Raw genomic sequence first — 81940 nt, 5'->3', positions numbered from 1 at the left:
CATTTTTTTTGCATTATTTTGTTTTGTCATTTGAAAACAACGATCTAATCACCAGCCATCGACGTCATTTCCCTCCAATTCAGCGTCGAACAACAGCCCAATGTATTGGATGACAACAAGGCGGGGCGAACAAAGCCCTATATATAGTGAGCAGTAAGCAGACAGATACTAGAAGCTCTCGACTCGTGCGTCTCTTTGCGAGTCGAAACCTGCGGCGCAAAAGCAGGATTCCGGAAGCCACAGCGTGTCAAAAGTGGATCTACGCGCTCAAATGCTTGCGTATCAACTGCGGATGCGGTCAGGTCACGGCAACCAAGCTGAATTGACGAAATTCCATGACCCAAGTGCCCGATCATAAATTCCCGCGCATGCGCACCGTCGGATATGACGGTTTGCTGGTTTCCTTTGGTGACACAATGGAAGAATCCTCGAACCGGGCAGCCTTGGCGTTTCGCGATCTCATCGACAGCGAAAACTGGGAAGGCGTACTTGAAACCTCGGCCACTTTGGCATCCGCTTATATACGGTTCGATACCAAACGTTTGTCACATGCCGACCTCGATTCCAGGGTACGCGGGGCTTTGGGCCACCAAGACTGGTACTCTGCGCCCATGCCCATGGGACGCAGGTTCTGGCGCGTTCCAACAGTATACGGTGGTGAGCTTGCACCCCAGCTTGGCGACGCGGCAAACGCAGCAGGGTTAAGCGTCGAGGAAGCTATCCGTCGACTGTCGGAAACTCGCGTCCGCGTCCTGACGATTGGGTTCGCGCCGGGGCAGCCATATCTGGGCCCGCTTGGACCCGAGTTCAACATACCCCGACTTCAGGATTTAACCCCGATGGTGCCCGAGGGCGCGCTGGTTCTGGCAATATCTCAGTTCGTACTTTTTTCAGGACCAACTCCGACGGGATGGAGGCATGTCGGCCAAACCGCGTTCCGATGCTTTCGCCCCGAAGCAGAACACAGCTTTGCCCTGCGCCCCGGCGACGAAATGCAGTTCGTGCCGATTTCCCGAGACGCGTTGGAGGATATCCGCGCAAACAACGCCGACGGCACGGGCGGCGCAACTTGTCAGGAGATCAAGCAGTGACTCTGACCGTTCTGCGCATCGGCCCAGCCTGCACAATTCAGGACCAGGGACGTATTGGATATCTGGATCAAGGTTTGTCCAGATCTGGGGCTGCTGACATCCTTGCCCTGCACGAAGGGGCTGCGTTGTTGGACCAGAGCCCGGAACTTGCAGCGTTGGAAATGGCGGGCATGGGTGGAGAGTTCGAAGCGACCCAAAGCACATGTTTTGCCCTCACTGGCGCACCGATGCAGGCCAGTATTGATGGAAGTCCCGTGCCGTGGAATGCCTCTCATCAGATCGAGGCCGGGCAACGATTGGTGATCGGAGCTGCGCTGCGTGGCAGCTATGGCTACCTTCATCTTGGTGGCGGTATAGACGTGCCAGAATTTTTGGCGTCCCGCTCAACGCATCTGACCGCAAAGATTGGGCGAGTTGTTCAGCAAGATGACATGCTGAATAGCCCCAAGGGCGCGGGGCGTGCTGGTTGGAAGTTAAGACCAGGGGACAGGTTCTCGGGCGGACTTTTGCATGTAGTCGCCAGTTTTCAGACATCCCTGTTTGATCAAAGTACTCTGGACCGGTTTGCCGCCACCAGCTTTACGCGCGGTGCAAGGGCCAACCGCATGGGGATGCAATTGGAAAGCGACGGACCCGGATTTGCGGCAAAAGGGCAGCTTAATATCCTGTCCGAGATCATCACACCCGGCGACATCCAAATGACCGGCACTGGAAACCCGTTTATCCTGCTGCCGGAATGCCAGACCACTGGGGGTTACCCACGTATCGCCACGGTCTTGCCTTGCGACATCCCTCGGGCGGCACAAACGCCAGCGGGAGCTGAAATTCGGTTCGAATTCGTGACGCTTGAGGAGGCTGCGACGCTACAGGCCCGCCACTCGGCTGACCTGATCCGGCTAAACGGTCAGATCGAACCGCTGGTGCGCAATCCCCATGACATCCCGGACCTGTTGTCCTACCAATTGATCGACGGAATGATCTCTGCCACCGACTAAAGGAGTTTTGCCGATGCCCAGCGTCGATCTGAATGCCGATATGGGGGAAAGCTTTGGCCCCTGGAAGATGGGCGATGACGATAGTCTGCTGAGGATCATCACCTCGGCCAATATCGCTTGTGGCTTTCACGCGGGTGATTGGGATGTGATGGCGCAGACGATGAAGCTGGCCGCTGAAAACGGCGTCGGTATCGGCGCACATCCCGGCTTTCCTGATCTGCAGGGCTTTGGCCGCAGAAATATGAAAATCCCTCATGCGTCCCTGCGCAATCTGGTGCGGTATCAATTGGGGGCAGCTTTAGGCATGGCCAAGGCGGTTGGAACGCAGGTCCGGCACCTGAAATTACACGGCGCGTTGGCCAACATGTGCTCGGTCGACGTGGATATGGCACGAGCGTGTTATCAGGGCGCGCTGGACGTGGATCCCGATATCTTCATCATGGTGCTGGCCGTCACCAAACAAGAAGAAGCTGTACGCGACCTTGGCTGCAAATGGGTCGGAGAGATCTTTGCCGACCGCGCTTACAATGACGACGGAACGCTGGTGGATCGAAGCCTGCCCGGAGCAGTCATTCACGACCCTGAACTTGCCGGGCCACGCATCCTGAACATGGTGCGCGAAGGGGCCATCATCACTGAATCCGGCAAACGACTGGAAACCTCGATCGACACAATATGTCTGCACGGGGACGGCCCTACGGCGGTGCAAATCGCAGCTTCGGTGCGGGAAAACCTGATCACTGGCGGGGTCGATGTGACGAAATTCATCCGCTGATCAGATTGGCTTAAGACAGCACGCGTATACCGTTGGTGTTGCCGGGGTCAGGTTCAGCCCCTAGCATGACCACAAGTTCATGTTCTGAGTGCCACAATCCAGGCAACACCCTGCACCACCTGCAAAGCGCAGGAGCAAGGAGATAGCTTTATGTCTTTTGATCTGATGTCCTACGAACCCCGCGGCGACAAGAAAAACTCGGACTTCTTCAACGAGTATTTGCCAAAAATCTACGAACGCCGCGCCAGCTCGGGCGTTGCCGATCTGGTCGGGGCGATGAAGGCCATCGTGATACAGGTCGAATCCGATGCGCTGTTTGACACACTGGTCGAGCTTTACGTAATGACGCCCTATCGCCACACAGCCAGCTATCTGGGGCGCACGCATAAATTCTCGGTCCTGCATTCACATTCCGACTACCCTGCCCTGGTCGTGATGGCACCGCTCAGCCCCGCTTTCGAAGACTTTATTCCCCGCATCAACCGCATGTATCCGCTGGCCCGAAAGACTCCGCAAACCCGATATGTCGGAGAGGTCTTCGGCGCGTCGGACCTAACCGCGCTGACCCAAACGCTGGAGGATCAGAATATTCGGTTCGAGTATTCAGGCGACACCGAAAATCCGTTCTACACGCTGCAGGGTTTTCAGTTCACTACACCTTCGGATTTCACCTGCAATCGGGTTGGCTATTCTAATCTGGACTTCAACGACACGGATAGCCTCGGTCTGGGCGACCGTGTTCTATTGAGCGACAGTGAGCAAGCTCGTCTGAATCAGGCTGCCGCGTTTGGGGCTGACAGCAATATCGCACCGCTCATGCTAGGTATTGATCACCTCGCCACGCGTGTTCTTGCCGGAGAACGCGAGGACGCGATCCTCGAGTTCCTGACGATGGTACCCTACTATTTCTGGGGCGCGTACAACATCTTCGACATGAATTCGTCCACCAATGTGAATCGAAACCCAAACGTAGATGACGACAAGAAATCACCTGCCAAAGTGTTCACCGCCAACAACACGCCGTCCTTCGTGAATTCCTTTGCCAAACTGCCGATGCCGACCGAGGATTTTGTCCGCAATTTCGGCCGTCGCCTGCATCACATGGCGGTCGAGATTCAGGATGGCGATCATGGCGCGGGTGAAAAGAATGTGGATTTCGTGGTGAACACCCTCAAAGACAAAGGCGTGCCGTTTCTGGCCCATGTAGTAGGCGAGTGCAAAGACGATCCGAACCTCAAGCAGATATTCTCAAAACACTCAAAAAACACGCTGCTGATCACGGAATACATTGAACGCTGCCACAAATATGATGGCTTTTTCACCAAGGACAATGTCGCCGCGTTAACCGCCGCCGCCGGTCAGGACGAGCAGTACCAGCACGGTCACGTGTTCGACTAAAGCCTGCAAGCATCTCCGAAACGCTCTGGGACACGAGTGTCCCGAAAATGGCAAACGCGTCGCGGGATGTACGCGCGTTAGGCCAATTCCGAAAAAAAGGCTGCGAGTTCCCTCGCAGCCCCATCCAATCAGGAGAGAGAATGTCGGGTCTTATGACGGCCCAATCATGAAACAGGTGACATTTCGGGCCTGCAATCTGCGGCAAGCCAGATCGGCCTGTTCGCGGGTCATGCCCTGGAACGTCGCATCAAAACCTCGTGAGCTTTGATTCACCTTGCGTAAGGTTCCTTCCAGAGTGGTCATTTCGGCCAAAGCGGTTTTCAGCAGCACCTTCTCGGCCTCGTATCGCGTAGTATAGCGACCTACATTTACGCCCCAAAGATGCCCGCCCGAGGTAGAAAGACGGGTGACAATTTCCCTTTCCGGCTCTGGCTGAGCAACTGGGTTGGTCGACGCCAGAACCAGATCATCAGGACGAGGTGCCGGGCGCACCGTTCCGTCATCCGGGGTCTGGATATCAGCCGCTGCGATTGCCGCAGCGATTCCATCCTGAATTCTGCCCTCGTCTTTTGCCGCTGCTGCGGCAACTGTTCCGGCGACTTGAACTGTAGCTGCGCGGCGCAACACGGGCCGCAGGCTGGCCGTTGGCGCAGTGGTTAGGCGCGCGACCTGCGCATTCAGGCCCACATTTCCAGCGTAAGCCGGACGGGCAGGTTTACGGATAGGCGCACGGGATGGAGCGCGACGGAAGCCCATATCCAGCAACTCAGCCACTTTGGCGTTGCGCGATGCACCAGATTTTCCGCCGAAGACGGTCGCGATGATCCGCTCATCCTTACGCTTGGCCGAGGCTACCAGATTGAAGCCCGCCGCTCGTGTGTATCCTGTCTTGATCCCATCGGCACCCTTATATGCGGCCAAAAGGCGGCGGTTGGTGTTCGGAACCGTTTTGATCCCTGCATGAGTCGATTGACGTGAAAACAGGTTGTAATACTGCGGATAGTCATACAGGAGATGCCGCCCCAGCGTCGTCATGTCCCGCGCGGTCGATAAGTGGCCGGACTCGGTCAATCCATGCGCATTCTTGAAGGTTGTGCGGCTCATACCCATGGCTTTAGCGGTGCGCGTCATACGGCGGGCAAACGCGGCCTCGGATCCACTAATCGCAATCCCGATGGCGGTCGCCGCGTCATTGGCGGATTTCACGGCGGCCGCGCGGATCAGGTACCGGAACGCAATCCGCTGACCCGAGCGCAACCCTAGCTTGGACGGAGGCTCTGCCGCAGCTGCCTTGGTGATACGTACTTGCGTATCCAACTCGATCTCACCATTCCGGACAGCCTCGAACGCAATATAGAGCGTCATCATCTTGGTCAGCGAAGCCGGGTGAAGTCGGGTATCTGCGTTGCGTGAATGCAAAACCTCGCCCGTGCGCGCGTCAATCACCATCGCCGCATAGGGCGCGGCAACCGATTGCAACGGCGCAAAAGAAAGCAGCCACACGAATGCTATAAGAAATAAGCCCATTCGGGCCGGAACTGTCCGCCGAACCTGCACGATCTTTGCCTCTGTCTACCTCGGGCCGCCGGGTTTTCCCGGTCAGCAATTAATTTATTTTATTACCCGTAAGGCTAACACAGAGAACGTCCGAAATAAACCGAAAGCTGGTAAATTCGATCTTTCTTTCGGCGCGCAGTCACCCACAACATATGGTCGACCTGCGCACCTCGACCACCAAATCGTCCTCCGATCTGGTGCCGCCGCACAAAGCCTATTCAATTTTTTGTAACTGGGACCATTCGGCAACATCATGCAAGCGTGCGAACAAGGCTCGCCAACTCACCCAGATCCCGCAATTCCTTGTACCGGTTCGAACGGGTGGGGACTTCGGCTTTTTCGATCTCCCAGACCAGCCCATGGGGGACGTAGACCCCCCAGCAGCCAGCCTCGATCGGAGCCACTACGTCGGATCGCATCGAATTGCCAACCATCATCGCTTGGGTAGGGCCGGTTCCATGGCGCGCAAATATTTCATGATAGGTTCCAGCCGTTTTTTCCGAAACGATCTCGACCTCGTCAAAAAGCTCGCCCAAACCAGATTGCGCCAGCTTCCTTTCTTGATCAATCAGGTCGCCTTTGGTGATCAGCACAACCTTGTGAGTCGCCCCGACTGCTTCGACCGCTTCGCGGGCATGGGGCAGCAGTTCGATCGGATGGGCCAACATCTCTTGCCCCGCGTCGATCAACTGACGAATGACCGAAGCCGGGACACGATCTTCGGTGACCTCGATCGCGGTTTCAATCATCGACAGAATGAAGCCTTTGATTCCATACCCATAGTGTCGAATGTTGCGTCTTTCTGCAGCAAGCAGTCGATCCATCAGATGATCCCGATCGGCATGGTCCGCCAGCAGATCGGCGAAATAGGCCTGCGTCAGTTGAAAGAACCGTTCGTTGTGCCACAACGTGTCATCAGCATCGAACCCAACGATGGTCAGCTTGTCTTCCATTGCGATTACGTCCTGCTGGCTCTTTTCTCTGGCCCCTAGGACGTTATATAACCGCTCAGATAAACCGAAGCCTGAATCGGACTTTTGCGCGCAATGTTTGAAAACCCTTGGATGATGTCTGACAATTCGGACGACGACGGCGACTCGTCCGTCCTTATTCAAACGCGCCCTAAAACCAAGCGCCCGCCGCTGTACAAGGTGCTGCTGCTGAATGACGACTACACCCCGATGGAGTTCGTTGTGCACGTGCTTGAGCGCTTTTTCGGTATGACCCACGCCGAAGCGTTCGAGATCATGCTGACCGTGCACAAGAAAGGCGTCGCCGTGGTTGGCGTATTCAGCCACGAGATCGCCGAGACCAAAGTGGGTCAGGTGATGGACTTTGCTCGCCGACACCAGCACCCCCTGCAATGCACAATGGAACGCGAAGAGTAGCGTCTGCTCTTCCAACGAACGCGTATGTCCCCTCGCCTTGATCTTGCCCTGAACAGCGGCCTTTCGCTGTCACAGCCGCTGACTGTGATCGGGCCGACACCAGCCCATGACCTGTCCGAACTGCCTCGCGATACGCAGGTGGTACAGCCCTTCAAACCGTTCCATGATCATTTCGCGGCACAAAGTTTTGACGTTATCCCCGAGACCCGTGATCCATGCCAGGATGCGGTGATATTCCTACCCCGCGCAAAAGCTTTGGCCCGCAGCCTTGTTCAACAGGCCTGCCTGCGCGCCAAGGGTAAGATTGTGGTGGACGGGGCCAAAACCGATGGGGTGGACAGCCTGCTGAAGGACATCCGAAAGCGTGTGCCGGTCGAAGGGCCAATTTCCAAAGCGCATGGCAAGATCTTCTGGTTTGCCTCTGATCCGGAGGCTTTCGCCGACTGGGCCGCGCCCCATGGGCAAATTGTAGAAGGTTTTACGACCGCGCCCGGTGTGTTTTCGGCGGACGGTGTGGACCCGGCCTCGGCCCTGTTGCTGGGCGTCCTGCCCGCAAAATTGGGCGCACGGGTGGCCGATCTGGGTGCGGGCTGGGGGTATCTGTCTGCCAACGTGTTGCAAAAACAGGGGTTACGCGCCCTATACTTGGTTGAGGCCGACCACATAGCCCTGACTTGTGCCAAGACCAATATCACCGATGACCGGGCGTCTTTTCATTGGGCCGACGCGGTAACGTGGCGCGCGCGCGAGGGGCTGGACGCGGTCGTTATGAACCCGCCCTTTCACACTTCGCGCAGCGCAGACCCCGCGCTGGGTCAGGGCTTTATCCAATCCGCCGCACGTAATCTGGCAAAACATGGTGAGCTGTGGATGGTGGCCAACCGCCACCTGCCTTACGAAACCACGCTGAACGAAGCTTTCTCGCGCGTCAACGAAGTCACTGGCGACAACCGGTTCAAGGTGTTCCATGCCTCTCGCCCTCGGCGGTGATCCCGGTTAACCTGCGCGCAACTCAGGGAGACAACGCATGTCCTTTTCCATAGCAGGCAAGACCGCCATCGTCACCGGTGGCGCCAATGGCGTCGGGCTAGCCATTGGGCGGCATTTCGCGGATGCCGGTGCCAATGTGATGTTTGCCGACATGGATGAAAAGCGGCTGACCGACGAGTTGGGCGAGCAGGCCGACGACAGCAATATCCGCTTTTTCGCGGGCGATTTACGGGAAAAGCTGACCATCGCAAACCTGCTTTCCGCCGCGATAGACGCCTTTGATCAGGTGGATATCCTGATCAACGGGTCGCGGCAGGTTATCCCGTCCGATCCGTTGGATACAGATGACGACTCGGTCAAGACCCTGCTGAATCAGAATTTGATGCCAGCCCTGCGTCTCAGCCAGGCTGTCGCCAAACGCATGATCAAACAATCCGGAGAAGGAGACGGCCCTGCCGGATCGATCATCAACCTGTCTTCGATAGCCGCACGTCGAACACATCCGGATCTGATGGCCTATTCCGTCTCGACCGCTGCGCTGGATCAGATGACGCGGTCACTGGCCGTGGCTTTCGCCCCGCACCGCATCCGCGTGAACTCGATCGCGCTGGGTTCGGTCATGAGCGCCTCGTTGCAGTCAACGCTCAAGGAAAACCGCGATTTCCGAGACGATATCGAAAAGCACACCCCATTGGCCCGCATTGCCGCCCCCACCGAACTGACCGAGACGGCGCAGTTTCTGGCCTCGGACGCGGCAGGTTTCATCACCGGGCAAATCCTGACCATTGACGGAGGTCGCACCCTGCTGGACCCCGTTGCAGCACCGGCGCACTGACCCCATGTTTGACACCGAAAAAGCTACCGCCTCCGCGTGGTTCCGCACCCTGCGCGACCAGATCGTAACTGCGTTCGAAGCCCTGGAAGACAGCCACGACACTGGGCCGTTTTCCGACGCCACCCCCGGCCGCTTCGAAGTGAAGGAAACCACCCGCCAATCAGACGACGGATCAGACGCAGGCGGCGGTTTGATGTCGGTGATGCGCGGCGGGCGCGTGTTTGAGAAAGTGGGCGTCAATATCTCGACCGTTTACGGCACGCTGGGCGAACGCGCGCAGCAGGCCATGGCGGCGCGCAAAGGCATTCCGGGCATGACCGAAGACCCGCGCTTCTGGGCCTCGGGCATTTCACTGGTGGCGCATATGCAGAACCCGCACGTGCCAGCGGTGCATATGAATACCCGTATGTTCTGGACGCCCCACGCCTGGTGGTTCGGCGGCGGGTCTGACCTGAACCCGTGTATCGAATATGACGACGACACCGCCCATTTCCACGCCACGCAAAAGGCGCATCTGGACCCGCATGGGCCGGCGCATTACCCGCGCCTCAAGGATTGGGCGGATGAGTATTTCTATATCCCGCACCGCAAACGCGCGCGCGGTGTGGGCGGCATCTTCATGGATGACTACTGTACCGGCGACTGGAGCGCCGATTTCGCACTGACGCAGGATATCGGCCGCGCCTTTTTGCCCGCCTTCCTGCCCTTGGTCGAAAAGCGCCGGGTGCATGGGTTTGATGATGCAGACAAAAACACTCAACTGGTGCATCGTGGTCTGTATGCCGAGTACAACCTTGTCTACGACCGAGGCACCAAGTTCGGACTGGAAACCGGCCACGACCCTGATGCCGTGTTGATGAGCCTGCCTCCACTGGCGAAATGGGTGTGATTACTTCTTCATCCTGATATCCAGAACAGCGTCGTAACAATAGCTTTCAGCCTTGGATGCCGAGTAATTTTCGCCCACATACTTCACGGTGATCGAATGTTTGGATGTCGTGTCGGGCTCAACTTGCGGGTCCAGGGAAAACTCTACGGTTCGAATACCCGGCTCATATGGTTTTGAAAGATAGATACGCCGGGTCGACTCAGTTCCCAGTGTCCTGATCGCATAGTCCCCAATCCCGCACCAATACGCCAACGCAACTGATGACCCGACTACGTTCACTTCAAAATTGCCCGTTTGTAATGGCGTCACGTGAACTTGAAAGGTGGGGAATACACCAATACCCGGCTGATCCGCCTGAGCTTCCGCACAGAGAAGCAGCGCCAAAGCTAAAGGCATACATTTAAAGAGTTTCACGGTCGATTACCTCTGCGCAAGTCACAGCAGCCCTCATTGGCCGCATCCCTTGACTACGCAGCGTTGTTGAACCGCGAAGCGCTGGCAAAACACAAAAGCGTCATTCAGTCGTGATGAATCCCAGCAAAGCGTCCAGGCCCTCAGAATCCGAAATCGAGGAAATTGTCATAGCAATAGGTCTGCGCGGACCCCGCCGACAGGTTCTCGCCCACACGTTTGACCGTGACCGAGTATCCCGGAGTGGTATCGACCCCTTCTGGTGCGGTCAGTGAAAACTGAACCGTCCTGGTTTGTTTTTCATAGGCACGCGTGATGTAAATCCGCTGGGTCGCCTTGGTTCTGAGTGTTCGGATCGCATAGTCCCCAATACCGCACCAATACGCGACCGGCGCCGTGGTCCCTCGGGTTGATACCTCGTAGATGCCATTGCCTTTGTCCGCCACGTCAACCCGGACCGCGGGGTTAAGATTCACTCCGAAACCGATCGCCTGAGCGACCCCTGGCAACAATACAATCGCCGCAATGGCAGGCATTTTCCGAAACCGCATAATCCCTTACCCTTTCACACTAAGCACCGCAGAACAAAGCATAGACTACATCACAGCCTAGTAAAGTTCCTGCTCCACAACGTGCTATTCGCTAAGCACACGCCCGCCCACATTCTGTGGAGCCAGCGCAACCGTCTTGATCACAGCATAGCAAAGCTGGCCCGGTTGCAGGCCCAGCGCGTCGACCGAACGGCGAGTGATGCGAGCAAGAACAGATCCCGCCGGAGTTTTCACTGAAACGATCGCCCCCGGACCTTCGCCCGCGCGAATGGTGTCAACCGTACCTTCCAGCATATTCAGCGCCGACAAACCCTCCGGCCGTTTGTTGGACAAGATGACCTCTTGGGCGGGGATACGTATTCGAAGGTCATCGCCAATCTGATGCGGAATACGCGGCAGGAACAGGCTTGTCCCGCCCGCATTCAACTCGGTCAGACCATCGGAATGGTGCTTGGCAACCCGCACTTGCAGCACCGCACCGACCGCGCGAATACCCGCAGGCGCAACCGATGGGTCGGCCAGAACTTCTGAGGCTGGCCCGTGGCGCACTGCCTTTCCGTCTTGCAACGCCACAACCGACGTCGCCAGGCGCGCCACCTCGGCGGCAGAGTGGGTGACATACAGAATGGGCACCGAAACCTCATCCCTGAGGCGTTCGAAATAGGGCAGGATCTCGGCCTTGCGCGCATCGTCGAGCGCCGCCAGCGGCTCATCGGCCAATATCAGGCGCGGGCTGGCCAGCAACGCCCGGCCAATCGCCACGCGCTGTTTCTCGCCCCCGGAAAGGCCAGCAGGACGGCGGTCCAGCAGATGGCCGATCCCCAACATCTCGATCACCTTGTCGGGGTTCTCGCGCGGCGCGCCCTTGGGCGCGAACCAACGGCCGTATGACAGGTTTTGGCGCACCGTCAGGTGGGGGAACAGCCGCCCCTCTTGAAAGACATAGCCCAAACGCCGCTTATGCGGCGGAAGCCACAGATGTTTCTCGGTGTCAAACAGCTCCCATCCATCAACCGCGACACGGCCCGAAGTCGGTTTGAGCAATCCAGCGACGGCATTGACAACCGTCGTCTTGCCCGAGCCCGAGCGTCCGAACAGAACAGTCACGCCGGACGGTGCATCAAAATTGAGATCCAGTTTGATGTTGGGCAGATCATGCTGCAATCGGACAGAAAGGCTCATGACCCGGCCACCCTTGCTGCGACACGGCGGGCTATGAACTCTGACAGCAAAAGCGCGCTTAGAGCGATAACAACCGATATAACAACCAACCGCGTGGCGGCCGCTTCACCGCCGGGAACCTGAAGAAAGGCGTAGACAGCCGAGGGCAGTGTTTGGGTCTGCCCGGGGATATTGGAAACGAAGGTAATCGTGGCGCCGAATTCGCCCATCGCCTTGGCAAAGGCCAGAATGGCCCCCGCGATAACGCCCGGCAGGATCATCGGCAGAGTGACGGTCGCAAACACCATAATGCGCGAAGCCCCCAATGTAGCCCCAGCCTGCTCTAGCTTTGGGTCCACCGCTTCGATCGACAGCCGGATGGCGCGCACCATTAAAGGGAATGCCATGATCCCCGCCGCCAGCGCTGCACCGGTCCAACGGAAAGCGAACACGATTCCGACTTCGGACATGGCGCGACCCAACGGACCCTGAATGCCAAAGGTCAGCAAGAGGAGGTAGCCAGTGACTACCGGCGGCAGGATCAACGGTAAGTGCACGAGCCCGTTCAAGACCTGTCGCCCCGGAAATCGCCAGCGGGCCAATGCATAAGCAGTGAAAACTCCAAAGGGCAAAGTTACCAGCGTGGCCCAAAAGGATACGCGCAATGACAGCCTCAGGGCCTCAAGCTCTTCGGGACCCAACCATCCCATCGCTTATTGCTCCGGCAGGGAAAAGCCCTGCCTTTCAAAGATGTCTTGCGCTTCGGGCGATTGCAGATGCTCCAAAAACGCAAGCGCCTCTGGTCGGGCAGACGTTGTCACACCAGCCGGATAGATGATTGCAGGGTGCAAATCAGACGAAAACTCAGCGAGTACGCGAACGCGGTCTTCGACCACGGCGTCCGATCGGTACACAATGCCCAAGGGTGCTGCTCCTACCGCAACCAGAGCAAGCGCTGCACGCACATTGTCGGTTTGCGCCACTTGCCCCTGAACACTATCCCACAAGCCCAGACTGCGCAGCGCCGCCTTGCCATAGATCCCAGCGGGTACAGCATCGACCAATGCCATGGCTAGATGCCCACCGGCCAAAGCCCCCGCCAGATCGGTTTCTGGGGTCACCTCGTGCATGTCGGGGGCCGAGGTGCCGCCAATGAGAACCAGCCCATTGCCCAACAGATCGACCCGCTTATTTGCTTCGATCAGGCCCTTGCCCTGCAGGACATCCATCCATTCGACATTCGCCGAAATGAATACATCCGCCGGTGCGCCCAGCTGAATCTGACGCGCCAGAACCGAGGAAGCCGCATAGGAAACCGTGATCTCTTGTCCGGTCTGTGCCTCGAACGCCGGAGCGATCTCGTCCAGAGCATTCTTCAGACTGGCTGCTGCAAAAACCAGTACGCCGTCTGCCCCCGCGCGCAGCGGAGCCAGTGTAAACAAAGCCAAAGTGATGGCCGCAAGAAATACACGAAGCAGACGTGACAGGATCATCTCATTCCCGCCCCTCGGGGTTAAGGTCTTCTTGGGGATATCTGAGGCACCGGGGGGCGTGCAAGCGCCGATGCGCCGCAGGTTCACCCAAAGGGCAGAGATTGCTGGAAAATCCTTGCCCCAAGCCATTTTCGTCAACAGACTCAACGACAATGTCGCAAACGATCTTGATCCTGATACGTGTCACGGGGATGCTGCGCGCGAGTCAGGAACAGGAAAGCCGACATGTTGCACACTATCCCAGGTTTGATCGACGCCGTACGCGCGCGTTTTGCCCATGTCGAAAGCTGTCCCTTTCAAGGGCCCCGGATTTTCTTTGAAAACGCAGGTGGGGCCCTGACGTTGAATTCCGTGGTCGAGACGTCGGCCAAGTTCGCCGCTATCCCTGACAATCAGGGGCGCGACAACGTCGCTAGCCATGCGCTTGTCGACACCATCAACACCGCCAAGGCTGATTTAGCTGTGTTCATGAATGCGCCTTCAGGTCAGTTTTTTGTTGGTGAAAGCGGGACTGAACTGCTGTTTCGTATGATCCGCACCGCCTGCGTGAACGCGCCCAAAGGCGGCAAGGTCATCGGCAGTTCCATCGAACATCCCGCCAGTCGCAGCGCCGCCCGCCGCTGGGCTGACATTGCTGGGCTGGACTATGTCAACGTCCAGCACGACAACGATACAGGTCTCGTCACCGCTGAGGCATTCCGGGCTGCAATGACTCCGGACGTCTGTGTCGCCACAATCGTGCACGCCTCGCCGGTCACAGGTATGGGGATGGATGTGGCAGCCATCGCGCGGGCCATTCGTGAGGTCTCGCCCGAGTGTTTCATCATTGTGGACGGTATTCAGCACGCGGCTCACGGGCAGTTGGATATCAACAGCTACGACGTCGATGGTTATGCAATCTCACCCTACAAAGTGTTCTCGCGCCACGGGTATGGCGTTGCATGGATATCGGACCGGCTGACCGCCCTTCCCCACGACCAATTGATCGACGCCCCGTCAGAAGGGTGGGAATTCGGAACCCGCGACACCGGTGCTTACGCGACCATGTCCGACGTGGTGGCTTATTTCGAGTGGCTGGGCGACCAGGTCTCGGACCACACGGACCGCCGCGCCCGGATCGAGGCTGCTGGCGGCGCCATCCATGCCTACGAATCGCATCTGACAGATGCAATGATCAACGGCACCGGCAATCTGCCGGGCCTGCGCGATATGGAGCACGTTTCAATTCTGGGCGGCGCAAACAACCCTGCCCGCGAAGGGTTGGTTTCAATTGTCGTGCGGGATATCCCCTCTGCCGATGTTGTGGCACGCCTGAATGATCAGGGCATCCGAACTCATATCCGCAAAGCCGATCACTACAGCGGCAACGTTCTGACCCCGTTGGGACTGAACGACTGCATCCGCATATCGCTTTGTCACTACAACACCGAACAAGAAGTCGCCCAGTTGCTGGCCGCAGTGCACGAGATGACAGCTTGATCAAATAAATTCTTCCAGACCCTCTTGCACCCGGGCGCTGGCTTGGCTAAATGCACCGTCACGGGTGATTAGCTCAGTTGGTAGAGCGCTTCGTTTACACCGAAGATGTCGGGAGTTCGAGTCTCTCATCACCCACCATTCCCCTTATTTTCAATGGTTTATTCAGGGTCTTGTAACGAGAACTTGGAGGCCATTTGAGGAAGAATGTACGGGAATCGAAACATCAAAACCGTTTTGGACTGCCCAGAGGATTGTTCCTTGGAGGCAAATGGTACGCTGTAAGGGTAGCTGTACCGATTGAGTACCAAGACATTGTTGGCAAACGAGAGATCGTCCGAGGGTTAGGAACTCAGGACCTAGCCGAAGCATTGAAGCGCCGTCCAAGAGTCCTTGAGGAAATCATTGAAGCGATCACCGAAGGACAAACACCGTCTCAAGTTGTTGGCCCTAATAAACCGAAGCAGGGGAATACTGTGGGAGATGCCGCCGACAGGTGGTTAGCTGACGCGGTCGGGATAAGTAACAGCACGAAGGTCAGGATAATGTGTGGGAGGCGATATTCGAACCCCAACTCACGACCCATTGCCAACATTAAACCCATTGGCTGGATGCCGCAGTCGCAACCCGCACTGCTGCCATTCGCTGCACTTGCTCGGTTTTAGTTATCGCAGACGTCTGGACCGCGGACAAAACGGACGCTCAATCGTTTGATCTTTGCCCCGATCTGTATTCTGGAAGTTTGGCCAAGGCCGATTTTAACGCGTCACCCCATCCATCGGAAACACTGCGAAAGTACTGGTCGTCAGCTTCGAATCTTGACCGCGTACCGCCATCAAGGCTGTCTTCATCGTAGAGAAGCAGGTCGAGCGGCGCCCCGACAGACAGATTGGCCTTAATCGTCGAGTCAAAACTGACAAGCAAGAGTTTCACGGTTTCTGGAAAACTCATTTCCGGATCGTAGGCGCGCACCAGAATAGGACGGCCATATTTTGTCTCACCGATCTGAAAGAACGGGGTGTCGTCGCCGGCCTCGATAAAATTGCCTTCAGGGTAGATCAAAAACAGGCGAGACGGACCGCCCTTGATCTGGCCTCCAACAATGAGTGTCGCGTGAAAAGCGCTGTCAGCTTGCTGACCGGACCGGGCATGCTCCTCGATGACGTCGTTCAGCGTAGCCGCGACCAGTTGCGCAACTTGAAACATTGTCGGTGCTTCTAAGATCGATGGTGAACGATCTGCCGGCGCTTTCGTTCGTTCTTCTAGGAGGCTTATCGTTGCCTGAGTAGTGGCCAGGTTTCCGGCCGTTAGGATTGTGATCGACCGGTCACCTTCGACTGTCCAGTTGAACATCTTGTTGAAGGTTGAAACATTGTCGACGCCGGCATTCGTGCGCGTATCGGACATAAATACCAACCCGCGGTTCAACCGCATGCCGACAGCATAGGTCATTCATGTCTCCGTTACTGCTGTGCGACTTGCAACTGCACTGTCAATTGCTCGCCCGCTGTCCCAATTCTGTTCCCTATTACCGGGGCGGCTTGGGCATAGTCCAGACCGGTTGCGACGCGTACGTATCGATCATCTGGCGAAATCCCGTTTGAGACGTCAAATCCGACCCACCCAAGCCCGTCCAAATGCACTTCGGCCCAGGCATGGGTCGCGTCCTGCAGCTCCGTTTCGTTCATCATCAAGTAGCCCGAGACGTAGCGTGCTGGCACTCCGAGCTGTCGGGCGCAGGTAATGAAAATGTGCGCATGGTCCTGACACACGCCGCGCTCGGCTTTGAGGGCATCTTCTGCGCTCCAACCCGGGTGTGAACTTCCAATTTCGTACGAGACCGTAGCTCGAATTCTTTCGGACAGTGCATGCATCTGCTCCAGCGGTTCGCCGTTGGGCAATGCGCTTATCAGCTCTGCAACTCTTTTCCCCGGCGATGTCTGCGGAGTGCTTCTTTTGAATAGCCACAAGGGCGTCGACCCTTCGTGGCGCCCCAGAACGCCGTGCGTGTCTTTCACTTCAACAATGCCTTCGGAGATCAACGAGATGCTTTGGGTGTTTGTTTCGAAACTGATCAATTCCACCGTGTTGCGGTGGTAGTCTTCAAATGTCAGCTCTTTGTGCCCACCGGTGATCTGGGTGCTCCAACTCACAATGCTCTGGTTTCGGAATGACTTTGGTGTTTTCCGCAGCTGTTGCAGACCGAAGGGAACCGGCGCGTCAAAATCGTATCGTGTCTCGTGTCGAATGTGCAGTTTCATTGGCTACTCGTAGAACCTGTAATCAATCTCGATCTGACGGCTCAAATTGCCGAGATCGGTCAGAAAATCCTGAATGTACTCATGCAGACCGAATTCAAAAATATCGGAAATTTTCTGATCCAAGTATTTCTCGTACAGAGCATTTGATGCCTCGCACGAAGGCCCAGCAAAGCCGTAGTCTTTCTTCAGGTAGGACAGGTTTTCCTGAATCTTTCTGCAGCAGAAGTGCAAACTGCGAGGCATCCGCTGATCCAGTATCAAAAACTGAGCAATATCAGACGGCCGAGTTTTCTCACCATGGGTCATCCGATACCCTCCACCAGCGCCGACGGAACGGAGAATGCTTTCCCATTGGATGTTGTCCAGTGATGAGCCGACCGAGAAGGCTGTGGGCAGAAGAACATAGTACTTCACGTCCAAAATGCGCCCAGTATTGTCAGCCCGTTCGACAAAAGTCCCGATGCGGGTGAAATCGAAAATGTCGTTACGCAGCATGGTCCCCAAAGTGGCACCACGGACCAGAGCCGCCTGTTGTCGAATGAGTTCCAACGTTGCAGGTAAGTCCCGCTCATTCACGCGTCGTTTCATCACCGCGTCGATCTGCATCCAGGTGGAGTTCACTGCGCTCCAGACATCATGGGTGAGCGCTGTCCGAACAAGGCGCGCGTTGTCTCGGGCTTGCTTGATAACCGACTTGATCGAGGATGGGTTATCAGCGTCACGCAGCACCCAATCGACCGCATTGTCCTTTGAAATCTCGTCATACTTGGCGTGGTACCCATCCAGAACACCGGCCGTTTTTAGAACCGAACCCCATTCCTCGGCAGAGTTTTTGGTACGGGTCAACGCCATTCTCTGACCTGTTTCAAGCAGCCTCGCCGTATTTTCCGCTCGCTCAAGATACCGGGACATCCAGAACAACCCACCAGCAGTTTTTCCCAGCATGGTCAGTCCTCCAGAACCCAGGTGTCTTTGGTCCCGCCACCCTGGCTTGAATTCACGACCAGCGACCCTTTCTTAAGAGCCACGCGGGTCAGGCCGCCGGGAGTGATCTTGACCCCTTCGGGTGACACCAAAACGAAAGGACGCAGATCGACATGTCTGGGGGCCAGCCCAGAACGCGCGAAGATCGGCACCGTCGAAAGCGACAATGTCGGCTGAGCAATATAGTTCGCTGGCCGCGATATGAGCTTGTCGCGAAAAGCTGAAATCTCTTTCTTGCTGGCAGTCGGGCCGATCAGCATCCCGTAGCCGCCAGACCCGTGCACTTCTTTCACTACAAGCTCGGAAAGATTGTCCAGTACATAAGACAAAGAGTCGGGGTCGCTACACCGCCAGGTAGGAACATTCTGAAGCAGAGGCTTCTCGCCCGTGTAGAACTCAACGATCTCGGGCATGTAGGAATAAATAGCCTTGTCATCGGCTATGCCTGTTCCCGGCGCGTTGGCGATCGTGATGCCGCCTGCGCGATATACGTCCAAAATGCCTGGCACGCCCAATGCGCTATCAGGGTTGAAGTTCAGCGGATCCAGGAAGTCGTCATCAACCCGGCGATAAAGCACGTCGATGGGCGTATAGCCTCTGGTGGTGCGCATGCAGACGCGTCCGTCGACAACCCGCAGGTCGTGACCCTCGACCAATTCCACGGCCATCTGATCTGCGAGGAACGCATGTTCGTAGTAGGCCGAGTTATAGATGCCCGGGGTTAATACCGCGACAGTGGGTTCCCCGTCTGCACAAGCCGGTGCACAGGCCGCCAGCGACCGTCGTAGATTGCGGGGGTAGTCAGAAACATTCCGAACGTTGGTCGCGCTAAAAAGCTCAGGGAACATCTTTAGCATCGTCTCCCGGTTCTCCAGCATATAGCTGACCCCGGATGGCGTTCGGGCGTTGTCTTCCAGAACGAAAAACTCGTCTGGGCCGGTTCGCACCAGATCGACGCCGACAATGTGCGTATAAACCTGACCGGGCGGTGAGACACCAAGCATCTGCGGCAGGAACGCTTCGTTTCTGGCAATCATCTCAGCCGGCACACGCCCGGCCCGGACTATTTCCTGACGGTGATAAATGTCGTGTAGAAATGCGTTGATTGCCCGCACCCGCTGTTCGATACCGCGTTCCAGCCGCTGCCATTCGCGCGCTGAAATGACTCGTGGCACGATATCAAACGGTATAAGGCGTTCCTCAGCCTCGGCTTTGCCGTAGACGTTAAAAGTTATGCCCGTCAGCCTGAAAACCTCTTCGGCTTCGCGCTGTTTCGCCCTCAGTCGTGATACGTCTTCCGCGTTGAACCAGCGGCCGATCTCTTCGTATGGACCTCTGAGTGATCCATCGCCGTTGAACATTTCATCAAAATACACACTCATGCTTTGAGTTTTACGCATAGATCAGATTTTTCAAGTCATTCAGGCTTGGTTGGAAGCTGCCTTTGGACGGAGCGTCTAATTTTCAGGCTAACTGGATAGTTTCGTGAACTTAACAACGTGGCGCTATTCGTGTTTCCACTTGAAGTCACATTCAGTATTTTGAATTCAACAGTATCTGGTTTTGTACTGCTTCTGAACGTCCGCATTGGGCTCATTCCAGACTTCGGAGGTAACGCAGCATCATGCGATATGTTGGCGTAGTCAACGTCGGGTTGTCGTTGTGGGAGGGCATGGCGGATCGGAGGATCTTTCATGCAAACGCCAAACTTACCAGCCATTCGCGCCCTTCGCCCTGCATGGAACAAAGGCCGCATCGTGGGTCAGAAACGACCGTTGAAACCAAAGCATCTTTAGGCGATCCGTGTTCGATTTGAATTGGTCGAGAATCACCGTGATCTCGCACTTTTCAATATGGCCATCGACAGCAAACTGGGCGGAAGTGACCTGGTGAAGATGAAAGTCGTGGACGTCATGGCGTCTGGTCAGATCAAATAACGGGCTTCGGTTTTACAAAGCAAAACGCAGAAACCGGTGCACTTCGCGATTTCTGAAGGCACACGTATGTCGGTTGAGAAATGGATGGAAGATAAACTCATGGTCGGCTCGGAATACCTGTGACCGGGTAGGCTCAAGGCGAGTGCCCATGGCACCTATTCGATGCGCCGAACCAAGGTCACCCAGATATACAAGAAGACTGGTAACCTTCGAGCCGTTCAGCTTCTTCTCGGTCACCCCAAGGGGGACAGCACCGTTCGGCACTCGGGTGTTGAACTGGAGGATGCTTTGGCCATCGCGGAAGCCATTTAAATCTAGCGTATTCGGGTCGCCGTCATTGGCGGCCCAAAGGAGACATCCAGTGCATCCCTCGAATGCTGCGGCTGCTGCCCGCATTCCTTCCGTTCACCGCGCAAGTGAGTTCCGGGGTTTGGTGATCTCACGGCAAGCGGACAAAGCGGGCACAAAGAGACATGTCCAAGAGTCTGTTCTTGCGTTTCTTAGATCCGCGTAGTCTGTTGGTTTCTGAACATTTTTCGGAGAACCTTTCTCAATGCTTAAACACGTTCTGACTGCGATATTTTCAGCTGTCCTACTCTCAATCGCTTCGTCTGGAGTCGCCGAGACAATGCATGTGAAGACCACAGTCACCTACCAGGAACGCATCGCGCTGCCGCCTGACGCAGTTTTAGAAGTCGAACTTCTCGACACTTCGCGTGCTGATGCCCCTTCGGTTAGCCTGTCTTCCCAGAGGTTCAAACTTGCGGGTGTCCCCAGAACAGTTGAAATTGCCTACGACACAGATCTCATCGATGAGCGCCATACCTACACAGTAGCTGCCAGGATCATTTCAGACGGTCACGTGAAGTTTCGTTCTACGACGGCGACACCTGTGCTCACCCGTGGCGCACCAAATTCTGCTGAACTCGTTTTAGAGATGATGCCAAGGAGAGCGGGCGGCAGCAACCCAGACCAATCGATCTACGATATCAATTGGGAAGTCTATGAGATCGCAGGGCGTATGCTGATAGTTGATAACCCTCCTTCCTTGACAGTTGAACAAGACGGCCAGTTTGGCCTTTACGGTGGGTGTAACCGGTTTACGGGAACCCTTGACGCAGCCAACGATGAGTTCAGCATGCCGGGCAACTTCGCAGGAACGAAGATGGCGTGCCCGGAGGATCAAGAAAAGCTTGAACAAGATACGATCCAAGCCTTGTCCGAGGCAGTGGCCTACGTGACAAACGGAACAATCCTGGCGCTCAGGAATGCAGCGGGAGCGACGGTTCTGCGTCTGCGTAAATTGCCAGAATAGGTACCGCGCCTATCGGAGCGAGCTGGGACAATCAGCCGACTTGTTCAAGCCAATATCAGCGAGAATCAAAGGTCGAAATCCCTAGCGGATCATAGACGTTGGACGGCCTTGATTGCGAGTGATCGTGATAGTGGGCCTTACTGCGTGCGTGGCGTAGTGACGCCATCAACACTCGTTCCGGATTATCGATCAACTGGCCTGCATCGGCTTCATCATTGTCTTCTCCCGCTGCAGGAGGAGCGGGCTGTAGACGGCCTTCAAGTACAGTTCCCCACACATTGATATCGGCCAGCGTCAAAGGATCCACAGTTAGCGGATTTTCTTCAAGGATTGTGAAATTGGCCAGTTTGCCAGGCTCGATGGAACCGATCTCATGCTCCAATTGCAGTGAATAGGCTGCGCCAATGGTGATACCTTCCAAAGCATCTTCAGCACTGATGCGCTGGTCCGGACCAACGACGCGACCACTCGTCGATATCCGATTGACAGCAGCCCACATGTACTTCAGCGGCTCCGCAGGAGCCATCGGCATGTCCGAGTGCATCGAAAAGGGGATACCTGCCCGAACGGCATCGCCTAAAGGCACCATGCGCTCTGTCCGATCACTACCAACGCTGCCTGCGGCGTACCGATCTGCGAGCGTCGGCGTATAAACGGAATTGCCGCTGACGATCGCGCCAAGACGTTTAATACGTGCGATCTGATCTGGTTGGGCGTAGCCAAAGTGTACAACGACGGTGCGATGGTCATATCGCGGGTTGCGCTGCATGGCGGCTTCAAGGGCATCAAGAAGGATGTCCAGACCGCCGTCTCCTAGATTGTGAACATGGACCTGAAAACCTGCTTCCCAATAAAGGTCGAACACCTGCTTGAAGAAATCAGGCGTCATAATCCATTGACCTTCATGCCCGTCCAGATAGCCGTCGCGCATGATCATTAATTCACTGAAGATCGCACCATCTAACAGGAGCTTGACTTGCTTAGGTAGGAACTGGGTTCGGCCTTCGCTCCACGCTAGCATAGCTTCGGTCTCGGCCAGTACTTTTTCGGGGCCCTCTGTGTTCAGAAACATACTCCCAAGCGTTCGACCGTCCGGAATAAAGTAAAAGTTGAACGGCGTGTCGTCTGGCCCGAACGCTTCTGCCACCAGAGCTTGGGCGTTCTGATCCACAGGGCCAGCAGGCTCTGCCAGGGTCGTGATCCCGCTGCGGTGATAATAGTCCTCTGTGAACTCCAGCGCCTCCATGACCCTGTCGATAGATGCATAGACCGGAGCAAACTTCTCAAAGAACACATGCTCCCAGAATGCAGCTTCAAGAAAGAGGCCTTTCTCAAGATTGGCTTGAGACCGGGCCAGTTCGCTTGACCAGCCGGCAATGTATTCTTCGGTGATTTCAAGTTGTTCGAGGGCAACCGAGTTGAAGTACATCTCGTGGGTGGAGCGTTGCCATACAGCCAGCGGGATATCGGGGGCCAGTTCGTCCAAAATCACACGGCTCATGTCGCCGTGCCATGACGCGTGATACCCCCAGACCATCAGCGGTCGCCCGCTGCTTCGATCATATGTGTTGATGACCTCGGACAGACGTTGGCGAAACTCCTCCTCGCTATTGGCAAGAGGCGCAAATCCCGCTGGCGATTGCCAGTCCTCGATGGAAATGATGGCATCCGACATCATCGCAAGTGCGCCCAGAAGCGGGTGCAAATGCTGTTCAATGAACCCAGGCACAATGACCTTGTCTTCAAAACTGCGGTCAATTGCATAGCTACCTTCGGGTAGGCGACCCTCGATTTCCTCCAGGGTTCCAACGTCAGTAATTCGACCGTTCCTGACCGCCACCGCTTCAGCCACCGGGGCGTCCGGATTCATGGTGAGAACTTCTCCACCGACGTAGACAGTTGTGCCGGGAAACTCAGGGAAACGCTCGAAGGCGTCTTGCAATGAGGGGGACTGTGCAGCGCCGTGAAGCGGCATCAGCGCAAAAGCGAATACAGTGAGAGACTTAAAGAACTTCATTGATGCCTCCGAATGGGATTACGGACATAAATAAATTGCTTCGATCAGAGCAGGCTGATCTGCGATGTGTCAACCTAAGCCCTCAGTCACTCAATACTGACTGAGCAACCCAAACTTGAAAGCCACTTTCGTTGACCGCTGTGGGCTCACAGCAGTCATTCGCCCAAATTCGCAGAATGCCTGCATTGGAAACAACGTTGGACTTTCACCAGGCAGCATAGAACGGCAGTAAATCTCGAATTCCCAAGAAAACGGACTATGCTTTGCCTCGTAAAACTAAGTTGTTCAGTTCTTTGAAAACCAGATTTTGACAAGCCGACTGCGGCCGTACTTTAGTTGCAACTCATTTGGAGCGATACTGCGATGCCAAACACTTCGTTACTTTCAAAGTCCAATTTTCCAGTTTTTGCGCTTATTGGAGGTTTGATTATGCAAAGCCTTGGAACTTCTCCTGTACATGCTGAAGACGACCCATACGCGACGCCGCGAGAAGACTTTTCCATCCGCGACTTGAGGAATGGTTACACAGCCAAGCAAGCTTACGACCTGAGCTCTGAATGGAATTTGCAGAAGTTCCTCGACATTACCGAAGCCGGGGCTTTTTCGTACATGAACCTCGCCGAGTTCCTGCCAAGTTCGGTTATTCGCCGCGACGGGGCCGTTGCGATGCTTGCGACAAACCTTAACGATGCCATAGGCGCCACGAGCGTCCCGGGCGCTGATGGCAATGCTGTCTCGCTTGACGAGATGATTAATGCCGATAATTCCACGGTGCAGGGCGTTATGGTTCTTCACAACGGTGAAATCGCTTACGAGGTTTACCCGGGGATGCGTCGGACGGACAACCACGTCTGGATGTCCAATGCAAAGATCCTCTCAAGCTTGCTGATCGGTCAATTGCAAGATGAGGGTAAGATCGACGTTCAGAAAACGGTTGGCGACTATGTCGAGGGCACCAAGGGAACAGCTTGGGAGAGCATGAAAGTCATCGACGTCCTGAACATGCAGTCTGGATTGGATCTGGAAGAGAACCCCCTTTCACGCAAGGGCGACACACCGTATGGGCGTTTTGTCAGGGCTGAGGTTGGTGTTCCGAACGAAGCAGGCGTCCTGCAAACGCATAACGAAGCCCTGTTTGCTATACCCAAGCTGCGGGAACCGGCTGAAGCCTTCGAATACTCTTCTGCAAACACGCAAATGCTTGGTCTTGTCATTGAAGCCGTTACGAACCAGCGACTTGGCGAAGCGATCACGGAACGGGTTTGGAGCAAAGCTGGAATGACTGGCGACGCCACCCTTGCACTGTCACCTCAAGGAAACGGTATCATACACGGTCTGATCAGCAGCCGCTTGATCGACATGGCAAAGATTGGCCTGCTGTACACGCCAAGCTGGGACAAGACAGCGGCAGATCGCATTGTATCTGAAAAGATGATCGACACGATCCAAACAGCGGGTGTCGCCGAAAACTACATGAAGGGAACACTTGGCCCGCACCTTTCCGAAGCATTCCGTGAACAACCGATGGCAAACGCATACCAATGGGATGCCGTTTTTGCCGATGGCGATTTCTACAAAAGTGGGATGAATGGCCAAGGCATCTATGTCTCGCCAGGAAAAGACGCAGTCGTCGTTTGGTACGCAACCGGAGGTGCGAGTATCGACATGGAAGCTTACGCCAGGGCCATTGTGAATTCCCTGTAGGTCAGATCACGCACTGGCGTCTCTGGTCGCAGGCCAATGTATAGTCGGTCGTTTGGTGACTAGAGCATCCATTCGACCGGCAGCCACCTGACCACGGCCGTCAGGGCACGCTGTACACCAGTGGTTTTCGGGTCTGCGGTATGAATGGTGACTGTCCCATCCTGCTCTTCTTGCAGCCAGGTCATCTCGCCGCTGTCGTTAAGTTCGACTCGATAAGAAAACTCAGGCCGGTTCAATTGCTCCGCAAGCGATGCAGCAATCTTTGGGCTTTCGATCATAAGGCCCATTTCTGTATTCAGCCGCGCGGATCTGGGGTCGAGGTTGTAAGAGCCTATGAAGATCCGTTCTCCATCCGATCCAAAGACTTTTGCGTGTAGACCGGAGGCCGATCCGGCCAGCATCTCGGGCAGGCTGCGCTCGCGATGCTCACGCCGCAAAGCTCGAAGCTCAAGCAGTTCTACACCACTGTTCAGCAAGCCTTCTCTGTATCGCATATAGGCTGCGTGAACCGGCATCACATCCGTTGCATCCAATGAGTTGGTCAGAACGCGGACCTTCACTCCGGACTCTGCCAACCCCTCCAAAACCTCCGCGCCTCTTTCGCCCGGAATGAAATACGCTGAGACTAGGTCTAGCGAGGTCTCAGAGGTTTTGGCGAATTCGATAAGTTGCTCGACAATCAGATCTTCACTCTCGACTTCGCCCAACCCTTTTGACGGGTCGTCGACGAAAAGAGTGACTTCGCTCCATTCGAACTTCAGATCGCGTGCCGATATCCGGTCGGCCAGTTCATTTTCCTGAATTGCCCTTTGATAACCTGCGCCAACCGCAGTCTGGCGTGCGGCGTCTGCCTTCGTTTTCAGAGTTTTTTCCGACGGAGGCTCCAAAAATAACTCCGCGTCGTACGCGGAAGCACTGTTCCAATATGCGTCGAAGGATTGCGATACCTCATCTACAATCGGGCCAATAGCTATAGCGTCTACATCCAGGTAGTGCGTTCCCGCCCCGTAGTCGAAATAGATGTCTCCTATGTTGCGTCCGCCAACAATCGTGGCGACTCCGTCCACAGTCATTGATTTATTGTGCATCCGCCGGTTCAGGCGCCCAAAGTCAAATGCATAGGACAGAAGTTTTGGGTTTCTCAAAGTGAAAGGATTGAAAATGCGAACATTTGCATGTGGCAGAGCGTTCAGTTCGGCGAGCAATTCATCCAATCCGGAAATACCGTTGTCATCGACCAATAATCTGACACGGACACCGCGCTCTGCTGCTGCCCTAAGCTCTTCCAGAAGCATCAGGCCGGTCACGTCATCTTGCCAGATATAGTACTGAGCATCGATTGAGGATGTCGCTTCTCTTGCAAGTATCGCCCGGGCCGCAAAGGCTGCGCGTCCATTTCCCAGCGGCCTTACGCCGTCGAGCCCGGGATTGCGTTCAAGTGCATTTTTTATTGTTGCACCTAATGGTCCGTCCCAATCGGCATCTTGCTTAAACGTTGGCTCAGAAAAGTTTTCCTCAGGAAGCGGAAATGTCAGTCGTAACCCCATAATGATCACTGCGATCACCGCTACCAAAATCAAACATGTTCTGATCAGCCGCATTCAGGGTTCCACAAATGGCAAGTTGGATTTGCCTTATAGTTGAGATTGACCTATCGACAGACAGTTTTTCAAGAGTTTAGGTCCAAACAACAGACAGAGAACCGAGCTTTATCCACTTTGGGCTCGGAGTTGACCTCGGAGGCAGCGCAGCATGACGTGATAGGCTGGACCCGTAAACGTCGTGTTGTCGTCGTGGGAGGGCATGGCGGATCGGAGGATCAGTCATGGAAACACCAAACCTACCAGCCATTCGCGCTCTGCATGGAACAAGGGCCGCATCGTCGGTCAAAAACGACCGCTGAAACCAAAGCACGTCTGGGCCGACTTGAGCTGGCTGAGAACCATCGCGATCTCGCTCTGCTCAACTTAGCGATCGACAACAAACTGCTTGGATGTGACTTGGCAAAAAAGAAAGACGTCGAGAGCGTGCGAGGTTTCATTGAACATCGTATTCCCACCCTCGCAATGGAAGATCGAAGCGGCGAACTTATCTGGCTTTTGTTCATGGCGCTTGCGCTCAACATTCGTATCACCGGAGGGGTGCTCACCCCTATCTTTCATGTTGAAGATCCGATGTGTGCCCTCCTAATAAGTCAGGCCGCAGATCGAGGTTTGGTACGTGGTCCCATCGATCAAGCCGTTTGAAACCAATCAATAAGCGGCGCCGGTTTAGAAAGTCCGGCGTGGCCCTATGCCTATGAAGGTCCGCGACTGGGCATCATCCCTGGGGCTACGTTTGTTCATATCGAGAACCATCCAAATTTCTCAATTCTTCACCAGCGCAATGTCGCGACGGCGCGTGGACAATCTCCATGCGATGAGACTTCGCGCAGCATTTGCGGAGTTCGGCGACCCACCGGCTATCGACGATTGGGATGTCGGTGATGAAGATGAGCAGTTCGAAGAGTTTGATGATGAGGCGATTTACTGACTGGCAGCCTCGGAACTAGATGAAGCCTTATCTGTTCGAAATTCGAGCTGGTGACAGGGCTGGCCATCTTGTCTCTGTTGGTGCAGCTCAAAAAACTTCGGCGATTTGTTGCATTTTGCAATCTCAAATGTCCGCTTCGACAAGAACGCCTTTCAAACGCTTTTCTGCAGCGAAAATCAGGTTCCCTAGCAAAGGCCCCTTTTCTGGCTTTCCGATATCGATCCCGACACCGCGCTGGTGAGACTATTTTTGACTGGAGTACTGGCTCTGGTGAAGACTGTTTCGACCTTCGCCTTGTACCTCTTTGTTGTACACAATTCCTATTGGACAGGGCTTACCCAGCCTTGTTTACGTAACTCGCGCACTACGGCTTCTGCATGCTCGACATCTTTGTGGATACTTTTGAGCATCGCGCCGATTGGTGCGTCCGGCCAAGCACGCTCAAGTTCAGCTAGTTTGGCTTTAGCCGCATGGTCTTGCCCCATAGCTGACAGCGCCGCCGTTACATATGCAAGTGAAGGTGCGCTGAGTGGATCGCCAAGTTGCTTTGCCTCTTCAAAGCGTTCTACCGTTGTTTGATATTCACCCAGATGAAAATGCGTCGCGCCGGAAATGTTTCGATTTGCAAACCTTTGGTTTCTGGAATCTAGCAGAGAGAGCCTGTCGGCCGTTTCAATAGCTTCGCCAAACTCGCCAGTAAACATCGCCACAGCACCAAGAAAGTCGAGAACGGCGCCATCGTTAGGATCAAGTTTTGAGGCCCGCCTACCGAGTTGCAGCGCGGCGTCATAATCGCGATTGGCGAAACTGGCCCAACTTTTTGCGGACTGGCTCCAGGCTTGGTCTGGGGCAAGGCTAACCGCTTGGCTCGCCATCTTCATGGCGGCATCCGCATAGTCGTTCTTGGTGTTTGACGGCGGAGTTATCACCGCAAGGGACGCGAGGGCCTGCGCTGCACCGGCATATCCGCCGAAATATTCTGGATCGATCTCGATCACGCCTTCGAAAACGGACAGAACCAGCAACTGGCGCTGTCGGTCGAAGACCGGAAATATCATTGTCCGTGCTTGTTGCGCCAAATTGAATGCTTGTAATGCAGCAGGGGATTTTTCGTAAATTGCTGCGCGCTGCAAGTGCGTGTTGGGATCAGTTGCAGATAAACCAATCACTTCGGCAGCAACAGTTTCTTGTCCATCTTGGGCAAGACCAACTGCAACCAACGCACCAACGACGGCCCCAATGGTGAACGCCCCTATGGGCAGTCCAAAGCGTAGGGCCTTTTTTGAGATTGATACAGCGGTTGTTTCTGAAACATTTTCGAACCGCGGCCGATATCCACCGCTATCGATACACAGCCGTACCGGATCATCTTTTCCGATGCCCTCGTAATGCAGTTCCAAGAACTGGCGAAGTCGCCGCGCGTCGACTCGAACGATGTTTTCCGGATCGGTCCCCTCCGAGGTATCGCGGTCATAGACATCTTGAGCGATAGTCTTGCTGCGAATTTGGTCTCCTCGACCAGCAAGTTCTTCTTCGACGATGTACGTCAGGAACGCCTGAAGTCTATCGGATCCATCCAGATGAGCGTCAACAAGCAACCTGCCAAGGGCGGCGCGCTTTTCACGGTCCGAAATGTCTTTGGAATACCTCATCACATTCTTATTTTTGCAATTAATGACGCGTGAGTCACGCCGATATTCACCGTGAGTCACTTACGTGAATGTTTCCTAAGCCTCAGACTTGTAACCAAAACAGCGAGCCGGAGCGCGAAAATCCGCATTCCCAGCATGCCAATCTACTAAGCGACGGGAGGATTACACATGACACAACGTATGAATTACGAGAGGCTTAGCAAGCACTTCGCAATCGGCGTGATATTTGGCGCTTGGGCTATTTCTCCACAATCGGTCACTGAAGCAGTCATCGAATTAATTGCCCCTTCGGCAGCATACGCGCAGGAAACAGAAGAAGTTTCTCCTACGATGGTGCGTGATCGCCCTCGCGATGTGTACTACCCCAATACCGAAGATCTCGCCGAAGACGAGATGCGGGTCATCGCGTGTGGAACCGGAATGCCTACAACGCGAGCGGCTCAGGCTGCTGCGTGTTTCCTTGTGGAACTGGGCAACGGAGATAAGTTCTTGTTCGACATTGGCTCGGGATCGGCCGAGCGAATTTCTTCCCTGCAAATCCCGTATAATTATTTGGACAAGGTCTTCATCGGCCATCTTCATACTGACCATTTCGGCGCGTTGCATGACCTGTTCATCGGTGGCGCATTGATGGGGCGGAATATTCCGCTACGGGTTTGGGGCCCAAGTGGACCATCAGAAGAACTTGGCACTGCTTATGCACTAGATCATATGCAAAAGATGCTCACATGGGACCTAGCAGGCCGTGCAGGAGTCACTGATTTCCGCGGCTATTCAATGGAGGTTAATGAGTTCGATTACAGGTTAGAGAACGAGGTAATTTACGAAGAAAATGGCGTCCAAATTCGTACTTTTCCAGCCATCCATTCAATTGATGGTGCAATCAGCTATGCACTGGAATGGAATGGTTTAAAATTTGTTTTTAGCTCAGATACTTATCCGAACAAGTGGTTCAAGGAGTACGCTAAGAACGCAGACCTCGCTATCCATGAATGCTTCGTAGCGGTTCCCGACCTTGTAGCAAAGATGGGTTTCACACCCGAGTCCGCTTTATTGGTTGGAACTCAAGTACATACGGCGCCCGAAGCCTTCGGAAAAGTCATGAGCGATATCGAACCACGAATGGCGGTCGCCTATCATTTCTTCAATGACTTCGACACTTCTAACAATGTATTCGAGCGCATACGCAGCACTTATGATGGTCCGCTAAGTCTGGCAGATGACTTCATGGTTTGGAATGTCACGAAAGACGCGATTACGGTTCGGATGGCAGCAACGGAAGAGCACACTTGGGCACCGCCTCTCGCTGCACCAGCTGAGCCGCCAAACCCTGCTGACAAGACCGCTTATGCGGAAAAGGTTGGACTTTCTCCAGAAGTAATGGAGTTCTCAGAGTTCACAAAGGGTGGTTTTGACGACGTAGACGACGTTTTGCGACCCATCTACGAAGAAGCTTCGGAAGCGTTAGGCCAAGAGTTCCCGTATCCGGGCGATGAATAAAGTCAAATTTGACCGGCGCGTCTTAATAACGCGCCGGTTCTTTCAATTCTGATCGGAATTCTCTATGCAACATACCTCATTGATTACTCGCTATTTGGTCTGTGTTGGATGGCTGCTTGTTGCTATATCCCACGCAGCAAACGCCCAGTCACTTGCACGTTCTGAAGATGATGACGGCGGTTGGCGACACTCAATCACGCCCTATTTGTTCCTTCCGCTCCGCACGACGGGAACGTCAACTATAGATGGAACAAGCGTCGATTTCGACTTGAACCTCAGCGAGGTGCTGGACGTGCTGCAAGGCGCTGCTTCAGTACGTTACGAGGGCTGGAACGGCGACTTCGGGATCATTTCTGAAGTTTACTACGTAAAGCTTGGCGGAGATGGAACTCTACCCGGTGGCAGGGTGGACGTTGATGTTGATGTCCGGCAGACCTTCGCCAACGTGCAGGGCGCTTACCGGTTTGCGAACGGAGTAAATGCCTCGGGCCAACGCTACGCAGCGGATGCCGCAATTGGGGTTCAGTGGAACCGGATCAAACAGGAAATCGACTTAGCGGGCCCCGGCCCAGGTATGACGTTGGGTGGGACAGAAGAATGGCTCGAACCAATGATCGCAATTCGATATATCTCGGAAATCAACGACAAATGGAATTTCGCCAGCCGGGCTGAACTGAGTGGTTTCGGTGTGAATGGTGATGACCTGCAATACCTGGTTGTGGCTGGGTTTGACTGGAAAGGCTGGGAAAACACGTCCCTGCGGTTTGGTTATCAGTTCTATGGAATCGACTTTTCCACCGACCGTTCGGATGGGGAATTTGCCTACGATGTGGACCAGAATGGTATCTATGCTGCCGTCGCGTTTCATTTCTAAGATTGGCGAATACAGCAAAACATGGGTTCGGTTGGGCTCAGTACTTGCGAGTCTTGCGTTTGGGGCAAGCCAATCGATTGCGGACCTCGTGTCCCCCTACGGCGGAGAAACCGCGCCGAACTTTGTTGAGCTTTCGGTGCAGCCTGATCATGTGCGGGTTCTCCTTGAGGTCGATTTGAACGACTATCCCATATTCGTCATTCCAGATGATGGTTCGGGAACGTCACTGGCTGGGCGTACGGGGCAAAACCTTCAGATCTGGGCAGACGAAGAGAAACTGATCAGCACAACGAATACGATTGATGTGCGCCCCAGAATTTCCCGGCAAACAGCAGCGAGCACTCTGTATCGACCGCGACCGCGTAGCGAAAATGTCGTCTACGTGGACATGGAGTTTCCGTTCAATGGCAAGCCGGAACAGATCACGTTCATTCCCCCCCTAAGTCCAGACGGGATTCCCTTGGCTTCACTTGGCGTTGTGGCCGAGCATATGGGCGTTCCAGTAACAGATTATCGCTATTTGTCGCAGGCTGAAACAATGCTGCCGGACTGGGAAGACCCTTGGTTTAGCAAGTTTGAGAATCCAAACCTCACTCGCCACCACAAATCTCCGATGATGTCTTTTCTTGCGATGGAACCGCGTGTCGTCCGGCACGAGGTCATATTGCGTTTGAAAGACCTTGAGACTTGGGTGAACTTGGGCTTTGGCGATGCTGACCGACTGACCACAGATGATGTCGCCCGGATCAAGTCTAGCGTGTCGGACTTTTTTGAGACGAGAAACCCTCTCGCCGTCGACGGCAAACCGATGAAACCGGAAACGGTGCAGGTCTCGCGTATCAAAGTTGGAGCCGAAGGTTTGCGTGTTCTTCCGGATCAAGCCGAGGCAAACCGAAAGACGATGTTACTGGGCGTCGTCCTTTCTTATCCGGTTTCGACTTTGCCGAACCGAGTTGATCTGGCATGGGAGCTTTTCCCAGTTGGTTTGGATGTTGTTCCGATCACCCTTTCAGATCCGGCAGGGGCGGTCCCCTCGCAGATTTATGCATCCGATCCCGTTGTAAGTTGGAACAATCACCTGACAACTTGGACCAACCCAAAGACCAGCCCGGTTATAGTCAACGTCGCTGGCGTAACTCAGGTTCCATCGTTTGCGCTCGCCTTAGTGTTCATATGTTTGATATGCGCCTATTTTTCGTGGCAGCGTACAAACGGTCAGCGTCTGGTCTTGCTTGGCCTGACCGGGGCATTCGGTGCCGCTGCGATTGTCACGTATTTCCTAGGCAACCCGTCGACGGCGCCTGAGCCGGATGAAATCGCGACGCGTCAAATCGTGGAAGGGCTGTTAACCAACATCGGGACCACGATGCTTGAGACGCAAGATGATAATTCCGTGGCGGCGATGGAGCCTTATGTCGAAGCAATCAATCGCGACAAGGTTCAAGCAGAAATGCGTCGTGGTTTGTCAGTTACCTTGCCCTCTGGGGCCATGGCTCGCGTCGAAGCAATTTCCGACCTGAGTGTCGAAAGTTTCACGCCCGGCGAAGAAGGAAACCAGCATCAGGCCCTCGCCAGTTGGACAGCCCGCGTAAGCGGAGGCCACTGGGGGCACCTGCATAGGCAAGCGGTTTCTTATCGTGGCTTGCTCGACGTTTCGCGTCATGGCGACCATTGGATGCTTGATGACCTGACGATTATCAGCGCCAAGACAGGAGGGTAATTCTGTGGTTGCGGTAAGGTTGTTTTTTGCCACGTTCTTGTTTGCCACGATCCTTTTGTGCGCGGGCAGAGCAGAGTCCCATTTCAATCTCAACCAAAATGTACGTATTCATCATGTGGCTCACTCAGAAGATGGGCTAGATATCTATTTACGCCTTCCGATGCCCTATTTGGTCGCGGAACTGGTCGGTCCCGAAGGTTCGGACGGTTTGCCCGATCCCGCTCCGTACACATACAATCAGATCGAAGATGGTGTGCTCATGCACTACCTAGATCAGGCCGCATTTCACAAGGACCCGTCCGGTTTGGCTCGTATAGCTGAAAACGGCTTTTCGCTATCTATCGACGGTCGCCGACAAATAGCAGAAATAGTTTCGATAATACTACACCCGTTGGGGCAAGAACCTGGATTTGCCACGCTTAGTGAGGCGCGTTCGGCACTTGCGCAAAGAGACAATTTTCCAACGCCTGAAGAAATTTATGTAGGCGAGGTGATGGTGGACGTACATCTGCGCTTTCTTACGGGGGAGGTAGGTGCCTACAGTCTATCCTACACTTCTGATCCGGGGCTTCCTGGACAAGAAGAAACGGCAAACCTGATCCTCGACTACAATGGGCAAAAAGTTCGGACGTTTCGCGCACGGGGTCTAATGCATTCCCCGGTTGATGTCTCCGGATCAGCGACCGCAGCCGCTTCGACCTTTTTTGTTGAGGGAATTCGGCATATTCTGGAAGGTCCCGATCATGTTCTTTTTGTGCTTTGCATGATCATCGGTGCCTTGAACTTGCACAGCCTTCTCGCCCGCGTCACAGGCTTTACCTTGGGCCACACGGTGACTCTGATTTTGGGATTTTTTGGCTTCGCGCCGAGCGGAGCATGGTTCATCCCAACTGTCGAATTGGCAATAGCACTTTCGATAATCTACGCTGCTGCAATGGCTGTTTGGCCGCCAGAGAAAGGACACGGCGATCTGAAGGCTTTTGCCATCACGTCGGGCATTGGGTTGCTACACGGGTTTGGGTTCTCTTTCATGTTGCACCAAATTCTACGTGTTGATGCGCCGAACGTTTGGCACAGCTTGTTGGCCTTCAACGTTGGAGTAGAGGCAGGACAAGTCATGATCGTTCTATTGGTTTGGCCATTGGTGCTGTTGTTGCGCAAACAACCAGGCCGTATCTGGGTCGGTTCTCGCGCGGTAGTTGCCGCATGCGCAAGTCTGGTAGCTATGGTTTGGGTAGTGGAGCGGGCAGAGTTTTTTCTCTGACACTTGTTTCGTTAATCTTGTGCTGATTTGTACAGTAAGCAGACCTTCAATTAGATTTGTTGAACGTCAACTTTGTCCTCACAGCGGTCGTTCGACCTGAGCCAAGCGAATGTCCGCTTTGTTAAGCTAAGCAATATCAAAACTCACAATTCAGAAATTCCTTTCGGTGCCTACGGACGACCTCTTAAAGAGGCTTGGCTCAGGTCGAACGACTGCCATGCGGACTTTGCGGGCATCCGCATTATTACTCCAAAGGACCGCAATCAGCCTTAAGCGGACATTCACAACTAGACTTTGCAGGTTCTGGAAGAAACCCGAGCGCAATCTGCCCGCATCTTCACGCTGGAAGAAAAAGGAATTCACGCTCCAGCGCGCGACGACGAAGCGCGTGCAGCAGTCCATCAATGTCCGCTTACAAGAAAATCAGGTGCAAAACGCGTCAGCTGTCACCCAAATTGTCACCCAAACGCGAAAACGCGCTTCGCGTTGAACGCGTGAAATACGATAAGCATCTGTTTTTGTGTAATTTAAGTGGTGCCCGGGGGCGGGATACAATAAGTATGAAATACCAATGACCTATAAAAGAGCGGGACACTTCAAATCCCCATAGTTTCATTAGGTTTTTCAGGATTATTGTCCCACCTCCACTGGTCTCTATTTCGCCCAGCAATCAAACAACTCACGTGTTTGGAGCGATGCTGGCGTAACGATACCACCAAAGGCACCCGCAATATGAAATGCTTCTGTTCACAGAGGCTTATAACTGCAGTTTGATTCCGCGTTTCGGAATCGAACTGAACACTCCCGAAGAGAAGGCCCCTGCCGCGATCAAACGACAGAGGGACACTGAAACAGTCCGACCTTGTGCAACGGGTCTGGGCAACAAATGGAACATGCCACCATGCCAAATGTTAACAAAACTAACATAGATCTACAACAAGACTTGAACCAGCTGACTCTAGCGCTGGAGTTGGCAAAGAAGGGATACAAGATCCATCCACTGCGGGCCAATTCGCAGACCCTACAGAACGGCGAGACTCGCGGTCCCGGAACACCGCATCTATCTGGCTTCCCGAACAAGGCAACGACCGACCCGGCGGAGCTTCACCAGATGTGGGCAGACTTCCCCGACGCCGTGCCGGGTGTACTTACCGGTGATGGGGCTGGGCTCTACATCCTCGATGTGGACGTGAAAGATGGCAAGGACGGCATCGGCGAATTGAAACGCCTTGGCGTTGAGCCCGAAGAACTGACACCCGGCAGGGTCAAGACCCACAGCAATGGTTTGCATCTCTACTTCCAATCAGACGGGTCCGGGCTGCGCAACAGTCAGAACGACCCGGCGACCGGGCTCGACTGGCGTGGCCACAATGGATACGTCCGGGCAGCCGGAGCTGTTACTGATAAAGGTACATCCCACCCCATCGGCGAAATGCCCGATCTTGCCGACCTACCGCCGCCGCCCGATGCTTTACTGCCAACCGGGAAATCGAAACACGTAAAGGGTGAAGACTGGGCCGGAGGCGATGAACTTGCTGCCATAAGGAGCGGCGAGAGCCTGCATGGGCCGACGCTCGACTATGCCATTCGCATGGCCACCAGCGGCTATCAAACTGAGGCCCGAACCGCGCAGCAGCTGAGCCTTGCTTACCTAGCGTCGTCCGAGAAAGACACTCCGCGATGGAAGGAAAGGTTTGCCGATCTGCCCCGGCTGGTCCACTGGGCCTATTCCGAGTCCGAAGCGGGCAAAGCCGCTGGGTGGGCAGTGGTGGCCGAAGATTACCTATCACACGCTGACGTCCCTGAGCCTGATTCAAAGGAAGACTGGGGTTCGCCGCTTCTAGACGTCAACGGAAAGCTGATAAATAACCAGAGCAATACGATCCGCGTGCTCGGACAAAACCTCGACGCGATCCTTCCAGAGCTTCGGTTCAACAAGCTGACGTTCGAACTGGAATGGCAAGGCGGTACTGTGGAAGACCACATATTTACTACCGCCCGTTCCGGAATCGAACACAACGGGCTACCAAGGGCGACCAAGCTGAACGTTATCGACGCCATTGAGGCGGTCGCCCACAGGTTTGCCTACCATCCAGTTCAGGATTATCTGGACGGACTCATCTGGGACGGCAAGCCACGGTTGGATAGTTGGCTAGTTCGGACAGTTCACACCGACGACACACCCTATTATCGGGACGTTTCCCGTCGGATTCCATTGATGCTGGTGGCTCGGATGAAGCAGCCTGGTTGCAAAGTCGATCACATGCCGGTTTTCCACGGCGAAGAAAACCAAGGCAAGAGCACGGTATGCCGTATTCTGGCAGGTGACTGGTTCAGCGACACTCCGCCGTCGATACACAAGAAAGAAGAGGCGCTGCGGCATCTGGTCGGTCACTGGGGTGTCGAGCTGGCCGAGCTGGCCCCGACCCGGCAGACCGACAAGGAAGAGTTAAAGGCGTTTGTTTCGGGCAGTGTCGATAAGGTCCGGTTCCCATTTGCTCGGACCTACCGCAAGGTGGGCCGTACATGCGTGTTGTTCGGCACCACTAACAACTCTAACTTCCTGAATGACCAAGACGGCGGGCGGCGCTACTGGCCGATTGAGGTCCGGGGGCGGATCGACGTTGATCAGCTTCGGGTGGAGCGGGATCAACTGTTCGCCGAAGCCGTCGTTGCCTTCGAGGCGGGTGAGAAATGGTGGCCGGACCATGACTTCGAGCAGCAGCACTACCAGCCGATGCAGGCCGCGGCTCGTGAGATCGATCCGTGGGAGGACAGAGTGCGCAACTGGTGGAAGAACGATCCCTACAGCCGAGGGGAGTGGACATTGTGGGAGTTAGCCCGAGATGCTCTGGATATCCCGCCAGCCGCCTTGGACAAACGTAAGCAGATGCGGCTAAGCGGAGTCCTGAGGAAGATCGGTTTTAGTAAAACACACACGGGGAAGGGAAATGTCTGGAAATGGGACGGTTGGGGGTTGATTTGAATACTCTGAACACCGACGCCACTAGGCGGTGTTCTTGGTAAAAATAAGCGTTATCAAATCTTTAAATATCGTTTGAATACCCTGAATACTAGAATGGAGAAATTGGGCGTTTGATCGTTACTGGTAGAAGCCACTTTCGACTCTTTTCCGATCTGGTGTTCAGGGTGTTCACGCGATCAACCTTGCTCTTAGAGGAGTTCCCCCCACAGGTTAGTCGCTTAGGTACCTCTAGAGCGTCGTCCCCTGTCATGGGGTGCGCCGAGCCCCGGGTGCAGAGAGCTTTTGGGCTAGTTGGCGGTTACAGACCTATTTGGCGGACAAGGGATTATCTCTAACGGCCCTACAGCACGTCCCGATTTGGAAGAGCTTTTGGACGGCATGAAATTAAATATTGATAATAATCGTCCGGAACGAGGAACGGCCTGAGACCATCAGATCGCATGGTCACGGTTACTCAAAGTAGCCCGGGTGCGTCTTGTGAATGAAGTCGATGGTTTCGTCGAGGCGAGACAGGTGTTTTCTGACAGCAGCTTGCGCTTGGTCATGGTCTCCTGCTGCCATAGCTTCTGCAATCTCTCGGTGATCAGCGAGGATGGCGTCTGCGGCACTGCCCTTTTCAAGACTGAGCATACAAAGCCGGTCAACCTTTTGCTTGGATTCTAGCATTACATTAAATGCCATCGGATTGCCACTGAGCACGTAGATCAGTTTGTGAAAATCATAGTCCAGTGAGTGAAACGCCGATAGATCACCGTCACTGATCGCCTGCTCTTGTAAGGCGAGATTTTCTGCAAGTTGTGCTTCACGTGTTGCGTCCCAAACTTCCATTGCTCGATGGACAATCTCTAGCTCCACCGCCATTCTAACCAATCGCGCGAGAGCTATGCGCTCCATAGAAAATCCTCGAACTACGGTCGCTTTTTGTGGTCGTATTAAGAGCAGATCTTCGTTGCCGAGCCTTGTGAATGCGTTGCGAACAGGTTGGCGTGATACGCCGAATCGGCTAGCTACCTCTGTTTCGGATAGCTTTGTGCCGGGAAGAATTTCAAGCGAAACGATCTCGTCGTGTAGCGCTTCATAGACCGCATCGGTTGTGGTTCGTCTGACAATTTCTTCCACGGTATGTTGCTTGCACCCTCTATCTGATTCACGTTTCAAATTACAGATTCACCGTTATGGCATTGAACCAAATAGAATATTCTATTTTGTTTTGCTTGAGTGAACCAATGTAGGCCTTTCACCTATCAAATGTCCTGCGCTTTCGACTGTCAAGCAATCTGACATACTAAAAGCCTACAGTTGACACAACTTGGATACTAGTGTCCTTTTAGGGGCAGCAGCGATTCTGGTTCTTGGGGAAATCGAAAGCTACGTGGCTTACGGTCTCTGAAATTCCATGAAAGCCAAATCCTGTCCAAAATTAATCGGGGAGGAGAACCCATGACTTTCACGAAATCGTTCTTTGCAACTGCGACCGCTGTGGCATTCATTGCAACGTCAGCTTCAGCCGAAAACTGGCGGGCTTGGAATATCCACAACGACGGCCATCCCAACACGGCTGCAATGGACAAGTTTGCCGAACTGGTTGACGCTGCTACAGACGGCGAAGTTACCGTCGATGTGTTCCACGGTGGTGTTCTTGGTTCCCAACCGGATGCCCTAGAACAAGTTCGTATCGGCGCAATCGAGGTTGGTAACTTCAACCTCGGTCCCATTGGCCCAATGGTCAAAGAAGCTAACCTTGTATCGCTTCCTTTCATCTTCAAGGATGTGCCGCACATGTTCCGCGTGCTGGAAGGCGACGCCGGTGAGGTTGTTTCAGCTGCGATGGGTGAAGCAGGCGTTCTGCCACTGGCATGGTTTGATGCCGGTGCGCGTTCTTTCTACAGCCAAAAGCCGATCAACACGCCCGCAGATGTCGAAGGTCTGAAAATCCGTGTGATGAACAACGATCTTTATACATCGATGATTTCAGCCATGGGCGGTAACCCGTCTCCAATGGCCTTCTCCGAAGTTCAGCAAGCACTGAAGACCGGCGTTGTTGATGGTGCGGAGAACAACTTCCCGTCGTTCAAGAATGTCGGTCACTATGAAGTGACTACAAATTATTCTTTGTCCGAGCACCTGATCATCCCCGAGTGCATCTGCGTGAACACGGCCAAATTCAATGCGCTGTCTCCTGAATTGCAAGCCGCTGTGCGCGGTGCAGCAGAAGAAGCCGCATTGGTCCAGCGTGAGCTTTGGGCAATTGGCTCTGAACAAGCGCGTAAAGATGTTGAAGCGGCCGGCATCACCGTCAATGAAATCGCCGACAAAGGCCCATTCCAGTCCGCAATGGATTCGGTTTATGCAGACTACTTGGCTGCAAATCCTGACATGAAAGCGTTGGTAGAAATGGCGCAAGCCACTGAATAAGTTGTCTTAACAGTTCAACTTTGAGCGCCCGGCTCCGCCAATTGGATGCCGGGCGTTTTGTCTCAGAGGAAATCCAATGCAAGAGCCCGATACCGCCCCTGCCGCCATGCGCAACATAGACAGGATTCTTGATCTGCTCGCACGAGTTTGCATGTTGCTGTCTGGCGTCGCCATTGTGGTTATGACTGCGATCTTTGCCTGGCTGGTGTTCGGGCGCTACGTTCTGAACAACACGCCCACTTGGGTTGAGCAGGTTTCACTGCTTTTGGTTATGGTCATCGCGTTTCTCGGAGCGGCTGCGGGTGTGCACAATCACACGCACCTCTCTGTTGTCGTGTTCCGCAATTTAGTCCCACCCTCTGTGCGAACGGTTTTCGTCGTGCTCACTGATGTCCTGATGGCAGGTTTCGGTGGCATGATGTTTTGGTACGGGATCGAGCTGACAATATTCAAATGGAACACCCTGATCCCGCTCATCCAATGGTCAGAGGGCTTGCGCTCCTTGCCACTGACAATCAGCGGCGCGTTGGTGTTCCTTTTTTCCACTGGCCATCTGATCCGCCTGTTTCTGGGCCGAGACGAACGCCAAGACAACATAGATCAGGGATAGTCATGGGACTCATGATTCTGTTGGGGGTTTTTGCCCTATGTGTCATCATCGGCGCTCCAGTGGCATACGCCCTTGGTATCGCTGCATTGGCTTCCTTTTGGTTTGAAGGATTGCCGATGTTTGTTGGGTTCCAGCGTATCGTGTCCGGGATCAACGTCTTTTCCCTAATGGCGATCCCGTTTTTTATCTTTGCGGGCGAGCTGATGTTTCACGGTGGAATCGCGATCCGGTTGGTTCGGTTTGCGCAGGCCGCCGTAGGCGCTGTGCGCGGTGGGCTTGGTATCGTCAATGTCTTCTCGTCCATGTTGTTTGGTGGCATTTCCGGATCGGCAATTGCAGATATCTCGGCGCTTGGGTCAATCCTGATCCCGGTGATGAAAGACAAAGGTTATGATGCCGACTATGCGGTGAACGTCACAGTGACATCATCAATTGCCGGGATCATCATCCCACCCAGCCACAACATGATCATCTTTGCCCTTGCAACAGGCGGTGCAGTTTCAATCTCAAAACTGTTCCTGGCCGGAGTTGTGCCCGGTGTCCTTATGTGTTGCTGCCTTGCGATTGCCGCCTATGTCGTGGCGGTCAAGCGCGGCTATCAGGCCGAACAGTTTCCGGGTTGGACCGCACTGGCCATCGCCTTTGTTGGATCGATCCCTGGCTTGCTGACGGCCGTGATCATTGTTGGAGGGGTCTTGTCAGGCGTCTTTACGGTCACTGAATCCGGCGCGTTCGGGGCAATGTATGCCTTTGTAGTAACGCTTATTGTCTATCGCAGCCTGTCCTGGGAAAACTTCAAAACCGCCGTTATCTCTTCGGTGCGCACAACGTCTATGGTGATGATCCTGATCGCCTGCGCCGGTGCCTTTGCCTATATGCTGACGTTCAACCGGGTGCCGACAAAAACAGTCGAATTCCTGTTGGGTATCACAGAAAACCCGATCCTGATCTTGTTGATGATCAACGCTGTGCTGTTGCTCTTGGGGATGATCATGGACATGGCCGCGTTGATCCTGATCTGCACACCGATTTTCCTGCCGGTGATGAACATGTTGGGCATCGACCCGCTACAGTTCGGCATGATCCTTTTGGTGAACCTCGGTCTTGGTCTTTGCACACCACCTGTCGGGACCTGTCTCTTTGTGGGGTGTGCTGTTGGAAAACTACCGATGGAGAAAGCGGTCAAAACGATTTGGCCTTTCTACCTCGCCATCTTTGCCGCGCTCATGCTGATCACTTTTGTACCGGCAATATCGCTGACACTGCCGAACTTGATCATTGGTCCCTAAATCAAAGGAGAATGGGCGATGCTGACAATAAGACGCCTGGACATCGATGACGCGGGCAAGTTGATCGCAGGAGCGCGAGCCAAGGCGCAGGAAATCGGCGTGCCGATGTGTATTGCCGTCACAGACGAAAGCGGCAACCTCATCGCGTTTGAGCGGATGGATGGTGGCAAGATTACCAGCATCATTTTGGCCATCGACAAGAGTTTCACTGCAACCGGTATCCAAAAAGGAACCGATGCTCTTGGTGAAGCAAATCAGCCTGGCATGGCCGCACACGGAATATCCTCAACGCTCGGCGGACGAATGGTGACCGTTGCAGGTGGCCTTCCCGTGACGGTCGACGGACAGGTGGTTGGCGGGATCGGTGTCAGTTCGGGCTCGCCAGCTCAGGATCTCGAAGTTGCGCAGGCAGGGGTCACGGCGCTCTGTGAAGCCCAATTGGAAAGAGTTTAAGGAGTCAGATATGACAAAACCCGTCATCGGTTTCATCGGCCTCGGTCTTATGGGCGGTAACATGGCAGAGTGCCTGCAAAACAACAGTTTTGATCTGGTTGTTATGGGTCGGAACAAGGAAGCCGTCGCAGCCACAGTCGACCGCGGTGCTGTAGAGGTTACAACGCCACGAGAGCTTGCCGAAAACAGCGATATCGTGATGCTTTGTGTAACAACATCGGATGTCGTCGAAAGCCTGATCTACGGCGATGATGGCATCCTAGCAGGCATCAAGGACAGTGCCGTGGTCATTGACTTTGGCACCTCTATCCCAGCGTCCACTCGCAAAATCGGCGCAGACTTGTCCACAAAAGGTGCTGGTATGATTGACGCACCGCTGGGACGCACACCCGCGCACGCCAAGGATGGTTTGCTGAACATCATGGCAGCGGGCGATGTAGCCACCTTTCAGAAGGTGAAACCTGTCCTGGATGTACTGGGGGAAAATGTCTTTCACCTCGGCGAACTGGGTGCGGGCCATGTGACCAAGCTCATCAACAATTTTATGGGTATGACTACGGCTTGCACCATGAGCCAAGCCTTTGCCGTGGCTGAACGCTCAGGGGTAAACAAACAGCAGCTTTTTGACATCATGTCAGCTGGACCGTCCAATTCCCCCTTTATGCAGTTTTGTAAGAACTACGCGGTGGATGGTGTCAGCGATTTGGGGTTTTCGATTAACAACGCCAACAAGGATCTTGGTTACTTCCTGAAGCTGGCCGAGGACTTGGGCACTCGTGCCGAAATTGCTGAAGGAACCGCGAACAACCTTCAGGCGGCCGCGGACGCGGGCATGGGCGACGGCAACGTACCGGAAATCTTCGACTATTTTGCCAAGCTTTAGCGTCAGATCCATCAGTCACTCATAGCAGCACCAATTGAACGGGAAAGAGCAACCATGAGACTTAAGGGAAAGACCGCAATCGTCACAGGTGGTGGCCGCGATATCGGGCGCGCCTGCGCTGTCAAGCTCGCCTCCGAAGGAGTGAATGTCGCTGTGAACTACTTCGCCAGTAGTGCCGGCGCCGAGGAAACCGTAGCCGAGATCAAAAAGATCGGTGGACAGGCGTTTGCAATGCAAGGCGACCTGAACAAACCTGAAGAGGTCGATGCGTTAATCGCCAAGACAGCCGATACCTATGGCAGCCTAGAAATTCTGGTGAACAATGCCGGAGGTTTGATCGCGCGCAAGAAAATCAACGAGATGTCGCTTGAACACTGGCAAGCTGTCATGGATCTCAACCTGACCAGCACATTTCTTATGGTCAAAGCGGCACTGCTGCATATGAAATCCGGGGCCATTGTAAACATCGCCAGTCAGGCGGGACGCGACGGTGGTGGCCCGGGTGCGTCGGCTTATGCAACGTCAAAAGGCGGGGTCATGACGCTCACCCGTAGTCTTGCAAAAGAACTGGGTCCCGATATCCGTGTCAATGCAATCTGCCCAGGCATGATCGACACGGATTTCCATAACATCCATACTCCCGATGCAGGCCGTCGCGGGCTAGAAGCTGCTGCGCCACTCAAGCGGCAAGGCCAGTCTCAGGACGTTGCGAACCTCGTGGCGTTTCTGGCAAGCGAGGACTCGGCTTATCTGACCGGGACCAATGTCGATATCAATGGTGGGATGCTGTTTTCGTGACCTCTGAAAAACAGGTTACCTAATTGTCGAACGCTACCGTTTGTCAAACTTCGAAGTACTGGAAACCGGATTATGCGAATTCTAGCGATAGGTGAATGCATGGCCGAAATGGCCCCAACTGGCGCGCCAAGCACGTATCAAATGGGGTTCGCCGGAGACACGTTCAATACAGCTTGGTATCTGGCCCAACTCACACCCGAAACGCCCTTGTCCTATTTTACCGCCGTCGGAGATGATGCCATCTCGTCCCGGATGCTGGGTGCGATGCGCGAAAGCGGAGTCAACACCCAGCAGGTGCGGATCGTGCCAAACAGTTCAGTGGGGTTGTATCTTATCACGTTAAACAACGGGGAACGTAGTTTTACCTATTGGCGCGGCCAGTCGGCCGCACGCCTATTGGCCCAAGACAAGCAAGCACTTGCCTATGCCATGATGCAATCAGATCTCATCTATTTCTCGGGCATCACTCTGGCAATCTTGAACCCTGAAGGGCGCGCCGCCTTGCTCGACGTTGCTCGATCAGCGCGGCGCGCCGGAAAACGGATTGCCTTCGACCCCAATCTGCGCCCGCATCTTTGGGACAGCCCCTCTGAGATGACCGAGAACATCATGCAAGCGGCCGCCGTTAGCGATATCGCTTTGCCATCGTTCGAGGACGAGGCACGTTGGTTCAGCGACAAGGACCCCGCGGCCACTTTGCAGCGCTATGCAAGGGCGGGCGCGGAAACGATCGTTGTCAAGAATGGCGCAGAAACGGTCCTTTATCGTACCGGCGGCGCAGAGGGCTCAGTCCATGTTCCGCCTCTGGCCTCGGTTGTGGATACAACTGCTGCAGGCGACAGTTTTAACGCTGGCATTCTGGCGGGGCTGGCAACGGATACACCTTTGCCTGACAGCATAGCGCTTGCCTGCAAACTGGCAGGGCATGTCGTGCAAGGCAAAGGTGCACTTGTTCCCATCAACCAAAGCCTGCGCGACAGTTGTCTACAGCCTTAGCAGAAGGATCCAGCCCTTGCCGAACCCTCAGCCTGCCGAAACGATCAAACTGCATCTGGATACGCTTGATCGCTTGTCAAAGGTCAGCACAGCGACTGTGGCCACGCTGCTTTACAAACGCGGTTATCAAAACGCCTATGTTCAAGGCGTTGCCCCATTGGGCAAGGGCAAGCCCACCCTTGTGGGCCCGGCTTTTACACTGCGCTACATTCCTGCACGGCCAGACACCGACCCGATCGAGGCGTTTCGTGAGCCAGATCACCCGCAGCGCGTGGCCGTGGAAACATGTCCTGAACGCGCAGTATTGGTAATGGATTGTCGGCAGGACGCCACGGCCGCCTCGGCAGGTTCGATCCTTTTAACGCGACTGGAAATGCGCGGAGCAGCGGGCGTTGTCACGGATGGTGGAATTCGCGACGCCGACGGTGCCGCAGCACTTGAGATGCCAGTCTTTGCTGCAAAACCGTCTGCCCCAACCAACCTTACGAAACATCATGCGGTTGATATCGGCTTGCCAATCGGGTGTGGCGGTGTGGCGGTCTACCCCGGCGACATCGTTCTGGGTGACAGCGATGGTGTCATGATTATCCCACGTCACCTCGCCGATGACATTGCGATCGAGGCAGGCCCAATGGAGCTGTTCGAACGCTTCGTTCTGGAAGAGGTGCGAAAAAACACCCCCGTAATCGGACTCTATCCTGCAACCGACCCAGACGTTCTTGAACGATTTGAGGTCTGGCGCGCACGGCTCTCTGACTGATGTCTGAATCGCTGCCATTTATTGTACAATACTGGAAGGAACTCATTTCTCTTCAGGGCTCACTCACTAAGAGGATCATCGCCTTGGGTTTAAAGAACAGCAGAGAACTGGGGCAGAAACGGATCGACAAACAAATCAACCCGCGGCGTATGACAGCTTTGGGAGCATTTAACGGTATGGATTCCGGCTTGCTTGAAAACTCGGCGACCGCCGCCAAAATTTTAACTGTCTCGTCTGGCTTAGAAAACGCGCCGTGCAACTCGTTCCGCTTCACAGTCGGATCGGTTAAACGATGCACCTACCAAAAGGATAATTTGTCCAGATGACTGTTTCTCCAAAGGCAGCGAGTTTACGGGCCCGAGAAATCTGTGCACTCGCGCCAATTGTTCCGGTTTTGGTGGTTGATGATGTCGCAGCAGCCCGACCATTGGCCGAGGCGCTTATCGCAGGCGGTTTGCGCTCTCTGGAGGTCACGTTGCGCACCCCTGCCTCTCTCGAGGCCATTCGAATTATGAGCGGCGTCCCGGATGGACATGTGGGGGCTGGCACACTGATAACCCCCGAAGATGTTCAGTTTGCCAAAGAGGCGGGCGCTACCTTCGGTGTCTCTCCGGGTGCAACCGATGAACTTCTTGCGGCTTGTGAAGCCGAAGGATTGCCGCTCCTGCCCGTGGCCGCGACTGCGTCTGAGGCGATGCGTCTTTTGGCGCGCGGCTATGATATGCTCAAGTTCTTTCCAGCCGAGGCCTCGGGCGGGGTATCGGCACTCAACGCTATTGGGGGGCCTTTGCCGCAAATTTCCTTCTGTCCTACGGGTGGGGTCAGCGCGGCGAATGCCGGTTCATACCTGGTGCAGAAGAACGTAGTTTGTGTTGGAGGCAGTTGGGTGGCGCCCAATGATCTTATCGCTGTGGGCGATTGGGCGGGTATCGAAACTTTGGCTCGGGACGCGGCCCAGTTGGAGGTGTGTAAATGAAGATCTCCGAGGTCCATACACATCTTCTTGACTACAAGCTTGAGACCGCCTTCGAGAGCGCAGCAACTCGTTTCACGCGGCGCCAACATGTTTTGGTCGAGATTATCTGTGACCACGGAACAACAGGTTGGGGAGAATGCCTGGGGCCAGCTCAGCCAAACGCTGCGATCGTAAAGGCCTATGCGCCCTACTTGATTGGCCGCAATCCGCTGGGCACGGAAGTTCTCTGGCAAGGCTTGTATAATCTCCTACGAGACCAAGGGCAGCGCGGTCTCACAATGACCGCGCTATCAGGAATTGATGTCGCTTTGTGGGATATCAAGGGTCACCACTTTGGCGTTCCGGTTTCGGTGCTTCTCGGAGGACGTGTTCGGGAAACTGTAAAGGCATATGCGACTGGGTCATTCCGGCGCGACGGGGTCGATCGTATTTCGGACAATGCCGAGGAATGCGCAGCCCAGGTCGCTGCAGGGTTCCACGCAGTTAAAATCAAGGTTGGCTTTGGGGTGGAGGAAGATCTTGCAGTCATCAAGGCGGTGCGCGAAGCGATAGGAACGCATACTCGTCTGATGATCGACGCAAATCACGGATACTCGCTTCAAGAAGCGATCACTCTGGGCAACCGTGCGGCAGAGTTCGATATCGATTGGTTAGAGGAACAAGTCATCCCCGAACAACTTGACGCGTACCGTCGCGTACGCGCCGGTCAACCTATTCCGGTTGCTGGTGGCGAGACTTGGCATGGCAGGTTCGCGTTCCGCGAGCCCCTGGAAACAGGATGTATCGATATCGCCCAACCAGACTTGTGTGGCACTGGCGGGTTTTCGGAGATGCGCCGGGTCGTTGATATGGCGGCTCTTCACGGCGTACGTGTTGTTCCGCATGTTTGGGGAACAGCGGTGCAAATCGCTGCGAGCCTTCAGTTTGTTTCGGCCCTATTACCAGACCCGCCACGACGCAATCCAATCGAACCGATTTTTGAGTTTGATCGGACGCACAACCCATTCAGGCAGGCGATAATCACCCACCCGATCGAACATGAAAACGGTGTGATCGCAATTCCGAACAAACCGGGTCTGGGTATTGAGATAAATCGTGACGCATTGGCAGAGTTCGCCATGGGAGACCCCGAATGATCGAACGCAGCTTCTCTGGCCGTGCCCCTGAAATCAAGCTGCCTGCAGGCGCCATTGATACACATCTTCACGTCTATCTTTCCGGGTTTCCAGCACTTCCAGGAGGTCCTGCTCTGCCAGAGGGCCAGCCCGGGTTATCAGAGTACCGACAAGTCAAGGGCCGGCTTGGCATCGACCGGTTTGTCATCACGCAAGGAAACGCGCATCAGACCAACAATGCGAATTTGCTGGCAGCGCTCAACGAAACCGGCAAGGTAGCACGCGGTGTGGCCGCCATAGACGCTGAAACCTCTGATGCAGAGCTTGAAATGCTCAAGGATGGAGGGGCCGTTGGGACGCGTATCGTGGATCTGCCAGGGGGCGCGGTTGGTCTCAACCAGCTCGAAGAGGTTGATGCCCGTGCTTCCGCCGCGGGCTGGATGATTGCGATTCAGTTCGATGGCTCGAATATATCGGACCATGTTGAGAGGCTCTCAAAACTACGGTCCAGATGGGTGTTGGACCACCATGGCAAATTCTTAAGGAGTCTCGCGCCTGATGGCGATGAAATCCGAATGCTCAAACGCCTGGTCGACGGTGGCAGATGCTGGTTCAAGTTTGCTGGTTGTTATGAGTCCTCCATTGAAGGCGAACCGCATTATTCGGATGTAGCTAAAGTTTCGAGGATCATGGCAGCCTATGCCCCCGAGCGCATCGTATGGGGAACGAATTTTCCTCACAATTCGGCGACAAAAACTGCGGACTACCCTAATGACGCCGCGTTGCTCGACACGGTTCTGAGCTGGTTTCCAGACGACCGCGCGCGTCACCTCGCTCTCGTAGAAAACGCCGAAGAACTCTACGGCTTCCAATCTGTAGCAACTTGATCGCCGCGAACAAAAAGTGAGATATACAAAATGCTAAACAAACTTTTGATAACGGGCGCGGACGGCAACCTTGGGTCGGTTTGCAGGTCTCGCTTGCACGGCCTAGCTACCACAATTCGCCTTGGCGCGCGCGAGGATGTGGGCCCCGCGGGCGCAAATGAAGAAATCGTATATTGTGATCTGGGCGACAAAGATGCGGTTGAGGCCATGGTCGAAGGGTGCGAAGGGATTGTTCACATGGGGGGGCAATCGATTGAAGCCCCATGGGAAACTATAAAACAATCTAATATCGACGGTGTTTTCAACCTCTATGAAGCGGCCCGAAAATCGTCGGTTACGCCGAGGATTTTCTTTGCCAGTTCAAATCACGCGATTGGCTTTCACGAACAGACATCGCGGCTTGATGCAAATGCACAGGTAAGGCCCGATGGTCTTTATGGCGTGTCAAAAGTCTTCGGAGAAGCTCTCGCAAGGCTCTATTTTGAGAAGTTTGGGATCGAGACAGCGTTGGTCCGCATCGGTTCATCCTTTCCGGAACCAAAGAACCATCGCATGCTTGCAACCTGGTTGAGTTACGATGACCTGATATCTCTTATAGAGAGTGTTTTCACTATTCCACGCTTGGGATGTCCGATTGTCTACGGTGCTTCGAACAACGACGCATCCTGGTGGGACAATCGTGAAACAAGCTTTCTGGGCTGGAAGCCAAAAGACAACTCCGAGACGTTTCGCGCCCGTATCGATGCCGAATGCACCCCACCTGCGAAAGACGAAGTTTCCGCAGTTTATCAGGGCGGAGAGTTCTGTGGTCAGGGCATTCTTGAAGAATAGCTCCAATCCGATCAGCCCATATGGGTGGACATTCTGAAAAGGTAAACTGATGCGACCAAACAAAATTAGAGAGCATTGGGCCGCCGGACGGCCTGTAGTTAATGGATGGCTGGCGATTCCAAGCGGTTTCTCGGCCGAAACCATGGCGCATCAGGGATGGGACACGCTTACTGTTGATATCCAACATGGCGTAATCGACTACCAGAAGGCGGTCGAGATGTTTACTGCAATTTCGACAACCGATACCGTCCCAGTTACGCGCGTGCCGTGGCTCGAGCCCGGTATTTTGATGAAGGTGCTCGATGCCGGGGCTTACGGCGTTATTTGCCCAATGATCAATTACCGCGAAGATGCCGAGAATCTTGTGGCGTGGACACACTACCCGCCCAACGGAACAAGGAGTCTTGGGCCGACCCGAGGCCTCTTGTACGGAGGTTCAGATTACCCACTGCATGCCAATGACACGATCGTCGTCTTTGCGATGATCGAGACTCTACAAGGTCTCGACAACCTTGAAGACATACTGTCGGTTCCAGAGCTCGACGCCGTGTACATTGGACCTTCCGATCTTTCCCTGGCTTTAGGTTGCCGCCCGGCATTCGATGAGGTCGAGCCCCCCGTGGCCGAGGCCATTGAACTGATAGCCGCCAAGGCAAAAGAGTATGGGAAGTTCGCTGGCTGCCATAACGGAACACCGGAATACGCTTTGAAGCGCATCGAAATGGGGTTCCAGTTCGTCACAATCGCGTCGGATGCCCGTTTGATGGCTGCTGCTTCGAAAGACGCTTTGGCCCAGGTGCGTGGTGGTGGACTGTCATAGTCTGTTGGCGGTGAATTTTGGGAAGCGCGTTTCAAAAACGTGAAGCCAGACCGGTTTCCGCTACTGAGCGCTGCTCAAATATGAAGATCCGCTTTTCGCGCTGTTTGGTATGTTAAATGGTCGAACGATTTAACCGAAACACGACCAAGACTTAAGAGACACGCATGTCACGTATGAAGCCCTAGAACCTCAGATCACGTCAATGGTTTGCCAATCCGAGTGATCCGGAAATGACCGCGCTCTATTTGGAACGTTATCTCAACTACGGGCTCACGCGCGAAGAACTGCAATCCAGTTCTGAGTTGCATCCCGTGCTCAACAAGACTTGGGTGGTCAAAAGGGGCGTGTAAGCTAGTTTCACCTTGGCTGTTTTGTCCGAATGACAGCCATTCGTCAGATCGGGTCGAATGATCGCTCCGTGGGACAAAGCCGCCTAATAATTACGCAACGAACTTGCATGCTCAGTCCGTCTCGACACGAATCCTTCTGACAAAACCCGACCAACTAAGAGGCTTAAGAAGACCTAACAATCACTTAATAATCGCCAAAAGTAAGTGCATTAAATTTATTGTGTCACAGGGTTTTGAGTTAGGAAAGGCGTTAAAATACGATGGTTTATGAAGTTAGTGTAGATATTGCGCTTTCGGCCATGAAAGTATCTTCAGCAGTTCAGGAAAGAGATGACCAGCTTTACGCAATGGGCGTGTGTGAGGCCTTGGGACTTTCTGCGTGTGAAGCCGCTGTGGTGATTTTGGCTAAAGGCGAGGAGTTTGAAAGACCTGAGGACACTGAAATCTGCATCAAAAAATGGGCGCATGAAGGTAGACTAGATCCGACGGAACCGGCTGTCGCCGGTGCTCTTTCAAGGCTGGGCTATTCCGAGATTTGATCCCGATAGGACAGGTGTTCGCTGAAGCCGAAGCAAAGCCTGTTGTCCTGTGGTGGGTAGTGCGGATCGTTGTTTTCCGCCTGCAAGTCGTTCTAGCTCTGGTCCTGCAAATTCGTCTAAAATTATCGAGCCAGCACTTTCGGGAGGAGTTGAAAGTGCTGGCCCGTGCGTTGGCGCTCCCTGTTGGCTTTTTCGCCCCCGCGCATGCTGGCTTACTCTGGGAGGAGCGAGAATCAGCAAATTTCGTGTTGCCCTCTGACGTAGAGAACCTCGGATCAATTAGTCAGCCATTAACTTTGCGGCATATTTTGGGATATCGGATCGCGAAATTCCGATCTGAGAGAGCTGATAGTCGCTCATGTTCGAAAGTGTGGAGAGCATTCGAGCCATTTGCAGTGCCTTTAAGGCAGCATTTGCTGTGGATCCGATCCACGCCAAGAAGCTGATTGATTGGGCGATAGTGTGACCGCGATTTGTACCAACCGTCTGGGTGTCAACAGCCATAGGCGGCCTCCAAAGCAAGTTTTTTGATGTTACTGCGCGGGATGCCCAGATCTGTCAGGTCGCGGTCAGACAGAACTGAGAGCTCATAATACGTTGCGCGATAAATCCTGCGCTTGGACTGTGCATTTCGCATCGTGTCCAATTTTTGATGAAAGAACGTGCGGCCAGCTTCGAAAACGACATCCAGCCCGCTGTTTGATCGAGTAATTGCCATGATATTACCTCGTCCATTGCTGCAATGCAGTATTTATGCTGCAATGCAGAGATAGGCGAGTTTGGTAGCGCTCTCAATTTGGCAATTTGGCAAAGGCCCCATGCCAGATTGGAACAGCAAGGGTCATTGCATGGATATTTCTGCGCAAATGTTAATCTTTGCGACGGTTGTCGAGCAGGGAAGCATATCTGCGGCTGCACGATCAATGAGACAAACCCCATCGGCTGTAAGCAAGCAGATCGGCTTGCTCGAAGATCAGGTGCACTACCGCCTTCTGAATCGCACCAGAACAGGTGTCTCCCCGACGCAAGAAGGCCAAGCATTCTACGAAAAATGCAAAGCGATGGCTGATAAATTCAAAGAAGCCGAAGCGATGATACATAACTTTGACGGCATCCCGCGCGGATTACTAAGAGTCGCGTCCACGGTTGCCTTTGGCAAGTCCCAGCTGATCCCTGCTCTGCCTGAATTCATGGAAGAGAATCTCGAGGTTCAAGTGTCGTTGGATTTAACCGACCGTGAGATAGACCTTCGGAGTGAAGGGTTCGATGTAGCAATCTGCTTTGCTGAACAACGCAAGAACCCAGATGTGGTCGTTAGGCGCATCATGCGGAGCCGCAGGATGCTTTGTGCTTCACCTGGATACATTGAGCGGTCTGGAACACCGTCGAATTTTGCCGAGTTGGCCGACCACAATTGCCTAAGGGTAGCAGGAGGAAGCCAAAGGAACACTTGGAAAAGCATCGAACCCACGGTAGGCGATGAATTTGAAGCAACGGGCAGGTTTGAGGGAAACAGCACGGATGTCGTCTTCAGAGCCGTTCTGGCTGGTATAGGGATCGCGCGGCTCCCCTGTTACATCGCAGACTGCAAGTTTAAATCCGGCGAACTCGTCCATGTTATGCCGGAATACGCACCACCCAGCACTGATATCGTCGCAATGTTTGCCGACAAGCGCAATCTAGCGCCGAAAACCCGAGCGTTCGTGGATTACCTGGTGCGGCGGTTTCGGAATCTCCAAGACGACAAATAACCTGACAATCAACAATGAAGACTAACCGGACGGCTTTAAATGACTTCGGCCCAATCGCCGGAAAAGTTGAAAGCACAGCCAAAATTGGAAGTGAACTGACACGGCACCCAAGTCCAATAAATGGCGATCGTTGGCGATTGCAGTAGTGGCAGCTTTGGGCTCAGTGCGGTCGTTCGCTGCGATCCGTCTGAGTGACCGCTTTGCGGACGAAACGGCCATTCATCTGTTGGGAGCGAGTGCGGTTGAACGGCGCGGAACGACAGTTCCTTTTTATAGATTGGCAGGTCTGTCTAGCTCAGCACAATCACCGTGACTGTACCGCTTTGCAAACTGTTGGAGGCCGCGGTCATTTCTAGTGTCTTTGGGCACCACTCCGATGATACGATATTTTGGGTCTCGTTCTGGTGTGCAGGACGAAAGTTACCATGATCCCGTACATGTTTTCGATTCTGGAGGAGAATGAAATGACGAGAAAGAGGCCCGAAGACCTACGTTCGGCTCGCTGGTTCTCACCTGACGACCTGCGGTCCATGGGACACCGCTCGCGTGCTATGCAGATGGGCCTCGACGGGGCGGATTGGGACGGCAAGCCAATCATCGCAATCATCAACACATGGTCGGATCTCTCGCCATGCCACCATCACCTTCGCGACCGGGCTGATTTCGTCAAGAAGGGCGTCTACCAAGCGGGCGGTATGCCCGTGGAGATGCCCGTGCAGTCTTTCGCAGAGCAGTTTCTCAAGCCCACATCCATGCTCTACCGCAATATGGGCGCGATTGAGGTTGAAGAGACCTTGCGCTCCCACCCCATCGACGGGGCGGTCCTGATGGGCGGCTGCGACAAGTCTACGCCTGCCTTGGTCATGGGCGCTGTCAGCATGGGGCTGCCCTTCATCTTCATGCCTGCCGGCGCAATGCTCCGAGGCAACTATGCTGGTGAGAAACTCGGCTCGGGCACCGACGTCTGGGAATACTGGGATGAACGCCGCGCAGGTAACATCACCAAGACGCAATGGGACGGCGTGCAGGGCGGTGTTGCGCGAAGCTACGGAACCTGCATGACCATGGGCACCGCCGCGACCATGATGAGCATCGCCGATGGTTGGGGCCTGACCCTGCCCGGGGCCTCTTCGATCCCCGCACCCGATGCCGGTCACAAGCGCATGGCTGCCGCCAGCGGACGCCGCTCAGTCGAGATGGTTTGGGAAGACCTGACGCCTGACAAGATCATGACGCCACAAAGCACGCGGAACGCGGTGACTGTCGCCATGGCCACGGGATGCTCGACCAATGCGATCATCCATCTTATCGCCATGGCCCGCCGCGCGGACGTGGATTTGACGCTCGACGATCTAGATGCGATCGGTCGCGAGACGCCGGTCATCGCCAACATCCGCCCCTCCGGCACGGACTACCTGATGGAGGATTTCTTCTACGCCGGTGGTCTGCCTGCCCTAATGAAGGAGCTGGGCGAAAAGCTCGACCTGTCAGTGCTCACCGTGAACGGCCGCACTATGGGTGAGAACATCGTGAACGCATTGAACTACAATGACGACGTGATCAGACCGCTCTCAAACCCAGTTTATCACGAAGGGTCCCTGGCCGTTTTGCGCGGGAACCTCGCCCCGGATGGCGCGGTGATCAAGCCCGCCGCGATGGATCCGAAATTCCAGACCCACCGGGGCCCCGCGATCGTTGCCGACAGCTACGCCGACCTGAAGGCCATCATCGACGACGAGGACTACCCGATGACGCCGGACCATGTTCTAGTTCTACGCAACGCTGGGCCGAAGGGCGGACCAGGCATGCCAGAGTGGGGCATGATCCCGATGCCCAAGGCACTCCTGAAACTGGGCCATCGCGACATGGTGCGGCTTTCGGATGCCCGGATGTCTGGCACGTCCTATGGGGCTTGTATCCTGCACGTGGCACCCGAGGCTTTCGTTGGTGGACCGCTGGCATTGATCGAGACTGGCGACATCATAGAAGTGGACATCCCCCGACGGTCTCTGCGCGTCGATCTATCGGAGGAAGACCTTGCAAGCCGCCGTAGCGCGTGGGCCCCTCCGCCCCCTCGCTATGAGCGAGGATACGGAAAGATGTTTTCAGAGCACATCGAGCAGGCGGATAAGGGCTGCGATTTCGACTACTTGCGGACAGACTTCGGCGCAGAAGTGCCAGAACCCGAGATCAACTGAGCAGGATTCCACTCTCTTGCAGGTCTAGCATCCCGCTTGAATTCATTGCAGACGTTGTCGACAAGCTGCTCAAGCGTCCGCTCAGCGGACTGAGCGGACATTCGTTGCATCTGTACAAAGGTCTGTTCTAGCGGGCTTTACATCTGAGCAAATTTGTCGCCCGTATATGAGGCTGGAATGTTGATCTAGACGCTAACGCACTTTCCCAAGATCCTATCCGCCATCGTCAAGTTTGTTTCGTCCAGGACTGTGTTTCTGCAGCCATTGCTTTGAGCCACAGAATGTCAAAACCCGCAATAATACGGTATCCCTTGGCGAAAAGTGCATCGGCTTGAGGCTTAGCAAGCCCAACGTTACCCAGCGGGATACCTGCATTATTTGCGGCAGCTTCGACCTTTGCAATGGCCGCGAGAAAGTCTGGGTGATTGAACTGTCCGGAGACGCCCAAATCTGTCGATAGGTCAAACTGCGCTGGAATAATGGCATCGATGCCCGGCTAGCTGCATCCGGGCTTGGCATGGCATACCTTGCGTGCAATCTGGGAGACCGGCACCCAAACCTGATCAGAGCACCGTTTCAGAAACCCATGCCCTACAGAAGCATCTGGTTACTGCTACATCGCGACTTGAAGAACACGGCCCGGGTCAGACTATTCGTAGATTTCTTGGCTGCGAGTGTCCAATCGAGGCGGAATGAGTTCTGGGTCGCCGGAACGAAACTGCACCAATAGACGACAGTCACTGCAATCCAGTTCAATCGTTACCTGTCGTACAAAATATGCCGAAGTTAGGGAAACATCCTAACCGCCTTAATTTAGGTTCTTTTGACAAGACCTAGATATCTAAGGTGGCACCCTGCAAAGCTAAAATCATAGTTTTCGCAAATATGCCCAAGATACAAATCCCTTTAGACCACGCGCACGTTTCAAGGAGACCCGGCACCAACGGGTGCCGCCGGTCTGCTCGCAACTGTGAACTCGTAAAACGGTTCCATTTGGAAAGCCCGCTATCACGTTGAACCCTATTCCCGGTCCTGCACGCAATTTCAGCATGTCTCCCTCTTCAACGCCAAAAACCTCGTATTGTCCGAGAGAAGCTGCCGATGCGGACTCAGAAACGACCATAGCGCCAAGGAAGAATGTAAATAAATGTAGGAAGATAGCACTGCGCATAACGTTAACCTGCCTGTTTGCTTAACTGCAATCTTAGCGTCTCTAATCATCAAGCGTAACTCCTCCACCAAAGTTTGCGTGCGTCTAAACCGGCAATTGAACAAAAAATTCTAAAGTAAGCCGAAACTAAGGTTTGGGCTCGATGCGATTGTTCAGTGACTTGCACCCGATGCCTGTCTTGCATACCGATCCGTTCTTCAACCGCCGACCAGTGCCAGCGGTTGAAGTGTTTCACGCAATTCCTAAGCGGGCAGTTGAGCCTCGGCCAACTTTCGTGGGTAAGGATCTCCTTGTTTGTACGATCCCGCCGCGGTGAACAGAACGTCGGTCGATGAGTTCAAACCAGTCTCCGCAGAGTCTTGCAACACGCCGATAATGAAGCCGATGCTCACCACTTGCATGGCCGTTGCATTGTCGATGCCGAACAAGCTGGCGGCCATTGGGATCAGCAACAGTGATCCACCTGCTACGCCCGAAGCCCCGGTGGCAGCAATCGAGGCAATGATGCTGAGGAACACGGCCGAGATGAAATCAACCTGAATACCCATTGTATGAACGGTTGCCAGCGTCATGACAGTTATAGTGATCGCAGCGCCAGCCATGTTGATCGTAGCACCGATTGGAATCGTGACCGAGTAAGTCTCTTCATCCAAATCCATACGGCGGCAAAGTTCCATGTTCACAGGAATATTGGCCGCCGAACTTCGCATGAAGAACGCGGTAATACCGGACTCTTTCAGGCATGTGAAAACCAACGGATACGGGTTTTTGCGGATGCGCAGGAACACGATCAGCGGGTTGACAACCAGCGCCATGAAAATCATGCAGCCAAGCAGCAACGCCAGAAGTTGGCCATAACTTGCAAGTGTTTCAAAGCCGGTTTCAGCAATCGTCGAAGCCACGATACCGAAGATACCGATTGGAGCCAGCCGGATAATTGCTGCGACGATCTTGGTGATCGCGCCGTCCAGATCCGACATCAGGGTCTTGGTTGTGTCACTGGCGTGACGGAAAACAAGTCCTAGACCAACGGCCCAAGCTAGAATGCCGATGTAGTTTGCGGTTGCCAGAGCATTTACTGGATTGTCCACGATTTTAAGCAAGATATTCTTAACTACCTCGGCAAGACCGCCCGGCGCATCCAAAAGCTCGGGCGTGCCGGTCAGATGCAAAGTAACCGGAAACATGTAGCTCGCTGTAACCGCAACCAGAGCAGCTGCGAAGGTTCCGATTAGGTATAAGAGTACCACGGGGCCCATACGGGCATCGCTGCCCTTTTTGTGGTTGGTGATCGCAGCGCAAACCAAGATCAGCACCAGAACGGGTGCAACGGCTTTTAATGCGTCGACGAAGAAATCGCCAAGCAAGCCGACGGCTGACCCGGCAGCGGGCCAAAAGGTGGAAAGCAGAACACCCGCGACTAGGCCGATGGTGATTTGGGTAACCAGGCTACCACGCAGAATAAAATTCATTGGGACCATCCTGTTTGAGTAGGGGCCATACGGACGAAGCTCACGCCCGCGCAGGCACGGTTGAAATTCAAAGGCTGGTGGCTATTTGGAGGTCTTGGCGCAAAATTAAACGTCTCTAGATGACCTAAGACTTTGTCGCACATTCTGAAGTGGTTGTTTTCACGACCAAAAAGAGTTCAATTTGTTGATTTATTACAGTTACTTACCTTACGTCAATTTACTCGCAAATTTCACCTAAACATAAATGTTTATTAATGTATTTCCCAAAGTTCGTTTGCTCCAAATCGGGTTATAACTTGCCCTTCCCGCCAAACGATGAGCCCGTAACTGGAACGGCAAGGACAGTGAGCTGAAGGCTCTTATAGAACCACGCCAACCCTTCGTTGACTGCCATAAGCCTTGGCAAGGAAAGCGTGCCAAAACGTCTGCTTTAGGCGCAACGCGATCGTTCGACAGAATTCAACGAATGCCTACAACGCGGACAAAGCAGCTGGTCTTCAAATTAGATTTACTACTTTGCCAACTTTCGAAATTTCAACAGAACTGCGCTTCCTACCGTATGGTGCTTTTTAAAAATATATGTTCAAATTTTGGCCAAAGGCTATTCCCAGAGGCCACCGATTCCGCGCTTAGGGCTCCATTCTAGTGGCTTCAAGATTGCGCGACAATTAAACCCCTTTTGCTCAATAGTAGGCTTAGCGCCTGTTGTTCGTTTCGCAACATCAGCAGTTGAGAAACTAACCGCCTGCGAAGCGTCATAAATTTAGGACCAAAATCATAAAGTCTGCCGAGTTCCGCGCTATAGCCGCAACGATATTTTGGCAGAGGGTCAGCATCTTGCCTGGCCGGCATTCCGCCCACAAGAACTTCAGAGACAGTAAAAATTTGTGGCCTTACACCCCCTATGCGCGATCTCGTGTCGCGCAGCGTGCAACGTCGTCCCTCACGTCCCATAGAGGGCATCATAATGAACAGGGCCTATTCTTGGGGCTTAGTGAAACTGTGTTTTCCCCGCCTCCATCGATACGGTTGTCCCTTTTTCACCGCGAACGGCTGCAGGAACATCTGCGAGGGCGCAAATGATGGCGCGACCGCCCGAGGATCGCACAAAGTCTTGTGCAGCCTGGACCTTGGGGCCCATTGACCCGGCGGGGAAATCGTACTCATCCAATGAATCCGGAGTGATCGATCTAATACCTGTTTGTTCAGGCGTTCCCCAGTTCAGGAACACGGCTTCTGCATCTGTAGCGATAACAAAGAAATCTGCTCCAAGGTTCTGCGCCAGAAGGCACGAGGCAAAGTCCTTGTCGATGACGGCTTCGACCCCGACCAGTTTCCGTTCAGCACCTGCCTCGTACATCGTCGGGATGCCACCACCGCCAGCAGCGATCACGGTCGCGCCCTTTTCCAGAATCCAACGGATAGGTTCGACCTGAAAGATACGTTTCGGGCGGGGTGACGGCACAACGCGTCGCCAGTACTCGCCATCCGGTTTCACCGTCCAGCCCTTGTCAGCCGCCTCTTTCTTGGCGTCCGCTTCGGAATAGACCTGACCGATGAACTTGGTCGGGTTGTCAAAGGCCGGGTCGCTTGGGTCAACCTCGATCATGGTCAACAGGGTGGCGATGTGATGCTCGAAGGGCAGGATATTCCCAAGCTCCTGCTCGATCATATAGCCGATCATGCCCATCGTTTCGCCGACCAACACGTCCAGCGGGTACTCCTCGACATCCGTATACATGATCTCTTGCAAGGCCAGCATCCCGACCTGCGGACCATTGCCATGAGTGATGACGGTTTCGTGCGCTTCGCAGAGCGGGGCGAGGGCTTCTGCGGCAATCTTCGCGTTCTTGCGCTGATTGTCCGCTGTCATCGCCTCACCCCGTTTGAGAAGCGCGTTGCCGCCGAGTGCTACAACAACGCGTCCCATGGTTCAGGCTCCCAATGTGGCGACGAGGATCGCCTTGATGGTGTGCATCCGGTTTTCGGCTTGCTCGAACGCTATGTTCATGTCGCTTTCGAACACTTCCTCGGTCACTTCCATCTCGGTGATGCCGAACTGTTCGTGAATGTCCTGACCGACCTTGGTCTCCAGATTGTGGAAAGCGGGCAGGCAGTGCATGAACTTGACGGCTGGATTACCGGTTTTCTTCATCAGATCCATGTTGACCTGGTAAGGGCTCAGCAGCTTGATTCGCTCAGCCCAGACTTCTTTAGGCTCACCCATCGACACCCAGACATCGGTATGAATGAAGTCCGCGCCCTCTACGGCCGAGGTATCGTCGGTGATGGTCACACGTGCGCCGGTCTTTTCAGCCCGCTCCATCGCCAAGTCGCGCACATCGTCATGGGGCTGGGTTTCTTTCGGAGAAATCATCCGGACGTCGCAGCCCATGATCGCGCCCAACATCAGCAGCGAGTTACCCATGTTCGACCGACAGTCGCCTGAGTAGGCATAGACAATGTCCTTGCGGGGCTTGTCAGCGTGCTCGATCATGGTCTGCATATCGGCAAGCATCTGGGTCGGATGCCAGTCGTCGGTCAGGCCGTTATAGACCGGAACACCGGCATATTCTGACAGCGTTTCAACCATGTCCTGACCGGCACCGCGGAATTCAATCCCGTCGAACATGCGGCCCAAAACGCGCGCCGTGTCTTTCATCGACTCCTTATGCCCGATCTGCGAGCCCGATGGATCGAGATACGTAATGTTCGCACCCTGATCGTAGGCCGCCACTTCAAAGGCGCAACGAGTACGCGTCGAGGTCTTCTCGAAGATCAAGCAGATGTTCTTGCCGGTCAGCGAGGGCTGTTCGGCGCGGGCGTATTTGGCGCGTTTCAGATCGCGGGCCAGATCCAGCAGGTACAGCATTTCACGCTGGCTGAAATCGGCGATTTTCAGATAGCTACGGCCTTTGAGATTGAATGCCATTTTGTCTCTCCCTAACAAAAAATCAGTGGGCGCAGGGGGCTGCACCCGTAGTAAATTCAATAGGCGGGGTCGCGGTCGATCGGGCAGGTCATGCAGTGGCCACCACCGCGACCACGCCCCAGTTCCTGACCCGAGATTTCGATCACCTCGACGCCGGCTGCGCGCATCTTGCCGTTCGTAAACGTGTTGCGCGCATAGCCAACGACAACACCGGGCGAGAGGGCCACGACGTTATTCCCGTCATCCCATTGCTCGCGTTCGGCTTGGAACTCATTGCCACCGGTCGAGATGACCTCCAGCGAGTTCAGCCCCAGCGCTTCTTTGTAGACGTCGAAAAGGTGCCCTTTTTCCACGTGGATATCCAAGTCCCCGCGGTCACCCGGGCGGATCGAGATACAGGTGATCTGGTCCGCGACTTCCGAGAATGCAGTGACCTTGTCGTGGTCAAGACAAGTGAACACCGTATCCAGATGCATGGCTGCGCGGCTTTTGGGCATCGCACAGGCGACGACACGCTCGGCACCGCCCTTCCTGAACAGCGCTTCGGCAACCTGAGCGACGGCCTGCCGGGTTGTGCGCTCGCCCATCCCTATGAAGACAGTGCCGTTGCCCACCGGTTGAACGTCGCCACCCTCGACCGAGGCGAGGCCGAAATCGTCGTCGCTATCGCCCCACCAGAACTCGAACTCGGCGTCCTTGAACATCTTATGGTGGCGATACACCGTACGCATGATCAAGGTTTCCGGCTTACGAGCAGGCCAGAACATCGGGTTCGTCGTCACGCCATCGAAAATCCAGCAGGAGGGGTCGCGCTGGAACTGTGCATTGGGGATCGCGGGAAGAATGAAGTCGCCCAGAGAAACCAGATCACCGAACTGTTCGTCGATCATACCCTTGGGCAGGTCTGCAAAGATGATGCCGCCGAGCATATGGCGAGCAAGTAGCTTGGCATCCATCTCGTCCAACCAAGCACGCATTTCTACGGAAAAGCCCAGGCCGACCATGTTGGGCGTGATCAGACGGTCCAACAGGAAGGCGCGCGCTGCGGGGTCGTCTGCGATAGCTTGGGCGAGCAGATCCTGAATGTCGTAGACCTCGACCCCGCGTTCCCGCATCAGGGAACAGAATTCTGCGTGGTCCTTGCGGGCCTGCTCGACCCATATGACGTCGTCGAACAGCAACTCTTCGCAATTTCTCGGTGTCAGTCGATCATGTGCAAGCGATGGGCGCGAGACGATCACCTTGTTGAGCTTTCCGATCTCGGAATGAACGCCGAGCTTCATGGCAAATCTCCTTTCGAGGCTACAGTTGTCTGAATATCTTCGTCGTCGTTGGCCTGGCTCCAGCGGACCCAAACATGGATGGGAACACCTGCAAGCAGTAATACAGAGCCAATTAGTACGGTTTCCGCTCCGGACCCGATAAAGGCCCATACTGAGTAGATGAAGCCCAGGCCGCCGAGGACAACGACCTTGGCCAATTCCGGGCCATGCAGGACCTGCCCGCCTTTCAGCCGGATCATAATCTCCGCCACAGAGCAGATGGCATAGGGCAACAGGCTGGCGACAACGGCGAGCAAAATGACAAAGTTGAATGCGGCGACCAGCCCTTGCGCATAGTTCATGATAATCAAAACCGAGGCCAACGCGTTCGACAGGATTAACGCATTAGCAGGCGTTCCAAATTTGGATTTTTGGCCCAAGGCTGCGGGGAAGACGCGATCCAAAGCGGCACCGTAAGGGACTTGGCCACTGAGCAGCGTAAAGCCGTTCAAAGTGCCAAAGGTCGAAATCACCGCGCCCACAGCAACAAGGACGCCGCCAACGGGACCAAACATCACCTCACCGACGGCTGCCAGTGGTGCAGCGGAAACAGCAAGCAGCTCGGCAGGAATGACGCCCATCGAAACGGCGGTTACCGAGATATAGACGCTTGCGGCGATAATCACGCCGATCACGGTAGCGCGCGGAATGGTCTTTTCCGGCTCGATAACATCGCCAGAGGGAACGGTCGCAGATTCAAGACCCAAGTAGGCCCAAAGCGTCAGAGCAGCCGCGGCAGAAATCGCCGTAAACGCCGTGGTGCCGCTTTGGTTGACCGGAACATAGTTCTCGGTGTTGATCCAGAAGATACCCAATGTGCCAATCAATATAAGCGGCGCGAGTTTGAGCACGGTGGTCACGATCTGAACTAAACCAGCGCCTTCGACCCCCCGGATGTTGACCAAGGTGAGCGTCCAGATTGCAACCAACGCAGTCGAGAGGCCGTACATTGGCACTTCGATGATAATAGGGAACAGGAATCCCAGATATCCCACCAACGCGACGGCGACGGCGGCGTTCCCGGTCCAAAGTGCGATCCAGTACCCCCACGCAATAATGAAACCTGCAAAGTCTCCGAACGCTTCTTGCGAATAGGCATAGGGGCCACCGGGTTTCGAAACTACGCGTGACAGCCTTCCGAAAATGATCGCGAGAACAAGCGCCCCTGCCGAAGTCAGAATCCACCCACCAATTGCAATTGGCCCAAACGGAGCAAGCGATGCCGGCAGTAAAAACACCCCTGACCCGATCATGTTTCCAACGACCAGAGCGATACAGGCCGTCAGCCCAAGGGCACCGGATGTCGATGTTGTCTCTTTGGTGGAGCGATCGGTCATTGCGACGGCTCAGTTCGATGTTGTGTCTGAAGTCTCGGTTGTGGGCCCGTCGATCCCCGGATCAGTGATGGCCCCAACGGTGAGTGCCGCGCAGATGATCACGGCCAGAATTACGAGCAGCGGGAAAACAAAACGTAGCCACCTGTCGTATGACACGCGGCCAATGGCTAGCCCACCCATGACGACGGCAAATGTCGGGTTGAACAGGTTCACCCATCCGTTTGCCGACTGGTACGCTGTAACCACAAGGTCACGACCGACGCCCGCAAAGTCTGCCAGTGGCGCCATGATCGGCATCGAAAGCGTGGCCAGCCCTGACGAGGACGGCACCAGGAATGACATCAAGATCTGAATACCAAACATCGCGTTGATAAAGGCGAACTCGCTCAGCCCCGAGACAAACCCCTCGGCTCCAGCAAGGATCGTGTCGGTAATTTTGCCCGCGTCCATAATGACGACAACACCGCGCGCGACGCCAATGATCAGGGCAACGCCCAGCAAATCGCGCGCTCCATCGACGAAGGTTTCCACAAAAGCCCCCTCGTCCATTCTGGACCCTTCGTCCGCTTTCCCGACCCACCAAACGATGATGGACATCACCAGAAAGAGACCGGACATTTCGGCCATCCACCACCCCAGCGCGACAACACCATAGATCATAATGGCGAAGGTAATCCCGAAAAGAATCAGAATGATCGAACGCGTCTTGGTCATCTCGGGGAACGTATCATCGCCTTCCGAACCTTTTAGGAAATGCGCCCGGTTTTCCTCGGCCTGATCGGCCACCACGGACAATGACGGGTCGGCTTTCACGCGTGATGCGTATCGCATGACGAATGCGATGCCTGCAGCAAGACAAAGGACAAGGATAATGAACCTCAGGACTATCCCGTTCGTGAACGGAATACCCGCACCTTGCGAGGCAACAACTGTCGCAAATGCGTTGAAGGTTGAGCCCAGGGTCCCAATGCCTGCGCCAAGCATGATCACCGCGACCCCGGTCAAGGAGTCGTACCCCGCCCGAATGAAGACCGGAATAATCAGAGCGTAGAACGCGAGGGATTCTTCCGCCATGCCATAGCTTGTCCCGCCAAAGGCAAAGGCGATCATCAGGATTGGGATCATCAGGATTTCCCGCCCAGCCAACCTGTGCAGCAACCAACCGATACCGGCGTCGATAGCTCCTGTCTTGGTGACAACCATCAGGAAACCACCAATGACCAGAACAAACAAAGCGACATCAATTGCGGCGCTGGATGAACTTCCCAGAAGACCAGGGTCGTACATACCTGCAATCGGGGCAAGGATGACCGCCGTAAGCCCCTGAGGGTTCGGCTCGACTTCGTGGTAGGTGCCCGGGACAGGCGCTTCGCTGCCCAGAGCTTCGTTCATCTGACGGTCATACTCACCGGCCGGAATAACCCATGTGAGGGCCGCCACGACGGCAATCAGAATGAACAGAATGGTAAAGGCGGTAGGAAATTTGAACTTGGACATATGAAACTCGCGCTGGGTGAAGCTGAGAAGCTGGGCAGTCAAATACTTGAATATTTAAGTCTCAACTTAGTACTAACGCGGCGACTTGTCACTTTCGCAAAACGTGAGGTAGCCGAACACATTGAACAATTTCTGCCATGGCTCTTTTCCACGATTTTGGGTCAGTTGTAGCGCGCAATCAAAGCGATCTGATGTTTAACAGCAACTAATCGTAGCGTGGCATCTGATATTAATAGTGGAAAGACTGTTTGACTTGGGGTGCCATCTGATGTCGAGCGTTCACCACTTTTCTGGTCCAACTATGACGGTTGGGTCAGGTTCGCGCGACGTTCAACAGGATTGTGGAACGTCACTGATATTGGACTCAATCGACTTCAAAACCTCAACAAATCGTTCAACCACATCTTTCAATTCCGACCCAAACGTCAAGCATTTCTGACCCAGAGCGAGCAGCACCCCTTCATCGGCACTGCTAAAGATAGTCGCCGGACCAGCCTGCCAAATAGCCCATTCCCGGGCTTTAAATACAAACGCTTTAGTAAGACGCCTTGGACAGCGTCATCAAAAACGCAACTAAGTCTGCGATCTCTTGCTCAGACAAATTCAATTGCGAGAGAATGGCGTCACCATCAGTGTGCAGCCTTTCCGTATTGATTTTGCTGTAATGCCGGATCACAGCGTTCAGATCCCTTAGGCTGCCGTCATGCATGTACGGAGCGGTTTCAGCCACTCCGCGCAGGCTGGGCGTGCGGAAGGTTCCAAAATCAGCGTGGCTCCGGCGTACATTTCGAACCGCCCAAGCACCATGCTTATTAGGATCGTCATTCCAGTCGCCGTCCAGTGTATAGGGGCTTGAGAGCAAAAAGTTCAATCCACCAAAACGACCATCGTCGACCTCGGCTTCATTCAGAAAATATGGTACACCGGCATCGTGGAACTCATTATTGGAAAACCTCGGGCCGTTGTGGCAAAATACGCAATTCCCGCGCCCTAAAAACAGCTGAAGACCGCGCTGGGCTGCCTCGGGGTAGTAGGCGGCAGCTGGAAAATCTCGACGCTCTAAGGCATCGCGGAAATCATCAAACTGCGTCCGGTCGGCAACCAAAGTCTCCAAGTAAGCCGAAAGAGCTTTTGCAGTATTCACCAGAACAAGCTCTGGGCCTTGATTTTGGATGACGCCAAAAATAGCTTCAAAGTCATCAATGTAGGCACTTTCAGAGATTGCTGTTTTTAGGCTTTCGGGGCTGTGCGCCATCTCTTGTTCTTCGATGATCGGATGCAGGCTGGCTGCCCAAAGGTTATCGCTTTTGCCACCCCACCCATACCAGCGGAGTCCGGCCAGGTTCCGCAGTGATGGAGTGTTTCGATCTAACAGTACACGGCCGAGCGCCCGCGCCTCTGGCGTTGTAAATGCCTGTTCCGGATCATGACAACTTGCGCAAGAAAATGCACCGTCGACGGACAACACCGGATCGTTGAATAAGGCCTCTCCAAGCGCGATCGCTCCGGCATTGTTCGAAACTCTATTGCTTAAGTCCGAATGGAAGGATGGTGGCCAGGGCCCAAAGGAAAGCGTTTGTTCAATTTCGTCTGCAGACAACAAGACCTCTGCACGCACTGCACCTGTCAGGGCTATTAGCGCAGCTGTAAACCACAGCTTCATTTCAGCGTAATTTCTGACGAGTAGAAAACTGATTGGCCATTGATGTCGACATCGACCTGCAACTCCCACAAACCCGGCATGTGAAACAGCATATCATCAACACGGAACGCTCCGCCGCCCAATGCGCTAACTTTGGGGGAATAGTTCATACCGTGTCGATGAGCGGGCATGATTGCATCCACACGCATTTGGCCCACGGTAGTTTGACCACAAATGGAAACCAGTACGGAAAACGGTTCAGCCAACGGAATTTCATCGACGGACAGATAAACCTCGGGTGCGTTTTGAACTTCCGAAATCATACGTTGCCCAATTGCGTCACAAGCAAAAGCCGTGCTGGACCAAAACATAAACCAGACAGCGCAACGGATCATTTTGATGCCAGCAAACGTTCTGCGTTGGCAAAGGCGATGTTGTCCGCAATCTGGTCCGGCAGTAAGTCCATCCATTCACGCGAAAAATCGGCATGAGGTCCTACGTAGTACCAACGTTCCGGGGCAAATGTATCCGTACCAACCATGAAACGATCCGGATGGGCTTCGAAAGCCTCCTTCCAATCGGGGTCAATTCTGCCTCGTGAAGCCATGTCTGAACGAAACGCCAAATCGGCCCAAAGCCTGGGATACGTGTCCAGCGCGTCAACAACGCTCGCTGGATCATCAAAGCCAGAGTGCGCCCACAATACCCGAGCTTCAGGCCAGGTTTCGAAGATCAGGTCCACTGCCTCTCGATCGCCGTGGTGGTGTAGAATGAGGTTCCGCTCTTTCGCCAGTGCAATCATGCGCTGAATAACCGGCGTCTTAATGTCGTCCCCGTAAGCGTGAAACTCGCCGATGGCTTCGTAGTCATTCTTGGCCAGGTTTTCTTCCAAATAGTCGATTACAGTTTCATCGTGCATCCAGGTGTTGATTTCACCGCGACGACGGTAGGGGCGCAGTGCTGGAACGACGATGTCCGGTGCCGCGGCTAACAAAAGCTGAGTGCCATTGTCATCCGAGCTGGAAACCAGTGCTTTCCGCACGCCCGCATCCCGAAGGATTTTAGCCACCTGTTCTGGTGGCACCAGTTTGACGGCATCGTGGCTGTAATGAATATGCGCATCAAAGATCGGGCGCTCTTGTGCGATGGCACTGCTGCAAAACAGCGCGGCACTCAAAATGCAGATTTGTTTCAGCACCACATGCCTCCTCGATATTATTCAGAATCTGGCAAGCGTCACGTCGAATTTCACGTGCAAGAATGGTTCGGTGATCTTACCAGAAAGTTCCATGCCGTCCGGAAATTCTGAAGCCGGCCGTTCGACATAGGTCATCACCAGATCGTCCCGAACTCCAAACACCGTGTCCTGATCTAGATATGGATCGTCGTCGGGGAAAATCTCGGTCACCAAAGAACGGTAGCCAGGAGCCTTGACGATGTAGTGTAGGTGCGAAGGCCGCCAAGGATGGCGCCCACACGCCCGTAGGATGTCTCCGACGGGTCCATCTGAAGGTACCGTGTATTCAACTGGCTTGACGGTCGTGAATGCATACTTACCGTCGTCACCGGTAGTCATCAGGCCGTGAAAAGAATAGGTGTCCTGTTCTTCGTCCTGGCTTGCATACATTCCATTCGGCGCGGTTTGCCAGATATCAAGTTCTGCGCCCGCAATCGGATTACCCTCGGTATTCCGGATAACGCCTTCAGCAAGCAGAACCGGCCCACCGTAGTGGCGCTTCATATCGCCGCCGATCGGCAACGGAGGTGCGCCAGAGACATGGAATGGCCCCAGCACGGAGGAACTGGTCGCGTCAGGGCTGGAATGCAGCATATCCACTAAAGACGACAGGCCCAGTACATCCGAGGCCAGAACAAACTCGTGCCTGTCTTCTGTCTCTACGGCGGCGCACCCCTCAAGAAAAGCTATTCCTGCGCGCCATTCGTCATGTGTCAGGTTGGTTTCCCGCGCGAAGTCATGGAGGTGTTTGACCAGAGACCCCATGATTTCTCTCATCCGCGGATCGGTGTCCTTGGACAGGTATCCCATGAACACGTCGGTGATATTGTCTTTGGTAACAGAGCGCATCTGCGCCTCCTTAAATCAGGGCAAGGCTGAGGATCGGGAACTCGATCAGAATAAACAGAACGATCAGCATCACGAACGCAAAGGGAAGTGCGCCCATAAACACATCCTTGAGCGATATTCGGTCATCGTTGATCGTCGATTTGATGACGAAGCAAGATATGCCCAAAGGCGGGGTCAAAAGCCCGATTTCGGCGCCGACCACAGTGATAATGCCAAACCAGATCAACGACATGTCCAGGGCTTCGGCCATGGGCAGGAACAGCGGGACGACGATCAGAATGATGGACGCCGTATCGAGCAAAGTTCCCAGAAAAAGCATCAAGAGGACGTAGAGCAGCATGATCGACCAAAAGGACGCTGAATTCCCCGCAAGCAAATCCTGCAACTGATTAGGCAGCCCGGCCAGCCCCAGCATGCGACTATAGATTGAAGCCGCCGTAATCAGGAACAAAATCGCCGCTGTAATGTGACCGGTTTCCAGCAACGCGTCCCAGAACGCTCTTGGTGTCATGGATTTGCGTACGACTGCGATCACGAGCGCAACCAGTGCCCCAGCTGCACCCGCCTCGACAGCGGTTAGCCATCCTGTGTAAATGCCACCGAGCACTACCGTGATAATGAACAATGTTGGCAGGGTCTTGGATGCGATCTCGCGCCCGGACATCCATTCGGTGTCTTCGACGACCCGGCCGCCCACAAATGCAGGTGTAAAACGGCCCATCAACCAGATCGCGCCTACATAAGCTATTGCCAGCATGATACCGGGTATTACTCCCGCCAGAAACATGTCCCCTACGGACTGTTCGGCGACAAAGGAATAGATGATCAGCATCGCCGAGGGTGGAATAATCATCCCCAAAACCGACGACCCGGCCACAACCCCAACCGCAAAACGTGGATTATATGCCTGCGCCATCATCTGCGGGACCGAGACCTTGGTGAACACTGATGCGGACGCAATGGACGACCCGGTAACGGCCGCAAACACGGCATTTGCTCCGACGGTCGCCATTCCGATACCGCCTTTGACCTTGCGAAATCGCATGGTCATGACCTCGTAAATGTCCCTTCCTAGTCCCGCTTTTGAAACGATGAGGCCCATAAAGGTAAACAGCGGGATTGTCGCGAAACTGTATTCCATCGCGCTGTCGCCCACCGCAACCTTCAGCAGGTTGAGCGCAAGCGTGAAGTTGTCCCGCATCAGCCAGATCGACACGAAGGAGACCACGCCCAGAGCAATCGGAATGTAGACGCCCGCGTAGATCAGAAAGACTATCGCAACGACCGAGATCAGGCCAATCTCAATCGGCGTCATTCTGCGGCCTCGTCATGCTCTGGGGTGCGAATAAGTTGCGGGCGGTCCTGCGCCGTGACGACCTTGAGCAGGAAAATCACGCAGGCAAGCGCAGTACCGCACGCGATGACCAGTTTGACCGGCCACCAAGGCAATGTGAAAAGACCGGGCACTCCGAAGTAGTCCTGTGTTTCCCACATGTGAAGAAATTCAGGGAAGGTTACATAGGCGATCAAGGCCATGAAGATTGCCGAAATGGCGTTGATGATGCGCCTCAGGTTGGCTGTCAGACCGGGGCGACGATGGTGTAGCAGGTTCAAAAACCCATCTGAGCGCGTCAATCGATCCACTCTGACAACGTCGGCCAGCTGCAGGAACACGATCATCACGACCGAGAATTGCACCATCTCATAGGTTCCGCGCAGTGGGGCCGAAAACAGGCCCCGCGCAATGACGTCAACATTCAGAATGACCACCAACGCTAGGACGACAAGCGTACCCAATGCGTTGGCGGCGATAGCAAGCGAATTGGCGACCCGCGACAAGCCAGCAACTGCGGTCTTCAGCATAAAAGGACCCTTTCGTGGATCGCCAGCCAGTTATTCGGCCGTCCAGTCGCGTACTCCGGTGAAACCGGCGTCCTGCAGCTTTCCAAGATAGGCGGCTAATATCGCGTCGCCTTGCTCGCCGTTTTCATTCAGCGTGGCAGCCCATTCCTGTGCAACATTGGGCATTGCGTTGGCCCAAGCCGCTCGTTCTTCGTCCGAAACTTCGACAATCGTTCCGCCGGCTTCGGTATAGGCATCCCTTGAGGCCGCGGCGCGGTCCATAGCGATACCGGCCACATGATCACGGTAGTCAATGGCGACGGCCTTAAGAACGTCTTTGACTTCGTCGGGCAACTTTGCCCAGTAGTCAGAATTCACAGTGATCGTCTTGGAATTCACCGCACCCAAGTCAGCTTTGAGCATGTAAGGAGCCACTTCGGCGATCTTGAATGTTTTGGCAGCCTCGGGCCAAAGCATTGCGCAATCAACCAAGCCGGTTTGAAGCATATTGTAGAAATCGGTCAGACCACCACGTACCCCGGCCGCGTCTTTGATACCTTCAAGGTATCGAAGGTTAAGTCCAGCTCCGGCCACTTTTCGGCCTTCTAGGTCAGAAACAGCCGTAACCGGCTCCGTACAGAACACCTGGTAGGTATCGAGTACGACGCCAGTTGCCAGGTAAATTTGGTTCTGCGCAGCAAACTCGTTCTGCATCGCGGGGTATTCGCGCGCGATTTCATCAACTGCCTTAGCCACGGCACGGGAGTCCGATGCCACGAAAGGTGTCGATCCCGAAATACCCTGGCTGGGCAGCTTAGAAGAATGGAAGATTGTCGTAACGATCCCAATATCGCCAAGACCAAGTTGTACACCTTCCAAAACGCCCTTCGGCTTAACGATCGAACCGCCGTAATTCTCTTGCCAGTTCATCTTGTAGTTACCGGACTCAGCCAGCCGCTTGTCCACTTCTGGAATAAAGAAGTTGGTGAATTCCTTCACCCATAAGGCCCGATCTGGGTACCCATCAATCACAACAGCTGAAATAGTCTCTTCTGCCGCGAGGGGCATCGCCATGACGCCTGCCAGAGCAGCGCCCACTAGGCTGCGTTTGGTCCAGTTTTTCATTTCTCTCCTCCCAGAAAGACAGGTCATTTCATTATTTGTTTGTTTTGACCCAGTTTACGGCCAGGTCCGTGCCTGCCGCTTCAAACAGTTTTGCGATGGCGCAATACTTGGCTGTCTCCTCGCCCACGCGCGTCAACTCCTCCTGACTGGCGGGCGTCTCACAATTCACGGTGAGTTCGATTTCCGGAAACGGAACATCGATCTCCTCCTCCATCAGCACCCCACGCCGGTCCAACCTGCATTTCGCGTCGATTGTCACAGTGCCGAGGTCAACTCCCAACCGATGTGCGTTCTTGTGCCCGATGACATTCGTACAGGCGATCAGGGCTGCCATTGCGGTTTCGGTCGGAGACGGACCAAGATTTGTCCCGCCGCGTTCGACGGGTTCATCGACAACAACTTCAAGATCGCGAATTGGTATTTCTGTCCGCGCATGAGTCGGGCACTGAGCTGTCGTGCGGTAAGTCACGACGGGTTTCACTTTCATAGCCACAGCGTCACCTCCTCATGCATACAAGCAAACTTTTTCGAATGGAAAACGTGGAAGCTTCTGGAACAATCCGGTCTCGTCCGCGTAGCCCAGATTGCAAAGAAAATTGGACTTGAGCGTCGTGCCCGCGAAGAACTCCTCATCGACGATCTTGTTCGAAAAACCTGACATGGCGCCGACGTCCAACCCGACCGCCCGGGCCGCAATCATGAAGTAAGCGCCCTGAAGCGTGCCATTTCGAAAGGCCGTGTCTGCCACGTAGTCGGGCTTGTTTTCGAACAATGGCCGACGGTCTTCGTGCGGGAAAAGAAAGGGCAGTTCCTTCCAGAACTCCATGTCATAGGCAATGATCGCCGTGACCGGAGCATCCATCATCTTTGGCACATTCTTCGGCTTTAAAGACTTTGCAAGCCGCTCTTTTCCTTCGGGACTTTTCACGAAAACGAAGCGCGCGGGCAACGTATTCATGCTGGTCGCACCGTTGATCGTGATGTCGTAGATCTCTTCAAGTATGTCGTCAGAAACAGGCTTGTTGGTCCACGCGTAATGCGATCTGGATTCACGCAAGATCAACGCGATCGCGTCATCCGACAAGCGTGGAATGCGCTCGCGCAGATCGCGGTGATCTTGCTGCGCCTTGGCGCGAAGTGCCTCCAGCTCTGCTCCGGTTGGTGCACTCATGCTGCAGCCACCTTGGACTTGGCGTCCTTTTCGTCAATGATTGGGCTTGCGCAGATTCCGATGCCTTCAATCTCGACCTCAACGGTTTCGCCGGGCTTCAGCCAACGGGGATTGGGCTTTTTGGCGTGTCCGACACCGGGCGGCGTTCCTAGCGCAATCAGGTCCCCCGGCTCCAGAGTAGTATATTCCGAAATCGTCGCAATGACCTGACGAACCCCCCAAATCATGTTGGCGGTATTCGAGCTTTGAAGGATTTCATCACCCACACGGCTTTCGATCTTCAGACCGGATGCCCCTTCGGGCAACTCATCCGGAGTCACGGTAAAAGGGCCGATCGCGCCCGTGTCATCAAAGTTTTTGCCGGGCGTCCACTGAACGGTTTTGCGCTGATAGTCCCGCAGCGAACCATCGTTGAATACAGTGTAACCAAAGACATAATCCAGTGCGTCCTGCTCCGAGATATGGCGTCCGCGCTTTCCAACGATCAGCATAAGTTCGGCTTCGTAGTCGAGCTTCTCGGAACAGGTAGGCCGCACCATGGGTTGCCCCGCCGCCATGATCGAGTTCTTCCCGCGCATGAACAGCGTCGGATACTCCGGAATATCATACCCGCCTTCCTTGATGTGGTCCGTGTAGTTCAACCCCATGCAAATGATCGTTCCTGGTGCGGTAACGGGCAATGCCGGAGTGATGGAAGACACGGGCACACTGTCTGCCGCGTCAATTTTGCTGGCAAGTGAGTCGGCCAATTCAGGCTTGGCTATCAAACCCATCAAATCCGAACCGACAGCAGGGTCCAAAGCCGTTAGATTCACTGCGTTTTCGCCGTCTACAGCAAAAACCGCTGTGCCTTCCGAAGTCTCTCCCACCAGGTATTTCATTTTCACCATCCATGTCAGTTCGCTTGATTTTTGCCGACTATTTTGCCATATGTCAAATAATATCGATATTTTTGGAGGCAGCAAATGGTTGCTTGGGCAGACTACAAATCAGAAGCAAAAAGCCGCGGCGCGCTTGCTTTGGAGCTTTACGTCGCGCTGAGCACGCCAGCCAAAGCGCCCGAAGATGTAAAGGCGTCACTGCCAGATCACTTGGCGTATCAGGCGCAGTTGGAACGTTCGGGGCAGCTGGCTTTTGCAGGCCCCATGTCGGATGAAACCGGCGAGCATATGCAAGGAATGGGCCTGATCATCTATCGCGCCGACAATCTTGAATCCGCCCAGAAGCTGGCCGAAGACGACCCTATGCACAAAAGTGGGGCACGTAGTTTTGTACTTCGGCGCTGGTTGATCAACGAAGGCTCGCTGAACCTTTCAGTTGGTCTATCCACTGGAACAAGTGCCTTCAGTTAAGTGCACTCAAGAGTATTAGCCGCGAAATAGGAACAGTCGGATATGGACGCCATGCTTGACACTGAGGGCAAAGAGACATCAGCCACTCATGGAGCGTATCGAAGGCTGCGCGAAATGATCCTGACCGGAGAATTACCTCCGGGTCAAAAACTCAAGATCGAACAGCTTCGCGGGCTTTTGGACACTGGCGCTAGTCCGGTTCGTGAAGCGCTTAGCCTTTTGACTTCGGACATGTTGGTCGAGCGGATTGATCAGCGCGGATTTCGGGCAGCGCCAGTCAGCAAGTGTAACTTTGAAGAAATACTTCTGTTGCGCTGCAACCTTGAGGAAACCGCGTTGCGCGCTTCCATCACCAATGCGGATGCGCCCTGGGAAGATCGGCTTGTCTTACGTCACCATCATATGAAAAAGGCCAGCCAGAACGGGGCGCAGGACTTTGAGGACGCTCACAAAGCGTTTCATATGGCCTTGTTGGATAATTCGAAACTGCCGTTGCTGCTGCGGTATTGCTCTCAGCTTTATGACCTGAACATTCGCTACCGCTATCTGGCGGCTGGCGGGTCGAGCTACAAAAAGCGAGACATCGCCGCCGAACATCAGCAAATCTTGGACGCCGCATTAAATCACGACGCAGACAGCGCAACTCGGCACCTAATCGATCACTACCGCCGAACAGGTGAGTACCTTAGCAGCCAGATGGAGCCCTGAAATGCAGCGGAATTGGTTTCTGGGTGATCTACTAAACCAATTGCTGGACCGTCCCGACAAAAGGCGTGGCAAGGATGACAAACGGTCCATTGCCGAACTATGTGAGGCGCTTTTGTCTGCGGAAGGTGAAGGTTCAGGATTCACGCTCGCGTCTACGATCCTTGAGCGCTACCGCATCCTGAATGATGCGGAGAAACTAGACTTTTTTGTCTACTTGAATGACAAGCTAGATTTGGACGCAAATCAGCTTTCTGAAGCAGCGCGCCTCTACGCCAGTGACCAAAGTGTCAACCTTTATGAAAGACTTAGTGAAGTTTCAGAGCCACGGCGGCAAGAGTTATTGCGACGGCTGAACCAGCCGCCTGGTGCGACGCAGGAACTTGTAGCCATGCGCGTTGATCTGCTGCGCTTTCTCAAATCCAAACCGGAACTCAAGCGAACAGATATCGATTTCGTCCATTTATTGCGCAGCTGGTTCAACCGGGGCTTTCTTGTCCTAAAGCAAATCAGCTGGGACACCCCTGCCCGCGTTCTGGATAAGATCGTCGCCTACGAAGCGGTGCACCAGATCAACGATCTGGACGATTTGCGGCGAAGGCTCTACCCGCCAGACCGTCGGTGTTTTGCGTTCTTCCACCCCTCGATGCCAGATGAGCCACTGATTTTTGTTGAGGTCGCTCTGACCGCTGAAATCCCGAATGCAATAGATACGCTTCTATCCGAAGCACGAGAACCGATCGAAGCCGAGCAGGCAAAAGTCGCGGCGTTCTATTCCATTTCAAACTGCCAAAAGGGTTTGGCGGGCATCAGCTTTGGGAATCTATTGATAAAGCAGGTTGTGACCGAGCTTTCGCGGGAGCTTCGCGGGCTTGATACCTTTGTGACATTGTCGCCGATACCGGGGCTAAACCGGTGGTTGGCTGGTGAAACAGACAACCCGGAACACGGGCATGCCGCCGAGGCCGTGCTTGCAGAAACAGCAACACCGCAGGACGTGCGCGCGATGGCCGCCCGGTACTTGATGTTCGCCAAGCGCGAAGATGGAATGCCGCTTGACCCTGTGGCGCGCTTTCACTTGGGAAATGGTGCCGAGCTTCATGAACTGCATGCCCAGGCAGATCAGTCGCCAAACGGACGCGCCCAGTCCGGAGGTGCGATGGTCAATTACCTTTACGATTTGAACAAAACAGAACGTTACCACGAAGAATTCGCGACACGTGCCACGATCCAAGCCTCGCGTTCAATTCGCGCGGCTTCAACTGCGACACTTGCGGTAAAGCCTAGGGAAAATACAGCGTGACTAATACACTTTACGACAGTTTGTTTGCCCGCCACGAGGGCAACACGGCTCCATTCCTGCAACTCGATAATGGCCAGGTGGTCACTTATGATGAGTTTCTGCAGCGCACCGCGCAAATCGCGCATGTCTTGCAGAACAGCGGAGTTTCCCCTGGCAGTCGCATCGTTGTGCAAGCGCCCAAGCAGGCCGACACGATTGCGCTCTATGCCGCTTCGGTTCAAGCAGGTGCTGTCTACCTGCCCCTAAACACTGCCTATACCATGGCAGAGTTGGACTATTTCATCTCTGATGCGCAACCTGCGTTAATCGTTTGCGACAGCCACGACAAAGTTGAATTCGAACAATTGGCGACCCGGTCTGGTGCAAAGCTGCTGACCTTAGGCGGCGAAAATCCAAGCTTGAGCCGCGAAGCGGACGCACAGCCTTGTGTATTCGAAACTGTGGATCGCGCGCCGGACGACCTCGCGGCGCTTCTTTACACATCAGGTACCACGGGCCGGTCCAAGGGCGCGATGCTCAGCCACCGAAACCTGCTGTCCAATGCCCAAGCCCTTGTGGATTTGTGGGCTATCACCGACGCTGATCGCTTGATTCACGCGTTGCCCATCTTTCACACGCACGGGCTTTTCGTGGCGATGAACACATCACTACTCGCCGGTTCCAAAGTTCGGCTGATGAAAAAATTCGACACTGGTTTGATCTTAGAGGAATTGCCCCACTCGACCCTTCTAATGGGAGTCCCCACTTTTTATACCCGATTGCTGGCGGATGACGGTTTCACCGATGAGATCACAGAGAACATGCGTCTGTTTGTTTCCGGCTCCGCCCCGTTGCTGGCAGAGACCCATGTGGCGTTCGAAACACGCACCGGCCACCGTATCCTTGAGCGCTACGGTATGACCGAAACGAACATGAACACCTCTAACCCTTATGGCGGTGAGCGTCGCGCGGGAACTGTTGGTAAGGCCATACCCGGCACTGAGGTGATCGTAACCAACCCTGAAACTGGAGAACCGCTGCCCCAGGGCGAGATCGGAATGATCGAAGTACGTGGCCCCAATGTTTTTCTGGGCTATTGGCAAATGCCCGAAAAAACGGCTGAAGAGCTTCGGGAAAATGGTTTTTTCGTCACCGGAGATCTGGGCCAATACAGCGAGGATGGCTATCTGTCGATTGTAGGTCGGTCAAAAGACCTGATCATCACTGGTGGTTACAACGTCTACCCTAGAGAAATTGAAGACGTTTTGAACGATGTCGATGGCGTCCAGGAATCGGCGGTTTTCGGCGTCCCCGACAAAGACTTCGGTGAAGCAATCATTGCCGCTCTGGTTGCCGAGCCCGGAGCACAGCTTCAGGTGGAACAGATCGACTCGATCATCAGAAACAAACTGTCGCGATTCAAACATCCTCGCCGCTACGAGCTCGTCCAGGAGTTGCCGCGAAACACTATGGGAAAAGTTCAAAAGAACGCGATGCGCGAACGGTACGCGAACAAGGAACTGTCATCGGCGTTATCTTAGGATGCCCATCCAGAGGCTCAATCAAATCAAGACCTTCAGATCGGATACTACCCACCCTTCAGACTGCCAAACTCATCAGGAGATCCACAATGACTCGCATGACGGCAAAAGACTTCGACCAGGAACTTCTGGACCTGTATGACTTTTACGCGCACGGCAAGATCACCAAGCGCCAATTCCTGGACCGCGCAGGCAAGTTCGCGGTCGGCGGCGTGACAGCGGTCGCGCTGCTGAACATGCTCAGCCCGAACTACGCGATGGCTCAGCAAGTGTCGTTCAACGATCCCGATATCCACGCGGACTACATCACCTATCCTTCACCGAATGGAACCGGTGATGTTCGCGGATACCTTGTCCGACCTGCCGGCGTTGAAGAGCCCCTGCCCGGGGTGCTGGTGATCCACGAAAACCGCGGCCTGAATCCTTACATCGAGGATGTGGCGCGCAGGTTGGCAAAAGCCGGGTTTATGGCACTGGCCCCCGACGGTCTGACGTCAGTGGGAGGATACCCAGGCAACGACGCGGATGGGCGCGAGCTGCAAAAGACAGTGGACCGGGTCGAATTGATGAACGATTTCTTCAATGGATTTGAATACCTATTGAACCGAGATGATTGCACTGGAAAGGTCGGCGCTGTGGGTTTCTGCTACGGCGGCGGTGTGGTCAGCACAATTGCCGTGGCCTACCCCGAATTGGCAGCGGGCGTGCCATTCTACGGTCGCCAGCCAGCAGTTGAGGATGTAGCCAAAATTCAGGCACCGTTGCTGATTCAGATGGGAGAACTTGATGACCGCATCAACGCAGGTTGGCCGGATTTTGAAGCCGCTCTGCAATCCAACGGAAAGGTATACGAAGCCTACATCTACGAAAATGCCAACCACGGTTTCCATAACGACAGTACGCCTCGATATGACGAGGAAATGGCAAACCTAGCCTGGGACCGCACTATTGATTGGTTCAACACCTACCTAAAATAACTACAGTGTACGGCGAAGCGAGCATTGTGTTTTCGTCGCTTCGTCGCAACCCACAGTTTTCCGGGGCCAAGTCATTTGAAGCCCCAGTATTTTATTTCTCATGATCCGATAGATCGACAGGAACGCTTGGCTAAAAGGCTTGGGTGCAAAGATCATTTGATTTGAGCCCCAAGGCAGCAGTCTCAAATTCAATGAATCACTTTGACCGCTCTAAACGGACGACAATCCCAATCAGATTAGAATTGCGAGCGATTTCGCAATACCGTTAGCATCGCGAAGAAAACGCAAAGTGTCTGGGTCAATCCAGGATAGGTCAAAACTGCATCTCCGAAATCGGGGCTAGAGATCACCTTTTGTCGAATGACCTGTCAGGTGCTCCGACCAAGCAGTTGAGCACCCACGGGTAGCTTGTCGTGACATAGTATCCGTATTGGCCATCCACAGTCATGCCATTGCACTTATCTAGATCGCCAGCCTCTGTGAACTCGTAGTCGTCGATATATGTCCCGTCCGGCGTACCACCCGGCCCTGTAGGTGGAGCAGGTTGTGGTGTAGTTTTGAGTTCATAGCCAGAGATCGCAGGTCTAATTTTGCAGTCGCTGTCTTTGAAAATCGTCCCGTAGATCGGAAAGCCGTCAGCTGCGAAGCCAATAACAGGTGACGGTTTATCAAGGTCGTGATCCAAAAACAGAGCATTTGGATTGGAATGGTAGTGATATCTCCCATCGGGCTGGGCGTGAGCATTGTGAAGATCTACGTCAAAATACTGATCCTAGGACGGCGGATCGAGCAACCAAGGATCAGTGTCTCGACACCCTGCCAACACATTGCCGTTCTTATCTGCTCGCGGGCCGCTCGGGCGATAACACCCAGCCGAAAGCAAATCGACCGGCACGCCATTCAACAAAATGGCGTCGTAACTCCGTTGCGACAGCGCGGTTTGGTTACGGGCCTTTTCGGGATTTCTGGGAATCCGAAAAGTGCCAGGCAATTCGAGTACATTGTTAGCGAAGTTGACTGTAGGCCCGTTGAAATCATGATTGGGGATACCGTAGGTCCCGAGGGTGCAGTGCTGGTTATTTGCCGATATTTCGATTTCAGAGATAAACCGTTTTTGGCGCGTTACGTCCTCCACAGAAGCGGAATACACTCCCGCATAATCCGAACAGTCTCCGGACCGGTTGCCGAACAATAGATTGGTGATGTCTTGTGGCGCGTTTTGCGCATGAGCCTGCACGGTCGCAAATCCTGTCAGAAGCGCACTGAATATCAGAACTTTCAATCGCATGGCTCAATCTCCTTGGGCTTTCGGAAAACCCAAAAATGTAAATCGACTAGAATTGATTTTGGTCATCGTACCTTTAGAAGGCGACGCGGTCTCCTCCCTTTAAGTCTAGGATTTCTCTTGCTTCATCAGGGGTCGCGACCTCACTGCCCAGATCTTCTACAATACGTCGAATCTTAGCGACTTGCTGAGCATTGCTTTCGGCCAATGATGTTTGACAGCATCTAATCTCAGCCTGGCATCTGATTTCTAGAGTGGAAAGAATATTTGATTTGGGGCGCCTTCCGATGTCGAACGTTCACCTTGTTTCTGGTCCAACTGTGACGGTTGGGTCAGGTTCGCGTGACGTTCAACAGGATACCAATGGCGGACCGAGGAGCAACCATATATTTTCTGTAAACTTCTGTTAAATATCAATAAAAATCAATTCAATACAGTGCTTACCACCAAATATACCTCACTTATTATTGGAGCTAACGCTTCAATACCTCAGGTTCGAACATGACGGAACGATCAGCAGTTGGTCAATCTACCAACTTACGATGACTTTGCCTTCTTGCAGGTGCGTACGAGACACTGTAGCCCCCCAAAGACCTCCCGAATGCCTATGAATTGTACGTTGGGGCAGATGAGGAATGCCTTTTCTCCTCATCCCACTTGGTTATGACCACACATAAACGACCCTTTCTGTTGGAAGAATCATAAGTAGTCGAATTGGTCACCAAAAAGTAACGAAGCTGACGTAGAATTTGCCTCATCGGCATCCAACGCGTTAACTTCACCGTTTACAGTGCCTTCATTGTTGTATTCATCCAGTGCGTCCAAAATATCCTTGCCTTCACTCTTCCAAGCCTCACTTCTGGCCCGAACGATTGGACCGTTCAAATCAAACTTTGAGTCACCGTTGGGCTTTGGAGCTCCGTCGCCATGCTCAAGCAGCCATCCCACAGCTTGATCGATCCAGTACTCTGCGTCGTCGCTATCAATATCTGCGTCGCCATCTGTAATTGAATTTCCAGCCAGATAGTTCAGCCATGTAGCAACAGCTTGCCGACCAACGTCATCTATTTTATTTTGCTTCGGAGTGTCAGCTTCGTTCCGGACAAGATCAAGAGCGTCATCGAGATCTATTAAGATTACGGTTTCACCATCATCGGCATAACCATTTTTATTGTAGTCTCCGATTAGTAACGCGTCTACAGTACCCAAGTCGTTGTCTGGATTATAGATTTCGTCATTCTCATCTATGTCGCCGTCTCCGTTACTGTCGTAGCGAACGTTGTACGTTAGTTCGCCGTCTGGGAACTCGTCTTTTTCCGGTTCGATCTCATTACCTTCCACACCATCCCAATAATTGAGCAGCTTGAAGCTGTTTCCCCATCCGCCGGGAGTACGCACGCCCGGACCTTCGCTTTCAAGACCGAAGTAATAGGCGGGGTCCTCATCAGCGGCGCCTTGGTCTGTAGTAACGCTAGCTATATTCAAGTGCTGACCCGCCACGAGCGGCAATGTGTATTCCAGATATGCGCTTTCACCTAGTTCCAAAATACCGTCTTGGTTGCCGGATTCGATAAGAGTGAATCCAGACAAATCGATCTCTCCAGTGGCGCTGTCGAAATCGCTAATAGTGATGCCAGTAAGCGTCACATTCCCTGTATTGGTTAACTCAATACGGAAAGTTGCGTCCCCATCGGAAACTGGCGCTTCTGGCCCTGCTGGATCATTTGCATCCTGAAAGCCATTTCCATCCCCAACATCGACCAGCTTTACAAGG

At 54.3% G+C, this 81940-nt stretch carries 79 protein-coding genes, 1 tRNA gene and 3 pseudogenes; 44 read left to right on the top strand and 39 right to left on the bottom strand.

The features are described 5' to 3' along the window. Positions 1-335 precede the first annotated feature (335 nt). From ABWV79_RS20980 to ABWV79_RS20965, 4 genes are all read left to right on the top strand, one after another. A complete protein-coding gene (locus tag ABWV79_RS20980; protein ID WP_353394592.1) occupies positions 336-1091 on the top strand; it encodes a 5-oxoprolinase subunit B family protein in 756 nt (251 codons plus the stop codon). Further along, on the top strand, positions 1088-2086 hold the full coding sequence (locus ABWV79_RS20975; RefSeq protein WP_353394589.1) for a 5-oxoprolinase subunit C family protein: 999 nt from the start codon (positions 1088-1090) through the stop codon (positions 2084-2086). Before ABWV79_RS20980 ends, ABWV79_RS20975 begins: the two co-directional genes overlap by 4 nt. Positions 2087-2099: 13 nt before the next feature. Further along, on the top strand, positions 2100-2861 hold the full coding sequence (locus tag ABWV79_RS20970) for a LamB/YcsF family protein (protein ID WP_353394586.1): 762 nt from the start codon (positions 2100-2102) through the stop codon (positions 2859-2861). 150 nt (positions 2862-3011) lie between these two features. Next, positions 3012-4259 (top strand): hypothetical protein, encoded by a 1248-nt coding sequence (locus tag ABWV79_RS20965; protein ID WP_353394583.1) that lies wholly within the window; start codon positions 3012-3014, stop codon positions 4257-4259. A gap of 150 nt (positions 4260-4409) precedes the next feature. Here the strand turns inward: ABWV79_RS20965 and ABWV79_RS20960 are convergent, their stop codons facing one another. Both ABWV79_RS20960 and ABWV79_RS20955 read right to left on the bottom strand, forming a co-directional pair. Then, positions 4410-5786: a D-alanyl-D-alanine carboxypeptidase family protein gene (locus tag ABWV79_RS20960; protein WP_353394580.1), complete on the bottom strand. Its 1377-nt coding sequence runs from the start codon at positions 5784-5786 to the stop codon at positions 4410-4412. 281 nt (positions 5787-6067) lie between these two features. Then, positions 6068-6769, bottom strand: a complete 702-nt coding sequence (locus ABWV79_RS20955; RefSeq protein WP_353394577.1) for an HAD family hydrolase — start codon at positions 6767-6769, stop codon at positions 6068-6070. A 93-nt stretch (positions 6770-6862) separates the two neighbouring features. Between ABWV79_RS20955 and clpS the strand changes: the two genes are divergently transcribed. From clpS to hemF, 4 genes are read left to right on the top strand one after another with little or no spacing between them, the layout of a single operon-like run. Then, positions 6863-7204 carry an ATP-dependent Clp protease adapter ClpS gene (gene clpS, locus ABWV79_RS20950; RefSeq protein WP_170356801.1) on the top strand — a complete coding sequence of 114 codons (342 nt, stop codon included), beginning with the start codon at positions 6863-6865 and terminating at the stop codon, positions 7202-7204. Positions 7205-7228: 24 nt separating this feature from the next. Then, positions 7229-8194, top strand: coding sequence for a class I SAM-dependent methyltransferase (locus tag ABWV79_RS20945; protein WP_353394574.1), 966 nt, complete (start codon positions 7229-7231; stop codon positions 8192-8194). Between the two features lie 37 nt (positions 8195-8231). Next, complete coding sequence (locus ABWV79_RS20940) at positions 8232-9029, top strand: SDR family NAD(P)-dependent oxidoreductase (protein ID WP_353394572.1); 798 nt, start codon at positions 8232-8234, stop codon at positions 9027-9029. A gap of 4 nt (positions 9030-9033) precedes the next feature. Next, positions 9034-9918 carry an oxygen-dependent coproporphyrinogen oxidase gene (gene hemF, locus ABWV79_RS20935; protein WP_170356807.1) on the top strand — a complete coding sequence of 295 codons (885 nt, stop codon included), beginning with the start codon at positions 9034-9036 and terminating at the stop codon, positions 9916-9918. Here the strand turns inward: hemF and ABWV79_RS20930 are convergent, their stop codons facing one another. From ABWV79_RS20930 to modA, 5 genes are all read right to left on the bottom strand, one after another. Then, positions 9919-10332, bottom strand: a complete 414-nt coding sequence (locus ABWV79_RS20930; RefSeq protein WP_353394569.1) for a hypothetical protein — start codon at positions 10330-10332, stop codon at positions 9919-9921. Positions 10333-10472: 140 nt separating this feature from the next. Beyond that, positions 10473-10880 (bottom strand): hypothetical protein, encoded by a 408-nt coding sequence (locus tag ABWV79_RS20925; RefSeq protein WP_353394566.1) that lies wholly within the window; start codon positions 10878-10880, stop codon positions 10473-10475. An 84-nt stretch (positions 10881-10964) separates the two neighbouring features. After that, positions 10965-12062 (bottom strand): molybdenum ABC transporter ATP-binding protein, encoded by a 1098-nt coding sequence (modC, locus tag ABWV79_RS20920; protein WP_209198332.1) that lies wholly within the window; start codon positions 12060-12062, stop codon positions 10965-10967. Further along, the gene (gene modB, locus ABWV79_RS20915; protein WP_353394563.1) at positions 12059-12751 is read right to left on the bottom strand and encodes a molybdate ABC transporter permease subunit; all 693 of its coding nucleotides are present in this window, start codon (positions 12749-12751) and stop codon (positions 12059-12061) included. Before modB ends, modC begins: the two co-directional genes overlap by 4 nt. A gap of 3 nt (positions 12752-12754) precedes the next feature. Continuing rightward, positions 12755-13534: a molybdate ABC transporter substrate-binding protein gene (modA, locus tag ABWV79_RS20910; RefSeq protein ID WP_353394560.1), complete on the bottom strand. Its 780-nt coding sequence runs from the start codon at positions 13532-13534 to the stop codon at positions 12755-12757. Positions 13535-13759: 225 nt separating this feature from the next. Between modA and ABWV79_RS20905 the strand changes: the two genes are divergently transcribed. From ABWV79_RS20905 to ABWV79_RS20895, 3 genes are all read left to right on the top strand, one after another. After that, the gene (locus ABWV79_RS20905; protein ID WP_353394557.1) at positions 13760-15013 is read left to right on the top strand and encodes an aminotransferase class V-fold PLP-dependent enzyme; all 1254 of its coding nucleotides are present in this window, start codon (positions 13760-13762) and stop codon (positions 15011-15013) included. A gap of 62 nt (positions 15014-15075) precedes the next feature. Next, positions 15076-15151 (top strand) — tRNA-Val (locus ABWV79_RS20900). 56 nt (positions 15152-15207) lie between these two features. Further along, entirely contained in the window at positions 15208-15675 is a 468-nt protein-coding gene (locus ABWV79_RS20895; protein WP_353394554.1) for a DUF6538 domain-containing protein, read from the top strand. 37 nt (positions 15676-15712) lie between these two features. On the opposite strand, the gene ABWV79_RS20890 is transcribed toward ABWV79_RS20895, so the two are convergent. Genes ABWV79_RS20890 through ABWV79_RS20875 form a run of 4 tightly spaced genes read right to left on the bottom strand, consistent with a single transcriptional unit; the run spans position 15713 to position 19637 of the window. Beyond that, positions 15713-16462 carry a proteasome-type protease gene (locus tag ABWV79_RS20890; protein ID WP_353394551.1) on the bottom strand — a complete coding sequence of 250 codons (750 nt, stop codon included), beginning with the start codon at positions 16460-16462 and terminating at the stop codon, positions 15713-15715. A gap of 11 nt (positions 16463-16473) precedes the next feature. Beyond that, on the bottom strand, positions 16474-17271 hold the full coding sequence (locus ABWV79_RS20885; protein WP_353394548.1) for a transglutaminase family protein: 798 nt from the start codon (positions 17269-17271) through the stop codon (positions 16474-16476). A gap of 3 nt (positions 17272-17274) precedes the next feature. Next, on the bottom strand, positions 17275-18216 hold the full coding sequence (locus tag ABWV79_RS20880) for an alpha-E domain-containing protein (protein WP_170356823.1): 942 nt from the start codon (positions 18214-18216) through the stop codon (positions 17275-17277). A 2-nt stretch (positions 18217-18218) separates the two neighbouring features. Then, on the bottom strand, positions 18219-19637 hold the full coding sequence (locus tag ABWV79_RS20875) for a circularly permuted type 2 ATP-grasp protein (RefSeq protein ID WP_353394545.1): 1419 nt from the start codon (positions 19635-19637) through the stop codon (positions 18219-18221). A gap of 417 nt (positions 19638-20054) precedes the next feature. On the opposite strand from ABWV79_RS20875, the pseudogene ABWV79_RS20870 reads away from it, so the two are divergent. Together ABWV79_RS20870 and ABWV79_RS20865 are read left to right on the top strand one after the other, a co-directional pair. Then, positions 20055-20504: pseudogene (locus ABWV79_RS20870) on the top strand (site-specific integrase). Between the two features lie 241 nt (positions 20505-20745). Continuing rightward, positions 20746-21507: a YbaY family lipoprotein gene (locus ABWV79_RS20865; protein ID WP_353394542.1), complete on the top strand. Its 762-nt coding sequence runs from the start codon at positions 20746-20748 to the stop codon at positions 21505-21507. Positions 21508-21562: 55 nt separating this feature from the next. On the opposite strand, the gene ABWV79_RS20860 is transcribed toward ABWV79_RS20865, so the two are convergent. Then, on the bottom strand, positions 21563-23524 hold the full coding sequence (locus tag ABWV79_RS20860) for an amidohydrolase (protein WP_353394539.1): 1962 nt from the start codon (positions 23522-23524) through the stop codon (positions 21563-21565). 429 nt (positions 23525-23953) lie between these two features. On the opposite strand from ABWV79_RS20860, the gene ABWV79_RS20855 reads away from it, so the two are divergent. Next, a complete protein-coding gene (locus ABWV79_RS20855) occupies positions 23954-25228 on the top strand; it encodes a serine hydrolase domain-containing protein (protein ID WP_353394536.1) in 1275 nt (424 codons plus the stop codon). A 59-nt stretch (positions 25229-25287) separates the two neighbouring features. Here ABWV79_RS20855 and ABWV79_RS20850 read toward each other — a convergent pair whose 3' ends face one another. Further along, positions 25288-26829 carry a phospholipase D family protein gene (locus ABWV79_RS20850; protein ID WP_353394534.1) on the bottom strand — a complete coding sequence of 514 codons (1542 nt, stop codon included), beginning with the start codon at positions 26827-26829 and terminating at the stop codon, positions 25288-25290. 156 nt (positions 26830-26985) lie between these two features. Between ABWV79_RS20850 and ABWV79_RS22315 the strand changes: the two genes are divergently transcribed. Both ABWV79_RS22315 and ABWV79_RS20840 read left to right on the top strand, forming a co-directional pair. Continuing rightward, a complete protein-coding gene (locus tag ABWV79_RS22315; protein ID WP_502949872.1) occupies positions 26986-27474 on the top strand; it encodes a hypothetical protein in 489 nt (162 codons plus the stop codon). A gap of 46 nt (positions 27475-27520) precedes the next feature. Next, the gene (locus tag ABWV79_RS20840) at positions 27521-27760 is read left to right on the top strand and encodes a hypothetical protein (protein WP_353394531.1); all 240 of its coding nucleotides are present in this window, start codon (positions 27521-27523) and stop codon (positions 27758-27760) included. A gap of 320 nt (positions 27761-28080) precedes the next feature. On the opposite strand, the gene ABWV79_RS20835 is transcribed toward ABWV79_RS20840, so the two are convergent. Then, positions 28081-29472: a tetratricopeptide repeat protein gene (locus ABWV79_RS20835; RefSeq protein WP_353394529.1), complete on the bottom strand. Its 1392-nt coding sequence runs from the start codon at positions 29470-29472 to the stop codon at positions 28081-28083. Between the two features lie 108 nt (positions 29473-29580). Between ABWV79_RS20835 and gntH the strand changes: the two genes are divergently transcribed. The 5 genes from gntH to ABWV79_RS20810 all read left to right on the top strand — a co-directional run bounded on the left by gntH (position 29581) and on the right by ABWV79_RS20810 (position 37756). Further along, complete coding sequence (gntH, locus tag ABWV79_RS20830) at positions 29581-30912, top strand: guanitoxin biosynthesis MBL fold metallo-hydrolase GntH (protein ID WP_353394526.1); 1332 nt, start codon at positions 29581-29583, stop codon at positions 30910-30912. 64 nt (positions 30913-30976) lie between these two features. Continuing rightward, positions 30977-31786 carry a hypothetical protein gene (locus ABWV79_RS20825; RefSeq protein WP_353394523.1) on the top strand — a complete coding sequence of 270 codons (810 nt, stop codon included), beginning with the start codon at positions 30977-30979 and terminating at the stop codon, positions 31784-31786. An 88-nt stretch (positions 31787-31874) separates the two neighbouring features. Then, entirely contained in the window at positions 31875-33506 is a 1632-nt protein-coding gene (locus ABWV79_RS20820; protein WP_353394520.1) for a hypothetical protein, read from the top strand. 4 nt (positions 33507-33510) lie between these two features. Beyond that, a complete protein-coding gene (locus ABWV79_RS20815; RefSeq protein WP_353394517.1) occupies positions 33511-34770 on the top strand; it encodes a HupE/UreJ family protein in 1260 nt (419 codons plus the stop codon). Between the two features lie 886 nt (positions 34771-35656). Beyond that, positions 35657-37756 carry a VapE domain-containing protein gene (locus ABWV79_RS20810; RefSeq protein WP_353394514.1) on the top strand — a complete coding sequence of 700 codons (2100 nt, stop codon included), beginning with the start codon at positions 35657-35659 and terminating at the stop codon, positions 37754-37756. A 450-nt stretch (positions 37757-38206) separates the two neighbouring features. Here ABWV79_RS20810 and ABWV79_RS20805 read toward each other — a convergent pair whose 3' ends face one another. Continuing rightward, positions 38207-38875: a GntR family transcriptional regulator gene (locus ABWV79_RS20805; protein ID WP_170776892.1), complete on the bottom strand. Its 669-nt coding sequence runs from the start codon at positions 38873-38875 to the stop codon at positions 38207-38209. Between the two features lie 321 nt (positions 38876-39196). On the opposite strand from ABWV79_RS20805, the gene ABWV79_RS20800 reads away from it, so the two are divergent. The 15 genes from ABWV79_RS20800 to ABWV79_RS20730 all read left to right on the top strand — a co-directional run bounded on the left by ABWV79_RS20800 (position 39197) and on the right by ABWV79_RS20730 (position 51478). Continuing rightward, on the top strand, positions 39197-40171 hold the full coding sequence (locus tag ABWV79_RS20800) for a TRAP transporter substrate-binding protein (protein WP_353394511.1): 975 nt from the start codon (positions 39197-39199) through the stop codon (positions 40169-40171). 76 nt (positions 40172-40247) lie between these two features. Beyond that, positions 40248-40781 (top strand): TRAP transporter small permease, encoded by a 534-nt coding sequence (locus ABWV79_RS20795; RefSeq protein ID WP_353394508.1) that lies wholly within the window; start codon positions 40248-40250, stop codon positions 40779-40781. A 2-nt stretch (positions 40782-40783) separates the two neighbouring features. Then, the gene (locus ABWV79_RS20790; RefSeq protein ID WP_010437285.1) at positions 40784-42070 is read left to right on the top strand and encodes a TRAP transporter large permease; all 1287 of its coding nucleotides are present in this window, start codon (positions 40784-40786) and stop codon (positions 42068-42070) included. Positions 42071-42088: 18 nt separating this feature from the next. Then, on the top strand, positions 42089-42523 hold the full coding sequence (locus tag ABWV79_RS20785) for a GlcG/HbpS family heme-binding protein (protein ID WP_170519537.1): 435 nt from the start codon (positions 42089-42091) through the stop codon (positions 42521-42523). 10 nt (positions 42524-42533) lie between these two features. Next, positions 42534-43406, top strand: a complete 873-nt coding sequence (locus ABWV79_RS20780; RefSeq protein ID WP_353394504.1) for an NAD(P)-dependent oxidoreductase — start codon at positions 42534-42536, stop codon at positions 43404-43406. A 54-nt stretch (positions 43407-43460) separates the two neighbouring features. After that, positions 43461-44204 carry an SDR family NAD(P)-dependent oxidoreductase gene (locus ABWV79_RS20775; RefSeq protein ID WP_353394501.1) on the top strand — a complete coding sequence of 248 codons (744 nt, stop codon included), beginning with the start codon at positions 43461-43463 and terminating at the stop codon, positions 44202-44204. Between the two features lie 72 nt (positions 44205-44276). Then, positions 44277-45200: a sugar kinase gene (locus ABWV79_RS20770; protein ID WP_353394498.1), complete on the top strand. Its 924-nt coding sequence runs from the start codon at positions 44277-44279 to the stop codon at positions 45198-45200. Between the two features lie 16 nt (positions 45201-45216). Then, positions 45217-45960, top strand: a complete 744-nt coding sequence (locus tag ABWV79_RS20765; protein WP_010437293.1) for a ribonuclease activity regulator RraA — start codon at positions 45217-45219, stop codon at positions 45958-45960. Then, positions 45960-46286: a hypothetical protein gene (locus ABWV79_RS20760; RefSeq protein WP_353394494.1), complete on the top strand. Its 327-nt coding sequence runs from the start codon at positions 45960-45962 to the stop codon at positions 46284-46286. The genes ABWV79_RS20765 and ABWV79_RS20760 overlap by 1 nt, the downstream gene beginning before the upstream one ends. Then, positions 46283-46936, top strand: a complete 654-nt coding sequence (gene eda, locus ABWV79_RS20755; protein ID WP_353394491.1) for a bifunctional 4-hydroxy-2-oxoglutarate aldolase/2-dehydro-3-deoxy-phosphogluconate aldolase — start codon at positions 46283-46285, stop codon at positions 46934-46936. Before ABWV79_RS20760 ends, eda begins: the two co-directional genes overlap by 4 nt. Next, the gene (locus ABWV79_RS20750; RefSeq protein WP_353394488.1) at positions 46933-48072 is read left to right on the top strand and encodes a mandelate racemase/muconate lactonizing enzyme family protein; all 1140 of its coding nucleotides are present in this window, start codon (positions 46933-46935) and stop codon (positions 48070-48072) included. Before eda ends, ABWV79_RS20750 begins: the two co-directional genes overlap by 4 nt. Beyond that, entirely contained in the window at positions 48069-48938 is an 870-nt protein-coding gene (locus ABWV79_RS20745) for an amidohydrolase family protein (RefSeq protein ID WP_353394486.1), read from the top strand. Before ABWV79_RS20750 ends, ABWV79_RS20745 begins: the two co-directional genes overlap by 4 nt. A gap of 30 nt (positions 48939-48968) precedes the next feature. Next, entirely contained in the window at positions 48969-49769 is an 801-nt protein-coding gene (locus ABWV79_RS20740; protein ID WP_170776871.1) for an NAD-dependent epimerase/dehydratase family protein, read from the top strand. Between the two features lie 49 nt (positions 49770-49818). Further along, positions 49819-50589, top strand: a complete 771-nt coding sequence (locus ABWV79_RS20735; RefSeq protein WP_353394483.1) for an HpcH/HpaI aldolase family protein — start codon at positions 49819-49821, stop codon at positions 50587-50589. 610 nt (positions 50590-51199) lie between these two features. After that, complete coding sequence (locus ABWV79_RS20730; RefSeq protein ID WP_353394480.1) at positions 51200-51478, top strand: hypothetical protein; 279 nt, start codon at positions 51200-51202, stop codon at positions 51476-51478. A gap of 279 nt (positions 51479-51757) precedes the next feature. On the opposite strand, the gene ABWV79_RS20725 is transcribed toward ABWV79_RS20730, so the two are convergent. Both ABWV79_RS20725 and ABWV79_RS20720 read right to left on the bottom strand, forming a co-directional pair. Further along, on the bottom strand, positions 51758-51982 hold the full coding sequence (locus tag ABWV79_RS20725) for a DUF1127 domain-containing protein (protein ID WP_170383499.1): 225 nt from the start codon (positions 51980-51982) through the stop codon (positions 51758-51760). Then, positions 51972-52196, bottom strand: a complete 225-nt coding sequence (locus ABWV79_RS20720; RefSeq protein ID WP_353394477.1) for a DUF1127 domain-containing protein — start codon at positions 52194-52196, stop codon at positions 51972-51974. The genes ABWV79_RS20725 and ABWV79_RS20720 overlap by 11 nt, the downstream gene beginning before the upstream one ends. A gap of 130 nt (positions 52197-52326) precedes the next feature. Here ABWV79_RS20720 and ABWV79_RS20715 point away from each other — a divergent pair, with 130 nt between their 5' ends. Together ABWV79_RS20715 and araD are read left to right on the top strand one after the other, a co-directional pair. Next, positions 52327-53229, top strand: a complete 903-nt coding sequence (locus tag ABWV79_RS20715; RefSeq protein WP_353394475.1) for a LysR family transcriptional regulator — start codon at positions 52327-52329, stop codon at positions 53227-53229. 464 nt (positions 53230-53693) lie between these two features. Further along, on the top strand, positions 53694-55427 hold the full coding sequence (araD, locus tag ABWV79_RS20710) for an L-arabinonate dehydratase (RefSeq protein ID WP_353394472.1): 1734 nt from the start codon (positions 53694-53696) through the stop codon (positions 55425-55427). Positions 55428-55653: 226 nt separating this feature from the next. Here the strand turns inward: araD and ABWV79_RS20705 are convergent, their stop codons facing one another. Beyond that, positions 55654-55908, bottom strand: a complete 255-nt coding sequence (locus ABWV79_RS20705; protein ID WP_353394601.1) for an HpcH/HpaI aldolase family protein — start codon at positions 55906-55908, stop codon at positions 55654-55656. Here ABWV79_RS20705 and ABWV79_RS20700 point away from each other — a divergent pair. Continuing rightward, entirely contained in the window at positions 55894-56157 is a 264-nt protein-coding gene (locus ABWV79_RS20700) for a LysR substrate-binding domain-containing protein (protein ID WP_353394598.1), read from the top strand. The genes ABWV79_RS20705 and ABWV79_RS20700 overlap by 15 nt on opposite strands. A 138-nt stretch (positions 56158-56295) precedes the next feature. Here the strand turns inward: ABWV79_RS20700 and ABWV79_RS20695 are convergent, their stop codons facing one another. The 17 genes from ABWV79_RS20695 to ABWV79_RS20615 all read right to left on the bottom strand — a co-directional run bounded on the left by ABWV79_RS20695 (position 56296) and on the right by ABWV79_RS20615 (position 73905). Further along, complete coding sequence (locus tag ABWV79_RS20695) at positions 56296-56550, bottom strand: SH3 domain-containing protein (RefSeq protein ID WP_353394595.1); 255 nt, start codon at positions 56548-56550, stop codon at positions 56296-56298. A gap of 290 nt (positions 56551-56840) precedes the next feature. Continuing rightward, positions 56841-58070, bottom strand: a complete 1230-nt coding sequence (gene sstT / locus ABWV79_RS20690; protein ID WP_353394469.1) for a serine/threonine transporter SstT — start codon at positions 58068-58070, stop codon at positions 56841-56843. Between the two features lie 991 nt (positions 58071-59061). After that, complete coding sequence (gene arcC / locus ABWV79_RS20685; RefSeq protein ID WP_353394467.1) at positions 59062-60000, bottom strand: carbamate kinase; 939 nt, start codon at positions 59998-60000, stop codon at positions 59062-59064. A 3-nt stretch (positions 60001-60003) separates the two neighbouring features. After that, on the bottom strand, positions 60004-61002 hold the full coding sequence (gene argF / locus ABWV79_RS20680) for an ornithine carbamoyltransferase (RefSeq protein ID WP_170756246.1): 999 nt from the start codon (positions 61000-61002) through the stop codon (positions 60004-60006). 56 nt (positions 61003-61058) lie between these two features. After that, positions 61059-62285: an arginine deiminase gene (locus ABWV79_RS20675; protein ID WP_170719940.1), complete on the bottom strand. Its 1227-nt coding sequence runs from the start codon at positions 62283-62285 to the stop codon at positions 61059-61061. Beyond that, on the bottom strand, positions 62282-63661 hold the full coding sequence (locus ABWV79_RS20670; protein ID WP_353394463.1) for an amino acid permease: 1380 nt from the start codon (positions 63659-63661) through the stop codon (positions 62282-62284). Before ABWV79_RS20670 ends, ABWV79_RS20675 begins: the two co-directional genes overlap by 4 nt. Positions 63662-63670: 9 nt before the next feature. Further along, positions 63671-65158 (bottom strand): YfcC family protein, encoded by a 1488-nt coding sequence (locus ABWV79_RS20665; protein WP_353394460.1) that lies wholly within the window; start codon positions 65156-65158, stop codon positions 63671-63673. A 535-nt stretch (positions 65159-65693) separates the two neighbouring features. After that, positions 65694-66821: a cytochrome-c peroxidase gene (locus tag ABWV79_RS20660; RefSeq protein ID WP_353394458.1), complete on the bottom strand. Its 1128-nt coding sequence runs from the start codon at positions 66819-66821 to the stop codon at positions 65694-65696. Continuing rightward, positions 66818-67123: a hypothetical protein gene (locus ABWV79_RS20655; protein WP_353394455.1), complete on the bottom strand. Its 306-nt coding sequence runs from the start codon at positions 67121-67123 to the stop codon at positions 66818-66820. The genes ABWV79_RS20660 and ABWV79_RS20655 overlap by 4 nt, the downstream gene beginning before the upstream one ends. Positions 67124-67191: 68 nt before the next feature. Continuing rightward, positions 67192-67998, bottom strand: a complete 807-nt coding sequence (locus ABWV79_RS20650; RefSeq protein WP_353394452.1) for an amidohydrolase family protein — start codon at positions 67996-67998, stop codon at positions 67192-67194. A gap of 21 nt (positions 67999-68019) precedes the next feature. Further along, complete coding sequence (locus ABWV79_RS20645) at positions 68020-68886, bottom strand: dioxygenase family protein (RefSeq protein ID WP_353394449.1); 867 nt, start codon at positions 68884-68886, stop codon at positions 68020-68022. Positions 68887-68896: 10 nt separating this feature from the next. After that, entirely contained in the window at positions 68897-70201 is a 1305-nt protein-coding gene (locus ABWV79_RS20640) for a TRAP transporter large permease (protein ID WP_010437378.1), read from the bottom strand. After that, positions 70198-70749 carry a TRAP transporter small permease subunit gene (locus ABWV79_RS20635; protein ID WP_170475503.1) on the bottom strand — a complete coding sequence of 184 codons (552 nt, stop codon included), beginning with the start codon at positions 70747-70749 and terminating at the stop codon, positions 70198-70200. The genes ABWV79_RS20640 and ABWV79_RS20635 overlap by 4 nt, the downstream gene beginning before the upstream one ends. 30 nt (positions 70750-70779) lie before the next feature. Next, the gene (locus ABWV79_RS20630; protein ID WP_170356855.1) at positions 70780-71853 is read right to left on the bottom strand and encodes a C4-dicarboxylate TRAP transporter substrate-binding protein; all 1074 of its coding nucleotides are present in this window, start codon (positions 71851-71853) and stop codon (positions 70780-70782) included. 31 nt (positions 71854-71884) lie between these two features. Then, positions 71885-72340 (bottom strand): OsmC family protein, encoded by a 456-nt coding sequence (locus ABWV79_RS20625; protein ID WP_353394446.1) that lies wholly within the window; start codon positions 72338-72340, stop codon positions 71885-71887. Positions 72341-72358: 18 nt separating this feature from the next. Next, on the bottom strand, positions 72359-73024 hold the full coding sequence (locus ABWV79_RS20620; protein WP_353394444.1) for a malonic semialdehyde reductase: 666 nt from the start codon (positions 73022-73024) through the stop codon (positions 72359-72361). Next, entirely contained in the window at positions 73021-73905 is an 885-nt protein-coding gene (locus ABWV79_RS20615; protein WP_353394442.1) for a fumarylacetoacetate hydrolase family protein, read from the bottom strand. The genes ABWV79_RS20620 and ABWV79_RS20615 overlap by 4 nt, the downstream gene beginning before the upstream one ends. Before the next feature lie 84 nt (positions 73906-73989). Between ABWV79_RS20615 and ABWV79_RS20610 the strand changes: the two genes are divergently transcribed. The 5 genes from ABWV79_RS20610 (at position 73990) to yghX (ending at position 78881) form a co-directional block, all read left to right on the top strand. Further along, on the top strand, positions 73990-74376 hold the full coding sequence (locus ABWV79_RS20610; protein ID WP_353394440.1) for a YciI family protein: 387 nt from the start codon (positions 73990-73992) through the stop codon (positions 74374-74376). 51 nt (positions 74377-74427) lie between these two features. Further along, a complete protein-coding gene (locus ABWV79_RS20605) occupies positions 74428-75084 on the top strand; it encodes a GntR family transcriptional regulator (RefSeq protein ID WP_353394438.1) in 657 nt (218 codons plus the stop codon). Between the two features lies 1 nt (position 75085). Then, entirely contained in the window at positions 75086-76384 is a 1299-nt protein-coding gene (locus ABWV79_RS20600; RefSeq protein ID WP_353394436.1) for a malonyl-CoA decarboxylase, read from the top strand. Continuing rightward, on the top strand, positions 76381-77904 hold the full coding sequence (locus tag ABWV79_RS20595) for a malonate--CoA ligase (RefSeq protein WP_353394434.1): 1524 nt from the start codon (positions 76381-76383) through the stop codon (positions 77902-77904). The genes ABWV79_RS20600 and ABWV79_RS20595 overlap by 4 nt, the downstream gene beginning before the upstream one ends. Before the next feature lie 89 nt (positions 77905-77993). Then, the gene (gene yghX, locus ABWV79_RS20590) at positions 77994-78881 is read left to right on the top strand and encodes a YghX family hydrolase (RefSeq protein ID WP_353394432.1); all 888 of its coding nucleotides are present in this window, start codon (positions 77994-77996) and stop codon (positions 78879-78881) included. A gap of 346 nt (positions 78882-79227) precedes the next feature. On the opposite strand, the pseudogene ABWV79_RS20585 reads toward yghX, so the two are convergent. From ABWV79_RS20585 to ABWV79_RS20570, 4 genes and pseudogenes are all read right to left on the bottom strand, one after another. Then, positions 79228-79629: pseudogene (locus tag ABWV79_RS20585) on the bottom strand (YHYH protein); the annotation flags it as partial. 24 nt (positions 79630-79653) lie between these two features. Continuing rightward, the gene (locus ABWV79_RS20580; protein ID WP_353394429.1) at positions 79654-80169 is read right to left on the bottom strand and encodes a hypothetical protein; all 516 of its coding nucleotides are present in this window, start codon (positions 80167-80169) and stop codon (positions 79654-79656) included. 73 nt (positions 80170-80242) lie between these two features. After that, a pseudogene (locus tag ABWV79_RS20575) lies at positions 80243-80374 on the bottom strand (3-keto-5-aminohexanoate cleavage protein); the annotation flags it as partial. Positions 80375-80865: 491 nt separating this feature from the next. Continuing rightward, on the bottom strand, positions 80866-81940 hold a 1075-nt coding region (locus tag ABWV79_RS20570), incomplete at its 5' end, for a hypothetical protein (protein ID WP_353394427.1).

The sequence above is a fragment of the Ruegeria sp. HU-ET01832 genome, from assembly GCF_040371315.1.
Lineage (GTDB): Bacteria > Pseudomonadota > Alphaproteobacteria > Rhodobacterales > Rhodobacteraceae > Ruegeria > Ruegeria lacuscaerulensis_A.
Note: the sequence above shows the minus strand (reverse complement) of the source record. Positions and strands in the feature narration are given on the sequence as shown.

Excerpts from the sequence above, each read along its gene's own strand:
- ABWV79_RS20640 (WP_010437378.1), bottom strand. The coding sequence starts at position 70,201 with ATGACGCCGATTGAGATTGGCCTGATCTCGGTCGTTGCGATAGTCTTT.
- ABWV79_RS20840 (WP_353394531.1), top strand. The coding sequence starts at position 27,521 with ATGCCTATGAAGGTCCGCGACTGGGCATCATCCCTGGGGCTACGTTTG.
- ABWV79_RS20695 (WP_353394595.1), bottom strand. The coding sequence starts at position 56,550 with ATGGTCGTTTCTGAGTCCGCATCGGCAGCTTCTCTCGGACAATACGAG.
- eda (WP_353394491.1), top strand. The coding sequence starts at position 46,283 with ATGACTGTTTCTCCAAAGGCAGCGAGTTTACGGGCCCGAGAAATCTGT.
- ABWV79_RS20785 (WP_170519537.1), top strand. The coding sequence starts at position 42,089 with ATGCTGACAATAAGACGCCTGGACATCGATGACGCGGGCAAGTTGATC.
- ABWV79_RS20610 (WP_353394440.1), top strand. The coding sequence starts at position 73,990 with ATGGTTGCTTGGGCAGACTACAAATCAGAAGCAAAAAGCCGCGGCGCG.
- ABWV79_RS20790 (WP_010437285.1), top strand. The coding sequence starts at position 40,784 with ATGGGACTCATGATTCTGTTGGGGGTTTTTGCCCTATGTGTCATCATC.
- ABWV79_RS20960 (WP_353394580.1), bottom strand. The coding sequence starts at position 5,786 with ATGGGCTTATTTCTTATAGCATTCGTGTGGCTGCTTTCTTTTGCGCCG.
- ABWV79_RS20630 (WP_170356855.1), bottom strand. The coding sequence starts at position 71,853 with ATGAAAAACTGGACCAAACGCAGCCTAGTGGGCGCTGCTCTGGCAGGC.
- ABWV79_RS20885 (WP_353394548.1), bottom strand. The coding sequence starts at position 17,271 with ATGAAACTGCACATTCGACACGAGACACGATACGATTTTGACGCGCCG.
- modA (WP_353394560.1), bottom strand. The coding sequence starts at position 13,534 with ATGATCCTGTCACGTCTGCTTCGTGTATTTCTTGCGGCCATCACTTTG.
- hemF (WP_170356807.1), top strand. The coding sequence starts at position 9,034 with ATGTTTGACACCGAAAAAGCTACCGCCTCCGCGTGGTTCCGCACCCTG.
- ABWV79_RS20770 (WP_353394498.1), top strand. The coding sequence starts at position 44,277 with ATGCGAATTCTAGCGATAGGTGAATGCATGGCCGAAATGGCCCCAACT.
- ABWV79_RS20720 (WP_353394477.1), bottom strand. The coding sequence starts at position 52,196 with ATGGCAATTACTCGATCAAACAGCGGGCTGGATGTCGTTTTCGAAGCT.
- yghX (WP_353394432.1), top strand. The coding sequence starts at position 77,994 with ATGACTCGCATGACGGCAAAAGACTTCGACCAGGAACTTCTGGACCTG.
- ABWV79_RS20925 (WP_353394566.1), bottom strand. The coding sequence starts at position 10,880 with ATGCGGTTTCGGAAAATGCCTGCCATTGCGGCGATTGTATTGTTGCCA.
- ABWV79_RS20675 (WP_170719940.1), bottom strand. The coding sequence starts at position 62,285 with ATGAAGCTCGGCGTTCATTCCGAGATCGGAAAGCTCAACAAGGTGATC.
- clpS (WP_170356801.1), top strand. The coding sequence starts at position 6,863 with ATGTTTGAAAACCCTTGGATGATGTCTGACAATTCGGACGACGACGGC.
- gntH (WP_353394526.1), top strand. The coding sequence starts at position 29,581 with ATGACACAACGTATGAATTACGAGAGGCTTAGCAAGCACTTCGCAATC.
- modC (WP_209198332.1), bottom strand. The coding sequence starts at position 12,062 with ATGAGCCTTTCTGTCCGATTGCAGCATGATCTGCCCAACATCAAACTG.
- argF (WP_170756246.1), bottom strand. The coding sequence starts at position 61,002 with ATGGCATTCAATCTCAAAGGCCGTAGCTATCTGAAAATCGCCGATTTC.
- ABWV79_RS20780 (WP_353394504.1), top strand. The coding sequence starts at position 42,534 with ATGACAAAACCCGTCATCGGTTTCATCGGCCTCGGTCTTATGGGCGGT.
- ABWV79_RS20795 (WP_353394508.1), top strand. The coding sequence starts at position 40,248 with ATGCAAGAGCCCGATACCGCCCCTGCCGCCATGCGCAACATAGACAGG.
- ABWV79_RS20980 (WP_353394592.1), top strand. The coding sequence starts at position 336 with ATGACCCAAGTGCCCGATCATAAATTCCCGCGCATGCGCACCGTCGGA.
- ABWV79_RS20605 (WP_353394438.1), top strand. The coding sequence starts at position 74,428 with ATGCTTGACACTGAGGGCAAAGAGACATCAGCCACTCATGGAGCGTAT.
- ABWV79_RS20875 (WP_353394545.1), bottom strand. The coding sequence starts at position 19,637 with ATGAGTGTGTATTTTGATGAAATGTTCAACGGCGATGGATCACTCAGA.
- ABWV79_RS20670 (WP_353394463.1), bottom strand. The coding sequence starts at position 63,661 with ATGACCGATCGCTCCACCAAAGAGACAACATCGACATCCGGTGCCCTT.
- ABWV79_RS20730 (WP_353394480.1), top strand. The coding sequence starts at position 51,200 with ATGGTTTATGAAGTTAGTGTAGATATTGCGCTTTCGGCCATGAAAGTA.
- ABWV79_RS20660 (WP_353394458.1), bottom strand. The coding sequence starts at position 66,821 with ATGAAGCTGTGGTTTACAGCTGCGCTAATAGCCCTGACAGGTGCAGTG.
- araD (WP_353394472.1), top strand. The coding sequence starts at position 53,694 with ATGACGAGAAAGAGGCCCGAAGACCTACGTTCGGCTCGCTGGTTCTCA.
- ABWV79_RS20860 (WP_353394539.1), bottom strand. The coding sequence starts at position 23,524 with ATGAAGTTCTTTAAGTCTCTCACTGTATTCGCTTTTGCGCTGATGCCG.
- arcC (WP_353394467.1), bottom strand. The coding sequence starts at position 60,000 with ATGGGACGCGTTGTTGTAGCACTCGGCGGCAACGCGCTTCTCAAACGG.
- ABWV79_RS20965 (WP_353394583.1), top strand. The coding sequence starts at position 3,012 with ATGTCTTTTGATCTGATGTCCTACGAACCCCGCGGCGACAAGAAAAAC.
- ABWV79_RS20625 (WP_353394446.1), bottom strand. The coding sequence starts at position 72,340 with ATGAAAGTGAAACCCGTCGTGACTTACCGCACGACAGCTCAGTGCCCG.
- ABWV79_RS20665 (WP_353394460.1), bottom strand. The coding sequence starts at position 65,158 with ATGTCCAAGTTCAAATTTCCTACCGCCTTTACCATTCTGTTCATTCTG.
- ABWV79_RS20810 (WP_353394514.1), top strand. The coding sequence starts at position 35,657 with ATGGAACATGCCACCATGCCAAATGTTAACAAAACTAACATAGATCTA.
- ABWV79_RS20600 (WP_353394436.1), top strand. The coding sequence starts at position 75,086 with ATGCAGCGGAATTGGTTTCTGGGTGATCTACTAAACCAATTGCTGGAC.
- ABWV79_RS20955 (WP_353394577.1), bottom strand. The coding sequence starts at position 6,769 with ATGGAAGACAAGCTGACCATCGTTGGGTTCGATGCTGATGACACGTTG.
- ABWV79_RS20580 (WP_353394429.1), bottom strand. The coding sequence starts at position 80,169 with ATGCGATTGAAAGTTCTGATATTCAGTGCGCTTCTGACAGGATTTGCG.
- ABWV79_RS20865 (WP_353394542.1), top strand. The coding sequence starts at position 20,746 with ATGCTTAAACACGTTCTGACTGCGATATTTTCAGCTGTCCTACTCTCA.
- ABWV79_RS20850 (WP_353394534.1), bottom strand. The coding sequence starts at position 26,829 with ATGCGGCTGATCAGAACATGTTTGATTTTGGTAGCGGTGATCGCAGTG.
- ABWV79_RS20855 (WP_353394536.1), top strand. The coding sequence starts at position 23,954 with ATGCAAAGCCTTGGAACTTCTCCTGTACATGCTGAAGACGACCCATAC.
- ABWV79_RS20945 (WP_353394574.1), top strand. The coding sequence starts at position 7,229 with ATGTCCCCTCGCCTTGATCTTGCCCTGAACAGCGGCCTTTCGCTGTCA.
- ABWV79_RS20825 (WP_353394523.1), top strand. The coding sequence starts at position 30,977 with ATGCAACATACCTCATTGATTACTCGCTATTTGGTCTGTGTTGGATGG.
- ABWV79_RS20760 (WP_353394494.1), top strand. The coding sequence starts at position 45,960 with ATGTCTGAATCGCTGCCATTTATTGTACAATACTGGAAGGAACTCATT.
- ABWV79_RS20635 (WP_170475503.1), bottom strand. The coding sequence starts at position 70,749 with ATGCTGAAGACCGCAGTTGCTGGCTTGTCGCGGGTCGCCAATTCGCTT.
- ABWV79_RS20775 (WP_353394501.1), top strand. The coding sequence starts at position 43,461 with ATGAGACTTAAGGGAAAGACCGCAATCGTCACAGGTGGTGGCCGCGAT.
- ABWV79_RS20880 (WP_170356823.1), bottom strand. The coding sequence starts at position 18,216 with ATGCTGGGAAAAACTGCTGGTGGGTTGTTCTGGATGTCCCGGTATCTT.
- ABWV79_RS20715 (WP_353394475.1), top strand. The coding sequence starts at position 52,327 with ATGGATATTTCTGCGCAAATGTTAATCTTTGCGACGGTTGTCGAGCAG.
- ABWV79_RS20890 (WP_353394551.1), bottom strand. The coding sequence starts at position 16,462 with ATGACCTATGCTGTCGGCATGCGGTTGAACCGCGGGTTGGTATTTATG.
- ABWV79_RS20745 (WP_353394486.1), top strand. The coding sequence starts at position 48,069 with ATGATCGAACGCAGCTTCTCTGGCCGTGCCCCTGAAATCAAGCTGCCT.
- ABWV79_RS20750 (WP_353394488.1), top strand. The coding sequence starts at position 46,933 with ATGAAGATCTCCGAGGTCCATACACATCTTCTTGACTACAAGCTTGAG.
- ABWV79_RS20940 (WP_353394572.1), top strand. The coding sequence starts at position 8,232 with ATGTCCTTTTCCATAGCAGGCAAGACCGCCATCGTCACCGGTGGCGCC.
- ABWV79_RS20735 (WP_353394483.1), top strand. The coding sequence starts at position 49,819 with ATGCGACCAAACAAAATTAGAGAGCATTGGGCCGCCGGACGGCCTGTA.
- ABWV79_RS20645 (WP_353394449.1), bottom strand. The coding sequence starts at position 68,886 with ATGCGCTCTGTTACCAAAGACAATATCACCGACGTGTTCATGGGATAC.
- ABWV79_RS20620 (WP_353394444.1), bottom strand. The coding sequence starts at position 73,024 with ATGAGTGCACCAACCGGAGCAGAGCTGGAGGCACTTCGCGCCAAGGCG.
- ABWV79_RS20800 (WP_353394511.1), top strand. The coding sequence starts at position 39,197 with ATGACTTTCACGAAATCGTTCTTTGCAACTGCGACCGCTGTGGCATTC.
- ABWV79_RS20725 (WP_170383499.1), bottom strand. The coding sequence starts at position 51,982 with ATGGCTGTTGACACCCAGACGGTTGGTACAAATCGCGGTCACACTATC.
- ABWV79_RS20905 (WP_353394557.1), top strand. The coding sequence starts at position 13,760 with ATGTTGCACACTATCCCAGGTTTGATCGACGCCGTACGCGCGCGTTTT.
- ABWV79_RS20970 (WP_353394586.1), top strand. The coding sequence starts at position 2,100 with ATGCCCAGCGTCGATCTGAATGCCGATATGGGGGAAAGCTTTGGCCCC.
- ABWV79_RS20655 (WP_353394455.1), bottom strand. The coding sequence starts at position 67,123 with ATGATTTCGGAAGTTCAAAACGCACCCGAGGTTTATCTGTCCGTCGAT.
- modB (WP_353394563.1), bottom strand. The coding sequence starts at position 12,751 with ATGGGATGGTTGGGTCCCGAAGAGCTTGAGGCCCTGAGGCTGTCATTG.
- ABWV79_RS20740 (WP_170776871.1), top strand. The coding sequence starts at position 48,969 with ATGCTAAACAAACTTTTGATAACGGGCGCGGACGGCAACCTTGGGTCG.
- ABWV79_RS20615 (WP_353394442.1), bottom strand. The coding sequence starts at position 73,905 with ATGAAATACCTGGTGGGAGAGACTTCGGAAGGCACAGCGGTTTTTGCT.
- sstT (WP_353394469.1), bottom strand. The coding sequence starts at position 58,070 with ATGAATTTTATTCTGCGTGGTAGCCTGGTTACCCAAATCACCATCGGC.